Source organism: Candidatus Manganitrophaceae bacterium, assembly GCA_012960925.1.
Taxonomy (GTDB): Bacteria; Nitrospirota; Nitrospiria; order SBBL01; family JAADHI01; genus DUAG01.
Genome location: DUAG01000002.1, coordinates 1 through 115,343 on the forward strand (window position 1 = coordinate 1; position 115,343 = coordinate 115,343).

Sequence of the window (115,343 nt, forward strand, 5' to 3'; positions counted from 1 at the left end):
GTTGTTGATTACATCAAAATGTTCTATAACAGCAAACGATGGCACTCGACTCTCGGTTATTTGAGTCCAAGGGAATTTGAGGAGAGATGGCTTTTAAAAAAAAACGGCCTAAGAAAACTGTCCATTTTTATCAGACCAGGTCAATATGATCTTCCCCCAATAAGGTGGACAGTCGGTTAAGCCACATATTGCAGTTTTCCCCATTGAGATTCATATTCGGCTGGGGATAGATATCCATTTGTTGAATGACGTCTTCTGCGATTGTAATAAAGTTCAATGTAATTGAACAGTGCCTTCTACATCTCATTTTTTCTCTGAAATCGTCTGTGGTAAATGAGTTGAGTCTTTAATGTATGGAAGAAAGATTCTGCGACCGCATTGTCCCAACAGTTACCCTTGCGACTCATACTCTGAACCATTTTATTTTTCTTGAGCAATCCCCGGAAATCAGTGCTGGCGTACCGGATGCCCCGGTCGCTGTGAACAAGAAGCCCCTCATCTGGCTGCCTTTTTAAGAGTGCTTTCTGGAAGGCATGGATCATTGAATGGCGATCAAGAGAGTCGCTCAAATCCCAGCCCACAACAATACGAGAAAAAAGGTCAATAAATACGGTCAAGTACTGCCATCTGGAGCCTACCTTCAGATTAGGTTATATCGCTCACCCAGGAGGTATTCGGAGAAGACACAGAAAACTCCCTGTTTAATAGATTTTGAGCCACAGGCTCATCATGTTTGGAATCAGTTGTGACAACATATTTCTTCACTGTCCTGCAACGTAAACCCATATCTCTCATATGACGTGCCACCCTGTTTTTCCCCACTGCGGTAAATCCTGGCTCTGATCGAAGATCCGCAGTGATCATCGGGCTGCCGGCCATTCCATTATGTTCGGCATAAAGCTTCCGGATGCGTCGTCTTATTCGATGGTTCTCTACTTGACGAGATGAGAAAGGTCTCCTTCGCCAACGATAAAACCCGCTCGGAGAAATCTTGAATGTACGGCACATCTTCATCACCGGAAATGAGGAGCGATTCTTCTCCATAAACTGGTATCTCATTTCGATACCCTGCTGAAAATGGCCATGGCTTTTTTTAATATGTCTCGCTCCATCTCAGTATTTCTCAATCTCTTCTCGAGTTCTCGAATCCGCTTTTGATCTTGTGTGAGTGCCATTTTGCCATGTCCTGGAAAGGCTAATTCAGAATTCTCACCTTGTTGCCGACGCCAACGATATATCAAATCACTGCTTATCCCAAGATCCTCGGATACCTCCGAAACCGTCCGCCCGGGTTCTTCTGTAATCCTAACCGCTTCTCTTTTGAATTCAGGGTCATATTTCCTTCTGTTTCGAACACTCATGCTTCCCTCCTGTCGGTTTCTTAATTTCATAACACCGACTTAACAGAGGGTCCACTCTTTTAGGGAAGGTTCAATATTTTTATCAACCTTATTGATTATTTATTAATTGCCTCAGCTTAATCTTAGCTTAGCCTAAGGCTAAGCTAAGATTAAGCTGATATGTTCCTTAACTTATTAATTATTAAGCTCTATTAATGTTTGATTCTCATGGGGATGCGGCTCTCCCCCTACAGAGTAGAAGAGTAGAGAGGCCATTTATCTATTCTTTTATCAACACTTCAGCAAAAAATTTGGAAATAAAATGACCTCAGTCGATTTATTAAATGATAAATCTGTAAAGAAATACCACCTCTAAATTGGAGAAAAATATGAAACGTTTGCTACAGTGCTTCATGTTCATTGTGTTACTTCTTCCCGCCGGGCTCACACAAGTCCAGGCGCAGAACATCGGTCAGGTGGAAGGGCTTAAAAGCTTTGGGCCAACCGATCCGGCCCACGGATACCCCTTCTATTTTGAAGACAAAAAAGATCTCCGACTGATGCTTTGCGATACCTTCACCCATTGTTTCCTGGAACTGCCCTTCGCGGGCTTACCGCTCCAGTTTCCCTATGACCCGGCAGATCCAAACAACAATTTCCCTGACGAATCCTTTTTCTTCGCGGGTGGCGCCGGGTTCATGGGAGGTCCTGTTGACCCGACCACCGGTATTCGTGGTACCGCGACCCGGGCCCTTTATGGGATGGCAATCGAAGGCGCCTTTTTTAATGAAGAGATCGTTGATGGCGACCAGATCGTCTTCGCTCGTGTCCGTATCCGGATTGACGACCTCATTCTTGGAGAATCATACCGAATAACACATCCTTACGGTGTATATAACTTTGTCGCCGAGGAAGACGCCGGACCCGGAGTACACAAAGGTCCCGGACTCAGCCTGGTGAGAGATCTCGGCATCACCGGACCCGGGGAATTTGCAGGGGCTCTGGATGGCGATATCGGCCCCTTCCTGATTCCGACCCGTTTTGCCGATAACATCGGAAACTTTGTCGGACCCGGCTTTCTCGCCAACGGCAAAACCTATATTTCGGACACAACCACCGAGGAGACCGTCACCGGGAGCCCCCTCGGTACAAACTTCTTCCGGATTGAAGGGCCTGGTGTTGGAGATGACTATGATCCTTCAGAGCATTGTAGCGATCCTCACCTCGGGCCAGACCCGCTCGCAACAAACGATTGCATCCAGACCAATTTATTTACCCTGCAAGGGATGATCGCCGAAAATTTCGGAGCCAGTATCAATAGTGCCACCTACAGCAAAGATGGGGATGGGGTCTATGTCAATACCTGGGCCAGTTCAATTCCCGGACAGCGTCTGGCGGCAAGTGTGGATGGCGGCCCCTGGATCTTTATGACCGAAGGGAGCGATGGTGACGGGAGCTATTTTATCCGGACAAAACTGGCCGATGACCCAGGGGTATCTGCAGTCAACGCCGCGATCCCCGTGTCGGTGACCGTCCTCAACCTGAATGACCTCGTTCCAAATCCGTCGACACAGCTCATTGTCGATCATTTAACCATCACAGCAAACCACGTTGTCGGAAGCGTCATGAGCCCCGGCGGTTTAACCGTTACGGTCAAAAGCAGCAATATCTACGACCCCCTGGCTCCCGCAGCAACTATCTATACAGGTTTTAACGACCCCGACCTAGCGCCGATTGGGTTTAATCTCACAGACGACCCATTGGCCGACGGCTTTGCGACAGGGACCCTGGAGGTCTCTCCAACCGCCATGGCGGCGCCTTATCTGACGGTGAAGGTGGAATCCGCTTTGGGAGGAAGTGCCGAGACAAAAATTGCAATATCTGGCGGCACTGCTGGAACCTCACTCGGGCTCATCGCGAATGCAGGCCCCGACACAAGTGGCGATACTGGAGGAATCACTTTAAACCTGAGAGGGTCCAATTCCTTCGGTCCCACCGGTATGACCTATGACTGGACACATAACGACACGACGGGTTTATTTACGCTGAATAACTCGGGTCAAGCCGTAGCCAACGTCGTAACACCTCTGGGAACCGAGCCTGCATTTCCACTCAGCGGGATCTTGGAAGTCGAAGTCACCCTCACCGTAAGCGACCTTTTGGGTGGATTACCTTTGAGTACGGATGTCGCTATTGTGACGATAGAACACCCGGTGGCCTTGCCCGACGATATCTGTAATATCGTGGAGGGATCCTACAAGCCCAACAAGGGAAGGTGGGTTGTCGTCGGTGACTGTAATATTGCGACCTTACAGCTAATCGAGATCTTTCTCGGTGACGCCTCGGGTCCGGGTACGATCAAAATCGGTGAGACCCATGTCGCCCCGATTCTGCCTGTGGTATGGGAAGTCACTCCAGGAAATGATTCGGCACCTCTTGGGAGTGCGGCAGCCGGTACTGATGCAAATGAAGACAAGCTGTTTTCACATGTCTGGGCCGTCTCGTCACGGGGCAGTATCTCTTCTTTTGATTATGAAGTTAAATAATAATCGCGATCTATTATAAAAAATGGAGGAACAGGAATGAAACGACTTATATTCATCATCATGCTGGTAGTGTTATTGGCCCCGATCGGCCTGCCGCTTGGCCAGGCACAAACACAAGGATTACGGAGAGTCGGCCCGGTCAATCCGAAATCAGGATTTCCTTTATGGTATGAGGATAAAACCGGCCTCAGGCTCACACTCTGCGACAACCCCTTTAACTGTTTCGCGGAGTTTGAGCCGACTTTGCCGCTGCAGTTCCCTTTTGATCCCGCACGGAACCCGGCAAACGATAATTTTGCCGATGAAGTCTTCTTCTACGCGGCAGAGGCGCTTTTGCTCAATCCCCATTTGACGCCGACCTCGCCTGCAGGTTCACCGGACCCCGGGATCCGAACCATCATTGTCATGGCGGTTGAGGGGGCCTTTATCAATGATGAGGTCGTCAATGGTGACCAGGTGGTCTTTTCGCGTATCCGTATCCGAATTGACAACCTGATTGAAGGAGAACATTACAAGGTGACCTATCCCTATGGTGTTCATGAATTTATTTCAGGAGACGATGGCGGTCCGGGTGTCATAAAGGGTCCGGGAGAAAGCATGACTCGGGATATCGGGATCGTTCCTGGGGAGTTTCATCACATGCTCGAAGGCGATATCGGACCCTTCCTTCTACCCTCTTCTTATATGCCCGGAACCGACGCCTTCCTCATAGAGGGCCTCACGGACACAACCGTTACCGGAAGCCCCTACGGCACAAACTTCTACCGGATTGAAGGACGGGATGTCGGCCTCAACTGGCCTGGATACAAGTGTGCTGATATTACCTTGGGACCAGACCCATTATCGCTGGACGATTGCGTTGAAACCGATATGTTCACGGTTCAGGGAAAGATTGCCACAAACTTTGGGGCCAATATTGATCGCGCAACCTATACGAAAACCTCGACTGACACGCAAGTGAATATCTGGGCCAATGCACCCACAGGCTCAAACATTGTTGCGACGGTCGATGGTGGTCTCGCGAACACCATGGTAGAATCCTCACCCGGTTCAGGGAATTACTATGCCCGCATTGAACTGGGGGGCCTGGGGGCCGGGATTGTTCCCTCTGAAGCTGTCGTATCTAATCTTTCAGATAATCCTCCCGTCACAACTTCAAGGCCCATTGAGGATCATCTGGTCCTGAATGTTGTCGAAAATCATGTCATTGGTGCCCCAGGAACACCGCCTGGTCTAGAGATGAGCGTACAGAGCAGTAACTACGTCGATCCGGTCACCATCAAAGCCACCATGGGCACCAGTAATCAGGTCGCGCAGGGCCTTTTCTCGACATTGGTCGTAATGGCGGATCAAGGAGGAGGGCTTGCCGAATCTACGTATCTGAGTTCAGCAGGTGAAGATCCTGCCACACATGTTGTATTTGATTCCAGCAATGGAGGAAATGCAGTATCAAAGGTTGGGGTTGATACGGAAGAAACGAGCGGATTGCCCATAGATGGTGTACATGCGGTCATTACCAGAGGGTACAATATCTTGACAGGGGGCATTGTCGTCGACATCAATGGCGGAAATTCCATAGGTCCGGGTGCCTTAACCTATGTCTGGTCTCATGACAATCCAATCGGGTCTGGCGTTGTCATCGGTAGTGATCTGAGTCAGCCTAATCTAACGATGACCTCGCCGGAGACACTCCCGGTTTCATATGCCGGAGAGCTCGTGCTGAACTTTACACTCACGGTTACGGATGCCACCGACGTGATCTCCACATCGAATGCAGCCACCGTCCAGGTGGTCATTACGGAACCCGCTACGCTTCCTGTGGATAATTGTCCGATCGTTAGAGCCCTGTACGATTCTCATAAGGAAAAATGGGAGGTCGCCGGAAGCTGCAACCTGACAGACAACCAGGATATCAGGGTCTACCCGGGGACCGTTGCAGGTCCGGATTTGACAATCCTGATCGGTGAATTCTGGGTTGAGGCAGGCGGGCTATGGGATGTATCTCCAGGCAATGGAACAGCAGATATGGGAACAACGCTGGCTGGAGAGACACTCAGCGGTGCCTGTGCCTATGATAAAGTCTGGGCCATCTCAGAGCGTGGAAGCATCTATTCCAGCGACTATGCACTCAAAAGGCAGGATGATATCATTTGTTAGCCGATTGTGCGCCGTACCCTGGAGGGTAAGCCCTCAGGGTACGGCGCACAATAAAAAAGTCCGGATACCTCTTTAAAAAGAGGCTTGATCGGCCTTTTTTATTTTAGTTGACCCAGCCGCCAGAGTCTAATATTCTTCCCCAGGTCGGGATGATCCTGAAGACCTCTTAAAAAAAATCGTCCAAACAGACCGAACATCCAGCTTATGTGTGGCAGGATCTTCACCATATGAACTCAGATATGTCAGTTCGGAAAGCCCTCCACCCTTAGGCGTCATCACGACGGATGTCGTAAAAAGCCCCTGCTGAATCTGATCACTGGTGCCCATGGTGGCATTGACGGTGAGCGTATGGACGTAGTTGCTGCTCTGTACGCTCATCTCTAATCCGGGCGGGGTCACTGTCGTACCAATGACATGATTTTCGACTACATTCAGGACCAAATGATCCTCAATGGGTCTTGATGTTGTAACGGGAGGATTATCTGAAAGATTTGACACGACGGCCTCAGAGGGAACAATCCCGGCCCCCAGGCCCCCCAGTTCAATTCGGGCATAATAATTTCCTGCATTGGGAGAGAATTCCACCATGGTGTGCGCGAGACCACCATCGACCGTCGCAACAATGTTTGAGCCTGTGGGCGCATTGGCCCAGATATTCACTTGCGTTCCAGACGAGGTTTTCGTATAGGTTGCGCGATCAATATCGGCCCCAAAATTTATGGCAACCTTTCCCCGAACTGTGAACATATCGGTTTCAACGCAATCGTTCAGCGATAATGTGTCGGGTCCCAAGGTAATATCAGCACACTTGTATCCAGGCCAGTTGAGGCCGACATCCCGTCCCTCGATCCGGAAGTAGTTTGTGCCGTAGGGGCTTCCGTCACGGTTGTGTCCGTGAGGCCCTTTATGAGGTAGGCATCTGTGCCTGAGATATAGGAAGAGGGTAGAAGGAAGGGCCCGATATCACCTTCGAGCATGTGATGAAACTCCCCTAGAAGGATACCGACTGGGCAGTGGGGCCGTCATGCGGAAGAAGCCACCCGCCCGGAACAACATCGCCATCGACCCAGAACCACTGGAGTCATTCGACTGCGGTTATCTCGTGCAAAAAGTCAACGATTGTGCCCACCATTACCTGCGCAGATATGACTACGCCGGTTCAGAACTGATCTATTGCGACCCGCCCTACCTGATAAAGACACGGATCTCGAAACGCCGCTACGGCCATGAGTACAGCATACAGGACCACTTGGACTTTCTTGACCTACTCAAGTCCCTTCCATGCCGGATCATCTTCTCCGGCTAGACCTGTTCTGTTACAAGTTTTACTGCTCCTTCTTTGTTGCTTACTCATTGATACCTCCTCTATGATTGTGCCTGCACTGAGGCATTGCCTGATTTGATAATTAATACGTTATTGATCTGGGCGATCACCCTTACTATTAAGCTCTTCCAGAGATGCTGCTCATAGCCGTTGTTCTTAAGATACCAATATCAAATCAATAAATGAATTAAACTAAGACCGACTCCCTATTAATTTGGCTTTTAAGAGTTCTGATCAGCCAAAGAAAAAGGATCGGTGCAAGCTTCGCACCGATCCTTTTTCTTTTAGTACTGCTGATCGAGGTCAGTTATGGCCCGCACTCGAGAACGCCGTTGTGAATACCCACAAAAGTGGACGTTGTATTCACTGCGAGACATTGGATGTTGCCGTTGTAGACCCGATGACCTCTCCGTTAACACCGCTTAACTCGACATTGCCAATGACAAGGCCATCATCGATCAGAGCCGGCCCCGAAACTATTATTTCGAAGACCCCATCATCATCCTGGAAAACAGCCTTAACTCTGACTCGAAGGCCGTTCTCAGCCACGGTCAGCAGCAGGGTCTGGCTGGTCTCACCGATCTCAGGGCCATTGCCGAGGACTCCATTACGAATGATCGGCGTGAAGACCCCGTGGCCAGAATATTCTAACTCCCAGGTCCAGGCGACCGCAGAGGTGACCTGGCCATTAAGATTATCGGCATCCGTGACGCCGTCAATCGAAGCCGTCAATGTGCTGCCCACTATGAGAATGCCGGTAATGGTTGGTTGACCTTCCGCTGGGGTGTTGGCATCCCCTCCGTCGCGTTGTTCAGGGTTTACTAAAAGGCCGTCGGCGAACCGCAGCCTTTCGACGTTTCTTACCAGATCACGTCCGTCAACATTAAGCGGCGGGACGCGATTGTCCGTAACCTGAACCCAACCAGGAACCGCTAACAGATCAACGCTGTAATCCAGCTGGTTGCCCGTGTACACGGCTGTGTCGGTATCCGATAAACTTGCCGGATCGCTACTGATCACGCGCGAAATCGAGAGTTCACCCGGATTGATGAAACCACCGAACACCGCATCCATGACATCTTGCATGCCAGGGACGAGAACGAAGGTGTCAGCCGGAAGAAGGGTTCTCGCGGCGTCTAGTTCAAGCTGCGCAGCAGCAGCCGAAGCAGCCGACGCAAGCGCAGTCGAATCCAGGTTTACTTGCTCTGCAGCTAACTGTGCAACCAACGCAGATGCCTGTGCTGCAATAGCCTCCGCCGCCGTGTCTGCAGTGGTAAGCTGCAACTGCAAATCCAGATCAAGCATGATCGTACTACAGCGGTTCAAGAAATCCTGCCACGCCGCTTCTTGCAGCGCTGCCGCTTCTACGGTCGGACCCGTGCTGCCGCCACTAATCAAGTCTCCGAGTTCTCCCGTGATGGTAATGTCATTGGTCAGCGTAGCAGCAACAGAATCTGCGGCAGCTACCGCTGACAGAGCGGCAATAGTCGCCGCTTCAACGGCAGCATCAGCATCAACCTTTGCCTGTACGAATGCCGCAGCCGCAGCCGCGTTTTTGATAGACTGGGACTCAGTCGATGTGGCCGCAGACAGAGCGGCACGATACGCTACCCATTCTACTCCAGTTCTTATTGCCGGATCCGGCGTTCGGATCATTACGGTAAGCGAAGCGTCGCCGTCGATGATGTCGTCGCCACCTTCACCGGTAATGACGTCACTACCACCACCGCCGAGAATTATTTCGCCACCGGTCCAGCCGAACTGGGCCTCGCCTGTAACCAGATCGGGCGCCAGAGCTCTGCGCTCACTTAGCGGCACGAGGTCTTCAATACCGTCGATCAGGCCGAAGTTGACGAGCTGATTGCCGTCTTCTTCACCCGCTTCGTTGGCTGTACCTTTGAGGAAATCGCCAAAGGGCGAGCCACTCATACCCTCAACCCTGTCATAACGGTTTAGCACCGTGGCGTTCGACGGGGGTAACTGGGGAGGCAGGAAGATGCTCAGATCAAGGTCGACATCAACTCCGAACCTGTCATTCTGGAAGCTGATCCAGTCGAAACCGAGCTGACCTTCTACGCGGTCGATGCCGGGGCCGTCGACGACGATATCGTCACCATTTTCCATGTCCGCGTCGTTGTTGCCGCCATGGGCGATGAATACGTCGTGACCCTTGACCAGGGGTTCACCCAACTCGGCTGCCGCGCCGTTGTCGCCCTGGAACAGATCCTCGCCGCCGCCTACATTCTCCATCCAGTCGTCGCCGGCGCCACCCCTGATGTGACTATTGTGCTCGCCGTCAAAGATGTAGTCGTCGCCCAGACCGCCGAAGATTTCGCCAAGCTCGCTTGGGTTGACGATGAAGTCGTTGCCGTCGTCACCGAAGATTACGTCTTCTTCGTTACCGCTATTGATCGCGTCATTGCCGGCACCACCTTCTATCACGTCGGGACCGGAGAGGTCGGTGATGATGTCATCACCGCTGCCACCTTCGATCAGATCCGCACCGTCGCCGCCCTCGATGCGGTCATTTCCTACGCCGCCGGAGATGGCATCGTCGCCTATGCCGCCGATAATCGTATCGTGACTGTCGGTACCACCAATCGTAACATGGTCGCCGCCGGTGTACTGGATGACGTTGGTGGTATCGAATACGTCGATATTAGTGGTCAACTGATCCGAGTCACGAATAACCAGCGGGGTCAGCGCCGCGTCGCCTTCAGGATCGGCCGTCGTGCCATTGCCTGCGGCGTCAAACTGCTGACTCTGGTCGACTTCCAGAATATGGTTCGGGACCGAGAAGATGTTGAGTGACAGGGCACCAGCGCCCTGCTCACCCAGATCGGTGGTGCGCATGGCGAGGGCCGTGAACGAGTTGGACTCCAACTCGCCGAGGAAGTGAATGTTGGCTGTGCGTCCCACATAGTAAAAACGATCGCCATTCTGCAGATGTTCCAACTGGGTCTCGAACACGTAGTTATGGGTGGAACCGAGATAACCACCGAAGGGCATACGTTCCTCGGCCAGGCCACCGTTCCAGAAATCGACATCATCCATGCCTGTGATCGTGCGACCATCTGCATCGCTGGCCCAGGTATTCATGCTGAACAGAAAATCCATCGCATCAGTCGGTGTCGGCACGGCATCGGCTAGTGTATTAATGAAACCGCTGGCTACGCAATATTCAGCCGGATTTGGAGTAAGATCGCCGATGGTGGTAAGTTCACCGACGATTGCACAAGCCGCCGCACGCCTGTCGGCAAAGGTTGTGACCGGGTCGTCACCGTTACCGACGATGCCATCAATTCCAGCTAGCGACTCGTGCGTGCCGTAGGCCGCGATGAAGTTCACCAACGACGCTTCGTGTCTTAAATTGTCGGCATAGTCGGCCCAATGCGCATAAGGCGTGAGCCGAGTATCCTGGGTCGCCGCGTAGAAGCTACGTCGGGCGGCGTTCAGCGTCGGGTTGCCGACATCCCGACCACGGGCGATGTTGATCGCCCCCAGATCGAGTGGCAAACCAACCAGATTGTTCTGTAAAGCGCCGGTGATGAATTCGTCGATTTCGTTGGCGACGGTTCGCGTTAGGCCGCGAATTACCGTGCCTGTGGCTACTTCTGGGGTGAGCTGGGCCACACCAGAAGCATCAGAATTATACAGCGCAAGTGGGTTAAGGAAAGCCTCGAACAGTCCTAGCTGAGAAGCGTCCCCCGAAAAATCGTCAAGAATGGTTTTGAAATTTGCATCATAGCGATCCACAGTCGTGGTCAGCATGGAGTGTCCGAAACGATAAACGGATTGGGAGAATTCAGTCGTAATCGTCGGGTCGACGTTGGTGTGAAAGCCCGCGAAGGCGTCCTTTAGTCCGGCCAGCGTCGGTCCAAACTCGTCAAACACGATGCGATTATACTGCATCTCGGTGCCGAATCTGGCGGCCTGGAAGATGCGTTCTCCGTTCCAGTCGAGGCTCAATACATCTATAGCGGCCCGAGTCGCAGCCTGGTTAGCTAAGGAAGCATCAGAGACCAGGAATGTGAGGCCCAATGCGGGGGGGAATACCGTTACCGGGGTATTTAGCCATTCGTTCAGCCTTGTCAGGTCGCCTGCATCGAGTACGACACGCTTGGCTACGTCGGCGAGTCGGTTATGCTCGTGGTGAAAGATGGTATGGATCGTGGTAAGCGCGATGTTCTCATTACATCGGCCGTCACCACAAACAAAGTGTGCGCCGAGCAGTTCATCGTCATATTGGCCCGCAGGCGCCGACGCGCGGATGCCGCGAGTCACCTGACCACTGAGGTCATCGGTGCGCGCATTGATTACTAAGTCCACGTCGGGAGTACCGTTCGGAGCCGCCGTATGGGCGACATCGAGAAAAAAGCTGTGGTTGACGCGCAATGCCAGCGAAGCGTCCACCGGAGTTGTCAGGTTACCTTCAAGCAGCGTGGGTATGCCGGTTTCGGCGTTGATTGAGGTCACCAGTTGGGGTAAACCACTCGCTGGGCCGGGAATGAAATTTCCGTACGGGTCGGACAGGAACATCGGGATATTGTTGCCGTCCTGATCGTCGAGAATTATACCAAATTTTTGCAGAGCCTGTAACTGTGCTGCGTCCCAGGTCGCCATACCGCCGTCGTCCGCGGTGTCGAGGATGCGGTCGTTACCGAAGCCATCGATCAGATGTCCGCTGTTTTGTAACACGCCGCCCCTTACTTCGTAATGACGCAGCAATATCTGCGCCGACGCGTGCGAGCCGTAGGTTTGCTGCTGGTCGACGTGAGGCGTCGTGGCGTTGATGAAAGTATCGTCAGCGTTGCCAGGGATACCGTCTGGACCCGGATTTCGACTTGCGCGAGGCATAATCATCATGTTGGGACCATTGTCGCCCAGGGTAAGCGGATCGCCGTCAACACCGGCGTCAAAAAGCGGGTCATCTGGCTGCAGTGGCATTATGACTACGCCGTTGCCACCCTTGTTCACCAGGTCGAGCCCGTGATCGAAGAACTGGCCGAAGAAGGTCATGAAAGCGTTAGTCGGGGCCGAGAGGCCTTCGTCCGGGGCCGTGTTAGGGATAAAAAACTGGTCGGTGCCAGCGATGTCCGGGCCGATATTCACGCCGCCTTCCGCTGCCGCGGCGGCGATCGCTGCCGGATTTTCAGTTGACTGATTCACAATCAGGTGGCTGGTCAGGCGGGGCGTGGAGTCCTGTACCGTCGCCGCACTATCGTAGGTAGTGCCATTTTGGGCGGCCGGAAAATTTCTCCCAGGCACCGCAAATGGGAATTCCTGGTCGGCCGCGCCGAAGTTTTCCTGCCCGGGGATCAGGCTGTTGAATGTCCCGTCCACCGTGCGCAGGCCCCAGGGGACGCTCGCATTCGGTAGGATATCGATCAGATCTTCGCCGGCGGCATGCCGCTCGGCGTACTCGATTTGCTTCAGGATGAAGTCCAGGTCCTCCGTGTCAAATGCCAGATCGGAGTTTGGAGACTGGGCGGGCAATACCGTTGCTCTCAGTGCCGAAGCCGGCAACAAATCATCCTGGCGAGCTCCTTTATCTTGAAAATCTTCGATGCCCGGAGCCGAAGATCCTCCCTCACGGCAACCGGCGATGACACCTATTAAGATGAGAATCAACACTCCGATTGGTATTTTCTGTTTGAGTTTTGACTTCCCCAAAACTTTCATTTCTCCCCCGTAATAAAATCCGGTTAATTGAAACCCTTTTTTTGGATGTATCCTCGAAAAGAAGCAGTTATATCTATTAAAAAAGCAATTACCATGCCATAGAGATAGAAGTGGAGATGCCATCATAACTAATTAAAATAACAGGACCTATTGTAATAAATGGGGGGGCATGGAGGCAGGGCCGTCACCCTGCCCTTTAGAACCATGTCGGAGGCCATGCTCCATCCGATTGAGGGGTTGCAGAGAAAGAGGACCAAAAACAAGGGAACCCATGCATAGATCACTGGTTTCCTCATTACTCCCCCGATGACGCTATTTATATTACATTGTTCTTTCATAATATTTTCCGCTCCATCTTCTGTCTCATAATCGTTTTCCCCATGAACCTTTGATACACATACCGGAACACTTGCAAGTCTCGATCCACGGAAATACAGAAAATTATAATTCTTATTTTTTTATTCTTAACAAGGAGTTGTGATTTTTATTGAGTGAAACCAGGAGGGAGCGTGTACTGGACTACACACCCGAATTGGGTAATGCTTTCCATGTTCCCTTGAGCAAAACGATGGGCGGAAGGCCGGGGTAGATTGCAGAGTTGAAGGAATGGTTGTACCAAACCTCCAGGCGGGTCGCACCTGCCCCGGTAAACCCGTGTTCAGAGAAAGCAGCGCCATAAACCGAGAAAGATCCTTCTAGATTGATCTTCCCCTTCACATAAAGGAGGCCATCCAGGTTGATATCCGGCAGGGTGACCGCTTGACGAGCTGAGTCAGGATTGGGCCAGGGAGGTGAAACCGCCGCGGTCGATTGTCCGCTCTGCTCTCCCTGAATGGTCATATCACCCGAAAAATAAAAGTAACCCTTATAACTCCCTCCCCCGAGAGAAATAACCGGATCAGGGCTCGAACCACATTCACCGGGCAGAAGATCTATCCAGACCAGCTGGTATTCCGGTGAGGCGGGATGGTAATTCCCCCTAAAAATAAAGGTACTCAGAAGTAGAATTTTCCAATATATTTATAGTAGGAGGAGAATCTACGATGAAGCGATCAAGATTTACAGAGAGCCAGACCATAGGAATATTGAGATCAGTAGAGGCAGGAGAATCTATCGTGGGGCTCTGCCGTCAACATGGGGTGAGTGATGCGACATTTTATAAGTGGCGGTCAAAATACGGCGGGATGGATGTATCGATGATGAAGCGGATGAAAGACCTGGAAGAAGAAAACCGTTGTTTGAAAAAGATGTATGCAGAAGAGCGGCTGAAAGGGGAGATCACCCGGGAGGCGCTTGAGAAAAAGTTCTAAAGCCATCTCGACGTAAGGAGATGGCGGAAGTCGCCGTTAGAAAAGGAAGAGGATCGATTCTCTTGGTGTGCGAGGCATTGGTGATTAGTGAACCCTGTTACCGTTATCAGGCAAAAAATAATGGGGAGAATGGGTTTATCGCAGACTGGCTCTTGCGGTTGACCACAACCCACCGGACCTGGGGCTTTGGGCTGTGTTTTCTCTACCTGCGTAATGTGAAAGGGTATGGATACAACCACAAACGCGTATACCGTATTTACAGAGAGCTGGAATTGAACCTCAGGATAAAACCAAAACGACGACTCAAGCGGGACAAGCCGGAACCCCTGGCGGTTCCTTGTGAGATAAACGACACCTGGTCCATGGATTTCATGCATGATCGACTTGATGATGGGTGGAGTTTTCGGACATTCAACGTGATTGATGACTATAATCGAGTGGCGGGGAAAACCCAGGACGATCCGCTGCGACAACGGGCCAGAGTATGTCAGCCGGACCTTGAGGGACTGGGCAGACAAACAAAAAATAAGATTACAATATATTCAGCCAGGGAACCCTCAGCAGAATGCCTCTGTCGAGCGGTTTAACAGGACGGTCCGTCACGCATGGCTGAATCAGCATCTGTTTGAAACAATCTCACATGCACAAGAAACGGCGACACGATGGTTGTGGCTTTACAACAATGAACGGCCTAATATGGCTATTGGAGGAATTACCCCATATCAGAAATTAACGGTGGCAACACAGGCTCTACTTCTGTGAACCATTATTAATGGGGGGATTACCCGACCCACCCGTGCCATTCTCGCCATGACGGCATAGTATGCCTCTCGTCAACGAGAGGCAAGAATTAAGTATGGTGTCCCCGGAATTTGATGTTCCTATCATGAGGGTTATGAGGCCTCTGCGATGAGATAGCCCACACCCCGAATGGTGCGGATCAGGCCCGGATAGATTTTTCAGTAGATGATTAAGATATATATATATAGGGTATTTCTTTCATTGTCTGCGTTCCATCCGTAGAGCATCTCTTCGAGCCTTTCTCTGGTAAATACTCTCCCGTTATTTTCGAGAAGGCCTCTCAGAACGACATACTCTTTTCTATTTACATGATGGGTTTTACCTGGAAGGTGGCAGCTCTCGCGGTTGTGTCCACCTGGATATTGCCTCATACAAGGTTTGAATGGGCTCGGCCGGAGCTCTGTCGTAGGATGGCCTACAAGCGTGCATTCAGTTCTCCCTGATCAACGGGCTTGCACAGGTAATCATCTGCACTCGCTTCTAATCCGATGACACGGTTAGAAACGGAGCTCTTTTCAGACAGAATCAGGAGAGGGACTCGATTCCCCTGACTTCGGATCACTTTTATTTCCTGTATCGGGTCAAATTGCTGATAGTCTACATCGAGGATGACCGCATCAAACTCCCCGATATCGAGGATATCCCGAAGGGGTTCTTCCTCTTGAAGCCAGTCGACCGTATATCCATCCGCTTTAAAGCTGTTACGGAGCCTTGTCCCCAGGATCTGATCATGTTCGACCAACAGTAAGCGCATCAAAGCCTCATCGTTCGAAGATGTCCACGTCGATATTCATACGGTTTTAAATATTGCAACCGGCCGTCTTACATTGCCGACGATTAAGATGAATTATTGAATAAGCAAGAAACGGACTAAATGATTTATTAAAAAAGGTCCTTACTGTAAACGACTGATATGAGAGGATAATTGAGAAGATCTTAATTAAACGTTGATATAGGGTTGTTGGATATTTAGCAGAAAGTAAGAGATGGTGTAAAATTTCCGGCAGGCTGGGGGTCTTATGGAAATGGAGGAAAGGTTATTTTACGGCGCTGGAATCAAGGCCTTTGATCTCTTTTGGCTTGAAGATGCCCTTGTCTGTGATAATTGCAGTGATATAACGGGCGGGTGTGACATCGAAGGCGGGGTTGGCGATTGTCGCGCCGGGGGCGGTGATTTCTTTTCCCTGAATATGTGTGACCTCGGAAGGGTCGCGTTCTTCAATCGGAATCTCTTCGCCGGAAGGAGTCTTGAAATCGACGGTTGACATAGGCGCGGCGACATAAAAAGGGATTTGATGTTCCTTGGCAAGGATGGCGACACTGTAAGTGCCGATCTTGTTTGCGATGTCTCCATTGGCAGCGATGCGGTCCGCCCCGACGACGCAATACTGGATCTTTCCTTGTTTCATAAAGAAACCGGCCATATTATCGGTGATCAGCGTCACAGGGATCTTTTCCTGAACGAGTTCCCACACGGTCAATCTTGCCCCCTGTAGGACCGGTCGGGTTTCATCGGCATAGACCCTGATTTGTTTGTTTTCCTCCCAGGCCCGCCGGATGACCCCGAGGGCCGTGCCGTAGCCCCCCGTCGCGAGCGCGCCGGCATTGCAGTGGGTCAATATCCCGGAGTCATTTTGAATCAATGGTGCGCCGAACCTTCCGATGGCCCGGTTCATTTCGATATCCTCACTCAGGATACGGTCTGCTTCGGACAATAAGGTTTTTTTCAATGAGGGGATGGTCTGGTTGCGATGGGCGATCGCTGTTTGTTTCATGCGATCGATGGCCCAGAAGAGGTTAACGGCTGTCGGGCGGGAGGCGGCCAAGAGCTCACAGGCGGGTAGAAGTTCGTGATAAAAATCATCGAAGGTGGTTGCCTGAATTTTTTGTGCCGCAAGGGCAAGGCCATACGCCGCCGTAATCCCGATGGCGGGCGCGCCCCGTACCCACAATTCCTTGATTCCTTGTGCGACGGTCTCGACGTCCCGGCAATCGACGTAAAGTACTTCTTTCGGAAGTTTCGTCTGATCGAGGAGACGAACAGCGCCCTCTTTCCATTCGATGGTCTTAAACATGAGGGGGATTTTACGGTGAACGGCGTTGGCTGTCAATGCCGGAGATTGCTCAGGGCATCATAGGCCTAAAGAGGGTATCAGTCCACGAGCAAGAGATGCTCAAAAAATCGCTTGTTTCAGAGCCGCCCCGCCAGTGGCCACGACGTTCACCGCTTCTTTGAGAAGACCCTGAGGGATCTGAATCACCTCAAAATGATTCATGAGTGCGAGAACGATGACCAGTGAGAAGGCATAACCCAAGGTTCGAAGGATCAAGATATGGAACTCCACCTGATAAACACTGTAACAATATCACAAATGAAATCGATTTTAAACCAAATTTGTAACGATTCAGCATGCGACTATTTGGCTTCGCGAGACCCATTCCTTCAGGGTAAGGCCTGAGGATCGCAGAATCACAGTGTAGATGTTATACGCGAGGATTCGAGTACCACACCAACGCCGCCATGAAGGTTCACAACCCTTTAATATCCCATACGGGTCAGGAACGAATCGTCTCTCCGCCATCCTTTTTGCACCTTCACCCAGAGTTCAAGGTATATTTTTGCCCCCAGAAGATCCTCGAGTTCTTTGCGTGCGGCCTGCCCGATCGCTTTCAGCATCATTCCTTTTCGTCCAATAATAATACCCTTCTGCGATTCCCTTTCAACAAAAATGGTGGCGTAAATTAAGGAGAGATTCCGTTCTGTGTCTTCTTTAAAGTCCTCAATTTGAACGGCGATCGCATAGGGGATTTCTTCCCGCGTCATCTGGATGGCTTTTTCTCGGATAAATTCGGATGCCAGGAAACGGACTGGTTGGTCGGTCACGACATCTTCGGGGAAAAAAGGCTCACCGACCGGAAGCGCGGCCCGAGCCGTCTTCAGGAGTTGATCGACGTTTTCACCGGTGAGGGCGGAAAGAGGAATGATCCTGGAAAAGGTTTTCTCCGCACCGACTTGTTCAAGGAAGGGGATGAGGCTTGTTTTATTGATCAGATCAATCTTGTTGATAATCAGGATCTTGGGTGTCCTGACCTTTTTTAAATGCTCCAGTATGGGTATATCTTCTGCCTGGATCGCCCTCTTCTTCTGGAATTCTGGGGCTACTTCGACCAGCATCAGGATAAGGTCGACTTCAGAGAGAGAAGAATACGCTGTCTGGACCATCCGTTGATTCAGTTTTGTCCTGGGATGATGGATGCCGGGTGTGTCGAAAAAGACCATCTGGGCATCTGAAAGGTGCCGGATTCCAAGGATGCGATTTCGAGTGGTCTGGGGTTTATCCGTGACGATCGCAATCTTCTGCCCCAGGAGGCGGTTGAGGAGTGTCGATTTCCCGACATTCGGACGGCCAATAATCGCAATAAACCCGGATCGGAAGGACAAGATCAGTATTCCTTATCTCAGGATGTTAGGGATAACGATTCAGCATGCCACTATTTGGCTTCAGGGCAAGGTGCGAGGAGCGCAGAACCGCAACGTATGTGTCCATACTTGAGGATTCGAGCACCACAGCAACGCCGCCATGGAGACAAAGTGGGATGTGCTGGATCGTTATCATCAGGGTTTGCTTTCGGGGAAAAACTCATAGATCAGCTCCCCCTCTTTGACGAGACCGAGGCGGTCTCGTGCGAGACGTTCAATATAAAGAGGGTCGTTCTTCAATCCCTCGATACGCTGAGAGAGTTGAATATTTTCTCTTTTCAGAGAACGAATATCTTCCTGGACGGCGGCGTGGTTCTTTCGCATATTTATCGCCTTAAAGAAGCCCATTCCGCCAAAAAAGAAAGAGAGGAAGAGATAGCCATTCATAAATAAGAGAACACCGAAAATGAGCCGCCGCTTTTGTTTTAGGCCTGCCTTGACTTTTTTTCGACTTTTGTTCTGCATCTGTTATTCATCCAATCGTTGTTCTGAATCTCTATTCGGGATGATAACTTACGGAAATAGTCAGTGAGGCCTCGTTTATCATGCGTGCTTCACCTGATAAGTAAAGGCGGTCGATGATCTGAAAATCTCCTCCAACAAAGACACCGAAGTGATCTTGCGAGTAAACGGTGTTCCCTCTCCGAAATCTTCCAAATCCCGATGAGAAGAGTGCGCCGAAATAGGTGGTCACCTGTTCGAGACCGCTGAAGGTTCCTCCGACGAATGTTTCAATTTCGTGGAAGCGGATTCGTGGGTTGACAGATTGGTCATCATCAGATTGAAAGGAGAGAGTCTGAATTCCGACCCCCAGACTGAAAGCGCCCTTGTTGTGAAAAGTCCAGCGCAGCCCCGTCCCGATGGCGGGACCGAAGTCTCCATCAAACTGACGGGATGCCGTACCAAAGTCGGTGGCTCCTATAGCGAGATGCGCATCCAGCTTAGGGGCCAAGCCAAAGATTCCCTTCAAGAGGATGCGTTCACTGGTCGCATTCCCTTGAAACTTCCCGCCTCCTGAGCGGATTTCAAGTTGGACTTGGTCAAATTCAAGTCGGATCTCGGAAAGGCGCATTGATTTCCCTGAGGCGGTGGGTTTGCCGATTATGCCCGCTTCAGCTTCAAGAATGAAACCTTGAACGATAAGTAGTACGACCCATAAACTGATACAGAGTCCCTTCTTTAATAGTAGCCGTCCACTCATCCCTTTTTCCTCTTTGTTGATTTACTGACAGAAGAAGGTTCTGTCAGGGTCCGATAGGGTTCCTGTCGGGAAAAAACAGATGTATTGCCGAGGTTTTCCTCTATACGGAGGAGTTGGTTGTATTTGGCGACTCGATCTGTTCGTGAGAGGGATCCGGTTTTAATTTGTCCGGCGCCGGTTCCTACAGCAAGGTCGGCAATGGTGGTATCTTCGGTTTCTCCGGATCGATGAGAAATGATGGTTCCATAACCTGATTTTTTGGCCCTTTCGATGGTATTGAGCGTTTCTGTCAAGGTTCCGATCTGATTCAGCTTGATCAGGATTGCATTTGCCGCGCCTTTTTGAATCCCTTTTTCAAGGGTCTTTTCATCGGTGACAAAGAGATCGTCTCCGACCAATTGAACCCGTTTCCCCAGCCGTTCCGTCATTTTCACCCAGCCTTTCCAGTCGTTTTCTGCAAGACCGTCTTCAATAGAGACGATAGGGAATTTGTCAAGCAAGGCCTCGTAGTAATCGATCATTTCATTGGATGTAAGAGATTTTTCTTCTGACTGGAGGTGATATTTCCCTTTCCGGTGAAACTCACTGGCTGCGGAATCAAGGGCCAGAAGGACATCGCGGCCCGGCTGGTATCCGGCCTTTTGAATGCCTTTCATGATCAGTTCGAGTGCCTGATGATGGGATGCCACAGCCGGGGCAAACCCGCCTTCGTCTCCGACGGCCGTCGTGTAACCGGATTTTTTGAGGACTTTTTTGAGCGCGTGAAAGATCTCGACGCCCATGCGAAGTGATTCCGAGAAGGAGGATCCTCCAACCGGGATGATCATAAATTCCTGAAAATCGAGACCATTGTCCGCGTGTACGCCGCCGTTCAGAATGTTCATCAAGGGGATTGGAAGTTCTCTCGCCTGAAGCCCTCCAATGTAGCGATAGAGCGGCATGCCCAACTCGGCGGCTGCGGCGTGTGCGGCGGCAAGAGAGACCCCGAGAATGGCATTTGCACCGAGCTTCTTCTTATTGGCGGTCCCATCAAGGATGAGGAGTGTTTGATCCAGTGCGGCCTGCTCTTCGGCAAGAAGGCCGATGATTTCTGGAAGGATTTTCTCATGGACATGGGCAATGGCCTTTAAGACCCCTTTCCCAAGGTATCTAAGAGGGTTGTGATCGCGCAGTTCCAGGGCTTCCCGTGACCCGGTGGATGCACCAGAGGGAACGGAGGCGCGTCCGGAGGCACCGGATTCCAGAAAGATTTCAACCTCAATGGTCGGGTTTCCGCGAGAGTCTAGAATCTCACGGGCATGCACATCTACAATCTCACTCATTCCTGCTCCTCATCGTGATGCGCCAGTCTCTTTTTGAGCAAGGCATTGACCTTGCCTGGATTCGCCTTTCCGCCAAAACGCTTCATGACTTGACCGACAAAAAAACCGATCAGTTTTTCTTTGCCTGCGCGGTATCCTTTCGTCTCTTTCGGATGGGCCAAAATAATTTCCTGGATGGCCTGGTCGAGTTCGGACTCGTCATTGACCTGTGTGAGCCCCTTTTCCCGGACGAGTTCTTCCGGATTAGCTCCCGTGTGATAAATCTCCTCAAAGAGGGTTTTCGCAATTTTTCCGCTGATGGTTCCTGATTCTATCAGCTTCAGCAAGGAGGCCAATTGTTCGGGACGGATCACTGCCTCGTCGATCTCCTTGTTTTCATCATTCAGTTCTTTAAGCAGCTCTCCCATGACCCAGTTGCTGACAAGCTTCGGGTTTGGGTAGAGGGAAACCGTTTTTTCATAGAAGTCAGCCAGGGCTTGCGAAGCCGTCAGGATGGTAGCATCATAGACCGGAAGAGAATAATCATTCACAAAACGTTCCCGTTTCGCGTCGGGCAATTCCGGCAGTTCCAGGGTGACTTTGTCAATCCATTCCTGGCTGATGCTGAGAGGGACGAGATCCGGCTCCGGAAAATAACGATAATCATGTGCTTCTTCTTTGCTTCGCATCGGGAGGGTCATATTGTTTTTGGTGTCCCACAGGCGAGTTTCCTGGATGATGCGTCCTCCTTCTTCCAACACCTTTTCCTGACGCGCCATTTCATAGATGATGGCTTTCTGGATAAAACGGAATGAGTTCATGTTCTTGATCTCGGTCCGTGTTCCGAATTCAGACTGGCCCACGGGCCGGATGGAGACATTTGCGTCGCAGCGGAAGTTGCCTTTCTCCATGTCGGCATCGGAAACTCCGGTATAGATAAGGATGGCGCGGAGGTTTTTCAGGTAGGCGATTGCTTCTTTCGGGCTTCGCATATCTGGCTCGCTTACAATTTCAAGAAGAGGAATGCCCGCACGGTTCAGGTCGACGCGGCTCCCTGTGCCGGAGCCTTCATGGATGTTTTTTCCTGCATCCTCTTCCATGTGAATGCGGGTCAAACCGATTTTCTTTTTTTCGGAGGAGGGAGCCTGGCCATTTTTCGCCTGCGTCAGGATTTCAATATAGCCATGCTCGGCAAGCGGAAGTTCAAACATCGAGATCTGATATCCTTTGGGTAGGTCAGGATAAAAATAATTTTTTCTCGCAAAGCGGGAATATGGCGCGATTTTGCAATGGGTCGCCCTCCCGATCCGAATTCCCAATTCAACGACACTTTGATTTAATACGGGAAGAACACCCGGTAACCCAAGACAGACCGGACAGACCTGGCTGTTGGGCTTTTGGCCAAAGCGGGTACTGCATCCGCAAAATATTTTCGACTCCGTCAAGGTCTGCGCGTGGACTTCAAGACCGATGATGGTTTCGTACTTCATCCTATTCCCTTGTGACTATCCAGCACACCCCTCTTTTTCTCCATGGCTGCGTTGCTGTGGTGCTCGAATCCTCACGTAGAAAACTACGTTGCGGTTCTGTGCTCCTCGCGCCTTGCCCTGAAGAAAAATAGTGGCATGCTGAATAGTCACATTTCTGTTTATGGTTTTCAATCATGGGTCTTCAATGATTTCAAAAAGGAAATATATTCCTCAGGGAGTTGATGTTGTTCTGCTCCCAGGATCATTTTTCCGACATAGGCCTTTGAGGGGAGGAAGGGCCCCTGCCGAATGGCAACATAGGTCATTGCCGGCAGTTGCAACTCTCCGGTTTCTACCGTGATATCCTGCCGGACATAGGAATTTGGATAGTTGGCAAATCGATCCATTTTTTTCAGGTCATCCAAGGTCACCTCGAAAAGGACCCCATAGACCGACATTTTCTGATCCGGGAGTATATCAGCGGTGGCGCTGTTCCAGGCGCGCGACCAGCGGGTGAAGACCATGGAATAGTTGTGAAGCCGTCCCGTTCCGATCAGCTTGCTTCCCGGACATCGGGTGGTCATTTGATCCACATCCATGTTGGAACCGTAGGCAAAGTAGATCATGTTTTATTCCCCAATCGTGGGCCTCCGTTTATGAAAATCATGTTGCTGTTCATAGGCATAGGCAATCTGAAGGATTTCTGCTTCACCAAAGGGCTTTCCAATGACCTGAAGGCCGATCGGCAGGCCTCCGGTGGTGAAGCCGCAGGGGAGAGAGATCGCGGGGATTCCTGCGAGATTGACCGAGATCGTAAAGATATCAGAGAGATACATCTGGAGTGGGTCTTCTGTCTTTTCCCCGAAACGAAACGCCGGGGTCGGCATGGTGGGTGTCAGTATTGCGTCAACCGTTTTGAAGGCTTCATCAAAATCGTTCTTGATTAAGGTGCGGACCTGTTGTGCTTTTTTATAGTAGGCATCGTAGTAACCGGAGGAAAGAGCATGCGTTCCGATCATGATCCGACGCTTTACCTCCGGCCCGAATCCTTCCCGGCGGCTTTTGGTGTAAAGCTCCAGGAGGTTTACAGGGGCCTCGGAGCGATGTCCATATCGGACGCCGTCATATCGGGCCAGGTTGGAACTTGCCTCTGCCGTTGCAAGGATATAATAGGTGGCGATGGCGTAGCCGGTATGTGGCAGTGAGATCTCCTGGATTTTGGCGCCAAGACGCCGGTATTCATCGATGGCCTTCTCGATGGCAGATGCGACTTCGGAGTCGACGCCCTCAATAAAGTATTCTTTTGGGATGCCGAGACGTAATCCCTGGACCCCGCCATCCAGTCCTTCACGCATGTTCGGCATGGGGACGTCGGCCGAAGTGGAGTCCCGGGGGTCATATCCTCCAATCACCTGAAACAGGGTGGCCGCATCGGTGACATCATGTGTTAAAGGACCGATCTGATCCAAGGAAGAGGCAAAGGCAATGAGGCCATAGCGGGAAACGCGGCCATAGGTCGGTTTCAGCCCCACAACGCCGCAACAGGCGGCTGGTTGCCGGATGGACCCCCCCGTGTCTGATCCGAGGGCCAGGACCGTTTCATCCGCCGCAACAGCTGTTGCCGATCCGCCGCTGGAACCGCCGGGGATACATGAAAGATCCCATGGGTTCTTGGTCGCCTCGAAGGCGGAATTTTCTGTAGATGAACCCATGGCAAATTCGTCCAGATTTGTTTTTCCGAGGAAGACGGCACCCGCTTTCCTTAGTTTCGAAACGACGGTGGCGTCGTAAGGGGGGACAAAATTGGCCAATATTTTGGAAGAACAGGTTGTAAGAACGCCTTCCGTGCAGAGGTTGTCCTTGAGTGCGATGGGAATTCCGGTGAGCGGTCCAATGGGACCGCCATTTGCAAGTGCCTGATCCGCGAGGTCGGCTTGTGCCAGGGCTTGTTTTTTAGTAAGGGTGTTGTAAGCGTTCAGCCGACCTTCGAGTGAATCTATTCTATGGTAGAAGGACGTCACCAGTTCCCGGGATGAAACCGCTTTTTCTTGTAGAGCCTTATGGGTCTCGTGAGCTGTCTGTGAAATCGAGATCAAAAGCCGCTCCTCACCAGGGCGATGCGGTTTTCCGAATCCACTTTGACCACCAGGGGCAGGTGACCTTCGGCTTCCTCTTCCTCATAGTGGGCATAGGTGAAGATAATGACCTGATCTCCCACGACTCCTTTCCGGGCGGTCGGACCATTCAGGCAGATTGTGCCTGAGCCCTTTTCGCCGGGAAGGATATAGGTCACAAAGCGTTCTCCGTTATTCAGGTTGGAGACCATGACCTGCTCGTAAGGAAACATTCCTGCCGCGTCGATCAACTCCTGATCGATTGTGATACTTCCTTCGTAGTGCAGTTCAGATTCTGTGATCGTTGCACGATGGATTTTTGACTTTAACATTTGTCTTAACATATTGTTCCTCTAAATTGGTTCGTACTTGCTGTCTTATTCTCTTACTCCATGATATCCGGAACCTGGAAGAGCGACCCATCCCTTTGTGGCGCATTTTCCAGGACCTTTTCCGTCGGAAGAGAAGGTTGAACCTTGTCTTCACGAAAGATGTTGGAAAGAGAAAGAACATGCGATGTCGGTTCTATCCGACTGGTATCCAGTTCGTTCAGCTTTTCAATATAGGAAAAAATCCGGCTCAATTGCCCAGCGTACTGCTCCGTTTCCTCTGGTGTCAAGGCCAGTCTTGCCAGCTTGGCAACATAGGTGACTTCATCTTCTTTCATTTTCATCTGATCGACCCCTTTTTTATACCTAATCTAGACATATTTTTCCAGCTTGGCAAACTTTATTGCCAGTTTTTTCGTGCCGACTCCTAAAAAAGTGACCGTGACCTTGGCCTCTTCTCCTTCCCCCTCACAGCGCTGGACTTTCCCGGTACCAAAGATACGATGGCGGACCTTCGTCCCGACCGGATATTCTCCCGCCTCGCTCTCTTGCAGATCGGTATAGACCGGGCCAGATGTGTCGGAAAAGTGCCGTTGTTTTTTTTGCGTTGTTTGTTGTACGGAACGGACGATCGTGACGGTCTCCTTTGGCAAATCTTGGATAAAGCGAGAAGGACTGTTCCAGTGTGTCTGGCCATAGAGGCGTCGGCTGATGGCGCTGATGAGGTAGAGTCTTTCCTTGGCACGCGTCATCCCGACATAACAGAGCCGCCTTTCCTCTTCCATCTGGCTATGATCGGTCAGCGCGCGCGAATGCGGGAAAAGTCCTTCCTCCAGACCGGTCAGAAAGACCACTGGAAATTCGAGCCCTTTTGCCGAATGGAGGGTCATTAAAGTCACCCCGCCTTGCGTCGTATCTCGATCATCCCCGTTGGAAACCAGGGCGGCCTGATCTAGAAAGGCCTTTAATGCCGTCCGGCACCCTTGATCTTCACCGGTGTCCGTCGTGGCGGACTGCAAAGGGTTATCCTGATTAAAAGGATCTACATTAAGGGGGTCATCCGGATCTGTATTAAATTGATCGGCGGCGGCGATGAACTCAAGAATATTCTCAATCCGGCCCTCTGCCTCGTTTCCAAACTCTCTTCTGAGATATTCGAGATACGAAATTTCTTCAACGAGCATCCGAAGCAGCTGGGCGAGAGATTCCGTCTCTGAGACGGCACGCAGGGTTCTGAGGATTCTTGTGAAATTTATCAATCCGGTTTTTGCCGAACGGGATATTCTGGCCTCTTCCGGGGATTCCGCTGCCTCAAGAAGGGAAATCCGCCTGGACTCAGCAAAGCGGCTTAGTCTTTCCAGGGAGACTGCTCCGACCCCTCGTTGAGGGAGATTAATTACGCGTCGAACACTCAACGCATCATCCGGTGAGACGATCAAACGGAGATAAGCAATCAGATCTTTAATCTCTTTTCGTTCATAAAAACGGAGACCGCCATAGATAAAGTAGGGAATGCCTGCACGGCGAAAGGCCTCTTCAATGACCCGGGATTGCGCATTGGTACGGTAAAGGACACAGAAATGAGAGAGCGGCCGTTCTTCTCTTTCCTGTAATTCCTCGATGGTCTTTCGAATTGAGGCGGCTTCCTCTGCTTCGTCCTGCACTTGTTTCCAGAGAATCGGCTCGCCTTCACCATTTTCTGTCCAGAGTGACTTCTCCTTCCTCCGGCTGTTTTTTTTAATGACGGCCGATGCGGCCGACAGGATGGTGCCCGTTGATCTGTAATTCTGATTGAGGATCACGACTTTGGCATCCGGAAAATCCCGTTCAAAGCTGAGGATGTTTTCGATGTCGGCCCCCCGGAAGGCATAAATGGACTGATCGTCATCGCCCACGACACAAAGGTTTCTCCGGGGCGTACTCAGAAGTTGAATCAAGCGATATTGGGATTGGTTGATATCCTGATATTCATCGACCATGATGTAATGAATGCGATCGCGATAGAGGCGTAATACCTCAGGGACCTCTTCGAAAAGACGGATCGTCAGGCCGATCAGATCATCGAAGTCAAGCCCTTGCAATAGGCGGAGGCGTTCCTGATAGAGTGGATAGACCTTTCTGATGGCCACATCCAGGCCATATTGAGCGGCTTCGGCTTCAAACTGATCAGGGGCGATCAACTGATGCTTCAAAGAGCTGATTCTGGCGGTGACCGACCGGGGCGGATAGAGGTCTTCATTAATGGTCAGGGAGGTCATGCATGATTTAATCAGGGCCAATTGATCCGCGGAATCGTAAACAACGAAGTCATTTTTATAGCCCAGATGGTGAATATACCGGCGCAGAATTCTCAGTCCGGCGGAGTGAAAGGTTGACACCAGGAGCCTTCGGCTCTTTTCAGCAGAGATGAGGTGTCCGATGCGTTCTCTCATTTCCTCTGCCGCTTTGTTGGTAAAGGTGACGGCCATGATTCGATAAGGGGGGATATGCAGGGACTCGATTAAATGAGCAATCCGATGAACAATCACACGCGTTTTCCCACTTCCGGCACCCGCCAGGATGAGGAGGGGACCTTCGGTCTGTTCTGCCGCTTCACGTTGTTGAGGGTTCAGTCCGTTTAGAAGTTCACTCATGATATCAACCTTATGCTCACCCTTTACTCTACAGTGACGCTTTTCGCCAGGTTTCGGGGCTGATCCACATCGCTGCCCCGGTGTACGGCAATATGGTAGGCCAGAAGTTGGAGCGGTACGGTGGACAGGATGGGGGAGAGACAGGGCAGCGTCTTCGGGAGAGGGATGACCTCATCTGCAATCTCTGCCAGGTCATGGTCTTCTTCTTCGACCAGGGCGATGATGATCCCACCGCGCGCCTTCACCTCCATGATATTGGAGACGGTTTTTTCATAAACATGATCTTTCGGAGCCATGATGACGACCGGCATCTCCTCATCGATGAGGGCGATGGGACCATGTTTCATCTCTCCCGCCGGATATCCTTCGGCGTGAATATAGGAGACCTCCTTCAGTTTCAGTGCCCCCTCCAGCGCGACCGGATAAAGAATACTGCGACCGAGGAAGAGGAAGTCCCGATGGCGGAAATATCGGTTTGCGATCTCTTTGATTTTATTTTCCCGTTGCAGGATGGATTCGATCTGCTTTGGAAGGAGGACCAGGTGGTGAATCAATCGTTTTCCTTCTTCCTCTGAGAGAACCCCTCTTCTTCTCCCGAGATTGATGGCGAGGAGGGTCAGGGCCGTGAGTTGTGTGGTAAAGGCCTTGGTCGACGCGACCGAGATCTCCGGTCCGGCGTGGGTGTAAAAGACAGAATCGGTCTCCCGGCTGATGCTGCTTCCGACCACGTTACAGATCGAGAGGGTGGGCGCTTTTTTGTTCCGTGCCTCCTTCATTGCAGCCAAGGTGTCGGCCGTTTCGCCGGATTGCGAAATCCCGATCACCCAGTCGTCCGGAGAGAGATGCGGATCGCGATAGCGAAACTCTGAGGCAATATCAACTTCAACGGGGAGCTTGGCAATTCCCTCAAGGAGAAACTTGCCCACCAGAGCGGCGTGCCAGGAGGTTCCGCAGCCGACGAGAACCGCTCTGCGGCAATTCAGGCCTTTGCTGTGGTCCCAATCCGGATCGCCGAGAATGGTATTTCCGGATTCATGGTCTATCCGTCCCCGGATGGTATCCGTGATTGCGCGTGGTTGTTCATAGATCTCCTTCTGCATGAAGTGCCGGTAGCCCCCTTTTTCGGCCATGACCGGGTCCCAGGAAATCTGCTGAGAAGGTTTCACGATCTTTTTTCCCTTGAGATCATGAATCTCAATGCCCTCAGGACTCAGTATTGCGATCTCTCCATCCTCCATGAAAATGATCTCGCGGGTATGCGACAAAAAGGCCGGAATATCTGATGCGACAAAAGACTCTTTTTCTCCCGCGCCGAGAACGAGAGGGCAACCCGAACGGACCGCAATCAATCGGTCCGGTTCTTTTTCCGAGAGGAGACAGATGGCAAAACTGCCGCGAATTTTATCAATGGTATGTTGCAAGGCTTCTTCGATCGGGAGGCCCTCCTGGCAGAGCTGGTTGATGAGACGTGTAATGACCTCTGTGTCTGTATCTGAGATAAAGGTATGCCCTTTTGCCTGGAGGTCTTTTTTGAGTGAGATATGATTTTCGATGATTCCATTATGAACGATGGACATGGTCCCGGCTGAATGCGGATGGGCATTTTCCTCCGTCGGTCTCCCATGAGTGGCCCAGCGCGTATGACCGATTCCAGTGGATCCCTTAGGCTCTTGAAGGGGGAGGATGGCTTCCAGAGATGACAATTTTCCCGCCGAACGCCTTACCTCCAACTTTCCGTCTGAAAAGTAGGCGATCCCGGCGGAATCATATCCTCTGTATTCGAGCCTTTTGAGGCCGTCCATCAAAATGGAGAGAACATTTCTGTTGCCGATATATCCAATGATACCGCACATAGATTCCTTCTCTCCTTAGCGCTTCGCGCGTAACCTCTTCTTTTTAACCCATCCTTTTTTGTTTTCTTGCCGGGTTCGGGAGATGGCTAGGGTGTCGGGCGGGACGTCTTCTGTAATGGTCGCTCCGGCCGCGATTAAAGACCTTGCCCCGATGCGAACCGGTGCGACCAATTGACTATTGCTCCCGATAAAGACGCCATCTTCAATGATCGTTTTTTCCTTTTTCCGGCCGTCATAGTTGCATGTAATCGTTCCTGCGCCGATATTGACTCCTTTTCCGATCATTGCATCCCCGATGTAACTCAGATGATTCGCCTTTGACCCCACGCCCAGATCGCTTTTCTTGATTTCAACGAAATTTCCTACCTTGGCCCCTTTTCGGATCACGGTTCCGGGCCGAAGGTGGGCGAAGGGACCAATGATGCACCCCGACTCGATCCTGGATTCTTCAATGACGCAGAAGTCCTTAATGAGGACCCCTTTTCCAATCCGGCTGTCTTTGATTCGGGAGGAGTAGATCTCAGATCCTTCACCGAGTATCGTCGTTCCTTCGAGTGAAACATCTGGATGAAGGATGGAGTCCCGACCGATTTTAACGGCGGCATCGATCTGAATTCGGTTTGGATCAACCAGAGTGACGCCTTTGGCCATCCAATCCTCAATGATTCGTTTCCGAAGAATCTCTTCGGCCGAGGCCAGATCGGCCCGGCTGTTGATTCCAATGACCTCCCCGGGATCGGCCTCTAAGCCAATGAGTCGTTTTCCCTCCTGGGCCGCGATGTGGACGACATCGGTCAGATAGTATTCTTTCTGCCGGTTGTCGGGACGTACCTTTTCGAGGGCCGTAAAGAGAAAGGATTTTTCAATAATATAAACGCCGGTGTTAATCTCCCGCACCGCCCGTTCCTCCGGGGTCGCGTCCTTCTCTTCGACGATTTTCTTGATGCTGCCGTCTTGATTTCTGAGGATGCGCCCATAGCCGTGTGGATTTTCAAGCTTTGTGGTTAAAAAGGTAAGGGCGGCATTTTTTTTTTGGTGAAGCGCCCAAAGGCGGCGTAACGTTTTATCGCGAAGCAGGGGGGTATCCCCATTTAATATCAGGAGGCTGCCGCTGAAATTTTTCAAGGCTTTTTCCGTCTGAAGGACGGCATGGCCTGTGCCGAGCGGGGGATCTTGCAGGATGGTCGTCACCGGACTTCCGGAGAGGGCCTTTGTGACCGCGTCGGCCTGATGGCCGACGATCACGAAGACTGTTTTAAGCCTGGCTCGACGGACCAGTTCGAGGGGATAGGACACCAGTGGTAAGCCTGCCAATAGATGGAGAACTTTGGCCTGTTTCGATTTCATTCGTTTCCCCTGGCCGGCCGCTAGGATAATTGCCCCTTTTTCTTTCACCCTGATCCTTCTTCCATCATGACCGAGGTCTCTGACTCATCCACTGTGAGGGTTGGCATGTAGAGACCGACGGAGAAGATCATTTTCATCGCTTCTTCGACGGTGACGGCCAGGGGGATTAACTCTGCTTCCGGGAGTAGGAGGATGTAGCCCGAGATAGGATTCGGTACGGTCGGGACAAAAACACTCAAGACTTTACCTGAAGAGATACGATGGATCTCTCCCTTTATTTCCGCCGTGACGAAGGCAATGGTATAGCATTCCTTTCTTGGATATTCTATGAGAACAACACGATTGAAATTGTTCATTTCCCGGCTCTGGAAGGAAAGGGTGTTGACGATCGATTTCACAAGAGAATAGACATTGCTGACCAGGGGAAGTTGGTGGAGTAGTTTCTCCCAGAGCTGGAGCATCTTCTTTCCGAAAATATTGGTTGTAAAGACTCCGGCGGTAATGATGAGGAGCAATAAAATAATGATGCCAAATCCGGGGACATAGAAGAGCTCCTGTGTTTTCATGAAGTCACCCAAGACCCCGTCCATCGTAAGGAAGAGGGCTTTCAGGATGAGATAGGTGCCCCAGATCGGGACCACCACCAGGAGGCCGGTAATAAAGTATCGCCGGAGTAGGTTAAAAAGGGTATTTTTCTTTGCCGGTTTGGGCGCTTTGCCAGGGGGGGGAGGGGCCGTCCCCGTTATCTTTGCCATGTCATTTTTTCCTTAATCTAATCAAACAATTCATCATACTGTCTTTCCCCTCCTGGTTTCAAGATTTTTTTCATCTTCGCAAGGATTTATCGATATTTTATCTTTATATATATGGTATAAGCACTCCCCGCACATGTCTATTGCATTCAAGACAGTAAACAAGATATCTTTAGCGGAGTATTTACTGTTCTACCCTTAACAGTGATCTTTAAGGGACAGAGAAACGAGACGAGGAGGCTTTCATGAATGTTCCACCCCCATTTTACCGCTGGCGTCCTCATCCTTGGCACGGACTAGAGATAGGGCCTGATCCGCCCCAAGTTGTTCATGCCTACATTGAGATGACGCCATTTGACCTGGTAAAGTACGAAATCGATAAGAAAACAGGCTATCTTCGGGTCGATCGCCCGCAGCGCTCATCATCACATCCCCCCTCACTCTATGGTTTTGTCCCAGGGACTTTTTGCGGTAAAGCTGTTGGGGCCCTGATGGAAGGTTCAAAAAAGGGAGATGGCGACCCCCTGGATATCTGTGTCTTCAGCGAAAGGCCTATTACAAGATCGGAAGTGATCTTGAATGCACGCGTGATTGGCGGTCTTCCGATGCTTGATGAAGGCGAAGCAGACGACAAGATCATTGCGGTACTGGCAAATGACAACCTCTGGAGTGAGATCAAGACTATTGAAGAGTTCCCGGAGATCCTCGTTGAGCGCTTAAGGCATTATTTTACGACCTATAAGCTCATTCCGGGTGAAGAAACCAGGGTGTCCATCGGGCCCGCCTACGGCAGAGGACATGCCGAAATTGTCATCCGAGCCGCAATCCAGGACTACGAGGACGAATTCGGAGGCAACTCGTGAGCGTAAAATGAAGTGGTACAAGGTTTCACTCACAAAGGATCAACTTGCCAATAACCAGGCGAATAAACTCGTTGGTGAATTCCAGGAAATCTACAGTGAGGAAGAGGAGCCGGAAGAGATGGCGCTTTTCTCATGGAACGATGACACAGAGGGACGGACTTATTATTTTTCTCCGGGTGCGGTGAAATATGTCCTGATTATTTTGTCATTTTATTCCGGATCAAAATGTGATGCGCCCTCATTTGAAGAAGTGACGCTCACGCTGGGCGCCCGCGACGCAAAAGAACGTCTTCTTTCAAGAAAGACCTGAAGGGCTCAGTCGATTGGCTTCCCCCCTCCCTCCGCGGAAGGCATCGAATGTCCATCCAGCACCATCATCGTTGACAAGACCAAACCGTTCTCGTCTCCATTCATCCTAAACACTCAGGGGTTTGCGCTCATTTTTTGCGTGTTCAAAGCCGATACCCCATGTCGATGGTCCCTTGAATCCCCCCCCCTCAAAAGAGGGGGTTGACAGAAATGAGGGCATCCTACTAAACTTTCATGATTATAGATTATATACAGAGACAGTCCTACCATTCTCATATTATTATTGAAATATTGTAATGATAGTGATCTTGTAAATTCTTTAGATACTTTGAAAAACCGCTTATATATATTCATCACCATTGGCTTGGAACTCTAAGAATGGAATTGAAAATTTCGGCAGAGTTAGACCCGATTTTGAAAATAACGGAGGGACGTATGAAACGTAGAAAAGGATTTGGTTTTTTGGGGATACTCATCGGTATGATCCTTATTTTTGCTTCGAACGCATCGGTCGTGCTTGGTGTGGATTGGAGCGAATTGACTCCCTCCCCGACTGGAGAAGACCTAGAAGGAATGACTTTTGGGGATAATCTCATCGTCGCCCGTGGGAGATAATGGAACGATTTTGACGAGTTCGGATGGTGTGGTCTGGGATACGCCGGACTCCAGGACCCACAAAGAGCTGCGAGGAGTGGCCCGAGGAGATGAGATGTTTGTCGCCGTGGGAAATGATGGAACGATTGTGAGAAGACAGGATGATGAGGGATGGATATTGTCGCAAGACTCCGGAACCGACCAAAAGTTGAGAGGAGTAACCTGGAGCAGAAGTCAGTTCATCGCCGTGGGGAATGAAGGAACGATAGTGACGAGTTCGGACGGTATGGTTTGGAGTGTGCCGACATGTGTGCCTCTGACAGGTGATGACCTGAACGGAGTGACTGCGGGGAAGGGCCTTGTCGTCGCCGTGGGAGATAATGGAACAATTTTGACGAGCCCGGACGGTATGGTCTGGACATCGCAAGGCTCTATAACCGAGCAAAGGTTTAAAGCAGTGACCTGGGGCGGCACACAGTTTGTCGCCGTGGGGGATTCTGGAGCAATTTTTACGAGCCCGGATGGTGTGGTCTGGAATTCCCAGGACTCAAATACCGCTCTAGATTTAGAGGGAGTGACCTGGGATGGCACACAGTTTATCGCCATCGGCGAAGCGGGAACGATTTTGACACACCTAGTGAGAGCCCCTGATATTGCCGTTATCGACACTGTTGACCCGGTGAATGACCTGCAGATACATTTTGGAAATGTCGCCATAGATTTCACATCCGAAAAGACCATTACAATTGCCAATGCTGGAAATGCCAACCTGAAGATTGACACTATCGCTTCGGGTGACCCGCTTGAGGGTCCTTTCCGTATCATAGATGACGGCTGTTCCGGCACGACCCTTGCCCCGGCGGACACCTGCACCCTGACGGTGGAATTTGCACCGACTGTTGCGGGTAATCTCAGCGACAGCTTCGATGTCCCATCGAATGACGAGGATGAGAATACGGTCACCATCGACGTCAGTGGCGAGGGTGTGGATGGACCGGTGCCTGACATTACGGTCACCGACTCTGCCGGTTTGGTCAATGATCTCACGATTTCATTTGGGGATATCGCTATCGGTAATCCACAGGACCAGACGGTTACGATTACCAATGACGGCAGTGCGGAACTTGTCATTGGTGTGGTTACTTTGGCTGACCCGTCTGGCCCATTCAGTATCTCAGTTGACGGCTGTTCCGGGGAGACCCTTCAACCTGGAGGGACCTGTGAACTAACGATAAGGTTTGACCCAACGAATACGAATAATTTCAACGGTACCCTCCGGATCCTGTCGAATGACCTGGATGAAGATCTTGTCACCGTCAATGTAAGTGGGACCGGTCTTCCCGGGGGAATGGATGTGAACAATCCGCCGTCCGCGCCGCAACTCCTCTCCCCAGCCAACGGGCAGACCGGATTGGGGAGCGACATCTCTTTCCGCTGGATGGAGATGGTGTAACCTATACCCTCTCCATCTGTAAAAATGCTGACTTTACCGGCCCGGATTGTGGCCCGACCCCGGTGACCTTTCCTGGGAAACCTGCCCTCTTTCTTGCCGCTCTTGGAGGCGTTGTTGGCGCGGGTGCCCAGACCGTCGTGACGGAAGAAATAGTGGATCTGGACCCAGATATAACCTTCTTCTGGAAGGTCACCGCGGATGATAGAAATGGAGGAATAACGGACAGCGAAACCTGGAGCTTTACTACCACACCCTAGCATTACTTCCTGGGGTTTAAGGTAAATTGCGTAAAGGGGGTCCCCTTCTAGAGGTGGCCCCCTTCACTTTTTCTAGATGCCGAGCAGGCGTTTTGCATTGGTCAGGAGGATTTTTTTCCGGACGTGAGGTTTGAATCCAGCCTTTTCAAAGTCTGAGATCCAGCGCTCAGGAGTGAGGAAGGGGTAGTCTGAACCGAAAAGGACCCGGTCCTGTAACAGGGTGTTTGCATATTGAATGAGGGAGGGTGGAAAATATTTCGGGGACCATCCTGAGAGGTCGATATAGACATTCATCTTGTGAACGGCGATGGCGAGCATTTCTTCCTGCCAGGGCCATGAGGGATGTGCGCCGATAATGGTTAGATCGGGGAAGTCGGCGGCGATATCATCGATCCCTGGAATCGGCCTGGCGTATTTAAGTTTCAGGCCGTTTCCGCCCGGTACGCCCGCGCCGACGCCTGTTGTTCCGGTATGGAGCAGGAGAGGAATTTTCAGAGACGCACAGGTCTCCCACAGCGGATAAAACCGCCGGTCATTTGGATGGAAGGCCTGCGAGATCGGGTGGCATTTGAGTCCCCGGAGTCCGAGAACCTTGACCGCCCGTTCCAGTTCCTGGATCGCCATCTTTCCTTTCCAGGGATCGACGCTCGCAAAGCCGATAAAGACATCGGGATACTGTTTGACCATGCCGGCGACATAGTCATTTGTGACGGCCGGGAGACCGGTGTTTGTCTCCGCATCCCACGCAAGCAGGACTGCCAACATATCAAGTCGGCGGTAGGTTGCGACCATTTCGTCCATGCTGACGATCGCATCCTGCTTATGAAAATAATTCAGCGCGTCGGACAGATATTTCCCGCCGGAATCGACCAGGTATTCCTTCGTACCGGGGTGAACATGCATGTCTATGGCCTGCATCTTTTAGTCCCTCCAGAAAAGTGGAGTTGATTCTAACACATCGAAAGGCCATTCCCTTCACGTTCTCTCAGGTTGAAATCACCTTCCCCTGATCCAATAGATAGAAGAACATCCCCTTTGCAACCTCGGCCATTTTTTCATAATCTAGGGTCTGGGGGAGGTCGGTCGAAAGATGGTAGTGAGGGTTCCGATAGAAGGCGGTATCGGTCATCATGACGGCCGGGATTCCCTTCTTCCAGAAGTTCAACTGGTCGGAAAAGTCAATTCCCGGGACAAAACGGGGCAGGGCAAGCGCCTCAAGCGGGATATCGGTGTTGTTCCGAAAGAGAAAGGCCATCTTCTTTACGAAGGTGCGGGAAGAAAGATTTCCTGCGATGGTGATGAAGTTTCCCCGGTCGGGATAAAAAAATCTCAAGAAGGGCGGATAGGTTTGAGAAGCGGGATGATCTGTGTAAAAGCCCAGCATCTCCAGAGAGACCATGAAGATGATTTTTTTATTCTGTCGAAGGGCCGATGCGACATATTGCGCGCTTCCCATTGCGGAGGTCCGGAAAAAAGGGGACTCCTCATTGGTAAATGCGACAAACACCACAGTCTTGTCAAGTCGGAACCCTTGAAGGAGACGGGCCACCTCCAGAAGTACGGCAACCCCGCTGGCATTATCATCCGCACCCGGACTCCCGGCAACCGTGTCATAATGGGCCCCGATGACAATGATCTCTTCATTTCTTCCCCCAAGCCTCCCCTGAAGGGTTGCGACCACGTTTTTATAAAGTGCTCCTTTTAGAGCGTGCCTCTCTTCAGAACCGGTTCTGAGTTCTGTGAGCAGGGGGGGGTGATCGATCTGGAAGGTCTCGTACTCCGGTTTGTATCGGAGCGTTGTAAATACTGAATGAATATAGTCGGCCGTAAGGTCAAGAGCCTCCGGTTTGGCAAAATGCCGTTCTCCGATTCCCAAAGCGAGGTGCTCGACATGTTTTTTGAGGTGTCCGGAGAGACCCGTGAAAAGACCTTCCTGTACGGGATTCCGTGAGAGGGTCGATTGGGTCTTCTCATCAAGGGCGTTCAGAAGGGTTCGGATGTTCCGCGCGTTCTGCCCGAAATCCCATTTTCCGATCCGGGATTGTGAGACGGCATGGACCGCCGTTTCTCCCGAAGGGGTTCGGGTTATTTCAATCCGGACATCATCGACAAACTGAAAGAGACGCGACCGCCGCTCTGCCAGGATGAGGCCGGATGACGGTTCCTGCTGAACCCATTTCCATCGGGGGAGTTTATTGATCAGATCGATCGTAGCCTCAAAAACCGTGGTGGTAGAGGTCCTGTACATTCTGGGCCGGAGAGAGGGATCAGGGTGGGTTTGTTGGGTCTCGGCCCGATTTTGTGTGATCGTGTCCATATTACGGCATCCAGGCAGGAACGAGAGAAGGAACACAAGGCAGACAATCATAAAACGGCGTTGAAATTTCAAGGTACCTCCTCTATGATGGCACCTCATTCGCACAGCGCTCAGGGGTAAGGATTGAAGGGACATTTTATCACATTTGAAGGGGGGGAAGGGAGCGGAAAAACAACACAACTCGACCGCCTGGGCCGGGATTTGTTGAAGCGGGGTTATACTGTTGTTCAGACACGGGAACCGGGCGGAACGAAGATCGGTGACGCCATCCGACAGCTCATACTTCATCCTCCCGGTGCGGATGACAGTATTGATCCAAAGACGGAACTCTTTCTTTATCTGGCAAGCCGGGCCCAGCATATCCGTGAGATTATCTTACCCGCCCTTCAAGAGGGAAAGATCGTTCTCTGTGATCGCTTTACCGATGCGACCATTGTTTACCAGGGGAAGGGCCGAGGGCTCCCCGATAAAGAGGTGGCCCGCATGGCCCGCTATGCCGCGCAATCAGGAAGTGTCCGAGGAATGGTCTTGAAACCCGATCTGACGCTTCTTCTGGATCTTGAGGTCAAAGTCGGAATCGCACGCGTCAAAGGAAGGAAAGAGATCAATCGAATTGACAAGGAGACCTTTCAATTTCATGAATCGGTGCGCCGGGGATACTTGAATTTGGCAAAGAGGAACCCACGGCGTATTCATGTGATCAATACAGATACGAAGCTGGAAGCGGTGTCTGAAGAGATTCGGGAGGTCGTTGATGCCCTTCTTTCGTGATATCATCGGACAGGATCAGGGGCTGAGAATCCTCCGGGCATTTCTTGAACGGGATCAATACCCCTCCGCGCTCTTGTTTTCCGGGGGAGAAGGGATCGGTAAAAGGACGGCGGCCCATGCCTTTGCACAGGCCCTGTTTTGCCGCGCGTTCCAAAAGGCCCAAAAGACCGATGGAGTGGAAAAGAACCCCCAGGAGAATTCGCGGCAGACTGCTATTGAACCCTGCGGGGAATGTCTCTCCTGCAGGAAGATGATGGACAAGAACCATCCCGACTTCTCCGTCATCGAACCAGATGGCAATACGATCAAGGTGGATCAGATTAGAGCAATGGAAGAAAAGATTATTTTTAAACCCTTAGGGAGTCCTCGAAAGGTCATCCTGATTGATCCGGCGGATAAGATGAATGCATCCGCTGCCAACAGTCTCCTCAAAACTTTGGAAGAGCCACCGTCTCATGCCATGATTATTCTTATCGCCTCTCGGCCGGCCTCCCTCCCGGAGACGGTCCTTTCTCGTTGTCAAAAGGTCTTTTTTTATCCCTTGTCTCTGGCCCGGCTCCAGGCGATTCTCATGGAGAAAAAGGGATGGACCGCAGAAGAAGCTCTACTGGTTACCGCGCTTTCCGATGGCAGGCTTAGAGAAGCCCTTTCGATCGAGCTTGAAACTGCGAAGGCGTTGGAGGCGGAGCGCTATGCCCTGGTCTCGGAAGAGGTCTTGATCCATCATGAAACCCTTTTTGAAGTGGCGGTCGCGTTTTCCCACGACAAAGAGATTCTTGAAAAGGCCCTCTCTTATCTCATGGAATGGTTTCGGGATGTGCTTGTGGTCCATTCTCTTCAAAGTTCTGGAGAAGGTAGTGCTTCCCAGTTTGTGCACGCGTGGCGACAGGAGGCCTTGAGCCGATGGGCAGGGAGGATGAGTCCGGAAGCGGTCTGGACATTTTTAGACGATATTTACAAGATACAAATGGCACAAAATCGAAATCTCAACAGAACGCTTTCTCTGGAGACCCTCTTGTTGCGCTTGAGAGAGAAGGTCATCGCCACGCCGCTGATTCCGAGGTAGAAGATGAAGAAAAAGAACACGTTTTATATCACAACCCCAATTTATTATGTTAATGACGCTCCTCACATCGGACATGCGTATACGACGATTGCGGCCGATGTCCTCGCTCGTTATCACCGCATGAAGGGGGATGAGGTCTTTTTCCTGACGGGGACGGATGAGCACGGCCAGAAAGTGGCACAGGCAGCCTCTGCCAGAGGTGTTTCTCCACAAGCACACGCAGATGAATGGGTTGAGCAGTATCAAAGTTTATGGAAGCAACTGGGGATCTCCAACGACGATTTTATTCGGACGACGGAAGGACGTCATCGACAGGTGGTTCAGGCTGCGCTGAACCACCTATGGGAAAAGGGTGAGATCTATGAGGATACCTATAAGGGATGGTATTGCATGCCCGATGAACGTTTCTGGACAGAAAAGGATCTTGTCGGCGGGAATTGCCCCGATTGCGGGCGTGGTGTTGAGCCCCTTTCAGAACGGAATTACTTTTTCAGGATGGGAAAATACCAGACACAGCTTCAAGAGCACATTCGCGCAAACCCTGAATTTATCCGGCCGGAAACAAGGCGAAATGAGGTTCTTGGTTTTCTTGAAAAGCCTCTAGGGGATCTCTGCATTTCCCGTCCGGAACGGCGTCTTTCCTGGGGGATTCCGCTTCCCTTTGATTCGGAATATGTGACCTATGTCTGGTTTGATGCCCTGGTGAACTACATCTCGACCCCGGGGTTTTTGAGAGATCCGGTGGGCTTCCAACACTGGTGGCCGGCGAATCTCCATCTTGTCGGAAAAGACATCCTGACTACCCATTCAGTCTACTGGTCCACGATGCTGATGGCGCTGGGTCTTTCCTTGCCGAAAGGCGTTTTTGCCCATGGATGGTGGACCGTGAACTCTGAAAAGATGTCAAAGAGCCTCGGGAATGTGGTTAAGCCCGCGGAGATGATTGCCTCCTTCGGCGTGGATCCCTTTCGCTATTTTCTCCTGCGGGAAGTTCCCTTTGGTCAGGATGGAGATTTTTCGCGGGAGGGGCTCATCAATCGCATCAATAGCGATCTGGCCAATGATCTTGGAAACCTCCTTTCTCGCACGCTGACGATGGTGGAGCGGTATAGTGGAGGACGGATACCCTTAGCTTCTGCTGACGGTGAGAGAGAAGACGATCTGGAATTAAAGAAGAGGGTGCAGGCCTTGCCGGAGAAGGTGGCGGAGGCGATGAGAAACCTCGAATTTCAGAAGGGACTGACTGCAATATGGCAGGTTGTGCGGGAGGCCAACCGATATATCGAAAGGGCGGCCCCATGGAGTTTGGCGAAAGATCCAAAACAGGAAACGCGCCTACATGCGGTTCTTTACAATACTGCCGAGGCGGTTCGAATTATTTCAGTTTTTATCACTCCCTTTATGCCGAAGACGGCGACTGAGATGTTCCGCCAGTTGGGTTTACCGGACCTGGGACAAGGGCCTGATCTTGCTGAGGCGATCCGATGGGGCGGGCTTTCTGCCGGTCAGAAGATCGCCAAAGGAGAATCGCTCTTTCCCCGGATCAAGCTGAGTGAGCCAAAGAGGCCCGGTGTTGACACAAATGTGCCTTCTTCGAAAAAGGAGAAGAAGTTCTCACCACCTCCCTCCCAGGGTCTGATCTCTTACGATGAGTTCAGTAAACTCGATCTCCGTGTGGGGGTTATTCAGTCGGCTGAAAAGGTTCCCGACTCAAAGAAACTCTTGAAGCTTCAGGTCGATATCGGCACAGAGAGGCGACAGGTTGTGGCCGGGATTGCAACGAAATATACTCCGGATGAATTGCTTGGAAAGCGGGTTATTCTGGTCGCCAATCTGAAACCCGCGAAGATCCGGGGCGTGGAGTCGGAAGGAATGTTGCTGGCGGCAGGGGAGAAAGAGGTCCTCGAAGTGGCAACCTTTCTAGAGGAGATCCCACCGGGGACAAAGGTTCGGTAATAAGGGCCCTGCACACCCCTCTTTGGCATCCTGAGCCGTTATACGGTTAGGTAGAAATATTTTCGTTGGGGGAAACTATTTGATGAATAACTTGTTGATTGATACGCACACTCATATTGCCGATCCCGAATTTGATGAGGATCGGGAGGAGGTTATCCAGCGCGCCCTGGCGGCGGGTGTTTACAGAATGATTCTGATCGGGACCAACCTCCTCTCAAGCCAAAGAGCGGTTGCCCTGGCAGAAAAATATTCTTTTCTCTGGGCGGCCGTCGGGCTGCACCCGCATGATGCCAAAGATTTGGACGATGATCTTCTGAACGCGTTCGACCATCTAGCGGATCATCCCAAAGTGGTGGCCATCGGGGAGACCGGGTTGGACTATTTCTACAACCATTCCCCCTCAGAGATCCAAAAGGCTGCATTTGTTGAGCAGATCCGGCTGGCAAAGAAAAAGCAGCTTCCCCTGGTGGTCCATACCCGTGATGCCTGGAAAGATACGTTTGATCTTTTAAAAAAAGAAGACGTCCGGGAATATGCCGAAGCGGTCGGGGCCGTCTTTCATTGTTTTACGGGAGACAAGGCGGTTGCAGAGGAAGGAATCGGATTCGGGTTTCACCTCTCTTTCTCCGGGATCATGACCTTTCCGAAAGCGACGCCGATTCAGGAAGCCGCGGCAGGTATCCCGCTTGATAAAGTGCTGATCGAGACGGATGCCCCCTATCTGGCACCTCAGGGAAAGCGCGGAAAGCGAAATGAGCCGGCATTTGTTGGTCTCATTGCCGAGAAGCTGGCCCATCTCCGGGATTGTCCGATTTCCGCAATTTCACAGGCCACTTCTGACAACGCCAACAGAATTTTCAATCTGCCCTCTCCGGAATAACGGAAAATCAACTGAAGGAATCTCTGAATAAGTCTGGGTTGAGTTTTTCAGGAGATCTTATGTTTCGATTCAAGGAGAAAATTCAAGGCGAAAATCGCAGAGGATGGTTCTCGCGAAGCCATAGCCCGCTATTGTTAAGATTTGTAACGCAGAAGCGGGACATTTTTGCCCTGAAAAACAATTCATGACTTATTCAGAGGTTCCTTAACCGTGTCTGCCGGGGGTATCATCATCCATGGGTGATCTTAAAGACCTGATCATGTTCCCGTACATGATCCCGAACCTTCATCCCGAAGAGCTGTCCCATCACCGTGCGATCGACATGCTGGTGATCTAACTCCAGTGAAATGATTGTCTGGATGAGATCCGTTGTATGCCCTTTGATCTGAATGATGTCGCCGATCTGTAGTGAGCCCGCAACCAGTTGAACGACAGCCACGCGCAAGTGTGAGTAATAGTGCGTAATGACTCCAATCGGACCACGGATTCTCGTTGTCGGAAGGGTCTGCTTGTCGGTCTCGGGAGGTTGCAGGACGGAAAGAGCCACGACCTTCGGTTTGCGGGGAGCAGAACGTGCTATTGGAGGTTTATGCAACGTAGATTTTATCTTAAGTTTTTTGACTGTTGTTCTGACGGGTTTTTTCTTCTTGGGCTTGGCTTTTGCGGTCGCCGATTTCTTGGTGACAGCCGTCTTTATTTTTTTCGGGGACTTCTTTGGCGCTGTTTTTTTCACAGCAGCTTTGGTTTTACCTTTTGTCGTTGTGAGTTTTTTCTTTACCGTTGATTTTTTGGTTGCTGCTTCTTTCTTTGCTTTCCCACCGGCGACTTGAGGGTTTTTCTTGGTGACAGCGGTTTTATTTTTGACTTTTGATTTTTCGCTTGGTTTTGTCTTCGCTGTTTTTGTTTTTTTAGAAGTCGTTTTCGTCGTGGGTTTTCGCTTCGGGATTTTTGTCAGGGACTTTTTTTTCATCGCTTGTTTTCCCCTCCATAATATTTATGATGAGTGGGTTCAGCACTTCAAGCGTGTAATCTCTAATGACTACTCTCTTCGGAAAGCGGAGTCAAGCGCATTTGAGGCACAAGGATAGGTTTACTTTATCGGGGGAAACTTGTAACGATTCGGCATGCTGAATCGTTACAAGAAACCACGGAAGAAAAAGATAGGTCTTTATCGCTCAGAGATCGGCTTATAGGACAGGTCATGTTCTCCTTCATATATTTCTTTTGGTCGAAAGATATGATTGTCCTGGACCTGTTCGATCGCATGAGCAAGCCATCCGGAGACTCTGGACATTGCAAAAATGGGTGTGAAGGTGTCCGGCTCGATCCCCATCGCCTGATAGAGGATGCCGGAGTAAAAATCGATATTTGCATAAACCTTCTTGGTGGAGAGATGTTCTTCTACGATCTTTTCCATCTCGACGGCGATCTCGTATAAGGGAGAAACTCCGACGTGCTTGAACAGTTGCTTGGTCAGCCTTTGGAGAATAATGGCCCGTGGGTCTTTGACCTTGTAGACCCGATGCCCCATTCCCATGATTTTTTTTTTTGCCTTGAGTTTGGCTTCGATGTAAGGGCGTACTTTATCAACAGAACCGATCTCTTCCAGCATGGTCAGAACGCGCTCGTTTGCGCCGCCATGTAGCGGTCCCTCCAAGGTTCCAATCGCGGAGGAGATGACCGTATAGGGGTCCGCAAGGGTTGAGGCAGTGACAAGACCGCTAAAAGTGGAGGCATTCATTGTGTGTTCTGCATGCAGGATGAGGCAGGTGTCGAGAATTCCAGAAGTCACCTTGTCCGGGACCTTTCCTGAGAGCATGTACAGAAAATTTTCCGTTGTGCCAAGATCATCTCTGGGTTGAATATTGTCGTCCCCGCGCCGGAGTCGCGCGTAAGCCGCGACGATGGTTGGAAGCTTGGCAATGAGGCGAACGGCAGAGATGTATTGAATCCTGGGATCAAGGACATCCTTGTCTGGGTAGAACATCCCGAGTGCGGCTACCGCAGCCTGTAAGGCGTCCATGGGATGCCCGTTCTCCGGAAGACACTTGATCAGATCGACAATTCGGTATTTAATGCGCCGATGATTACGGAGGTCCTGGTCGAAGCGGATGAGTTCGTCTGTCGTGGGCAATTTCCCAAAAATAAGAAGGTAGGCCGTTTCAATAAAATGGCTCTTTTCTGCAAGGGTTTCTATCCGGATTCCCCGGTATTCCAGAATCCCCTTTATGCCGTCCAGAGAACTGATCTTTGATCGTGCTGCGGGAACGCCGGCCAATCCAGGTGAATATTCCGTCATGAGAGAACTCCTTAACAAAAAGTGTTCGGGGTAAATAACTCTTGCTTAGTATTTCATTCTAACGTATGGAACCAAATTGGTAAAGGCATCAAACTGGGAGGTGCCTTCAATCTTGACAATTAAAAACGATTCCCCTAGAATCCGAAAATTAACCTTCATGACCCTCTCTCGAATGGATGACTCCTTCCGACCAAGATAAACGGTTTATGCGGCAGGCCCTCGTAGAGGCAGAAAAAGCTTCGGAAAAAGGGGAAGTCCCGGTCGGGGCTGTTCTTGTCTGTCAGGATGAAACTGTATTTTCTGCGCACAACCTGAAGGAGTGTTTTAAAGATCCGACAGCGCATGCAGAAATGTTGGTCCTTCGTGAGGCGGCCGAAAAATTAGGGCGCTGGCGCCTGGGTGGGACGCTCTATGCTACACTGGAGCCCTGTGCCATGTGTGCGGGGGCATTGGTTCAGGCCCGCATCGACCGACTGGTTTTCGGTGCGCTTGATCCAAAGGGCGGGGGCTGTGGTTCTGTCCTGGATGTTGTCCGGGAGCCTCGGACCCATCACCAATTGGAGGTCCTGGGAGGTGTCCTCTCGGAGGAAGCGGAAAAGATCTTAAAAGACTTCTTCAAGCGCTTGCGTGGCCAAAAAGGTTCATGAAAATCGCTGGATGGGATGTGCCCTAAATCTACTATATCGTTGTTCTGGAGAGATGGCCGAGCTCGGTTGAAGGCGTCTGACTCGAAATCAGATGTGGGGGTAACTCCACCGGGGGTTCGAATCCCTCTCTCTCCGCCAAGTGAACAAGTGTCGTACAGGTGTTGTCCCGGTGAGCAAAATAAATTTTTGGAGAGATGTCCGAGCGGTTGAAGGAGCACGACTGGAAATCGTGTAGGCGGTCACAAGCTGTCTCGGGGGTTCAAATCCCCCTCTCTCCGCCACCCGGAAAATGGTGTAGTAAGATCTGTTTGGTGGAGAGACTGGGCCCTGTGCAACAGGAGCTTATTGAACCCCGCCAGGTCCGGAAGGAAGCAACGGTAAATAGGTCTTCCTGTGTGCCGCAGGATCTCCTGGTCTCTCCACCAATCAGATTTTAGACATAAATGAATAACGTATAAAGAATACTGGAAAAATACGATGGAATACCAGGTTTCTGCCCGGAAATGGAGACCTCAGACCTTTGAGGAGGTCATTGGCCAGAAACATATTGCGACCGTACTCCGCAATGCGATCCGCCTTGAAAAGATCGCGCATGCCTATCTCTTCTCCGGGATTCGCGGTGTCGGGAAGACCTCACTGGCCCGTATATTGGCCAAGGCGGTGAATTGTGATGCAACCCTTCATGATAAGGGAGAAGAGGCCCCCTGCAATCAATGTGATTCCTGCTGTGAGATTACAGAAGGTCGCTCAGTTGATGTGATCGAAATTGATGGCGCATCAAATACAGGGGTTGATGATGTCCGGGAATTGCGAGAGCGCGTGAAGTATCTCCCGCTTCGCGGGAAGTACAAGGTCTACATTATTGATGAAGTGCATATGCTTTCCAATCCGGCGTTTAATGCCCTTTTGAAGACCCTTGAAGAACCCCCCCCTCATTTGATTTTTATCCTGGCGACGACTGAAGCCCATAAAATTCCAGCAACGATCCTTTCCCGGTGTCAGCATTTGACCTTCCGTCAAATTGCACGGGCTGAGATTGTGTCCCAATTGGGGCGCATCTCCCAGGCGAGAAAAGTTCCATTTAGTGATCGAGGACTGCTCCTTATTGCCAGGGTAGCGGAGGGAAGTATGCGTGATGCCCTGACCCTGCTGGATCAAGCCATTTCGTATGGTGGAGAGGAGGTAACCGATGAAGATCTCTTCGCCCTGATGGGAAGGATGGGGGAAGGGACCTTTCACCTCCTCGTACAGGCGATTCATAAAAAGGACGCCGAAACGCTCCTGGGTTTGGCCGGAGAGATTGCTGAAAAGGGTTGTGATCTTCGTCACTTTCTGGCCGATTGGATGGAACATCTGCGCCACTTGATTGTCTCGGGGAATGTGCCGGAGGCCGCGGCCTGGATTGATCAGCCAGAGGAGGAGATTGACGAAATAAAATCGGAGGCGGCGTTGTTTTCTGCTGAAGAGCTTCAACGTCTTTTTTCCCTTTTTGTCCGTTTACAGGGGGAGATCCGCTTTTCCCCGAGTCCGCACCTTCTCTTCGAGGTGGCTCTGATGAAGTCCATCCTGATGACAGACCTCCAGCCGATTGAAAGGATGATTGAAAGACTGGACACTTTACAAGGAGGCGGGATTGCCCAAGTCGAGAGAAAGCCCTCCTTAAGCAAAGAGAAGGTCAAGGTCTTCCCGGATGTGCAAAATAAAAAAGCTGTGGATTCTCCTCCCTCCGGTCTCCCCCTCACTCAGGCCAGTTGGGAAGTGGTCCTGAGTGACATCAGCAAAGCGCGTCCGAATATCGGATCCTATCTTGAGCAGGGACGCTTTTTAGGCATGGATGATGGGATGCTTCGCCTGGGTTATTCTGAAGAGAGTTCTTTCCTGATTCCCCTGGTACAAAAAGAGGGGAGTATCAAGTGGCTGGCGTCTTTTTTAGAAAACCGCTTCCAGAGGAAGGTGAAGCTATGCTTGTCCACGCTTTCCAAATCTGAGACTTCTTCTCCGACGGTTTCCGGATTGGAGAAATCGGAAGGGTTGCGCCAGCAGGGAGCGGTTTCCAATCCTCATCCACTTGTTCAGGAAGCACTCAGGGTATTGGGAGGGAAGGTCATCGAGACAAAGAAGGGTTGAGGCAACTATTCAGCTCACCCATCTTTGGCTTCGCGAGCCCATTCCTCGATGACGGCGTTGCTGTGGTGCTCAAAGCCTCACGTATAGACATATAGGCTCCGGTTTTCCGCTCCTAGCGCCTTGTCCTAAAGGAAAACCCAGGCAATCTGAATAGTTACGAAAGGAGGAGATCATCATGGCAAATAGAAAAATGTTTGGCAACATCATGAAGCAGGCTCAGGAGTTGCAGGAGCGGATGGCGAAGTTGCAGGAAGAGGCGGGCCATAAAACGGTTGAGGCCACCGCCGGGGGGGGGATGGTTACCGTGAAGATGAACGGAAGGCAGGAACTCCTTTCCGTAACCATCGATCCAGAGGTGATCAACGCGGAAGAGGCCGATATGTTGCAGGATCTTCTTGTGGCAGCCGTCAACGAAGGCCTAAGAAAGAGCAAGGAACTTGTCTCTGAGGAGTTGAAAGGAATGACCGGAGGATTGAATATCCCCGGCCTTTTTTGATCGATGGCGCAAAAAGGCTTATTTTCCATCCTGATTGAGCAGTTGATGGCCCTTCCTGGAATCGGAAGGAAGTCGGCGCAGCGTCTGGCCTTCTTCATCCTGAAAATGCCGGGGGAAGAAGCGAAAAGGATTGGTCAGGCGATTATTGATGTGAAAGATCAGGTCTCCTTTTGCGGAATCTGTAACAACATCGCAGAAAAGGAGATCTGTTCGATTTGCTCAAGTCTAAAACGAGAGACGCAAAAGGTTCTGGTAGTCGAGGAGCCAAGTACCCTCTATGCCATTGAACGCACAGGAGAATATAAAGGGCTGTATCATGTCTTATTGGGAGGGCTCTCTCCCTTGCCGGGAAAGACGACGCCCGAACCGCCGTTTCAGAGTCTTGTCGATCGGGTGGAAAAAGGAGGCATTTCAGAGGTCATCCTCGCGACCAACCCCACCATCGAAGGCGAAGCCACCGCAATCTATATTACCCGACTCTTAAAACCACACGACGTTACCGTTACCCGTATTGCCTGCGGCATTCCGGTCGGGATTGATCTGGAATATGTCGATGAGGTCACCCTCATCAAATCCTTACAGGGCCGCAGGGTCATCGAACAGTCCTAAGATAACCCCGGAAAAGTAAAAGCGGCACTGGTGAGCATGATAAATTGCGACATTAGACATTTCCAGGCAATGTTAGACGCCAAAATGGTATTTTGCGAAATAAAGGAGAAAAAAATGACTGATCTTTCTAAGGCCAGTGTGGCCGATCTGAAAAAAATGGGACTTAAGCGGGTCCAAACTCTAATAACGACCGACCTGGCACAGAAGATTCGGGTTGCTGCGGCCATTTCAGGAAAGTCACAAAGAGATTTTATCAGCTCGGCGCTTGAGGCGGCCGTTGCGAACGAGAAATTTCTTTCGGTTCTTGGCGATAACGTAGACAAGGGAGGAGTTAAGCAGTCGTTCAGGTAAGGTTTCGGGGCAAGTCGCGAGGAGTACAAGCCCGGGACGTATGGTTAGGAGCCTGCCGGAGAAATAAGGAATCTACTGCGATGATGGCAAATAGGCCCATTCTCGCAGATCATTTTCGTTAAATAGCGGTGCTATTCGCCTCAAACAATCAGCAAAACTAGTCTCTATTTTTCATTCACCTCGCTACGATCCTATTTCTTCGGCAGACTCCTGATACGTGAGGATTTGAGCACCGGAGCAACGCGGCCATGGAGCCTTAGGTGGACGACCAGGGGTGGTGCGAGAGGGGGGACTTGAACCCCCACGAGTTACCCCACCAGATCCTAAGTCTAGCGCGTCTGCCATTCCGCCACCCTCGCATGAAGTTGTGGTTGTTTTTTGACCGACCTGGGGTGGGATTATAGCATGGCCGGTTTAGGAAGGAAAAGGGAGATCGGGAGGCGTGATTGAAAAGATGCTACCATATCTGACCAGAGATCATTTGACCTTTTTAATATGACTATGGTTACATTAATTGGTTCATCCACCGCCCTCAAGGCTTCCTTTGGTGTAGATCAGTGTCATCCCTTCCCCACGGAGACCGAGGAGATGTATTAAGGAATCCACACCTAAATCCGAGTAAAGTTCTTGAAATAGAGAGCATAACTGCGTTATAATCTAGGGATTTTTGAAGAAGGAGGTTCCCCTGTTTGTCTAAAATCGTAGATCCCTTATCCCCGCATCGCCAGAAGATTGATGAAATCGACGGAAAGCTCCTGGCACTTCTAAATGACCGAGCACGTGTTGTCCTGGAAGTCGGAAAGATTAAAAGAGACCGGAAGGCCGAGCTTTACGCTCCGGCTCGGGAACAGGCTATCTATGTGCGTCTTACCGGTTTGAACCAGGGACCCTTCCCGAATGAGGCCGTGCGGAGCGTCTTCCGGGAGATCATTTCGGCTTCTCTCTCTCTGGAAGGACCGCTCAAAGTGGCTTACCTGGGCCCGGAGGCGACCTTTACCCATATGGCCTGTACGCAACGCTTTGGGTTTTCCGTAAGTGCTTTGCCGGTCGAAAGCATCAAAAGTGTTTTTGACGAGGTCGAACGAGGGAGGGTTAACTTTGGCGTTGTCCCGATTGAGAATTCGAATGAGGGCGTGGTCAACCATACGCTAGATATGTTTATCGACTCGCCCTTGAAGATCTTCGGAGAGATCCTCCTTGAGATTTCCCATAATCTCCTTTCAAAGACGGGCAAGATCGAAGCGCTGAAGCGGGTCTATTCTCATCCGCATGCTTTTGCCCAATGCAAGGTTTTTATCGAGACGCGGTTGCCGGGCGTAGAAGTTGTCGAGGTCTCCAGCACGGCAAAGGCGGCCGAACTTGCCCAAGAAGACCCGACGGCAGGCGCCATTGCTTCTGAATTGGCCGCGAGACTTTATGATCTTGTGATTATACAGAAGAAGATTGAGGACAATGTCAACAATTTTACACGCTTTCTTGTCATCTCCCCGCAAACACATGCCCCGACGGGGAAAGATAAAACGTCTCTCTTGTTTTCCGTTCAGGACAAGCCTGGCATCCTCTACGAGGTCATTCGTCCCTTCTCACGGGCAAAGATTAATTTGACAAATATTGAGTCCCGGCCATCGAAGAGGAAGGCCTGGGAATACATCTTTTATGTGGATATGGAAGGCCACATTGAAGACAAAAAGATTCGAAAGGTGATCAAAGGTCTGAAAGCAGGAGGCATTACGCTAAAGGTGCTTGGGTCTTATCCTTCGGCGGAAGAAATCGAGGCTTAATAACAAAATGATGATCAAAGTCCACCCCGATATAGCCGGAATCAGTCCCTATATTCCCGGAAAACCGATTGAGGTGCTTGAGCGTGAATATGGAATCACTGGTTCCATTAAGCTGGCTTCCAACGAGAACCCTCTGGGGTCGTCACGCAAGGCACTGGCAGCGATTCGGCACGGGTTGAAAAAGGTTCGGTATTATCCGGACGGGGCCATTTCCGAACTGAAGGAGGCTCTGGCAGAAAAATGGAAGGTTTCCCCGGATGAAGTGATGATCGGAAATGGATCGAATGAGATCATCGAGTTGCTGGTCAGGACCTTCCTGTTTCCCGGGGACGAGACCGTCATGCCCACACCGACCTTCTCCCTTTATGCCCTCATGGTTGCGACCGCTCATGCCAAATCGATTCAGGTCCCGCTTAAAGCGGGAAGGGTTGATCTTCCGGCCATGGCAAAAGCCGTTACGAAAAAGACAAAACTTGTTTTTGTCTGCAATCCAAATAACCCGACCGGGACCATCGTACGCCGGAGTGAGGTAGCGCGGTTTTTATCCAGGATTCCCAAAAGGGTCCTGGTCGTCTTTGATGAAGCCTACGCAGAATATGCGTCCGATCCCGAATTTCCAGACTCTATCCAATTCTTGCGGGAAGGGGCTTCTTTGGTGATGCTTCGGACCTTCTCGAAACTCTACGGCCTGGCCGGTCTTCGAATCGGATATGGGATCAGCCGGCCTGAAGTTGTTGATTATCTGAACCGGGTGCGCCAGCCTTTCAATGTGAATCTTCCAGCACAGCAGGCGGCCCTGGCGGCGCTTTCAGATGAAGAACATGTCTCAGCATCGCTCAAAGTCAATTGTGACGGGAAAGCCTACCTTTGTCGTCATTTTGATTTGATGGGGATAAAATATTTCCCGAGTGAAAGCAATTTCATCTGTTTTTCTCTATCGGGGTCTGATTTAAAGATCGGAAGTGATGTTTATCTGGCTTTGCTCCGGAAAGGGGTCATTATACGCCATTTGGAAGGAATGCACCTTCGGGTGACGGTTGGCCTGCCGCGGGAGAACCGCAGGTTTGTACGAACATTAAAAGATGTTTTATTGTCAATGTCGCTTATTGCAGGTTCCACGGAAAAGGGACCTGCCGCGACAGGGTGAAGGAGAGGGAAATGATTATTGTATTGAAACCCGGAACCACGGACCGGGAAAAAGAACATATTTTGAATAAAATCAAAGAGGCAGGTTTAACCCCGAATGTCCTGGAGGGACAAGAGCGGACGGTCATCGCAGTGATCGGAGATGAGCGTATACTTCAGAAACAACCCATCACTGCGTTGCCCGGTGTGGAAAAAGCGCTCCCGATCCTCTCTCCCTATAAGCTGGTCAGCCGGGAGTTTAAAAAGGAAAACTCCATCATTGATGTCAATGGCGTCAAGATAGGTGGAAACAAGATGGTCCTGATGGCCGGACCCTGTTCGGTTGAGAAGAAGGATCTCCTGACTTCGATTGCGGAAGATATTAAGGTGGCCGGGGCTCAGATTCTCCGGGGCGGGGCTTTCAAGCCACGGACTTCTCCTTATTCTTTCCAGGGTCTTGGAGAGGAGGGGCTGGAGTACCTGAGTGAAGCCAAGAGAAAAACCGGTTTGCCAATAATTACTGAGATTATGGATCCCCGGGATATGCCGATGTTGATGAAGCATGCCGACATTATCCAGATCGGCGCCCGCAATATGCAAAACTTCAGGCTCTTGGCCGAGGTGGGTGCGCACAACAAACCGGTGATGCTGAAACGGGGACTCTCTGCAACCATCAAAGAGTTTCTTCTGTCTGCGGAATATATCATGGCTGCAGGGAACCCTCAGGTTATCCTCTGTGAACGCGGTATACGGACTTTTGAGACGCAGACGCGAAACACGCTTGACCTCTCAGCTGTTCCGGTAATTAAGAAATTGACGCATCTTCCCATCATTGTTGATCCAAGTCATGCTGTTGGCTTAACCTACCTGGTTGCCCCCATGGCCAGGGCGGCGGTTGCCGCCGGAGCGGATGGTTTGATGATAGAGGTTCACCCCAATCCTGAAGAGGCTTACTGCGATGGGGATCAGGCACTGCTTCCAAAGGATTTTAAGACCCTGGTCGCCGAGCTAAGGCTCATCGCCAAAGCCGTCGGCCGTGAACTGTAAGGGTGGTTCTGTCCTTGGACCCAGAAAGGAGAAATATTGTGAGGCGACATCCGGATGATATTTAAGCAAATGACCATTATTGGTGTTGGCCTGATTGGTGGATCCCTCGGTCTGATCGCAAAACAGAAGAAGCTGGTTGGAAAGGTCGTCGGCTATGGAAGGCGGCGGGGACCTCTCCAAAAAGCGTCTTCTCTTGGGGCAATCGATTGCTATTTTTTAACCCTCTCAAAAGCGGTCAGAGAGGCAGATCTTGTTGTGTTGGCGACCCCCGTCGGTTTATTTGAACAGATCTGTCAATTGATCAACCCCTTTCTTAAAGAGGGTGCGGTGGTGACAGACGTTGGGAGTGTGAAGGGCGGAATGGTGGGGCGACTGGAGTCTGCCCTCCCCTCACACGCTTTTTTTGTCGGCGGTCATCCAATCGCGGGTCGGGAGAAATCAGGCGTAATGGCTGCAACGGCGTCGCTTTTTCAAGGAAGCCGTTTTATTTTAACCCCGACGCGAGCGACCAACCAGCCGGCACTTAAAAAAGTTGCGACCCTCTGGAGGAAGACTGGAGCGCGGGTGAGTGAGATGAATCCATTCGATCATGATCAGGTTCTGGGTGTGGTCAGCCACCTCCCTCATCTTGTCGCATATGCACTCATGGAGACACTCGCACATCCGAAAGTCGCCAAGAGGGATCCGGTTCAGTATTCTGCGGGAGGTCTGCGGGATTATACGAGGATTGCAGGGAGTTCTCCGGATATGTGGAGAGATATCTTCATTCAAAACCGGGAAGCGATGATCGAGGTGATCGACCTTTACCAGGAGACGATTGAAAAGATCAAGAAGAAGATCATGAGTGGGGACGGCGCCGGACTCACCGAAATCTTTGAGCGCGCAAAAGAAATCCGCCGAAAGGCAAGCCGATAAACCTCTCGCCAATACTCAAGGAACCTCTGCATAAGTCATGAATTGTTTTTTCAGGGCAAAAATGTTCCGCTTCTGCGTTGCAAATCTTGAAAATAGCGGGCTATTCTCTACGATTTTCGCCTTGAATCGAAACATTTTATCTCCTGAAAAACTCAACCCAGACTTAATCAGAGGTTCCTCAAATCATTGGAAGATTCGTAACGATTATAATGATTCAACATGCTTGTATTTTGGCTTCGCGAGACCCGTCCCTTCGTGGCAAAGCGTGAGGAGCGCGGGGCCGCTTGGTTTGACCGAGAGCATTCGAACCTTGGAGCAAGGTCGACATGGAGCCTTAGATGGGTGAACGGAATCAAAGCGACGGTCCAGGGAAAGCCTCTTTACGTGGAACGATCAGGCTTCCGGGGGATAAATCGATTACTCATCGGGCTGTGATTCTCTCGGCCCTGGGGGAAGGCACCGCTGAGATCGTCGGTTATCTTCCTTCTGAGGATTGCGAGCGAACGGTCGCGGCATTCAGGGAGATGGGTATCTCCATTCTTGAGTCAGCTTCCGGGGGAGTCTCAAGACTTGTCATGGAGGGAAAAGGACTTAGAGGGCTCTCGGAGCCGAGAGAGGTCATTGATTGCGGCAATTCGGGAACAACAATGCGCCTGATGACCGGACTCCTTTCGGGTCAGTCATTTTTTTCGGTATTGACCGGAGATGCCTCTCTCAGGCAAAGGCCGATGCGCCGTGTTGTTGAACCTTTACGTCTTATGGGCGGTGAGATCAGAGGCCGTTCAGGTGGAGATCTCGCCCCCCTGGCCTTCTCCGGGAAAAAACTTTCCGCGATTGACTATCGTCTTCCCTTTTCGAGTGCTCAGGTCAAGTCAGCACTATTACTGGCAGGGCTTTTTGCCTCTGGTGAGACGACTATTTCTGAGCCCGGCTCTTCACGGGATCATACTGAAAGGATGTTCCGCTATCTGGACATCCCGTGTGAAGAGAAGGCGGGGGGCTTTTCGGTTATTGGGGGAAGCCCCTTTAAGAACAAGCGAATGGATATTCCGGGGGACATCTCCTCCGCGGCTTTTTTCCTGGTCGCTGCAAGTATTCTTGAAGGTTCTGAGATTACGCTCAGGGGGGTTGGTGTGAATCCAACAAGGACGGGTGTTCTCGACGTCCTTCAAAAGATGGGGGCGGATATTACAGTTCAGCCCTTGGCGCCGATGTGTAATGAGCCGGTTGCAGATTTGACGGTCCGCTCATGCCCGCTTCGAGGGACCGTGATTGACGGCGCCCTGGCGGCCTCGGTTCTTGATGAGTTTCCTGTGCTTTGTATTGCAGCGGCTGCGGCCGAAGGTGAGACGGTGATTCGTAACGCACAGGAGTTGCGTGTGAAGGAGAGTGATCGCATCGAAACCATGGCCAAGTCCTTGCGGGGAATGGGAGTTCAGGTCGAGACCTCCGCGGACGGCATGAGAATTCAGGGAAGCAGTCAATGGTGCGGAACGATCTGTGAGACGCAGGGGGATCACCGTATTGCAATGTCAATGACGGTCGCGGGTTTGAGGACAGAAGGTGAAAATAAAATCGATGACATGGATTGCATCAATACCTCCTTCCCGGGGTTTCTCGATTTGCTGTCTAAGCTGAAGGTCACATAATACACCGTGAAGCTTATGTCCCGAAGCAAGTTTATTATCGCTATTGATGGTCCGGCAGGTGCCGGGAAAAGCAGTGCTTCCAAAAGCCTGGCTGGAAAACTCGGTTATCTTACTCTTGATTCCGGGTCCCTTTATCGTGCCATGGCCTGGAAGATGATTCGGGACCAGGTGGATACGAACCGGTCCATGGATGTCGAGGCGGCCTGCGCAAAACTCCGGATCAAGCTCTGCCTGAAAGGAGATAGAACCGAGGTCTGGGTCGACGAGGTCAATGTCACGCCTCATCTGCGTCTGCCTGATGTCACAGAAATTTCCTCGACGATTTCCGCCTTTCCCGGGATTCGGCATCAGCTTTTATCTGTCCAACGGTCTATAGGAAATCAGGGCGGGGTGGTGATCGAAGGGAGAGACATCGGGACGGTTGTTTTTCCGGAGGCCGAGGTGAAGTTCTACCTGGATGCCTCGGTTCGGGTACGGGCATTGAGGCGATATCACGACCTTCGAATAAAAGGAGTAGAAACAGACGTTGAGACCACGATGCAGAATATTAAAGATCGAGATGAGAAGGATCGTCGAAGAGAAATCGCGCCTTTGAGGCGGGGACAGGATGCAATTGTCATCGATTCGACCCGACTCAAGCTGGACGAAGTGATCGATCGAATGTATCGCGTGGTGATGGATGTGATTGCGCAGGGAGAGAAGATGAAAACCCCTTCGACGGAGGATCCCCCCTCTTGCCAGGCAAAGTGATCCTGTCTCCCCGGTGTTCAAACTGAGTTCAAAGTTCAGGCGATATGCTTTACAAAGTTGCTCATGTTCTGGTTTACATTTTGGCGCGGTTGTTTTTCAGACTAACGGTCGTCGGGGTTGAGAATGTTCCTAAAGAGGGAGGGGTGATTGTTGCCGCCAATCATAACAGTTACTTCGACATTCCACTTTTGGGTTGCTCCCTCATAAGGCGGGCGGATAATATTGCGAAGAGTGAACTATTCAGAAACCGGTTCATTGCAGCACTTTTTACGGCCCTGGGAGGTTTTCCTGTTCGTCGTGGACAATTTGATCGGTCGGCCATCGCTGAGGCGGTTAAACGTCTGAGGGCCGGTCGCCTTCTTGCGATCTATCCGGAGGGGTCCCGAAGTCCGGATGGACGTCTTCAGCCGGCAATGCCCGGGATCGGTTTATTGGTGATGAAATCCGGAGCAAAAGTTGTTCCGGCATATATAGAAGGAGCCCATCCGGTTCTCCTTTTTCGCCGTGTGACGGTCATTTTTGGGAAACCCCTGGATTTTAGAGGGGAGATTGATCTCTCGGAAAAAGAAGGGGTGATTCCGAAGATCCTTTATGCTAGAATAGCCAGCAAAATCATGGGGGACTTGGAACAGCTCAGAAGGGTGTTGTCCTCCCCTTCGGACGAATAGGGGGGCGAAAGGTTCAAATGGAAGTGATTATTGCGGGAAATGCCGGTTTTTGTTTTGGGGTCAAGCGTGCGGTCAAAATGGCCTTTGACGCGGCGGAAGTGGAAACGGGCGAGGTCCGCAGCCTTGGTCCCTTGATCCATAACCCTCAGGAGGTCGCGCGGTTGGCTGAAAAGGGGGTGGTTCAGGTTGAGACGCTTGAGCAGATCAAGGGAGGAACGGTGATCCTTCGTTCACACGGGGTCTCCTCTCCACAAATTATCGAGGATGCAAACGCAAAAGGGCTTAAGGTCATTGACGCCACCTGCCCCTTTGTGACCAATGCGCAGAGATATGCCAAACAACTTGTTGATGAAGGTTACCAGGTGATCATGGTTGGGGACCGCAACCATCCGGAGGCTCAGAGTGTGGCGGGTCATGCCGGGGGGGAGATCCTCATTACCGAATCGTTTGAGGAGATAAAAAAATATCTCAACAAGTACAGTAAGAAAAGGATCGGGATTATTTCTCAAACGACCCAGACCTACGAAACATTCTCGCGGCTTGTTGTGCAATGTCTTCAAATTTGTGAGGAGGTGAAGGTCTTCAACACCATCTGCTATGCGACTGAAGATCGCCAGATGGAGGCGCAGGAAATGGCGGGGACGGTTGATGCCTTCGTCGTGGTCGGAGGCAAAAATTCGGCCAACACGACCCACTTGGCTGATATCTGCCGGGAGAAGGGCGTACGGGTATTCCATGTCGAGACCGCAGATGAGATTTCAGAAGAGTGGTTTTTGGATGTACGGAAGGTTGGGGTGACGGCGGGTGCATCTACGCCGGATTGGCTTATTCAGGATGTTATTGATTGTTTGGAAAAAATATGAGATGTAAACCAGGGGGTTTCGTCCGATAATTATCTTAAAAATCTAGGTGACAGGGAGAGAAATATTTTTATGGCGAGCGTGAAAAGAAGGCATTGGATAGAAGAAGATGAGGCAGATCAGGAAAAAAGCCAGGAACGTTTGGAAATGGAGACCATGTATGCCGAAACGTTTAAAAATCTGGAAGAGGGGAGCCTGGTGGACGGGGCCGTCCTCTCCGTGTTGGAAGACGGTGTCCTGGTTGATGTCGGATACAAATCCGAGGGAATGATTGCGCGGGAAGAATTTACCCAGGAGGAATTCGCCAAGCTTGAGCCTGGGTGTACGATCCTTGTCTATCTGGAGGAACGGGAAAATTCAGACGGGAATATTGTTCTTTCGAAGGAAAAAGCGGACCGAATGAAGATTTGGACCGATATCGAAGAGATATACAAGCAGGAGGCCGTGATTGATGCCAAGATTATCTCCCGGATAAAAGGGGGAATGATTGTCGATATCGGGGTAAAGGCGTTCCTTCCCGGCTCCCAGATTGATCTCCGTCCGGTCCGGGACCTGGACCATCTCATCGGGAAATCATTTGAGATGAAGATTATCAAGATGAATCATCGGCGTGGGAATATTGTCGTCTCCCGGCGGGTTTTGCTTGAAGAGTCGCGAAATATGAAACGGGAGAAGACCCTTGCTTCACTGGAGGTTGGGCAGCAGGTTGATGGCATTGTAAAGAATATTACGGCGTATGGCGCATTCATCGACCTTGGCGGTATTGATGGGCTTTTGCATATTACCGATATGTCCTGGGGGCGGGTGGGTCATCCGTCTGAGCTTTTCATGGTGGGAGATAAGGTATCTGTGATTATCCTGAAACACGAGAAAGAAACCGGTCGTGTTTCACTCGGATATAAACAGAAACTTCCTGATCCATGGAAAAACATCGATTCCAAATATCCTGCAGAAACCAAAGTGACTGGGAAGGTGGTTAACCTTACCGATTACGGGGCCTTTGTTGAACTTGAGTCCGGGATAGAAGGGCTGGTCCATATATCAGAAATGTCCTGGTTTCATGAGGTAAAACATCCCTCAAAGATTGTCGCGGTGGGAGAGATGGTCGCAACAGTGATCCTGCGTGTGGACTCAAAGGGGAGAAAGATTTCACTTGGGATGAAACAGATTGAGCCCAACCCTTGGGAACTTGTTGGAAAACGCTATGCTGAGGGGACGAAAATCACCGGAAAGGTCAGGAGTATTACCGATTTTGGTCTTTTTGTCGGGTTAGAAGAAGGAATCGACGGATTGATTCATATCTCAGATATTTCCTGGACCCGCCATGTAAAGCATCCCTCTGAGGTCTTTAAGAAAGGGGATGATATTGAGGCGGTCGTATTGAAGGTTGACCGGGAAAAAGAGAGGATTTCTCTCGGTTACAAGCAACTTACTTCGGATCCCTGGGAGAAGGATATCCCTTCAAAATATAAGGTGGGAACCGTTGTAAAAGGAAAGGTAACGAAGATCACCGATTTTGGCATCTTCCTGGAGATGGATGAACATGTTGAGGGCTTGGTCCACATCAGTGAGGTCGGGGTCGAGCCGCCTAACCGGGTTGAAGATGCTTTTCATACTGGAGATGAGGTGGATGCGAAGGTGGTTCGTATTGATGCGGGGGACCGAAAAATCGCACTTTCCATTCGGGCCTTCCACCGGGATTCGGATAAAAGGGCGCTGGAAACCTTCCACGACAGTCAGGGTGAACTGGATCAATCGCTGGGTGCTATTGCCACCAAGATAACAAAAAAGGCGGAGGAGGAAAAAGAGGAGGAGAAGACAGAGCCGGTTGAAGAGGGGTGAGTCCTCACTTGAGGGCAGGGTAAGGGAAGGAAGGGTAGCGGTTCGGAGGGTTTAAGTGATTCGAAAATCATTGGTCGTTGGAGCGGTCTATTTTCTCCTCTTTTTGTCTCTTTTTTTTGTCGTAACCGCATGGCTTGTTTTCCGTGGAGGGGAGGGGGGAGGCTGGGACGCTAAAGAAAAGATTGCCTTGATCCGGATTGAGGGGGTGATCGTTGATTCGAAGGTCGTCGTCGATGAACTTCACCGCTACGCCGAAGATGAGAGCATTATGGCCATTCTTCTTCGAATTGATAGCCCCGGCGGGGCTGTTGCACCTTCCCAGGAAATTTATGACGCAGTCCTCCAGGTTCGGGAGGAGGAGGGGAAAAAAGTGGTGACCTCGATGGGAAGCGTTGCTGCCTCGGGTGGATACTATATTGCCAGCGCAACGGATGTTATCTTTGCGAATCCCGGAACACTCACAGGAAGTATCGGAGTAATTATGGAGCTGACGAATTTTCAAGAGCTCTTTGAAAAGCTTGGCCTGAAGAGTGTGACGATTAAGAGTGGAAAAAATAAGGATGTTGGCTCACCCTTTCGGGAGATGAAGAAAGAAGAAAGGGCGCTCTTGCAGAATGTCCTGGATGATGTCCATTCCCAGTTTATTGAGGCGGTTTCCCAAGGGAGATCTCTTGATATTGAGACTGTTCGGTCTCTTGCCGACGGGCGAATTTTTACAGGACGACAAGCAAAAGCCGTCGGATTGATCGACGAGTTGGGGAGTTTAGACGCCGCTGTTAAAATGACGGCGGAGCTGGTCGGGATTGAGGGGAAGCCCCGTCTTGTTGAGACCAAGCAGAAATTGTCTTTCTTTGACCTCATGAGAAGTCAGGTTTTTGGTCAACTGGAAAGACCGGCGGCGTCTGTCCGCCTGGATTATCTTTTTTCATTTTAACCGCTTCACTCCCTGATGAGTATAGAGGTGGACAAGAGGGCAAACCATGACGAAGGCAGAACTCATCGAAAGCGTTTTACAACGGTATAATACATTGACGAAGAGTCAAACTGAAGTTTTGGTCAACACCGTTTTTGACAGTATCAAGGAGGCTTTGTCAAAGGGGGATAAGATTGAGATTCGTGGATTTGGAAGTTTCCGGCTCCGTCAACGGGAGATGCGCGAGGGGCGGAACCCCAAGACAGGGGCTCTGGTACAGGTTCAGTCCAAGAAAGTTCCGTTCTTCAAGGCAGGGAAAGAGTTGAAGGAACTGGTGGACAGCTAGTCCCTTGGTAACAACTCAGCTCACCCATCTTTGGCTTCGCGAGACCCATCCCTCCATGACTGCGTTGATGTGGTGCTCAAAGCCTCACGTATGTACATACGCTCCGGTAAGCCGCTCCTCCCGCCTTGTCCTGGAAAAAAAATCTAGGCAATCTGAATCGTCACGGCCCTTATGTTTGGACAATTTGTGAAAGAATCGTATTGGCTAGGTCTGTCAATTCAATATTGGTCTGTTTTTTTGTCGTCATATCACGTAAGACGGCCCTGCCTTGGGCGATCTCATCCTCTCCAACAATCAACACAAATCTGGCACCCAGCCGGTCGGCCCGTTTCATTTGATTCTTGAGGCTGGCATTTCCCTTTCCCATTTCACAGCAGATATCCTTTTGGCGTAGGCCGTAGAGTACCGGAAAGAGCTGTTCTCCCGCGGTTTTCCCCAGAGGGATCAGGTAAAGGTGGAGAGGCATATTTTGGAGCGGCGAGAGAGGGACCAATTTCATCAGCCGCTCCATCCCGATCGCAAATCCGATCGCCGGTGTAGCGGGACCCCCTAATGCAGCGATCAGGCCATCATACCTTCCACCCGCAGCGACCGCGTTCTGTGCCCCCAATGCGGTTGTCGTCATCTCAAAGGCTGTTTTGGTATAATAGTCGAGTCCACGGACGAGGTGGGGCTGAATTTTATAAGATATTTTAAGCCCCTGAAGTCCTTCCTCAACAGCCTTGAAGTGATCACTGCATTCCTGACAGAGGTGGTCCATAGGTGGAGGGGCTTGTTTTGTGATTACCCTACATTCTTTCTTCTTGCAGTCCAGGATTCTCAAGGGATTGGCCGTGAATCTTCTTTGGCAGTCTTCACAAAGTGCCGGGAGGTGTTTCTCAAGATAGGCTTGCAGTGATGCACGATACGCGGGCCGGCAGACCGGGCATCCGAGGCTGTTGATCTCCAAAGTCAGCCCTTCGACATCTAATCTAAGGAAGAATGTGTGTAAAAGAGAAAGAAGTTCAACATCCTGCCGCGGATCGATTTCTCCGATGATCTCAGCCCCCAACTGGTGAAATTGGCGAAGCCGACCTGCCTGGGGACGTTCATGGCGAAACATGGGTCCTGAGTAATAAAACTTGGTAGGAAATATTAGTGCCTGGGAGCGGTGTTCGAGGTAGGCTCGGACAACTGAAGCGGTCCCTTCCGGGCGAAGGGTGATGCGACCCCCATTCCAGTCCTGGAAAGTGTACATCTCTTTTTCGACAATATCGCTTGTTTCTCCGATACTTCGCGTGAAGAGTGCGGTCCGTTCGAGTATCGGTGTCCTGATTGGGGAAAAGCCAAAAGCGCGGAAGGTTTTTCTGGAGATGGATTCAACCCACTCCCAGCGCTCCGACTCCCCGGGAAGAAGGTCTTTGAATCCTTTCAATGCTGAGAATTCTTTCACAAGATCAACCTGTTAGAAAAATACGTACTATAGACTGCTATCCCGTTCAAGTCAAGATCCGCAGAGGGTGCTCACATTTTGACATTTATTTTTCTGTACGATATACTATTTCATCAAACTCTTGGAGTTGCTCTATGAGCGAGGCAAGTGAATCAGGTGAGGACGAAAAAACACCGAAGAAAGAAGGAAAAGGCGATGATGTAGAATTTAACGAAGAGGAAGCAAAGTCCGCTAAGGAAGTCCTTCAATCCCTTGCCAAGACAGCAAAAACCCTCAAGATATACCTCCCGAATAACCCGGTACATAAAAAATTTATTGAGCAGCTGGTTACGAGGCTCCAGGCGCATCTCCTGAGTTTTGGACCACTACGGCTTCGCGTAAAACAGTTTGAACTCTACTGTTCTGAACAGGTTGTTTATGAAAATATCAACCGGTTGGAGAGTATTGCCTTCAAGCTGTTCATTGATGGTATGCGTGAAATATCCTTCCTCCCCGGGATCGAGCAGGATGAAGTCCTCTATTTTTTGCAGGCGCTTGGAAGAGAAGGGGACGATATAGAAGCTGATGATGATATTGTGACCATTCTTTGGGAGAAGAATCTGTCTCATATTCAATATGTGGTTGTGGAAAGTCTCCAGAACGATGCTCAGGAAATGGACTCCTGTAAAGAGATGCAGGCAACACGTCCAAGCCAACAAAAACTTGAATCGGTATTCAAGCAAGAGGGGAGTCTTTCGTTGGGCAAGTTGAGTCCTAAGGTCCAGAGGAAGATCGAAATCCATTCCCTCCATCTCTTCAAACTGACTGAAGAAGAAATCGTGAAATTAAAGCTGGAAATGCAGAGGGAGGAAGACCTTAACGTTGTTGGAGAGCTCATCGGGATCTTATTTGATATCTTACGGATTGAGCGGCAGGTTCCCATTTTCTCTGAAATCCTGGACATCCTTGACAATATTTTCAACAGGCTGATGAGTCGAGGCGATCTTAGTCACGCGAAGAAGGTTCTGGAATTTTTCTGGGAGATGCTGGATCCCTCCAAGAAGTTACCGGAGCCGATCGAAACCTTGGTGAGAAATGCACTAAAGAATGCGGGTAATTCAAAGAAGATGGTTTTACTTGAGCCGTTTTTGAATACGGCTAGGCCAGATTTTAATAAGGAACTCTTCTCTTTTATGATCCTTTTTGAAAGAAATGTTATTCCTCCAACCATAGATCTTCTGGCCTCGGTAAAAAATATGAAGACCCGACGGATATTATGTGATGCCTTGGTCGAACTGGGAAGAATGGATGTTGGGAGTATCATCTCAAGACTCAAGGATGAGAGATGGTTTCTGGTTCGAAATCTGATCTATGTGTTGGGGAAAATTGGGGATAATCAGATTATTCAGGCCTTTTCTCGATTCAGGAAACATGTGGAACCCAAGGTGCGCAAGGAGGTTCTTCATGCATTGGATGCGATGGAAGACGAAAAAGCAAGGCAGTTGATGACCCAATTTATTGTGGACCCTGACCAGGCAAATCGCATTTTTGTGATCAAGAGCCTGGCGAGAAAAGGCGTTAAGGAAGGCTTGGCTCCCCTGAAAGAGGTGATCTCTTCCAAAGCTTTTGACTCCAAGGATTTTTATGAGAAGAAAGAATATTTTAATGCTGTCGCGATGATCGGAGGCGACGAATCGGTCCCTGAGATGCAGAAACATCTTTATTTTCGATGGACCTTATTCAGGGATGCTAGAAAAGAAGAGAAAGGACTTTGTGCGGCCCGTGCGCTGAAACGGATTGCTTCGCCACTGGCCATAGAGGTGCTTCAGAAAGGAGGCACTTCCAGGAACAAGGCCATCAGAGAGGCATGTGCCAAGGCGCTCAGTTCTTTGGAAGTCAAACAGATATGACACAAGATACCCGCCCAAAGAGTTATGATGAAGAAAGTGCCGACCTGGGTAAGAACCTGGTGAATCAGCTTGCAATTCTCATTAAGACAACACAACTTCATGACTCAAGTAATATTGCCCTCCAGCAGCCGACCCAAAATCTTTTTCAGACCTTGAATGACCTTTTTTTGTCCGATCCGGATGTTGTCCTGAATCTTGAGGGAGACTATCTCTTTTTGGGAGATACCAAGCTCAAGGTTGATATCGACGGTTTCAATAATCTCATGTTGGTGAATGAGGAGATGAAGAAAAGAAAAGTAGGGAGCATCATTTTCTCTCCGGGGATTACAGTAGAGGAAATTCTGAAATTCTGCACAATATTCTCCCGCGCGAATACCCTTCTCCCGAAGCCCTATGAACGATTAACAGAGTTGCTTGAGAGTGCAGATCTTAAAAATCCTGGAATTGAGATTTATGATGAAAGGAAGGAAAGAGAGGATGTTGAGGATGTCTTCAGAGATAAAAAGGAGTTGGCCAAGAAGACCTATCTGAGTACGGTGACTGCGGTGGGTGAGGTGATGGAGAGCATCAAGCTCAAAAAGGCAGTGAGTCTTAAGAAGGCAAAGAGAGTGGTCCAATCGATGGTCGACTTGATATTACAGGAAGACTCCACCCTTCTCGGTCTGACCAATCTGAGAGATCATGATGAGTATACTTATAACCATTCGGTCAACGTCTGCATTTTGGCACTTGCCATCGGACAGAGGATTGGTTACACAAAAAAGCGCCTGGCCGAGTTGGGAATGGCGGCCCTCTTCCATGACCTCGGAAAGTTCCTCATCCCGCTGGAGATACTAAATAAGCCGACTGATTTTACAGAAGAAGAGTGGGATATTATGCGGACCCATCCGATCTTGTCTGTGAAGGAATTGGTTCGCCTGAAGGGGATCAATGAGATGGCAGTTCGTGTGACCATCGGGGCCTTTGAACATCATCTGAACTATGATCTTTCCGGGTATCCAAAATTGGCCAATAAAAGAAAGTTGAGCCTTCTGGGACGGATCATCTGTATTGTCGATTGTTATGATGCCTTAACGGCTTCCCGCGTTTATTCCCGGACCCCCTTCCCTCCGGATAAGGCCCTCAAATTCATGATTGCGAAGAGCGGGACGGCCTTTGATCCCATTCTGCTCAAACTTTTCGTCAATGCCATCGGTGTTTATCCGATCGGGACACTGGTGATGTTAAATACGGGCGAAATGGGTATTGTTTATTCGTCCAATCCAAATCCGGAAAAGAGTGATCGTCCAAAAGTGAGGATTATTCTTGACGCATCAGGTGTGGAGGTCGATGAAAAGGTAGTTGATTTGACAGAGAAGGGTGAAGATGAGTCTTATCTATGCGAGATCACGAAGGTGATTGATGCGACAAAATACAATATTGATGTCGCAAAGTATTTTTTCTGAGTTCCCTCCTTCCGCGATGACGTCTTTTGTCCCCGCAGTTGCCTTGACAACCCTTCCTTGAATTATTACCATTAAACGAGTTGCCGGGTTCCGATGTAGCGCAGGAATATTATCGATGATGTGTGTCTTTTCCGCCCATCGCGATGCGTGCTCAACAGGCTTAAAGGTCCTTATCAGACCGGAAAGTTGATCTATGCACATTAAATCTCTCAAAATTGGTCGTCCAACGACATCTTTTGATCAGATCGCAGAGCGGATCCGTGAGTATTCACCCCAGGCTGATCTTTCCTTGTTGATCAAGGCCTATGCCTTTTCCAAAAAGGCCCATGAAGGACAGCGGAGGTGGTCTGGTGAACCCTATCTGTATCACCCCCTGGAGGTCGCCGGTATTTTGACAAAGCTCAAACTGGACATTCACTCGGTGGCCGCCGGTCTCTTACACGATGTTGTTGAGGACACCCCACATTCTGTTGACGAATTAAAACGAGAATTTGGACAGGATATTGCTGCTCTGGTCAATGGGGTGACCAAGATCGGAAAAATTGTTTTCAGGAGTTATCAGGAAAAACAGGCGGAAAACTTCAGGAAAATGATTGTTTCGATGGCCGAGGATATCCGTGTTTTATTGATTAAACTTGCCGATCGGCTTCACAATATGCGAACACTCGATTCCCTACCCGAAGTGAAACAAAAACGGATTGCACAAGAGACGCTGGATATCTATGCCCCGCTTGCGAGCCGGCTGGGAATTTCCTGGATCAAGTCCGAACTGGAAGACCACTGTCTCAGATTTTTGAAACCGGATGTCTACCAGACTCTGGTGAAGAAGGTAAAAACAGGGCGAGGAGAACGGGAAAAATATGTCCTTGCTGTAATTAAGCTGGTTGAAAAGGCGTTAAAGGAAAACAAATTTGATTGCCAGATAACAGGACGTACAAAACACTTCTTCGGAATATATCAAAAAATGGAACGTTACGGAATTCCATTTGAGGAGGTGCATGACCTGATGGGGATTCGGGTCATTGCCAGTTCCTCGATGAATTGTTATGCCTTGCTCGGCCTGATCCATTCCCTCTGGAGACCTGTCCCGGGGCGTTTTAAGGATTACATCGCGATACCAAAATCAAATTTATATCAATCTCTCCATACGACCGTGATCGGCCCTGAAGGGAGGCATGTCGAATTTCAGGTCAGGACGACAGAGATGCACCGGATCGCCGAAGAAGGGATTGCATCCCACTGGGTTTACAAAAAGGGCGGCCAGGTGAATGAAAAAGATGAGAAGATCTTTTCCTGGTTGCGTCAGTTGGTGGAATGGCAGCAGGACCTCGTCGATACGCGGCAGTTTATGGACTCCGTTAAAACGGAGCTCTTTACCGATGTGGTTTATGTTTTCAGTCCTAAAGGAGAGGTCAAGGAATTAATGAAGGGTTCCACTCCGATTGATTTTGCATACGGGATCCACACGGAAATCGGGAACCATTGTGTCGGTGCAAAGGTAAACGGTCGCATTGCACCCTTACGTTATCAATTAAAGAGTGGAGACACGGTTGAGATTATGACCTCTCCTTCACAGAAGCCAAGCAAGGATTGGCTGAAAATAGTGAAGACCTCTAAGGCGAAGACAAAGATTAAACATCTGATCCAGGAAGAAGAGCGCGCTCAAAGTCTGGAAATCGGGAAGAGAATTCTGGAGCGGGAATTGAGAAAGGCAAATTTAAGCCCATCAGAGGCTCTTAAATCAAAACAAATCCTGTCCGAGGTGAAAGAGAATGGGGTCCATTCAATTGAAGAACTTTTCGTGGCAATCGGGTATGGAAAAATTTCGACCCAACAAGTGATCCGCCCCCTGATTTTCGAACCGAAGATGAAAGAAAGCTTCAAGGACAAGATTATTAAACGTGTTGGTTTGGGCAGGAGCAAAGTTAAAGTAAAGGGATTGGATGATATCCTGATTCACCTTTCAAAATGTTGTTCTCCGGTTCCGGGCGATCAGATTATTGGCTTTATTACACGGGGTCGGGGCTTGTCAATCCATACCGTGGACTGCCCGAATATTGACGCACTTGATTACGACAAGGAACGTCTTGTCGAGGTGGATTGGGAGAAAGGCGGCGAATCGACGCATTCAATGGACATTACCGTCCTCACGGTTGACAAGCCGGGTCTCCTTGCCTCCGTATCCTCGTCGATTACGCGTTCAGGAGCCAATATCAGTCATGCTGAGATCATTACGACGGATGATAAGAGAGCGATGTTTCATTTTGTTATTGATATTGTCGACATCAGGCAACTGGATAAGGTTTTTAATAAGCTGGAATCCCTGGACGGGGTGTTACAGGTCCGTCGGGTCAGGAAGGGCTTAGACACCCATAACCTCCATTCAGATTCTGAGAATCTAAATCTTCTTGACAAAAATTAATCGATATGCAAACATCCCCAACGGGGTGCGGATTAAATTTTAGTTGGGGGACAAGGGCGTCTTTTCCAGTGATGGGGGCGCCTTTTTTGTGTTCCACCCTCCAAATGTATTGAAACGGAAACCATTCACTCAAGAAAAATGAGAATCCTGCGAATTGCTTTAGCTCAGATAAACTGTACCGTCGGAGACCTCTCTGGGAATGTCGAGAAAATCAGTGACGCGATCGACCGGGCAAGGAAGGATAAGGTCGATCTGATTGCTTTTCCGGAATTGGCGATCCCGGGTTATCCCCCTGAAGACCTTCTCCTTAAACCGCAGTTTATTGATGACAATTTGAATGCACTTGGCCAGGTGGTTCAGAAGAGCGACGGGATTACAGTTGTGGTCGGGTTCATTCACCGTGAGGAAGCGCTGTATAACGCCGCGGCCGTTATACATCACGGACGTATCGGCCTGGTCTATCAGAAATGCTACCTCCCTAATTACGGTGTTTTTGATGAAAACCGTTATTTTCATGCCGGGGAAACGGCACCTGTCTTTACCCTACAGGGCGTTTCTGTCGGCGTGAATATTTGTGAAGATATCTGGTATCCGGAAGGTCCTGTCCGTGCCCAATCCCTGGCAGGGGGGGCGGAGCTGATTGTCAATATTAACGCTTCTCCTTATCATGCTGAAAAGGGAAAGTTACGTGAAGAAATGCTGGCGGCGCGTGCCAGGGAAAATGCTGTCATGGTGGCTTACGTCAACATGGTGGGTGGACAGGATGAGCTCGTGTTTGATGGAGGAAGCCTCCTGTTTAATGAACAGGGAGTTCTTCAGGGGCGAGGGGAACAATTCGAAGAGTCATTGATGATCATGGATCTTTCCCTTGATGGTGTTTTACAGGCAAGATGGCGGAAATCCAGGCGGAGAAAAGTAAAATTGACAACCGATTTTCCTGAAGTAAAAAAATGGGTTTTCAGTGAAAAGAAAGAGAAGCTCAGGCGGAAGACGCGTGTTCCTGTTATTCTAAAAAAGTATGCTCTGCTGCGCGAGATTTATCATGCCCTGACCCTGGGGCTGACTGATTATGTCAGAAAAAACGGGTTCAAATGTGGAGTGATCGGTCTTTCAGGAGGAATTGATTCCGCCTTGACCGCTGCGATCGCCGTTGATGCCCTGGGAAAAGAAAATGTTGTCGGTGTGTTTATGCCGTCTCGTTATACCTCTCCGGAGAGTGTAGAAGATGTTCGGACCCTTGCTGAGAATCTGAAGATTCGCTTGATTACCCATTCTATTGAACCACTATTTCAATCCTATCTCTCCCTCCTTTCCAAGCCATTTAAAGGATGGGATGAGGACATCACAGAAGAAAACCTCCAGTCCCGTATTCGGGGAAATATTCTGATGGCCCTTTCGAACAAGTTTGGGTGGATTGTTCTGACGACAGGGAATAAGAGTGAGTTCAGTGTTGGATATACGACACTCTATGGTGATATGGCGGGCGGTTTTGCCGTCATCAAGGATATCTGGAAGCGATCTGTCTACAAGCTTGCAAGAGCGCGAAACAGATGGGGGAAACGGGTGATCCCTTCACGTATTTTAACCCGGCCTCCCACTGCAGAGTTGCGCCTGAACCAGACGGATCAGGACAGTCTTCCTCCTTATGATATCCTCGACCCGATATTGTGGGCTTATGTGGAGGAGGACAAGCGTTTTGATGAAATTGTGGCGATGGGTTTTGAGCAGGGGACCGTTTCAAGGGTGATTGCCCTGGTCGATGCGTCGGAGTTCAAACGAAGACAATCCCCGGTCGGGATCAAGATTACTCCGCGTGCCCTGGGGAAAGATCGCCGGATGCCGATTACCAACCGGTACCGTAGTTTTTATCAGGTGGAGAAAGAAACCAATGTGAAAGATGAAATGAACAGGAAGCGGAAGGAAAAAATCTCAGGAAAAAGGAGGAAAAAGATCGCATGACACCCAAAGAGGTAATGGAGTTTGCCCGAAAAAACAATGTAAAGCTGGTCGACTTTAAGTTTGTCGATTTTATAGGCAGCTGGCAGCACTTTGTAACGCCGATCAGTGAGTTCTCAGAGGAGATATTTGAAGAGGGATCCGGTTTTGACGGCTCAAGTATCCGCGGCTGGGCCGCGATCAACAACAGCGATATGCTGGCGGTTCCTGATCCTACCACAGCCATCATGGACCCTTTTGCGAAAATACCGACGCTTTCAGTGATTTGCACCATTAAGGATCCTATCCTGAATGTGGCTTACGAGAAAGATCCCCGTACGATTGCGAAAAAGGCAGAAGCATACCTGAAGTCAACAGGCATTGGTGATATTGCCTATTTCGGGCCCGAAGCCGAGTTTTTTATCTTCGACGGAATCCGTTTTGATCAGGGACCCGATTCCGGGTATTATTTTATCGAATCGGAAGAAGCGGCCTGGAATAGTGGCAAAGAGGGCGTGAACCTTGGCCACAAGCCCCGACATAAGCAGGGTTACTTTCCGGTCCCGCCAGTTGATAGCCAGGAAGATCTCCGGGGCGAAATGGTTCTCGAGATGGAAAAGGCCGGTATCCGGATCGAAAAAGAACATCACGAAGTGGCGACAGCCGGCCAGGCCGAAATAGACATGCGCTTTGACTCATTGGTGAAAATGGCTGATAAGCTCATGCTGTATAAATATATCGCCAAAAATGTCGCAAAACGGCATAACAAAACGGTGACCTTCATGCCGAAGCCCATTTTTGGGGACAACGGATCAGGAATGCACGTCCATCAGAGTATCTGGAAAAAGGGGGAGCCACTCTTCGCGGGGGATGACTATGCCGGAGTCAGCAAGATGTGTCTTTATTATATCGGCGGTATTTTAAAACATGCCACCGCTTTGGCAGCCTTGACAAATCCGACAACCAATTCCTACAAACGTCTCACGCCCGGCTTCGAGGCCCCGGTTAATCTGGCCTATTCGAGCCGGAATCGGAGTGCTTCTATCCGTATTCCGATGTATTCGAACAACCCGAAGACAAAGCGGATTGAAGTTCGGTTCCCGGATCCGACCTGCAACCCCTATCTGGCCTTCAGTGCCATGCTTCTGGCGGGACTGGACGGGATAGAGAACAAGATCGATCCCGGAGAAGCGGTTGATAAGAACCTTTATGAGCTGGACGCAAAAGAGGCGGCGGCACTTAAGACGATGCCGGCAAGTCTGGAAGAGGCATTGGATGCCTTGGAGGCCGATCATGCCTTCCTGCTGAAGGGGGATGTCTTTACAGAGGATATCATCCAGACCTGGATTTCCTATAAGAGAGAAAATGAGGTGGACGCAATTCGTGTCCGTCCGCATCCTTACGAATTTTCTCTTTATTACGACATTTAAAAAGGCGATTTGATCAACTAAGGAAGGGGGGTTTTGCCGATTGAGGTAGGCCCCTCTTTTCGTTGTTTTGATGACTGTATGTGCTTGTTTCTTTGTTTGTGCGTTGTTTGACAAAATCCGGCAGCTCTTATATAGTTAGAGCGGGACGGTCTGTCTTTTTTTTGAGAAATGGAGAAGTTTCAGTGAAATTTCAGGTCATTGAGGAGGCGCTCGCTGACCTCAAAAAGGGGAAGATGGTCATCCTCAGTGATGATGAGGATCGAGAAAATGAAGGCGATCTGGTCATTGCGGCGGAGAAGATCACCCATGAGGGGATCAACTTCATGGCGAAGCATGGCCGGGGTCTGATCTGTCTGACTCTCACCGAAGATCATGCAGAGCACTTGCAACTGAGTCCGATGACCCGTGAAAATACCTCTTCTTTCGGAACGAATTTTACAATTTCAATCGATTCCCGGAAAGGGGTGACTACTGGAATTTCTGCGATGGATCGTGCGATGACCATTCAGGCAGCGGTCAATCCCAAGGCGGAGCCGGATGATCTGGTTCGGCCCGGGCATATCTTCCCGATCAAGGCCCAAAATGGAGGAGTGTTAAAACGGGCGGGCCAGACGGAAGGCTCGGTCGATCTGGCCCGTTTGGCAGGTCTTATCCCGGCAGGGGTGATCTGCGAGATCATGAATGAAGATGGGTCAATGTCCCGTATGCCTGACCTGCTTGCGTTTGGCCGTCGCCATGGTCTGAGGTTGGTGACCATCAAGGACCTGATTGGATATCGAATGGTGCGGGAGTCCCTTGTTAAGCGCGTTGCCGAGGCAAATCTGCCAACGGAATATGGGGACTTCAAGGCGATCGCCTACCAGAATGAGATTGATCATGAGTGTCATATTGCGCTTGTGAAAGGAAAGGTCAAGGGAAAGCGGCCCGTTCTGGTTCGTGTCCATTCCGGATGCGTCACCGGGGACATCTTCGTTTCGAAACGTTGCGACTGTGGAGAGCAATTACATGCGGCCATGAAGCGGATTGAGCAGGAAAAGGCGGGTGTTCTGCTTTACCTGAATCAGGAGGGTCGGGGAATTGGTCTGGTCAACAAGCTCAAGGCCTATGCGCTCCAGGACAGTGGACGTGATACGGTCCAAGCGAACATTGATCTTGGTTTCAAGGATGATCTGAGGGATTATGGGATCGGAGCTCAAATATTGGTCGATCTTGGTCTCCGAAAAATCCGTTTAATGACTAATAATCCGAGAAAAATCGTTGGCTTGGATGGTTATGGTCTGGAAGTTAGCGAGCGTGTGCCGATCGAAGTTGCCCCTCACGAAAAAAATGTCCATTATCTTCGAACCAAGAAGGACAAGCTGGGACACATTTTAAGCCAGGTCTGACCGGAACAGAGAAGGCCTTTCGCGGGGGACTCCAATGAAGGTGCGTCGGTGGAAGGGGGGGAAGATTGGGGCCGGTTTGCGGTTTGGACTTATTGTCAGCAGGTTCAACCGACCGATTACCAATGGCCTTCTGAAGGGAGCGCTTGAGACTTTCGAAGAACGAGGGACGAGGCCTGAGGATATTGAAATTGCCTCTGTTCCAGGAGCCTTCGAGATCCCCGGTGTGGCGAAACAAATCGGGCTTCTGGGACGGTTTCATTCACTGGTCTGTTTGGGGGCGGTGATTCAAGGTGAAACCCCCCATTTTCACTATATATGTACCGAAGTCAGTCGAGGCATAGGCCAACTCTCGCTTGAACTCGGTTTGCCTGTTATCTTTGGTATCTTAACAACAACGACGGTAGAACAAGCCTCTGCCCGATCGGGTCGTCATAGAAACAGGGGATCAGAGGCGGCGTTGGCTGCGATCGAGATGGCACATTTGTATAAAAACTTTAAGTGAACAGGTCCTCTCTCTTTATCAGAAGGAGGGGGTGAAGCTGATAGTATCTAGATGGGATTCAGACGAAAATCAAGAGAATTGGCCCTTCAGGTTCTTTTTCAGGACGATTTTTGTCCGGGTCAAGATGGGCCAACAGCACGGGTTTCGATCCTGAAGAAGGCGGTCTCGCAAGTCCGGTCCTTTGCGGAACTTCTTGTGGAAGGGGTTTTTCTGCACCGGGATGAGATCGATCTGATTATTGGTCGTTACACGGAAAATTGGTCTCCTGAAAGGATGGCCCTGATAGATCGGTGTGTTCTTCGATTTTCCACCTTCGAACTTCTCTATCTAGAAGAGATCCCCCCGAAGGTGACGATTAATGAGGCGATCGAAATTGCAAAAAAATATGGGAATGAAGATTCTGGTGCGTTTGTAAACGGGATCCTGGATCACATTCATCAAGATTTAACGCCATTAAGGGCTGGTCACCAAAAGATTGAGACTTCTGGCGATGCAGATTAATCTTTTCTCTGGAAAATTGTCTAAATTGCGCTCTGAAGTCCTTGTTGTTTCTTGTTTTGAGGATGTTCGACCCTTGGGGGGTATGGCGGGTGAAATTGATTGGCTCTACGGTGGAATCATTTCAGGCTTGATGATGCAGAATAAAATGACCGGAAGATTAGGTGAAGTTCTTCTCGTTGCGCCACAAGATAAGCTCCAGGTGTCCAAGATCATTCTGGTTGGATTGGGAACGTGTGAGACATACAGCTATCCACAAATAAAATCCGTTGCCAGGCGCCTGTATCACTCGATAAATGGTCTGAATGTGCGTGAACGGGCGGTTGAACTCTTCGTCCCGGAAAATCAGGCGCTTGACCTGAGCCTTCTGATGGAATCTTTTTTGACCGGATGGCGCGCGGAGGCGAAAGCGATGGGGAAGAAGAAGGAATTTAACCTCACCTTCGTGATTAAGGAGGGAGAAGGGGCCAAGCGCCTTCAACAAAAGATTCTCAATGACCGAAATCTTTTGAAAGGCAATTATTCTCCCGAATCGAGGGCTATCACCGGTCCTACGTCGTACTCTTTTTCTTAATCAGGAGTCTGTCGGAGAAATAGAATCGTGACGAGGTGTATGAAAAATGGGCCTATTTTCCATTACCGCAGTAGATTCTTTATTTCTCTGACAAGCCTAAGATGGGATAGCGGAATATGATTGATCGGTACAGCCGACCCCGGATGTCTGCCATCTGGGCCTCAGCGAATAAGTACGAGATGTGGTTGAAGGTTGAGCTTCTTGCCTGTGAAGCCATGGTCCGTGAAGGAGAAGTTCCGGAGTCGGCCTTCAATGTAATTCGATCAAAAGCCAGGATTGATCCAGACCGGATCGACGCCCTGGAAAAGGTGGTTAAGCATGATGTGATCGCCTTCCTTTCCTCCATCACCGAGAAGGTGGGAGAAGAAGGACGCTTCCTCCACATGGGAATGACCTCCTCCGATGTACTCGATACCGCCCTTGCGCTCCAGATGCGTGAGGCGGCCGATCTTTTGATTGAAGATCTTGTTTCCCTCCTTGAACTTCTTAAAGAAAAAGCGGTGCAATATAAAGAGACCATTATGATCGGACGCTCCCACGGCATACATGGAGAACCGGTCACCTTTGGTCTGAAAATAGCGATATGGTATGCGGAGATGGAACGCAACCTTGTTCGCATGCGTGAAGCGAGGGAAATCATTTCATTCGGGAAAATTTCTGGCGCCATGGGGACCTATGCCCATCTCTCCCCCTCTGTTGAAGACTACGTGTGCGGTAAACTCGGACTGAAGCCTGAACCGGTTTCAAATCAGATTGTCCAAAGGGACCGTCATGCTCAGTATCTACAGGCCCTTGCTCTGATTGCGGCCAGCCTTGAGAAGTTTTCCGTAGAGATTCGACATCTTCAACGGACGGAGGTTCTTGAGGCGGAAGAGCCTTTTGAGACGGGGCAAAAGGGTTCATCGGCGATGCCGCATAAGCGCAACCCGGTCGGTTCAGAGAATATTTGCGGTTTGGCCCGGGTGATCCGGTCAAATGCCTCCGCTGCCCTTGAAGATATCCCCTTATGGCATGAGAGGGACATCAGCCATTCTTCGGTTGAACGGATTATTCTTCCGGACAGTACGGTGTTGCTTGATTATATGCTGGTCAGATTTACAAAGATCATGCGAGGTCTGGTTGTTTATCCGGATAGAATGCGCCAAAATCTTGAACGTACGGGTGGAACTCTCTTTTCGCAAAAGGTTCTGATTTGTCTCATTAAGAAAGGCATGGAGCGAGAGGAGGCTTATGAGATGGTCCAGAGAACCGCGATGTCGGTCTATGAAAAAGGGGGATCATTTAAAGAGTCTCTCAAAAAGGACCATAAGCTATCCTCTTATCTGAGCGCGAAGGAAGTGGATGCCTGTTTTGATCCGAAACAATATCTTCTGCATATCGATAGGGTCTATAAACGGGTTTTTCATGAATAGTTATTGTAACGACTCAGGTCACCTATCTAAGGTTCCATGGCGGCGTTGCTGTGGTGCTCGAATCCTCACGTATAAAACATACGCTGCGGTTCTGCGCTCCTCGTGCCTTGCCCTGAAACCTTATCTAGGCAACCTGAGTCGTTACAGGTAATTACATCTGTCCGGGATCGGTGTATGACGAGGGAGAAGGAATGAAGGCAAAAGTTTATGTGATACCGAAGGATGGGATCTTGGATCCTCAGGGGAAGGCTGTTGAACGCGCACTGACCGTGCTTGGATTTAAGCAGGTGAAGGAGGTTCGTGTCGGGAGATTTCTGGAATTGGTTCTGGATCCTGCAGAAGGGGATACTTCTGAAAAGACGGTTAAAGAGATGTGTGAAAAACTCTTGGCAAATACTATTGTCGAGAGTTATCGCTATGAATTGGATACGGAGGGTTGATCTCGGAGATATCCCAGCCGTCCAGCGGTTTGCAATCGGGTCATCTCCAGTTGGGTTAACGTGATGCATTATGAGTCTTGAAGGTCGCTTAGAGGATTTAGGTTTAGGGGACATCATTCAGATCATTGGTCTGAGTAAGCGATCCGGTGTCTTGACAATTATCTGAAAAGAGGGAACAGGCCGCCTTGTGTTTAACAAGGGTTTGCTCTTTTATGGAACTTCGGACAGTGTCAGTCAACTCGGTTATGTGTTGATCCGTAAGAATGTCATTACCATCGGGGAACTTGAGAGGGCGCTGAAGGTACAGCGGACAGAAAAAGTTCGGCACCCGGTTGGAACGATCCTGATCAATATCGGGGCAATCACAAAGAAGGCACTCCAAGCTGAGTTGAAAAGCCATTTGGCGGAGTCCTTCGCGATTTTCTCAGCTGGGAAACGGGATCTTTTCACTTTGAACTTGGAAAAGTGGTGGAGAATGATCCCATCCTGGATGAGGGTCTGAGTATGGATTTTCTCATGATGGAGGCAAGTCGCCTCCATCATGAGTATGATCGTGAGCAAGAGGAGGTGAAGGCCGCCGAATCTTTACCGTCGGGAAAGAAGCAGACAGTCGTGGGACCCTCGGCGCCGACACTTCAAGAGAAAAGTGTGTCAAGCGAAGATCTTGTACTCGTGGGCGATGGAGAAAGCGGATTAGCCCCTTCCTCCTCTGGCCTGGAGAGAGTATCTTCCCGGGATGAGTTGGCCCTCTTGACTGCAATGATCGAGGAAATTTCCGGACCGACAAGCCGTAGTGAAATCACATTACTCGTATTACGATATGCAAGCGAGGTCATGAACCGCGCAGTGGTCTTTCTGGTGAGGAAGGAGGATATGGTCGGGTTAGGACAATTCGGGCTTTCTTTTGAGGATGAGTCGGCAGATGAAAGAATAAGAAGTGTCCGTATCCCGCTGAATGAACGCTCTCTCTTCAGAGAAATTACGGAGAAAAAGAACAGCTACAAAGGGATCCTCCCAAAGGAAAAGTGGCATCAATATTTTATTGAACAAATCGGAGGGGGATGGCCCGAAGAAGTTTTTCTGGCGCCTCTGATGAATGAATCGAGGGTGATTGTCCTCCTTTATGGCGATAATCTCCCCGAGCAATCTACGATAAAAGATACGGATGGGTTGGAAGTTTTTGTGAAAGTCGCCGGATTTGCTTTTGGAAAGGCGATGCTGGAGAGAAAACTCCAGGAGGTCAGTGACAGGAAAAGTTCGTAAGGAAAATCGTTATCGGTGACCAGGAAAAACCCTGCCCTTCTTGAGTTTGCTCAGGTTTCCCGATTGAGCCACCTCCTTGAAGAATTGCTCGATGATGTCAGGCTTGGAAAACGCTCCTTTTCTGAAGAGATGCGCGATATTTTAGGAGATGAGATCCACCTCTTGCACACAATGATTGAATATGCACGCGCCGGGAAAGACGAACAGGAGAGTACTCTTTCGCGACTAAGGGTGGAGCAATTAAAGTCAGCTCTGCCGTTTCGGAACTGACGAAACAGACAAAAGTACTGGAAGGAAATAGTTCGAGATTTAAGATCTAATCACGGGGTGGCGTGTCGTAATGAATGAGTTTATGACAACAATAAATGGAGAGATATAATGAGTGCAGCCTGTCCGAAATGCCAATCAGAGTTACCGTTGGATCCCAGTTCGTTTAATAAGGATGGGACGACTTCATGTCCTGCCTGTCAAGCCACATTAAAAGTAGAAATAAGCATTGAGGTCATTGATGCACTTAAGAATGCGTCTGACCCGGGTGATGGGGCGGCCATGCCGATTGATGCGTTATCCGACGGTCAAAGAAAGGTTCTTCTTTGCATTGATGGAGAGGGGACCCGGGAGTTGATTAAGGAGATCCTGGTCGAACCCCAGTTTTCCGTACTCGATGTCCCTACCGGGAAAGAGGCCTTCTCATCAATTCGACAGCATCGACCGGCGATTACCTTGATCGATATGGGCCTTTCTGAGATCGTGGGGACAGAACTGTGTTCAGAAATCAAGAATGACCCTGAATTGCGGGAAACGGCAGTCATTCTCGTGGCTTCCATGTATGACAGGTCAACGAATCGTCCTGCCTCGGATTCTCTGTTGGGGGCGGATGCTTATATCGATCGCAGTCTGATCCAGAAAAGACTCCTTGATAAGGTTGAGAATCTGTTCGTGAGGGAAGAGGCGGTTGATGATGAAGAAAAGACCCCTGCAAACGCAATGGAAGAGGACGTCTCTTTTGTTGCAGTTGCAGAGGCGACTCCTGCCGAAGAATCAGATCAGGCTTCCGGGGTTGAAGCCCCGGAAGCGGCTGCGGCAGCTGAGGTAGAAGAATCAGCAGAGCAAAAGGATGCAAAGCGCCTTGCCCGAATCATCGTGTCCGATATTGCGCTTTACAATCCAAAGAAGGTTGATGAAGGTATTCAAGATGATACATTCTTTGAACTTCTCAAAGAGGAGATTGAGGAAGGGAAGGAACACTATCTTTCAAGGGTTTCAGAAACGCTTTCTCAGCCGAGCGCCTATCTGGATGAGGCATTCAAGGACTATATTAATAAAAGAAAATCGTCGTCCTGAACACGGATGTGTAGAGCTCTAATCCCACGATTGCGGAATCAGAAACCGCCGATTCTCTGACGCATAGCGAGTGCAGGCCTCGACCTCCCAGGGGTTTGGCGAGCGAATAAGAATAAATAACTTTTCCCTCCTAGTTGAAGAAACCTTATCTTTTGGGGCAAGGTTTCTTTCAAATGACTGCGTTATTGGCCAATGGGTTCCTCGCCGTACAGGGGGGGGGCGCTTGATCCGGATAAATTTTGCATGTTATACTTCGGACCCGTAATATCAAAGAGGCAAAGGACTGACTATGGAAAAAAGGGGAGGTGATTTTTCCAAAAAAGCCGAAAAGTTCCTTAGGGTATTCAAAAAGGGGGAAGAGTTTGCCCAGGACTTGCTCAAGGAAAATGAAAGGCTCCGTCTCAAGGTCATTGAGCTTGAGGAAGAGCGGGATGATATGGCGGCATTTGCAGAGGGTAAAGACCTTGAGCAACTCCAGAGGCGGCTTTCAGAGGTGGAGGACGAAAAGACACGCCTGGTGAATCGGTTTAAGGAGGTCGGAGAAGAGGATAAGAAGTTTGCGTTACGTTATATTGAGGTCGAGGAAGAAAATAACAGCTTGGCCAACCTTTATGTGGCGAGCCACCAGCTTCACGCTTCACTCGATTTCCATGAGGTGATACAGACGATCAATGATATTCTGATTAATTTGATTGGTGCAGAGAAGTTTGCGATTTTTTTGCTCGATGAGAATGCCCCGGTCCTTTCCAAGGTCTCTTCAGAGGGTCTGGAGGAGGAGATGTTGAAGGTTTCCCTGGGGGAGGGGATTATCGGAGAGACCGTGAAGAGTGGCGAGCACTATTTTAAAATGGATTTAAGCGATCTCAGCGTCAAGGACTCCCTACATCCAATTGCGGCTGTTTCTCTTAAAATTGAGGACCGTGCCATCGGTGTGGTCGTCATCTTTTCTTTATTAGACCAGAAAAAGGCCAAGTTCTCGCAAATGGACGAAGAACTTCTCATCATGCTTGCGGGGCATGCAACAACGGCCATTTTCAGCGCAAAACTTTATGCGGCATCTGAAAAAAAATTATCGACCATGCAGGGTTTTATAGATCTGCTCAAACACGATAAAGAGGGATAAAGGTCCACAGATCTTGAAAATAGCGGGTTACTTTCTGAGATTTTTATCTTGGGTCTACATATAAGATCTCCCGGAAAATGGAAAAATCTTCCAGCTAGCTGGAGGGATTTTTCGATACGAGTTGAACTTGATTATTTTTTTACTCCGCTGTGCGTATTTAACCCAGACTTAATCAGAGGTTCCTGAAGTGATTTCCCTCTCGGATTGGAGAATCTTCGCCGCTCTTCGGCAGGGTTCTATAAGCTCAACCGGTCTTAAGGCCTGTATCGAAGGATAACAACGCAATGCGTATTGGTATCATTGTTTTTCCAGGATCGAACTGCGACCATGACTGCCGCTTTGTCACGCGGGATCTTCTGGGGGAACCCACGCTTTCCATATGGCACAAAGAAACAAAGCTCCCTCCTCTCGATCTTGTGATCATTCCCGGGGGATTTTCATATGGAGATTATCTTCGTCCGGGTGCGATCGCCCGTTTTTCCCCGGTCATGGATGCCGTCATTGATTTTGCCAAGCAGGGGGGATACGTGCTTGGCATTTGTAATGGCTTTCAGATCTTGGTCGAAGTCGGATTATTGCCTGGGACTTTGCTTCGAAATCACTCGATGAAATTTATTTGTAAAACGATATCGATTCGCGTTGAAAATAATCAGACCCCCTTTACCTCCCAGTATCAGTCGGGCCAGGTTCTTTCTATTCCCATTGCTCATGCAGAAGGGAACTACTTTATTGATCCTTCTTCCCTCAAAGATCTTAATAAGAAAAAGCAGATCCTTTTTCGATATGTGACGAAAACGGGAGAGACCTCAGAGGGGGCCAATCCGAATGGATCAGTCGAACATGTTGCGGGTCTTTGTAATGAGGCGGGGAATATCCTCGGGATGATGCCTCATCCTGAGCGGGCATCCGACCCGCTTTTGGGAGGGGACGATGGCATCGGGGTCTTTCGCTCACTACAGGCCGCTCAGGCAAAGGACCTATGAAAACTCCTGATCAGAAAACCGCACCCTCCCATCCGTTGACCGACGAAGAACTACAGAAGGTCAAGACCCTCCTGGGCCGCGAGCCGAATCAAACGGAGTTGGCGATTTTTTCAGTAATGTGGAGCGAGCATTGCAGCTACAAGAGCTCCAAAGTTCACCTGAAGCGTTTTCCAACCGAAGGCGAAGCAGTCCTTCATGGACCGGGAGAAAACGCCGGCGTGGTGGATATTGGTGAGGGCTGGGTTGCCGTCTTCAAGATCGAAAGTCATAACCACCCCTCTTTTATCGAACCCTACCAGGGGGCGGCGACCGGTGTCGGTGGAATTCTCCGTGATATCTTTACGATGGGTGCCAGACCCATTGCCCTCCTCAACTCCCTTCGCTTTGGGCCGCTTGAAAATCCGAAGAATCGCTATCTCCTGGAACATGTGGTGGCAGGTATTGCCGGTTATGGCAATTGTATCGGCGTACCAACTGTGGGTGGGGAGATCTGCTTTAATGAGATCTACTCGAAAAACCCCCTTGTGAATGTCTTCTGTTTAGGGATTGCGAAACGGGAGGATATTGTCACAGCGGCAGCCGGCGGCGTCGGGAATCCGCTGATCTATGTCGGCTCCAGGACCGGTCGGGACGGCATACATGGCGCGACCATGGCGAGCGCGGAGTTGACCCAGTCCGCGGAGAAACGGCATACCGTTCAGGTCGGAGATCCTTTTACAGAAAAACTTCTTTTAGAAGCCTGTCTCGAACTGATGAAAAAAGAGTGGGTTGTTGGCATTCAGGATATGGGTGCAGCCGGATTGACCAGCTCAGCTGCCGAGATGGCTGATCGGGGTGAGGTCGGGCTGGACATTGATGTCTCGCATGTTCCCCGCCGAGAAGAGGGCATGACGCCGGAAGAGGTGATGATCTCGGAGTCTCAGGAAAGGATGCTCCTGGTGGTCCGGAAGGGAAAAGAGACGGAAGTGGCGGAGATATTTGAGAAATGGGATCTCGACATGTCGGTCATCGGACAGGTAACGGAGGACCGTTTTCTGACCATAAGAGAGGGCGATCGCGTTGTGGCCCGTATCCCGGTAGCGGCCCTGACCGCTGAGGCGCCGGTCTACAACCGGCCGATAATGCAGCCGCGTTTCCAGGAGTTCATTCAGTCACTCAATATGGATGCCATCCAGGAACCGAAGTCCTATTCGGATGCTCTCCTTGCACTTCTCGATTCCCCCGCCCTGGCGAGCAAAGAGTGGGTTTACCAACAGTATGATCACATGGTGCGGACAAATACCGTTATCGGGCCCGGCGCGGGTGCAGCTGTGATTCGCTTGAAAGGCAGCAATCGGGCATTGGCCATGACCGTGGATGGCAATAGCGGTTATTGTCTTTTGAATCCCTATTATGGCGGAGCAATCGCGGTCGCGGAAGCGGCGCGAAACCTGGTTTGTGTCGGGGCAAAGCCGATCGCGCTGAGCGACTGCCTCAACTTTGGAAATCCGGAACGCCCGGAGACTATGTGGCATTTTGCTGCCGTGATTGAGGGGATGAGCGATGCCTGTAAAAATTTCAATGTCCCCGTGATCAGCGGGAATGTCAGTTTTTACAATGAGTCCAAGGACCTCGGGATTTATCCGACGCCTGTTGTCGGGATGGTCGGACTGATCGAGGATGTCCGGACGGTGCTGACTGCCGGATTCAAGGTACCAGATGAGAAGATCGTTCTGATTGGCGAAACCCTGGATGAACTTGGTGGAAGTGAATATCTGAAGGTCCTTCACTCTCAGGAGCGAGGCTACCCCCCCATGCTACATTTTGATAAAGAAAAGGGACTCCACGATCTGATTCTAAAAGCGGCCGGAGAAAACCTCTTGAGTTCTGCCCACGATTGTTCCGAGGGCGGGCTCGCGGTGGCCCTGGCAGAATCATGCCTCTTGTCCCCCATATCCGTGGGTGCTATCATTAGACTTGAACCGGTTTCAATCCGGATGGATGCTTATTTGTTCAGCGAGTCACAGTCCCGTGTTATTGTTACGGTAAAGAAAGAGGATCTTCCCCGATTGCAGGAACTGATCGCTGAAATGTCGCTCTCCGCCTCCGTTTTAGGCCTTACAGGAGGGTCTGCCCTGGATATTCAGGGTGAAGGTTTCTCTGGATCGGTCATTCATCTCCCCCTGGAGAAGATGAGGGAGGTTCATTCAAAGGGTCTCAAAAAGTTTTTTCAGGATGTTGAAAATGGATGAATCACATCTCGATAAGCTCCACGAAGAGTGCGCCATCGTTGGCATTTACGGCCATCCGGAGGCCGGAAATCTGGCCTATCTCGGCCTTTATGCCTTGCAGCATCGTGGGCAGGAGGCGAGTGGGATCGTGTCTACCGATGGAAAGGTCTTTTATCAAGAAAAGGGGACCGGACTAGTTGCCGATATCTTCTCACAGGACCGTCTGAAACGACTCAAGGGCAGCGCGGCAATTGGGCACAATCGTTATTCGACAACCGGGGAATCCCTCCTGGAAAATGTTCAACCCATCCTGGTCAATTACGCCTTGGGGACCCTTTCGATGGTTCACAACGGTAATCTGATCAACGCTAATTTTTTACGGGATGAGTTGGAGGCCTATGGCGCAATTTTCCAATCGACGATGGACAGCGAGGTCATTATTCACCTCATTGCCCATTCGAGACAGAGACGGCTTGTCGATCGCATTACTGAGACCCTGAGGCGTGTCAGGGGAGCATATTCTCTCATCTTTCTTTCCGAAGAAGGCATGGTGGGTGTTCGTGATCCCTACGGTGTCCGTCCCCTTGCCCTTGGGAAGATGAAAGACGGATATGTCCTTGCCTCTGAAACCTGTGCCTTTGATCTGATTGAAGCCGAGTACATTCGTGATGTTGAACCGGGAGAGATTATCCGGATTAATAATCAGGAAATCACCTCGGTGAAGCCTTTTGACTCGGCGCCCAACGCGCAATGTGTTTTTGAATATGTCTATTTCTCAAGACCGGACAGTCGTATTTTCAACCGGGGTGTTTATGCAATTCGAAAACGTCTGGGAAAGGAGTTGGCTGCCGAGAGTCATGTGAATGCCGATCTCGTGGTTCCGGTGCCGGATTCGGGTGTTCCGGCGGCCCTGGGGTATGCCGAGGCCTCCCAGATTCATTATGACATCGGCCTGATTCGTAACCACTATGTGGGAAGGACCTTTATTGAGCCGCAACAATCGATTCGCCACTTCGGCGTTAAGATTAAATTGAATGCGGTGCAGGAGGTTCTGGAGGGGAAGCGTGTTGTCGTTGTGGATGATTCACTTGTTCGGGGGACCACCAGCCGGAAGATTGTCAAAATGATACGGGCGGCGGGAGCAAAGGAGATCCATATGCGGATCAGTTCACCTCCAATTGTTTCTCCCTGTTTTTATGGAATTGATACACCCACACGTCAGGAACTGGTTGCGTCCAGCCATGATCTGGAGGAGATCCGCAAGTATATCACGGCCGACAGTCTGTCCTATCTTTCAATGGAGGGGATGTTTCGGGCTGTTTACAATTCTGAATCGGGTGAAAACAAGCATTTTTGTACGGCCTGTTTTACAGAAAATTATCCGATTCCCTTTACCGGACAAGAGCTTATTCAGTTGGGGCTTTTCGAAAAGGAAGAAGGCGCGTAGCCTGTCCGTTCACCCGCCAGGGGCCAGCCGGTCTTACGGCGTATAATCATTTTCTGCGCTCCTCGCGCTCCGCTTCGCTATTTTTTATTATACAGGAGAGCCTGTTCTGTGATTGTTTTCAGTTGGGCTGGGGGAGAGAGCAGACGTAAATCCGCTCGTGTGGTTTTCGAGTTTTTCAACCAGGTGGTGGAGCGTCTTCAGGGTTTGATCTGACCCGCGTCCATCATTTTTTTCGAGTGTAAGGGAAATAGAGATGAGTTCATCTCGTATATACGCATGGAACTCTTCACCGGACCGCGTTATTTTTGTGAGTTTATTTCCCAATTCATTCAGGACAAGTTCTACTTCCCTTAAGTGATCTCTTTTCCGCAACTTGGTGGTGACGAAGTTGCCCTGTATAAATTCTCTTATATTCTTCCTGAGCTGGTAAGCAGGCCCGATGATACGGTGCGAGGAATAGATGGACTGGATACCCATTGCAATTGAGACAATGATGACGGCAGGCCAGAGCCTTTGATGAAGCTGGAGAACCAACGTAGAGATCCATTCCAGTTGTTCAAGATTCTCGGAGGCGTCCATTTCAAGGTAAAGGGGGAAGAAGACAATGAAACCCAGAAGAAGAGAATACGAAACCATTGAAATGATAACGGTTAATGCGGACTTTAATTGGCGGTTTGGTTCAATTAAGATTTTTTTACGCCGATTGTCTTTTTTTCTTTTCTTTTCTGTATTCTGCATGATGAGTAACCTTTTGTGTTTTAAATAAGGTGAGTAGAACGCTCTCCTGCCATATTATGTTGAGAAGATCACCATTTTTCCTCAGAGCTTAGGACTGGTTGCATTGGCTGTTTTCCCCTGTTCGAATCGGGCCACGCCGGTCTCGTCAATATAAAACCACCGACGGTCTGTACTTAGATCAACCGGTTCGGCTCTTGCAAACCATTCACCCTGTTGTTTCTGAAGTGTGATGAGGTAGTTTTCCAGTATTCGTTGTTGATCTCCCACTTCTGTGATGTTGTTGTTGTATTTTTTAGGCAGGCTTCCTGTTTTCTCTAGATCCTCAAATTCTCTGGTGTACCCATCGTCAAAAAAACGATACTCTGTTTGTGCCTTATTGATATACCTCAGATAGACAATAACACTGGTTTCGCGGGTCTTCTGGATAAAGTTACTGTATAAAACAGTTCCAATGGAAGAAATTATCCCGATAATGGTCACAACGATCATAAGTTCTACTAAGGTAAAGCCGGCGGAATCCGACAAAATCCCTCTTGCACGTTTCCATAAAGGGAGGTCCTTTTTTTGGGAAGAGTTTCTCTTTACACGTATCAATTGTACTCTGTCTTAAAGTCATGAACAGGCAATTGGAGAACCCCCTGATGATACGGAAGTTCTTCAATGAATGGGGGTCATTTTTATAAAGTGGGATGAAGAAGCCAGTAAACACACCGACCTTTCAGCCTTTTCAACCAACATTAGGTAATAATTATACCAGATACTTTGGAAATGGCGAGTTTGTCTGGGTGCGGAGGGGGATATCTGAGGACGGAGATCTTAGGGGTAGAGCCGGTCGATTGTCCACTTTCTATCCTCGCGGGTGTAAAGTACACGGTCATGCAGCCGGTCTTCTTTTGCCGTCCAGAATTCAATCTTTTCTGAAATGATGCGGAATCCGGACCAGAATGGCGGACGGGGGACATCTTCTCCTACAAATTTTTCTTCGTATATTTTTATGCGTTTTTCAAGTTCGGACCGGTCTGAGAAAGGCGCGCTCTGTCTGGAGGCCCATGCCCCGATCTGCGTGCCGCGGGGCCGGGTTGCAAAGTAGGCATCGGCTTCCGCATGGCTCACCTGTGCGACTAGCCCTTCAATCCGCACCTGCACATTGAGTTGAGGCCAATAGAAACAAAGAGCGGCATACGGGGTGGTGCTCATCTCCTTCCCCTTCCGGCTTTCCAGGTTTGTATAAATAACAAAGCCGCAGTCATCAAAGTCTTTGAGTAGGACCACGCGTGCCGATGGCTTCCCACCCGACCCCGTTGTGGCGAGGGTGCAGGCCGTTGCATCATACGGAAATGTATTCTTTGCCACCTCAAAAACAGCAGTGAATCGTGCTATCGGGTCTGAGGATTCTTTCATGTGATCAGCGATTCCGGTCAATTCCTTCATGGTTTATTTTACTCTTCTTTCACCTGTTTCGCCTGGATGGAAAGATCAGCGAGGATTTGAATCGCCTGTATCGGGGTCATGTTCATTGCGTCAATCTCCCGGAGCGCCTCGACGACGGGGTGCGTGAGCGGTCTTTTTTCGGATTGAGGTGCAGGGGAGAAGAGGTCGGGCTGTTGTGGTAGGTGGGCATGGATCGGGGCGTCCCAGGATTTTTCTTCCAGTTCCTTCAAGACCTCCTTGGCCCGGCGGATAATTTCGGGAGGGAGGCCAGCCAATCGTCCGACCTGAATTCCGTAGCTTTTGTCTGCGCCACCTGGAACCATCTTTCTGAGGAAAAGGATTTCATCGTTCCATTCCCGGACGAGGATGTGATAATTGCGTATCCCGTCATGCAGGTCGGCCAGTCCGGTCAACTCGTGGTAGTGTGTGGCAAAAAGGGTCCGCGCTCCGAGCTGGTCGGAATGGACATACTCCGCAATCGCCCATGCGATACTCATCCCGTCGTAAGTACTTGTTCCGCGTCCGATCTCGTCTAAGAGAATGAGGCTTTTATCGCTTGCGTAGAGAAGGATCTGTGCCATCTCTGTCATCTCCACCATGAAGGTACTCATGCCTTCTGTGATGGCATCTTGTGCCCCGACACGGGTAAAGATTTGATCAGCCACCCCAATGGCTGCTTCTTTTGCGGGGACAAAACTTCCCATTTGTGCCATGAGGACGATCAGGGCGATCTGCCGCATATAAGTTGATTTTCCGGCCATATTGGGGCCAGTCAGGATGAGCATTCGCTGCGATGGCGGTGCAATGAGGGTGTCGTTCGGGATAAAGGGCTGTTTGTCGCCCAGGGCATTGAGTCCCGCCCCCTGTTCCAGCACAGGATGTCTTCCTTCTAGGATCCGTATCGTCAGGTCATCGTTGACCTCGGGCCGGCAGTAATTATTCTGATGGGCGATTTCGGAGAGGTTACTCAGAAGATCAAGCAGCGCGAGTTTCTTCCCCATCTCCTGAATTCGGGCGACCTGCTTAGAGAGTTTCCAGCGAACCACTTCAAAGGCCTCACTTTCTAGGGACTTGATCTTTTCCGTCGCGCCGGTCAGTTTTTCCTCAATCTCTTTCAACTCCTCAGTAATAAAGCGTTCTGCGTGGGTCAGTGTCTGCTTACGTATGTAGTCCAGGGGGACCTTGGACAGTTGCGCTTTGCTGACCTCGATATAGTAGCCGAAGACCCGATTATAGCGAACCTTGAGTGTTTCGATTCCGGTCCGTCTTCGCTCTCTCTTTTCAATCTCCGTCAGCATCGATCGGCCTTCTTTTTGAAAAAGGCGAAGCGTGTCCAGTTCTTCAGAATAGCCCTCTTTAATAATGCCCCCTTCCTTGAGAGAGAGTGGCGGTTGGGGGACGATGGTCTGTTCAATCAAGAGGAAGACCTCATCCAGATTGTCCCAGGAGGCGATCATCTCAGCGATGAGCGCGGGTTGTTGTTTTGGAGAATGGAAATCCCGCGGTTGTGTGAGTTCTTTCTGAATTTCTGGAAGGCGTCGGGTCGATTCCTTCAGGGCGATGAGGTCGCGCGGATGGGCTGCCTTTAGACTGATTCGTCCGATGAGGCGCTCAATATCTGCAACCTTCTGGAGTCGCTTTCGAAGTTCTGTCCGAAGAGAAACATCCTCAAAAAAATAGCTGAGGGCGTCAAGGCGCTGATTGATCTGTTTCGGTTGGAGCAGGGGGTGAAGAATCCAGTCTTTCAAGAGACGTCCCCCCATGGCAGTCATCGTTTGATCCAGAAGATGCAGGAGTGTTCCTTCGGTCTTGTCGCGAGTCAGCGGAACCAGATCGAGATGCCGGATGGCCAGGGGATGAATCCGCATCAGTTTTTCCGAGGGGATTGGCCGAAGTGAGACAATATTCTCGAGGGCGATCTTTTGTGTTTCCTGTAGATGGGATAGAAGGGCTCCTGCGGCAGTCAGGCTGAAGCGATCTTCCCCAAGTGAATGGACTGAATGGATTTGAAAGTGTTTTCTTAAGGTTTCTTCCGCCTCTGCCGGGTTGAAGAATTCCGGAGAAGCCTGGCGAATGGTCCAGGTTTTTTGAAGGAGGCCCACCAGGGTCTCTTTTCCGAGGGCTTGTTTTTCCGGATCACTTGATGGAACGAGAATCTCTTTCGGTCCGATCTTCAGCAACTCTCCTTTAATTTCGCCCCAGCCTGCGCAGGAGGGGAGCATTCTAAAATCACCCGTGGACAGGTCGAGGCAGGCCAGGCCAATCCGGGTTTTATGGGAGAGCGGTGATCTGAAATTCCACTTGAGCGCGGCCACATAGTTGTTCTCTTTCGCGGAGAGAAGCTCAGGTTCTATGACCGTTCCGGGGGTAATGACGCGAACAACTTCGCGTTTTACCAGCCCTTTGGCGGTGGCTGGATCTTCAATTTGTTCACAGATGGCGACAGAGGACCCGGACCGGATCAACTTGGCGATATAGCCGGAGGCGGCATGGTAGGGAATACCGCAAAGGGGGATAGGATTGGCGTTGTTCTTATCGCGGGAGGTCAATGTGATCTGAAGAATTTTGGAGGCAGTGACGGCGTCGTCGAGAAACATCTCATAAAAATCTCCGACACGAAAGAAAAGAATGGCCTCTGGATGACCCTTTTTAATCTCCAGGTACTGATTCATTAAAGGGGTGGAAGTGCCCATTTTTTATGTTTATTCCTTATTAATTTATACCGTCGTAACGGTTCAGCTTGCCTGGATTAAGCTTTAGGGCAAGGCGCGAGGAGCGGAGAAGAACCGGAGCGTATACCTATACGTGACGATTCGAGCACCACAGCAAGGCCACCGTGGAGAAAAAGACGGGTGAGCTGGACCGTTACGCATCGTCATGGATCTCCTCTATTGAGGTCGGCGGCAGAGGTGGTGGGACGGATCTGAGGGCCTCAGAGCGAATACGATCCAGATCAATCTCAAGCTGTTCTATCCTCTTGCCCTGCCTTCGTTGTTCGATCATTGATCGGAGCCATCCGGGAAAGGACATCATCAGGGCGAAGATGGTGCCGAATAAGAATGAGGCGATGACGATCACATAGACGGGTAGGGGTCCGGTGTCCATTTGCCAGAAGATGGAGAGCGAGATGGTTTGGTCCTGGTTGGAATAGGCAAAGCCAAACAGGCCGCAAATGACAAGAATCATCAGAATGAGTCTGACCATCTTATTTGCCTTTAAAATGGGGTTTGAGGTGGCGGTAAGTTTCGGTCAAGGCTTCCGGGATGACACGGCTTTCAGAGAGGACGGTCATGAAGTTGGTGTCTCCTTCCCATCGGGGAACCACATGGAAATGGAGGTGGTCTTCAATCCCGGCGCCCGCGGCTTTTCCCAAGTTGAGGCCGACATTGACCCCTTCCGGCTGAAAGGCCTTGCGCAGGGCAGCAAGTGATTGCTTGACCATCTGCATGAGATCTTTTAAGACCTCATTGGAGAGGTCTTCCAGGGTGTCTGCGTGTTTGTAGGGGCAAACCATGAGATGGCCGTTACTGTAAGGATAAAGGTTCATCATGACAAAACCGGTTTTCCCTTTCAGGAGGATCAGGTTTGCCTTGTCTTTCTTTTGTTTTGGTTTGTCGCAAAGGATACAACCCAAGGTTTTTTCTCCTCTGATATACGTGATCCTCCAGGGGGCCCAAAGCTGGTTCATCTTCTTTTCCCCGCGGCCTCATCCGGCACCGGCTTCTTTTTGAGCTCTGCCATGATCAACTGCAGGTCCTCCCAGACATGTTTCTTCTGGCTTGGATTCCGAAGCAGGTAGGCCGGGTGAAAGGTTGGCAGCACCTTTATTCCGAAAAAATCGTGAAATTTCCCCCTCAAATCAGAGATCCTCTCCTCGGTGGAGAGAAGGGTTTGGGCGGAAAAGGTTCCGAGTGCGCAGATCACCCTCGGGCGGATCGCCGAGATTTGTTGATGGAGAAAAGGACGGCATGTGGCGATCTCGTCCGGCTTCGGGTTCCGGTTTTCAGGAGGCCGGCACTTCACGATGTTGGCGATATAAACTTCATCTCTGGAGAAGCCCATTGCCGCAATCATTCGGGTTAGAAGCTGTCCCGCCCGGCCGACAAAGGGCAGGCCCTGAAGGTCTTCGTCTCTGCCGGGTCCTTCACCGACAAAGAGGAGTGAGGCATGCGGGTTTCCTGTGCCAAAGACTATATTTGTTCGTGTTGAACAGAGCGTACAGCGTTGACAGTCTCCCATCTCCTCCCGAATGGCTTCCAGGGTCATGAGCCCGGTTTGAGACGTGGGGTCCGTGGCAATTGGCTCTTTTTTCCCGTCCGCCGATTGTTCTACGGAGCTCTCCTGGGCTGCTGTGCGTTTCCAGGACAGGACCCCGTTGTCTTGATACCACTTCAGGCGTGCAACCATCTCTTGTGTGAGTGCCTTGATCTTACCGGACGCCTGGTAATTATTCAGTTCACCCATCTTTTTTTCCATGACCGCGTTGCTGCGGTACTCAAAGCCTCACGTATAGACACGTACGTTCCGATATTTGGAAGGACACGCTGTTATCCATCTATTTTCTTAATTGTATTCCAGTCTTTTGATAGTCTTATCTGTTCAAGCCATCTCTTATGGTGCGCGTTGTTTGCCGTCAGGAGAATTTCTCTCTGGTTCCCTTCGAGGAAGCGGATCGTGATCGTCAGGTGAGCCTCTTGGTTTTCTTGAAATCCCTTGTCGGCCCATTCGACGGCCACAACTCCTTTACCGCCCAGATATTCATCTAGTCCAATCGTCTCGATTTGGTGCGCACCGTTCAGGCGGTAAAGATCGACGTGGGTAAGTGGAAGGCGGCCTTCATGTTGGTGGAGCAGGGTGTAGGTCGGGCTGCTGACATGTGAATCACGGACCTCAAGCCCTTCGGCCAGGCCGCGAACAAATAATGTCTTTCCTGCACCGAGCGGACCGATCAGGGCGATGATCTCGCCGCCGACGGCTGTCTTTCCAAAGACTTTCCCCAGGCGAAAGGTCGCCTCCTCGCCAGGGCTGAAAAGGGTGAGAGAAGTCTCTTCTTTCTTCAGGCCGTGCTTGGACATCTTTCCATTGCCTCGGCGAGCTTTTCCAGGATATGAAGATTCCGCAGGATGTTTGTCGGCTCCGTATCGGGGGTGCCGTCATAAGGCTTGCCAACGACCAGGGCATCCGGACCGAGTTGTAGACTTGAGAATTCGTCGAGGGATGTGAGGTAGCCATTCACATTTGCTTCTTTAAAAATTGTTTGGGCCGATGCAACATGTTGTGAACGGACCTGGTACCTTGAATCGATATTGGAGAGAAGTATTCCGGCCTCTTCGGTAAACTGGTCCTCATCTGTAATTGGTTTGAAATAGTCTTTCTTAAGGAGAAGGATATCCTCGGTGACACCGGTCTTGAGGCTGTAGATGTAGTAGAGGATTTCTTTTCGTCCGGCCTTCACCACTTTAAAAAAAAGATCGAAATGCCGACCGGAAACTTCCGCGGAAAAACGCGGATAAATAAAGCCGTTTTCCTGAAGGACCTGTCCGGAGAGTTCTGAGGCGAGCCGATCAAAATTCTTTCTGATCCGGCCTTTATCAATCCAGGAGTGGATAATCATGGCGATAGCGATTACGAATATGATGCCGAAGAAAAAGATTGATAATTCAGTCTGTGTCATGTTTACCCTTTCCAAGATGTGTTGCAATAGCCTCTGGGATTTTCCCGATGAGATCAGAGGTGATCAGGCTTCCCTCGCCCAGGACTTCAGCGGCCAGATCCCCTGCAAGACCATGCAGGTAGACCCCCAGTGTTGCGGCATCCTGCGGCATAATCCCTTGCGCGACCAATCCGGCGATCATTCCGGTCAGGGCATCTCCAACCCCGGCGGTCGCCATGGTCGGGTTCCCGTTGTTGTTGACCCGAAGCAAGCCATCGGGTGTGGCGACGATGGTATGTGCCCCTTTTAGTACGAGGACGACGTCCCACTTTTTTGCGAATTCTTCTGCAATCTTGAAGCGATCCGACTGGACATCGTCGGAATTCGTTCCCATGAGCCGTCCCATCTCACCTGGATGCGGTGTCAGGATGAGCCGACTCCGTTTTTCGTCCAGGATGGAAAGATCCGTAGCGATGGCATTGATTCCGTCCGCATCAATAATCATTGGAATGGAGACTTGACGAATCAGGTTTCTGACAAGATGCTGGGTTTCCGGATGGCGTGATAAACCGGGTCCGACGGCAATGGCGGTCTTTCCCTCAATCCCCTGGAGGAGTTTTTTCTCAGAGGCCAGGGAAAGCGTGCCTTCGTTCGTCTCCGGAAGTGGAAGCGTCATGACCTCCATGGGGAAGGGGACATTTGATGCGGCGACCGTGGCCGGGAGGGCCACCGTGACCAGTCCGGTGCCGCAACGCATCGCCGCCAGACTGGCCATTTGCGCTGCCCCCAGTGTTCCGACAGAGCCGGCAATCAGGAGGAGATGCCCCATGTTTCCTTTATGCATCCCTTTGGTGCGGCGCGGGGGAAGATGCTGCATCATTTCTTGGGTAATGAGGTCGACATTGATCTCAGCTCGGTCAATCAAGGCTGGAGGAATCCCGATATCGACAACCTCCCACTTTCCACAATGTTCAAGCCCGGCACGGACAAAATGACCGCGTTTTGGCAAGGCGATGATAAAGGTCCAGTCGGCTTTCACTGCGACGCCAAAGATCTCTCCGGTATCAGAAGAAATTCCGGAGGGAATATCGACCGAGATGACAGGTTGGTCGGACGCGTTGATCGCTGCAATGGCCTCGGCATAGTCTCCCTCGACCGTATGAGAGAGGCCTGTTCCCAGAAGGGCATCAATGACCAGGTCACTTTTCTGGAGGTCCTCCTTGAGACATTCCCACGAAAAGGTACCGACAACTTCCAGAAGACCGCCGGTTGCAATCCATATATCGAGTGATGTTCTGGCATCCCCTTCAAATTTTTCAATCTCGGAGAGGAGGTAGATGATCGCTTCCGCCCCACGCATCCGGAGATGCCGCGCCGCTGCAATCCCATCTCCCCCGTTATTCCCCCCGCCTGCCAGGATTACGATCCGCTTTTGTTTTACAGGGCCGAAGGCCGCTTCAATATGATCCACCAGGCCCCTCGCCGCATTTTCCATGAGGAGGAGGGAGGGGATCTTGTACTCGGAAGTGGCTTCCCGGTCGAGCAATTTTATCTCATCTGCTGTGACAATTTTCATTGTTTCCATCCTGGTAACGATTCAGTATGCCACTATTTTGCTTCAGGGCAAGGTGCGAGGAGCACAGAACCGCAACGTATGTGTCTATACGTGAGGATTCGAGTACCGCAGCAACGCCGCCATGGAGAAAAAGGGGGGTGTGCTGAATCGTTACCCATTCTGTTCGAGAATAACCTGTGCAATGGCATAGTCATGATCGTGCGTCATGCTGGTAAAGACCTTCGATACCTTTTGCGCCTCAGCAAGCCGCCGTGTTTTCCCATACATCCTGAGCTCAGGTTTTCCATTCGGGTCGTTGACGGTTTCGACATCTTTCCAGCGGATTCCCTCCCGGAGGCCGGTTCCTAGGGCCTTCAACGCGGCCTCTTTCACCGCAAACCGTGCGGAGAAGTGAATGTGAGGGCGCTTGTGTTGAAGACAATAGTCACGCTCGGAAGGAGTGAAGACCCGATTCAGAAAGCGATCTCCCCAGCGCTGCGTTATCTCTTCAAGGCGTGAGATTTTAACCAGATCGATGCCGATGCCAACAATACTCATGTTCAACCTTTCCCGTTTCCATGTTTCATGATTGAATCATAAGAAAACCGTTATGTCGCCTGAAAGACAAGACCATACCCCGTACGGGGAGGAGGCCTTTGGCCGATAACGCAGTCATTCAGGCAAATCGGCGGTTTTTAACTCCGCTGCATTAGGGATTTTATTTTACTGACAGCCGCTTCCATCCCCACAAGAACGGCACGGGAAATAATGCTATGGCCGATATTCAGCTCTTCAATCTCCGGAATCCGTGCGACCGCCGCCACATTCACATAATCGAGACCATGCCCCGCGCTGACCCCCATCCCCAGTTTTGAGGCGAGCTTCGCTGCTTCCATGATCTGATGAAGTTCAGTCTTCTGGGCATTGCCTCTGCTGTTTGCATAAGGACCGGTATGGATTTCCACCCGGTCGGCCGAGACCTTGTGTGCCCCTTTGATCTGGATGGGGTCCGGATCAATGAAAAGGGAGACGGTAATCCCCGCTTCGTGAAGATGATGGATCACTTTTTCCAGTTTCTCGCGGGAGGCAATCAGGTTCAGCCCGCCTTCGGTGGTTAGTTCCTGTCTGCTTTCCGGGACCAATGTGACCAGAGGCGGCTTGATGTCCAGGGCGATCCGGACCATCTCCTCCGTCGCGGCCATTTCCAAGTCAAGCGCTGTCCGGATGGTTTCACGGAGAATCCGGACATCCCGATCCTGAATGTGCCTTCGGTCTTCCCGGAGATGGACGACAATGCCGTCGGCCCCGGCCAACTCGGCCAGAATCGCCGCCGCGACCGGATCAGGCTCCGCCCCTCTCCGCGCTTCACGAAGGGTTGCAACATGGTCCACATTGACCCCAAGTCTTGTCATAAACCTATTAAATCCATCATCAACAAAGAGGGCTTCCATCACGCAAAATCTACGGATATCCCGTGCAAATCCAGTCATTATCACAGAAACTATCTATAGGGTCAAGGGAAGTTTGGCGGGCCCACTTGGGAATCCGGGTCAAGGCTTTTTCTCCGAAGACGAGGAGTGTCATGCTTTGTATTTTTTGCTCAATCCTCCGGGCCGGGCGGCTTGCGCAATCTTTTTTTCTTCTGGAGGAGATCCTTTTCTTTCAGGATTCTTTCGCGGACGTTGTGGGACTTTCTTGTTGGAACCCGGGGTTTTTCCCGATGGTTCATTTTCTTTAATCGCTGGATCAATCGTTCATAGGCCTTGTCCTTGTTGCGATGTTGTGAACGGGACTCGGTTGCCGTCACCGTGATGCCGGAAAGCCGGTGTACGATGCGCACGCCGGAGTCGGTCACATTGCGGTGTTGCCCTCCGGGTCCGGTCGCCCTATAGGTATGAATGACCACCTGTTTCTCCAGGTCTTTCCGATCTGTGGAATATTGTTCTCGCACGATAAGTTCTCTTATGGCCTGGGTGTCATGGGTGCCAAGACTTCCGTCTTGCGTCCGCTCTTGGGTTGCTTGGCTGATATTTCCTCTTCAAACGCAGCCCATAATCCCGGCCCATCCTGCCAGGGAGCTGAGGTTCGACTATAAAGTACCCCATTGAGGCGGCTGATTTCTTCTGATAGAGCCTGGCCCACTTGCTTCCCCAGTTCGCCCAGGCTTGTGATCCGTATCGGGGGGCGGAGGATCTGTGCCCAGGTCAACAGGGTTTCTTTGGCCTCATGGGCCTGATTCTGTACGCAGGCTTTTTTGAGTTTCCGTTTGATTTGGTTGATCCCAGGTAGGGTCGGATTTTCAGAGTCCGGCATGGGATCGGCCGAGGGTCTTTGTCTGGTGCCCCACCATAGAATCAGGGTGACCGTCCATCCCAGGGCAAGAACCAGGCTGATCCAGGACCAAAAATCGGAACGCCCTGATGACTCTTTTGAGGCGGTTCTTTCTGCCAATTGGACGTCAGCTTCGGCCTCGTCCTCAAAAAGACCGGATGGGCCGGGTTGCTCCCCCGGATCAGCCGGGGCAACCTTAATGAGGCGTTCCGGCAAACGGGTCTTCTCCATCCGTTCTGTCGTTGTATTCCACCAGGGGACTTCTATGGCCGGGAGGAGAAAGGACCCTGCCTTCGTCGGGATGAGTGCAATTCTTTCCTGGCGGAATCCGATCAGCCCCTCATGTGTTGTCTCATCGGTCAAGACGGGCTGATCCGGGTAGGATTTAAAACCCTCAGGAAAACCGGGAGAAATCTCCGGCAATTGCGCTGCTGTTAATCCTTCTGCGATCAAGGTTAATGTCCAGGTGACCGGTTCTCCGACTTTTGACAGCGCCGCGCCATCTTTTCCTTCCGGCCAGGCCTCCACAATCCGAAGGTTTTTGGCGGGAAGCCATCTGCCTCGGACTTTATTCTGAGGAACCGGATGAACCTCGAGTTCGAGGGCTTTGGAGCGCAAACGCTTGATCGGGCCGCCCCCTGGAAATGGATTGAAATTCGATCTTGAACGGGAGGCCATTTGCCCCGCAAAGGTGATCGGATCAATCTTTATGCGACCGCTCTGCTGCGGAAAAATCGCATAACGTCTTTCAACCACCCTGTAGTTTCTTCCACGCCGGGTTGTTTCAAATTCCCGGTCTTTTCCCAATTTTTCAATGACCACATCGGTATCACTCACTTTTGGCTCTGAAAGCTTTCCACTCAGAAGGGTTACTGAATGGTAGAGACGGACGGTATAGATCGTTTGTGATTGGACATAGGCGACTACCGGGTCGATCGAGACCTCCAGGAAGAGCGGTTCCAGTTTTATATCCCGGGATGTCTTCATTTTTTCTATATCAATCCGGAGACCGAGACTTTTATCCTTTCCGAATGAGATCGGCGGTATTGTAAAAAACCCGATTTCTCTCCCCATGAGCGTCAGGGTCCATCGCTTTCTTTGAGCGAACTGCCCGTTGATAATCTCCATGGTACTTCCCTGACTTTTCTGCAGGATCTCAAAGTGTTTTTTGATGGGTTCAAAATCCGGATCGCCGTCCACGGAGCCGTCTGTCTCAAAAACCAGGGTGAAAGACTCATTGATGGAGACGCGGTTCCGGTCGAGTTCCGCATGGATCGTCGCGGCCCATCCGGAGGAAAGACCGGAGAGCAAGTGAAGGATCAGGATGAAAGCAACAAGCGCGGCATATTTTGTCTCGCTGTCATACTTTGCCTCTCCGATGAGATTATGCCGATGCATTACCATTTTTTTTCCTCAGGTCTTGTTCTCGTCTGTTGTTGGGATTGAAAGAGGAATTTTCGGCGCAGGAGCCCGCCGGGATCATCCGGGATTCTCCGGAGCCATTGTTCAATGGCCTGCTCGGATTCATCGTGTTCACCTGGCTCAAGCTGAGCGAGGGAAGGACCGCTCTGTTCTTCCAATTGATCTTTATCCCGTTCTTGTGCCTGTTGTGTATCAGGGCGCTCTTCGGAATTATCCCTGTTCCCGGGATCTTCGGTATTTTGCTCTTTCCTTGAAGCCTCCTCATCCCCTTGATTTTCGGATGAAGCATTTTGACTCTCCTGCGGGTCTTGCGACTCTTCTCCTTCTTGACTGTCACCGGACTGGTTCTCCCCCGATTGATTTTGAGCCTCTCCGTTTTTATCTCCAGAAGGTTCTCCCTGTGATTGATTTTCCTGGTCCTGATTCTGCTGGGCCATCTGTTGCAGCAACTGTTCTTTGTTGTAACCGGCGTCTTCGTGTTTGGGATCAAGGTTCAAGGCTTCATCATAGGCCTGGATCGCTTCGGGCAACTGGCCCATGCGTGCCAATGCATTCCCTTTGTTATAGAGGGCATCCGGCGTTTGAAGTCCCTCAAGGGTCTCGATACTTTTCTGATATTGCCCCGCGCGGTAATGCGCGGTTGCTTTCCATGCCGGGTCGATGAAAAGTTTCGCTGCAAGGTCTTCTTCTCCCTGGGCATAAATACGTGCCGCTTGTTGATCCTGTCGTGACCAGAGCCCTTCCCAGTCGAGGGCCTCGGCCGTAGGTGGAAGGCCGACCAGGGTTAATCCTGAGATGAATACAATGCTTGCAAGATGTCCGCGGCGAAAAACAAGGGCGGCAAAGGGCAGAAGCAGCAGGAGAAGCCAGGGTCCTTCTTCCAGCCAGCGGTCTGCCTTTAAGTTGGCCTCCTCTTCCTGTTTTTCAAATCGACCCGCGGTCGTGGTCTCAAAAAAACGACTGATGTCCCGATCGTCCAGAGACAGGCGATGGTAGCGTCCACCCCCCTGTCTTGCGAGTGTCATCAGGGCATTTTCCTCCAGCTTTGAAATGACGATCGCCTCTTTTTTATCCCGTAAGAAGCCGCCCTGGGCCAACTTGATCGGCGCGCCCGTCAGACTGCCGACCCCGAGTATGGAAACAAGGGCGTTCTGGCTTTTTAGTATTGCCATCGCCGCTTCGACCCCCTCCTTCGGGGCATTCTCCAGGCCATCCATAATCATTAGAATATGTCCCCTGGGGATACCGGACTGTTTTAAAAGCTGTCCTGCTTTTTTAAGCGCAAGGTCGGGTCGGCTTCCTTGTCGTGGAAGCAATGTTGTCTCGAGTGCTGAGACCTGCGAGATGATTGTTGCCGCATCCTGCGTCAAGGGGCTGACCACGAAGGCATCTGCTGCGTAAATAACCAGGGCCGTCTGGCCTTCACGGCGTTTTTTCAGGATATCAACCACCTTGTGCCGGGCGCGCGTCAGACGGCTGGGCGTGATGTCGGTGGCATCCATCGACCTGGAGAGGTCCAGGACCAGAACCAGGGCGGATTGATCACGAAAGACCGGTTGTTCCAGCTGTTTCCAGGCAGGTCCTGACAGGGCAAAAAGGGCGAGCCCGCCGCTGATTGCCATGAGAGACAGGCTTGAACCACTTTTCGATCTCTCTGATCCCCCCACGAGCAAATGGCTTAGCAATACCGGGTCGCAGACCGCTCGCCAACTCCTGCTGACCGCCTGACGACGAGAGTATAACCACAACAGAGTGGCGAGGACCGGGAGTCCCATCAACCATAACGGACGCAGGAAATGAAAGTCATTGATCATCGAGATATCAACCTGTCTTATTTTCCAATGAACCCAATCGCATATTCGGGAGGCTTCTCTTCAGGAGTACCAGGGCCGCGATGAGCAGCGCCCCGCCTAGAGGCCAGGGATAAAGCGCCATTCTTGGGCGAAATACCTGCTTTTCCTGCTCAATGGGTTCCAGGGTATCCAGTAATTTATAGATCTCCTCAAACTCCTTTGTATTTCGGGCGCGAAAGTAGCGCCCGCCGGTCTCCGCGGCAATGGCCTTCAAGGTTTTCTCGTCGAGATCGGCCGAGGGATTTACTTTGCGTGTCCCAAAAAAAGAACGGACCATCATCTCATCGGCTCCGATCCCGACCGTGTAAATCTTCAAACCTTCCGCTTTTGCCAAGGCCGCTGCCTTGATGGGTGTTACTTCACCCGCGGTATTCGCCCCGTCCGTCAGAAGTATGAGGACCTGGTCTGCAGTCTTGTTCTTTTTTAATCGTTTTACCGCCAGTCCTATGGCATCTCCGATGGCGGTTTCCTGTCCTGCGAGCCCAACGACGGCTTCCTGCAGCAGAGTTCGTACTGTTTTTCGGTCAAAGGTCAGGGGGGTCTGTAGATAGGCCTGTTTTCCGAAGAGGATCAGGCCGAGACGATCTCCCACGCGGCGTTCGATAAAGGCACCTGCCACGGCTTGCGTTGCAATAAGACGGTTGACCATCCGGCCATTCATCTCGAAATCTTCCGCCATCATACTTCCTGAGAGGTCCACCGCTAATATTAAGTTCCGCCCGCTGATTGGCAGGACAAGAGGCTCTCCTCGCCACTGAGGACGGGCGGCGGCTGTGACGAGCAGCAACCAGGCCAGGAAGGCGAACCATAAGATGCGGCGACCCATTTTGAACTCTGCTGAGCCGGACCGAGCCTCCACGAAGGCCTCCATGAAAGGAACGTGAAGCGCGGCCTCTTGTGAAGGGGCAGCCGCAGGCAGAAAACGTCGAAAAAGCCAGGGCAGGGGGATGAAGAGAAAAAGCCAGGGCCATCCAAAATGGATCATCTTGACCCCCCGCGCGGCAGACTTCCAAGCGGCGGCAAGGCCGTGATCCAGTCTTTGCAGAGATTCAGTAAGCCTAAGCCATCAATCTCGGCTTTTGCCTGATAGGGGGCGGTGATCAGGCTGCGCCCGAGGCTCTTACTAAAACGGCCATGCCCTTTTTCTTCCTCGAAATGCTGATCAAGGAAGTGGAGCCAGGCTTCTCCGGTGAGTCCGGCCACATCGAAGCGGGGATAATAGCTCAGGCAGATGCGTCGCAATAAAACGGATAGCGCCTTGACCAGGTGATGCGCATCCTGAGCCTGGGTAAAAGTGGTAGATAACAACTCCAATTCTTTTAAGGCGGCCACCCTGACCCGGCGGGCCTTTTTCATTTTCAGGAAGGCACGGAGGGCCAGAAAAAATAACAGGGCCAGGGTGATCAGTCCCCACCAGCCCGGGGCAGGCGGCCACCAGGAAACCGGATCGGGGAGGTGGATGTCACGCAACTGCAAAGCAGAGCCTTCTCCCATTATGCGGCCCCTTTTTGGGGTTGAAGCCCGAGCCCATTTAGTAAGGTAAGTAGTAAATTTCCTGAGGTGGTGCAGGGCAGAAAATGAATCCCATTATGAATGCAAAAATGCTTTAATTCCATTTGACGTTCATGAAACCTGGAGTGATAGGCCTGACGGCGCGCGGGATCTGCTGTATCCAGGGTCACCTCATTTGACCCGTCGGAGATACGGTATATTCCCGCCGGCGGCAGGGTCTTTTCCAGGGGATCATGGATAAATAACATCACCACATCGTTATGACGGGCCAGTTGCGCCAGGTGGGATTCACACGCTGTCCCGATCGCCCTGAAATCACTGATTAAGAAAACCAGGCTGCCGGGGCGTGCCACACGGCGGAGTCGGATGAGGGCCGCAAGCGCCGCCGCTTCTCTGCTGTTTCCGGAGGGTGTTTCCTTCCAGGCCGGGTGTTCCACCATACGTCGAATGAAATGAAGCACGCCCTTTTTCCCGCGTTGAGGCCGGACTTCTTCATGTCGGTTTTCAGAGAAGGCCAGGCCGCCGAGGCGGTCCCCATGGTGGAAGGCGCTCCATGCAAGCAGGGCCGCCGTACGTGCTGCCATGACCGATTTAAAGAGGCCCCGCGTCGCAAAAAACATTGGGGCACGAAAATCCACCCAGAGCAAAACGGAGCGTTCCCGCTCTTCACGGAATAACTTGGTATGCGTCTTGCCGGTGCGGGCGGTGACACGCCAATCAATCGTCCGGATATCATCTCCAGGCTGGTAGGGGCGCACTTCATCGAAGGCCATCCCCAGCCCTTTAAAAGGAGAGAGATAATGTCCTCCTTGCACGGAACGAATTTTGACCGCCCTTAAAGAGAGACTCTCCGCTTGACGATGAAGAGAAATCAAGCCTGCCTTGGTAATACGAACCGGACTTTCGTCTTGTTTGGAGACATTGAGGATCGGAGAGGGAGGGAGACCTTTTTTCTGTAAGCTGAATTGTTTTAATCTGAATGGCATGGTTACACTGGCGCTTAGGGCCTGTCCCAAAATAGCATGCGCGATTGGGAGTCCCAGCTTTGAGTCCGAGGCAAGGCGTGACGAGGGAGCTTAGCCCCAGCTATGTGACTAAGGAACAACGCAGCCTCGGGCCAAAGCTGGGACTCCCCGAAGGGCCGGGACCCTTTTTGGCTGCGTCTGCGTCGCTTATCTTTTACATACTTCAGTATGCGCACTCTTCGCTCCTTGTCTCGCTCAAAAATTGTCTCCGGCCAATCACGCATGTTATTTTGGGACAGACCCTTATGGGACCGCGATCCGTGAAAGAAGTTCCTCCACAAAACGATCGGGTGTGACTCCGTCTGCCTCAGCCTCATAACTCAACAAAACGCGGTGCCGCAGCACATCAAAGGCCATGGCCTGAACGTCTTCCGGCGTGACATAATCACGTTTTTCCAGCCAGGCGTGGGCACGGGCACAACGATCAAGCGCAATGGTGGCGCGAGGACTGGCCCCGTATTGGACCCACTTTGCCAATGATTCATCATAAATGGCGGGTTTGCGGGTTGCAATGACAATTTGGAGCAGATAGGCCTCGATATTCTTTGCCATATGGAGGTCCAGGATCTCATCACGCGCACCGAAGATTGCATCCTGAGATAAAGGAGAAAAAGCCCCCTCCGCTTCTGTTGATCGCCGTGCTTCGCTCCGGGCTAGATGAAGAATTGCCTGCTCCGCCTCTTCATCGGGGTAGTCGATCCGAACATGCATCAGGAAGCGGTCGAGTTGGGCCTCCGGCAGGGGATAGGTTCCTTCTTGCTCAATCGGATTCTGAGTCGCCATCACGAGGAAGAGGTCCGGCAAGGCATAGGTGACGGATCCCACCGTGATCTGACGTTCTGCCATTGCCTCCAGCAAGGCGGATTGTACCTTCGCCGGGGCGCGGTTGATCTCATCCGCAAGAATCAGATTGTGAAAGAGCGGCCCCCGCTGAAACTTAAAGGAGCCATCCTGAGGCCGAAAGATCTCTGTCCCGGTTAAATCTGCAGGCAAGAGATCCGGGGTGAACTGAATTCGGTGAAAATCGCCCTCGACTCCCTCACCTAGAACCTTAATTGCACGGGTCTTGGCCAGGCCGGGTGCCCCCTCTACGAGGAGGTGTCCATCGGCCAGGAGAGCAATGAGAAGCCGATTGACCAGGATGGGTTGTCCGATAATCTGCTTGCTGAGATGTTGATGCAGTTGATGAAGTGCTTCCTGATGAGACATGGTACCTCTATTATGACTCTCCTTTTAATTTCTACGTTAGACTTGTAATTTAATAGAATCAAGCATCATTTGGCAAGGCGAATATTTTTGGGGGCCATTAATGAACAGGATCGAATACCTCCGTTCGCCCTCATGTTTTCTTGCCTTGTCTTTCAGGCGAACTTATGCGGTTTATCCCAAGATCCAAATTTTAGATCTCGAAAAGAGGCTTTTCCTTGACAACAATCGCTTAGCTGGTAAGCCCTACTAGGGCCATATTTTATTTTCCCACTCATGTTAAGGATACTGCGATGCCCTGGTTCAAATCTCTAAGACTGTACAATGCCAATCGTCAAAAGCAGGAAAATAAACTGACGGGCCAGGATTTAAGCAAAATTGAGACCCACGAATGGCATCTCTGGATTTTGGCCTTTGCCCTCATCCTGGAAATTGGAAGTGTTTCTGCGGGAACCTATGTTCTCATTCTGAATGAAAGCGGCCCTGGATCCAAGCGGAACACGCACGGCGACCAGGGCCTTAATCGGAATGGTCATCCTCATCGTTCTCTTCTGCGCTTACGTCGTCCATACACGGATCACCTTTGGAAACATCAGGGCTGTCCTCCAGGAACAGGCCTTCCGTGATCCCCTCACGGACCTCTATAATCGCCAATATTTCAATCGTCGAATCGGAGAAGAAATTGCCCGCGCGAATCGAAACAAGTCGAACCTTGGTCTTCTCCTTTGCGATCTCGACCATTTTAAAAAGGTCAATGATTCCAAGGGCCATCAAGCCGGAGATGATATCCTGAGGGAGGTGGCCAGGGTGTTCAAGAATTCCACCCGGGGAACGGATTTGGTTTTTCGCTGGGGAGGGGATGAAATTGTGGTCATCCTGGCAAATGCAACTCGGGAGGGAATCCTGATCACCTCTGAGCGCATCCGGAAGGGAATACAAAACATAGGAAAAAAGATAGACTTGAATCTGGATATTAGCATCGGGGTGGCTATTCACCCTGAACATGTAACGAATGAAGATGAACTCATCTGCCTTGCGGATCGGGCCCTCTATATTGCCAAAAAGGGAGGGGATAAGATCCACATCGGGGAGGAAGAGTATGAACTTAATGAGGATGCAATTGATGTTGTTTTCCAACCCATTGTGAATACGAAAACAAACGAGATTCTGGGTCATGAAGCCCTGGGCCGTGACCCCAGGGGCAAGCAGAGCATACAAGAGATATTCAAAAAATATCATGCCATCGGAAAACTGAGAGAGTTGAAGTGTCTCTGCTTCTTGAAACAGCTCAAGCAGGCTGAAGAGGTTGGATTGAAAAAAGTGTTTGTCAATGTTGAGTTTGATATGCTCAGCCACCTTGAACCGACCCCAAAACCTCCGGGGATGGAAGTCATCCTGGAGATCTCGGAGAGCGAGGCCATTTATGATGTCGAATTCAGCCTCGAAATTGCACGAAAATGGCGTGCCTTGGGTTATAAGTTTGCCATTGATGACTTTGGGGCTGGTTTTATCTCCTTGCCTTTCATTGCTCAGTTTACGCCGGACTATATAAAAATAGATCGATCGACCATGCTGCAAAGCGTACACTCCGAAAAGTTTAGATCTTTTTTAAAAGATTTATTGGTCGCGATCCGAAACTACACACGGGAGGAGATTATTGCCGAAGGGGTTGAAACGGAGAAGGAGTTGAAAGCCGTGAAAGAGATGGACATCTCCATGGTTCAGGGCTTTCTTCTGGGTAAGCCCGTGAGTCTGGGAAAGATGGGCAACAAGGACAAGGTTTTGCAGATCTCAGGGAAGTAAGGGAAGCTCTGAATAAGTCATGAATTGTTTCTTCAGGGCAAAAATGTCCCGCTTCTGCGTTGCAGATCTTGAACACGCACAGCGAGCGCACTATGTTAGCGAGTGAATAAGGATAAAGAGTATTTCTTCATTTCGGGTCGAAGAATCCACCCTTCTGGGGTGTGGTTCTTCTAAATAGCGGGCTATGGCTTCGCGAGAACCATCCTCTGCGATTTGCGCCTTGAATAGAAACATTTTATCTCCTGAAAAACTCAACACAGACTTAATCAGAGCTTCCTAAGCAAGGATCATTAATGATTTTACAAAAAGTGAAAGTATGAAAAAAGAAGGGTCCGTAGAGGAATGCTACGCCTATGCTCGCCTTGCACTGCCTCTGATGTCTGAGAATGGTGTTCCCGTCACGCCTCGGAATTATGCGGTATGGTATGAATATGTTTCCGGCAATGGCGAGGTACGCGAAACCATTGACGCGATTCTCAAGAAGGGAGAAAAGTTTCCACAGGAAAGAAACGCAGTGCTTTATCAGCGTTTTTGCTCCGAAAAGGGCGAGACTGAACTCAGGAATTTTCAGGAAGATATACAGCAAGTCTTAGTCTCCGTTCTCTCAGAGGTCGCAACACTGTCCGGACAATCGGAAAAGTACGAGTCCTCCATTTCAAAGTCTGTCCAACAATTGTCGGATGGCGCATCCGTCGAAGAGATAAAGACTGTTGTCAGCAAAATCATCGTCGAATCAAAATCCATCGGGACCTATGGAAAAAAATTACAGACCAAGTTAAAGGAATCAAAGGAAGCACTAAAGACCCTTCAGGATGAATTAGACCATTCAAAGGCCGAGGCGGCTGTGGATTTTCTAACGGGATTGGCCAACCGAAAAGCCTTCGACGAAACACTGATGATTTGCACAAACGAGGCTGCAAAAATGAACATGATTTATGCTTATTACTCTTCGATATAGACCACTTTAAGAGATTTAACGATACCTATGGACACATTACCGGAGATGAAGTCCTGAGATTTGTTGGGAGAAAGATTAAAGAGAAAGTGAGGGGTACGGATTTCTTAGCACGCTATGGCGGAGAGGAGTTCACCGTGATACTTCCAAAAACCCCGCTCGCCGGAGCCAGGATTGTTGCGGAAAGTATCAGAGCTTTTTTTTCTGAAACAAAACTTAAATCAGTTGCAACATCAAAACCTCTTGGAACGTTAACGGTCTCAATCGGCGCAGCATGTTACCGGTCGGGCGAATCTATGGAGGACTTTATCCAACGGTCTGATAAAGCGCTCTACTTTGCAAAAAACGCGGGAAAAAATCGAGTGGCAACAGAGAACGACTTGGCTCGTCCGGAGCTTGCTGCCCAAAACATGCAGAATTGAGCGCACCCAAGAGCCTGTTTGAGAAATAAAGAATCTCCTTCCGTGATGGAAAGTAGGCTTATTTTCTCAGGAAATAAGCGCTGAATTGTGGAGCTATTTGCCTTAAGTCATCTCTTAACTTGTCTCTATTCTCGATTCAGCTCGCGATAATGCCATTTATTTGACCGGCATCTCTTATTCCCTCCGCGGAAAAATAAACCCAGACTTCATCAGATCTTTCCCTTCAAAAAAACTTAAAATAATGTTTGACGAGGGTATTTACAAGGAGCCTGAGAGAACTTGACAAATATACAATAAATGATGTAAGTTGACTTCCTATTTAATGAGACTGAATATCATACTCAATCATATGTGTAGCGTTTCCAGTTGGTCCAGGAAAGAGAAAATACCATGTCTTTTTATGTGAGAGATCGATTCCTGCGGTGCTTGGGTTTCCGCGTTTTTCTTGCCAGAGGGTTCATCTCCTTGAGCCTTTTTATGATTTTTATCTCGCCTGTCCATGCGAATCCTCTTGAGCGTTCAACCGAAATCCAGTCAGAGGTCAACAAGGCGGCCGCACAATCACAGGTGAAGGTTGACCGGCTTTCAGAGGAGACGGCGCGGCTCTTGAGTGAATATCGGGAAGTGCTGCGCCAGGGAGACAGTCTTCAGACCTATAATGACCAGCTTGAGCGCTTGCTCCAGTCTCAGGGAGCAGAAAAGGTTTCTTTGGAGGCGCAGCTTCGGGAGATTGAGGTGACACACCGCGAGATAGTCCCTCTGATCTTGAGGATGGTCGAAAGCCTGGATCAATTTGTCACCTTGGATCGTCCTTTTTTACAAGAGGAACGTCGCGCGCGCGTAGTGGAACTTCGCGAATTAATGGATCGGGCGGATGTGACAAATGCTGAGAAATACCGTCGCGTAATGGAAGCCTACCAGATCGAGACTGAATATGGGCGAACCATCGAAAGCTATGAGGGGACGCTCGGTGAAAATGGGAAAGGCCGAACGGTTCATTTTCTCCGCATGGGCCGGGTTTCACTGGTTTATCTGACGCTTGACGGTGAGGAAACCGGCTACTGGGACCAGGGACAGAGACGCTGGGTTGCACTTCCGGAGGGGGACCGTTCATCCGTGATGCGCGGCATCCGGATCGCGCGAAAAGAGATCCCTGCAGACCTCATCAGGCTTCCGATCGCCGCGCCGGGGGGTGCCGAATGAAAAGAAGTCTCGTGTTGCTGATATTAACCCTGCTCTTCTCTTCTGCCATCGGGCATGCCGCAGACCCGCCCGCATCCCTCGATGAATTGCTCGAGCGGGTTCGTAACGAGCGCGAGAACGCGATAAAAGCGAATGCCGGTCGGGAGGCACAATTCCTGACCGAAAGGAATGCGCAAGGCCGTCTCCTGGAGGAGGTCAAGGCAGGACTTGTCTTGGAAGAGGAGAGAAGTCAGAGGCTCAAAAAGCAGTTTGAGAAAAATGAAAAGATACTTGCATCGTTTGAAACCCGACTCGATAAAGAGACGGGTTTCCTGGGAGAGTTATTTGGCGTCGTTCGGCAACATGCGAGAGAGGCGGAGGGGCTTTTTGGTTCGTCCCTGGTCTCCACGCAACGGCCCGGCCGACGTGAATTTGTCGGGCTTCTGGCCAAGCGCAAAGCCCTTCCGACGATCAAGGAGATGGAACGGCTTTGGTTTCTCTTGCAGGATGAGATGACGGAGTCGGGCAAGGTGGTCCGGTTTTCGGCCTCAGTGGTTTCGCCTGAAGGCAAAGAAAGGGAGCGATGGGTGACACGGGTGGGTGTTTTTAACGTCGTCTCCGAAGGGAAGTTCCTGCATTACCTTCCTGAAACCAGAAAGCTGGTAGAACTGAACCGTCAACCGAGCAAGCGGTTCCAGGAGATGGCATGGGCGCTTGAGGAGGCCAGGGATGGGGTTGTCCCGATGGCGATCGACCCCTCCCGGGGAGCACTCCTTTCTCTCCTTGTTCAGTCGCCCGATACCCTGGAGCGTGTTCAACAGGGTGGGGTCATTGGTTATTTTATCATTGCCATCGGCGGGATTGCGTTCTTGTTGGTCTGTGAGCGCTTTGCCTACCTGACCGTCGTCGGAAAGAGGATTGTGAAGCAATTAACAGAGGATCTTCCGGGGCTGAACAATGCCTTGGGGAGGATCATGCGTGTTTATACGGAGGACCCGGACCAGGATGTCGAGACACTGGAGCATCGATTGGATGAGGCGACACTGAAGGAGATTCCAAATCTTGAACGGGGACTGACCACAATCGCTATCCTTGCGGCGGTCGCGCCTCTCCTGGGCTTGCTTGGCACCGTGACCGGCATGATTGAAACCTTCCAATCGATTACGCTGTTTGGTGCCGGGGATCCAAAGCTGATGTCGGGCGGAATTTCTCAGGCTCTTGTGACGACGGAATTGGGTTTGGTTGTCGCGATACCGATCGTTTTGCTGCACAGCCTTCTTCATGGAAAAAGCAACCGCCTGGTCCAGATCCTTGATGAGCAAAGCGCGGGGATGGTAGCAAGGCTTTCAGAGAGGCATCATAGTGACAGCCTTGCGTGAATCCCTGGGAAAGATCTGGTTCTTCCTTGAAATGGGCGGCCCTGTTCTTGTGGGTATGTTTGTATTGTCGATCCTGCTCTGGATATTAATTTTAGAACGGTATTGGTTCATCTGTGTCACACATCGCAAAGGTCTCGACGGGATCGTCTTCGGATGGCGCAAGCGAAAAGAAACGACATCCTGGACTGCAAATCGGATTCGGGAAGCCTTGATTTCCGAATCCGCCTCGACGCTTCAGCAATCGCTCTTCCTGATTAAGACCCTGTGCGCAGTGCTCCCTCTTCTTGGCTTGTTGGGGACGGTGACCGGAATGATCCAGACCTTTGATGTGATGACCCGCTTTGGGACAGGCAATCTTCGCGGGATGGCGGGGGGGATCTCTGAGGCCCTGGTTACAACAATGGCAGGGCTTGTGACTGCTCTTTCCGGACTTTTTTTCAGTGCGGATCTCAGGCGTCGGGCGGCATCTGAAACAGAGAGGGTAGCAGAACTGTTAACCCAACATTAAGAGAAAAGTAAAAGCGTAGCAGAATGCGAAGACGGCATACAAGAACTCAGGGCGCGGCGGCAGACATCAACCTGACCCCTTTGATCGACATGGTCTTCATCCTGTTGATCTTTTTCATTGTGACCACCTCGTTTGTGAAGGAGGCGGGGATAGAGGTCAGCCGGCCCTCGGCGCATTCCGCTGAGCGCAAGTCGGAGGGAAACATCATGATCGCGATCTCCGAGAACGGGGAGGTCTGGATGGACAAGCGGCGGATCGGGATCGAAACCGTCCGTGCGAATGTTGAACGCATGCGTGTGGAGCATCCCGAGGGGGCGGTGATTGTCCTCGCCGATGAGGGCTCTAAAACAGGGCTGCTGGTCCGCGTGATCGATCAGGCCCGACTGGCGGGTGTGTCCAATGTTTCCATTGCAACACAGGAGCGTCGGAGATGAGATTTATTCCTCTTGTTGTTGTCGCCCTTGTCACCAACTTTCTCCTGTTTCTTCTGATGCATAATATGGTTGCGGCGGATGGACAGCGGATTGTCCGGGATGAAAACTTTCGAGGGATAGATTTTATCCGTATGAAGCGCCAGGTGGAAAGTCCGAAGTCCAAGTCGCGGACCGTGCCCGAACGACCTTCTCTCGCCAAGGCGACTCCACCCCCTGAGCGGATGAAGAGAATGGTGCTCACGAAGCCGGAAGTGGAACAGATCCAGCCCCCATTGCGTCCGATCCGGTCGGCAATGCGTTTGAGGGGTGGACCTTATCTGGGTCAGTTTGTTCCAGATCCTCTCCCGGTCGTGGAAGGTCCTGGTGATGTCGGGCTATCCGTGGCCCCAAATATCGGTCTGGGTATCATAGAAACGGATGTCATCCCCATGGTGAGGGTTCCGCCACGCTACCCCCGGCGCGCGATCCGTTCAAAGATCGAAGGGGTGGTGACGGTGGAATTTACCATCACGAGCGAGGGTTCCGTCATTGATCCCACCGTCGTCCAGGCTGTCCCGCCCTCCGTATTTAACCGCGCCGCACTCCAAGCCATACGAAGGTGGAAATTCAGGCCAAAGTTTATTGAAGGAAAGCCGGTACAGCGTCGTGCCATGCAGAATATTCGATTCAGTCTACAGAAATAATCAAGACCCAAGGGGACAGGTTGCATGAAAAAAGTTATATTTCTCCTCATGGTCCTGGTACTTTTCGGATGTGGGATTGCAGCGCCCCTGGACGCCAATGCAGAGAAAAAGGCGGTTCTCAGTCAACGAACCTACGAGCGTCTTATTGAGGTTCACCGCCTCATTGAAGACAGGCAGGTTGCAGAAGCCCTTCAGGCGCTTGATACTCTATTGTCGAAGCTTGAAGGGAAACCCTATGAGGCCTCTGTCGTTCATCAGACCTATGGATATGCCTATATTGGTATGGATGATTTTTCCAAGGCCATCCCCTCTTTTGAGGCGGCTCTCGCCCTGGATGCCCTTCCTGAAGGTCCCGCGCTCCGTATCCTCTACGATCTTGCCCAGCTCTATATCTCAGTAGAACGCTATGAACCGGGAGCGGAGGCCATAGAACGCTGGTTGCTTGAGACGCCGAACCCGACGCCGGAGGCGCATGCCCTTGCGGCGGGCGCGTATATTCCCCTCAATCGTTTTACCCGTGCCATCCCTCACCTGAGGGAGGCGATCATCCTTTCTCCGACGCCAAAAGAGGCATGGTACCAGTCGCTCCTGAGCCTGCATTATGAGTTGATGGAGTATCGGGAGTCGGCCCGGCTTCTGGAGACGATCATCCTCAAGTTCCCGGACAAATCGGTCTACTGGAGCCAATTGTCCAACCTTTATCTGACGCTTAAGGAAGATGCAAAGGGCTTGGCCATCCTTGAATTGGCCTACATGAAAGGTTTTCTTGAAGAGAAAGACCTTGTCCTGCTTGCCAGTCTCTACCAGTATCAAGAGGTCCCCCATAAGGCCGGGATTTTGCTGGAAAAGGGGATCAAGGAAGGATCTATTCAGTCTACAAAGAAGAACTGGGAAAAACTGTCGAATGCCTGGTTCCAGGCCAAAGAACTGGATCGTGCCGTCAGGGCCTTACAGTGGGCTGCGAAGTTGTCCGGTGACGGGAAACTGGATGTTCGAAGGGGAACGCTCCTGGTCGAATTGGAGCGCTGGGAAGAAGCGGTTCAGGCGCTGGAGGCAGGACTTGAAAAAGGCAAGATGGATGATCCCGGCCGTGCCCATCTTCTCCTGGGTATCGCCAGCAACGCACTTGGAGATCCAAAAAGGGCCATCACCTCTTTTAAGAAGGCCAAGGCCTCACCCGATACCCATCGCTCCGCGACCCAATGGCTGGCCTTTCTGCAGACCGAGATCCCATCCAAGTGAACAACCCTCGACGATAAGGTGAAGGGTTCAAGGCCTCCATTAAAATCAATTGATGTCATGCCGGACTTAGAGCCGGAATGACAAGTCGCAAAACGACAACATAAAACTTCTCTTGTCCTGAAGGCGAGTCCTGCCCATTATTCCCAAAAGATGGTTTCCATTCCGATAGAATTCCTAAAAAGAACTAAAGAATATGTTGACAATATTGCATGGAGTTTAGTAATATACATGATATTGAAAATGAGTCTCATGGTTATTGCTTGTTTTGGTTAAGGTCAGTAACTTCCGGTTAGGGACTTGCAATGGTTCATGTATAAAAAGGAGCGGAGTGCCATTTTGAAGGCCTTCATGGAGGTTGAACGGCACATTACCGCCGAAGAGCTCTATCGATACATGAAAGACCAAGGTTCATCGATCGGCTGGAACTTTATGGAAGCTGTGGTTCTTGTTCCGGGAAAAATATCCGGCCGATGAAATAAAGATAGTTTACCAAAGCGGCCAGAGATTCCTTGCGAACCAGCGCCCAAAACAACAGTTTTCACACTGGAAACCACAACAATCAATCATATGGGAGGTTCTGGAAGATGCAAAAAAGATGGATACTGGCTGTGTTAATTATTTTGATGACATCCTTCGTACAACGGGGGGGGGTGAGGATGGCTTTTCCCGCCGAGGGGACGGACGATTTAGAGACAAAGATACTTGATAAGATATTGGTGATCGGCAATCCAAGCGAAGCCGAGGGAATGCCCGGTTCTGCCCATGTCGTTGTGAAAGAAGAAATCCGAAAACAAGCTTATGACGATATCAACCGCGTACTTCGCAAGGTCCCCGGGGTTTATGTGCGGGAAGAGGATGGTTTCGGGCTTTTTCCCAATATCAGTTTAAGAGGGGTCGATACGAGCCGCAGCGCCAAGGTCACGATTATGGAAGACGGTATTTTGATGGCCCCCGCGCCTTATTCTGCGCCATCGGCCTATTATTCGCCGACGGTGGGACGAATGAGCGGTTTAGAAGTTCTAAAGGGTTCGAGCCAAATCAAGTACGGCCCGCATATTACAGGTGGGGTGATCAACTACCTTTCCACGCCGATTCCCAACAAGAAAACGGTTTATCTCAAGTCAATGTACGGCAGTTTTAACGAGTTGCGCACCCACGCCTATGTCGGAAACACCATTGACACGAAGGTCGGGCGGTTCGGATTTCTGCTGGAAGGCTATACGCGAAAGAACGATGGGTTCAAGCGGATCGACAGGACTCCCGATTTTCGTGACAGCGACGATACCGGCTTTACAAAGACCGAACCCATGATCAAGGTATCCTGGGAACCGAAGACCGCGATCTATCAGCATTTGGAGTTGAAATATGGTCAGACCAAACTGGATGCGAATGAAACCTATCTTGGTTTGAGCGAAGCCGACTTCAACGCAAACCCCACTCGGCGTTACGCCGCTTCGCGCTTCGATAATATGGATGCCATGCAGAAGCGCACTTCCCTGCGTTATGCGGTTAGTCCGACGGATGATCTGGATATCATCACGACACTTTATTACAATACATTCGACCGCAATTGGTACAAACTGAATGATTTGAGGGCATTGCCCGTTTTGCCCGTTTCCGTGAATATGTCGCTTTCAGAGGCCCTGGCGGGCGGTGGCGGCGGTGAGGGGCTTGCCTGTCTCAAGGGTGCGGGGGTATGTACCTTGCGTGTCCGCGCGAACAATCGTTCGTATAAAGCAAAAGGCGCTGAGACCGTCACTTACTATCGTTTTGGATCAGAGGTGTGGCACGAAGTTTCCTTTGGCATCCGTTATCATATGGATGAAGTGCGGCGTTTTCAGTGGAACGACCTGTATGCGCAATCCGCTAACGGCACGATTTCCGGTCTCACGCCAGGCACGCCAGGTGACGCCGGAGACCGCCTTCAAGAAACGGACGCACTGGCCTTTTATCTTCAGGATACGATTGAGGCCGGCCCGTGGACCTTTATCCCGGGCATCCGCTACGAGCGTTTGGACCAAACTTCGGAAGATCCGAAAGGCACATTGCAAGGTGCGGGCGGGACGAAGGGAAGAGATGGCGAAAACAGCCTTGATATGGTGGGCGGAGGTCTGGGCGTCTCCTATCGTGTGAATGAGGCATGGACCACGTTCGGCGGCGTGCATCGCGGTTTTTCACCACCCAGTCCTAGAGGGACGCGAAGCGGTCTCGATGAAGAAACCAGCCTTGCTTTTGAAACAGGTGCGCGATACAGGAACCGCAGACAAGCGCTCGCCGTCGAAGCGGTGCTTTTTTATACCCAGTTTAAAGATCTGGTTGTCACGGATAATGTCGGCGGGACGGGCAGCGGCGACGATGAAAATTTTGGCGAAGTCGATAGCTACGGGCTTGAATTTTCGTCGCAGATTGACCCAGGGATCGCGAATCGGTGGAAAGTCCGCAATCCCTGGTACTTGACCTTGACCTATACAAATGCGGAACAGCAGAATGACGCGAGATCGACTGACGCCGAGTCGATCTTCAGCTTTGGGAAAAAAGGCAACAAGGTGACCTATGTACCGGAATGGGTGATCAGCGTCGGAACGGGTGTGGAAACAGAGCGATGGGGGGGCTTTATTTCGGGAACCTACGTGGATGAGACCTTCTCCAGCGCCGATAACAGCAGTCTCCAAGTCAACGGTGACGGCGATCCAGATGCCCGTTTTGGAAAAACGGACAGCTACTTTGTGGCTGATTTGACGGGCTTTTACCGCATCAGCGAAGAAGTGAAGCTCTTCGGCGGTGTACAAAACCTCTTCGACGAGGAATACATTGTGTCGCGTCAACCGCACGGACCGCGTCCCGGAATGCCGCTATTCGGCTATGTGGGGATTGAACTGTCGATGTAGCGTTTTCTTAAAGAAGATGCAAGAATATTTAGAACGTGTGTAAGGACCCAAATGTTTCTGTACCAGCTGTTGGAGCAGGGCGGCCCGGTGATGTATGTATTGCTGGCCGGGTCCACCCTGAAGGCCTATACCGTCGTGGATTGGGCGGACGCTGGGATTTCGAGGCCGATCATGCCTTGTACCTGAAGATCGACAACGCCCTGGATAAAAGCGATCTCCTGTCGCGGCGCCCCTTTGGCGACCGCCCGGGAAAGCCCAGAACCTTCGGCCTGGGCTATAAATATTCTTTCTAGTTGCCTGACAGAGAAATAGGGTCGTTTTTCGCTTTTTTCACCGCCTGGCCGGACCCGTACCGAAAGCTCTACAAAGAGATTCTTTGTTCGTTCAATGGCATATCTTGGGTCTCCTTGCCTCTCTTAATCAATAGGGTGTATAACCAGTCTTAATCCTTCCAGTCTATTTTACCGATTCAGAAGGTCTTATTTTGAAAAAAGGACAGAAACTTCTCAAGTCAAAAATGTTCTGGATCGGGATTCTTTATTTCGCAGAGGGATTTCCTCTCGGTGTTTTCTATGACCTGTTTCCGGTCCATTTCAGGCAGCAGGGGGTTGAACTCTGGAAGATCGGTTTCATGAGTCTACTGGGTCTGGCTTGGACCCTGAAGTTTCTCTGGGCACCTGCGATCGACCACTACCGTCATCACAGGCGGTGGATGTTTATCTCCGACATCCTGATGGGTGTTGTGATTCTCTTTTTTTCCTTGAAACTCGGTTTTGGTCCCTGGGCCTGGATTGCTGTGGGTTGTTTTACCCTACTGTCTGCAACCAATGATATTGCCATTGATGGATATACCATC

Annotated in this window: 102 protein-coding genes, 3 tRNA genes, 1 other RNA gene and 3 pseudogenes (1 of these 109 running past the window's edge); 62 read left to right on the forward strand and 47 right to left on the reverse strand. The window is 50.7% G+C overall.

The window, feature by feature from the left end:
• A pseudogene (locus EYQ01_00010) lies at window positions 1-87 on the forward strand (hypothetical protein).
• 89 nt (window positions 88-176) lie between these two features.
• Here EYQ01_00010 and EYQ01_00015 read toward each other — a convergent pair.
• Window positions 177-290: a hypothetical protein gene (locus EYQ01_00015; protein ID HIE64205.1), complete on the reverse strand. Its 114-nt coding sequence runs from the start codon at window positions 288-290 to the stop codon at window positions 177-179.
• A gap of 6 nt (window positions 291-296) precedes the next feature.
• Window positions 297-1,361, reverse strand: a pseudogene (locus tag EYQ01_00020) (IS3 family transposase).
• A 368-nt stretch (window positions 1,362-1,729) separates the two neighbouring features.
• On the opposite strand from EYQ01_00020, the gene EYQ01_00025 reads away from it, so the two are divergent.
• Window positions 1,730-3,886 carry a hypothetical protein gene (locus EYQ01_00025; protein HIE64206.1) on the forward strand — a complete coding sequence of 719 codons (2,157 nt, stop codon included), beginning with the start codon at window positions 1,730-1,732 and terminating at the stop codon, window positions 3,884-3,886.
• 36 nt (window positions 3,887-3,922) lie between these two features.
• Window positions 3,923-6,043, forward strand: coding sequence for a hypothetical protein (locus tag EYQ01_00030; GenBank protein HIE64207.1), 2,121 nt, complete (start codon window positions 3,923-3,925; stop codon window positions 6,041-6,043).
• 126 nt (window positions 6,044-6,169) lie between these two features.
• On the opposite strand, the gene EYQ01_00035 is transcribed toward EYQ01_00030, so the two are convergent.
• Together EYQ01_00035 and EYQ01_00040 are read right to left on the reverse strand one after the other, a co-directional pair.
• Entirely contained in the window at window positions 6,170-6,790 is a 621-nt protein-coding gene (locus EYQ01_00035; protein HIE64208.1) for a hypothetical protein, read from the reverse strand.
• Between the two features lie 20 nt (window positions 6,791-6,810).
• A complete protein-coding gene (locus EYQ01_00040) occupies window positions 6,811-7,020 on the reverse strand; it encodes a hypothetical protein (GenBank protein ID HIE64209.1) in 210 nt (69 codons plus the stop codon).
• Between the two features lie 47 nt (window positions 7,021-7,067).
• Here EYQ01_00040 and EYQ01_00045 point away from each other — a divergent pair, with 47 nt between their 5' ends.
• Window positions 7,068-7,349, forward strand: coding sequence for a hypothetical protein (locus EYQ01_00045; protein HIE64210.1), 282 nt, complete (start codon window positions 7,068-7,070; stop codon window positions 7,347-7,349).
• A 381-nt stretch (window positions 7,350-7,730) separates the two neighbouring features.
• Here the strand turns inward: EYQ01_00045 and EYQ01_00050 are convergent, their stop codons facing one another.
• A complete protein-coding gene (locus EYQ01_00050; GenBank protein ID HIE64211.1) occupies window positions 7,731-13,175 on the reverse strand; it encodes a hypothetical protein in 5,445 nt (1,814 codons plus the stop codon).
• Window positions 13,176-13,568: 393 nt separating this feature from the next.
• Window positions 13,569-13,889 carry a hypothetical protein gene (locus tag EYQ01_00055; protein HIE64212.1) on the reverse strand — a complete coding sequence of 107 codons (321 nt, stop codon included), beginning with the start codon at window positions 13,887-13,889 and terminating at the stop codon, window positions 13,569-13,571.
• Window positions 13,890-14,092: 203 nt separating this feature from the next.
• On the opposite strand from EYQ01_00055, the pseudogene EYQ01_00060 reads away from it, so the two are divergent.
• Window positions 14,093-15,121 (forward strand): annotated as a pseudogene (locus EYQ01_00060) (IS3 family transposase).
• 197 nt (window positions 15,122-15,318) lie between these two features.
• Here EYQ01_00060 and EYQ01_00065 read toward each other — a convergent pair.
• From EYQ01_00065 to EYQ01_00140, 16 genes are all read right to left on the reverse strand, one after another.
• The gene (locus tag EYQ01_00065) at window positions 15,319-15,531 is read right to left on the reverse strand and encodes a helix-turn-helix domain-containing protein (GenBank protein HIE64213.1); all 213 of its coding nucleotides are present in this window, start codon (window positions 15,529-15,531) and stop codon (window positions 15,319-15,321) included.
• A 44-nt stretch (window positions 15,532-15,575) separates the two neighbouring features.
• Window positions 15,576-15,914: a response regulator gene (locus EYQ01_00070; GenBank protein HIE64214.1), complete on the reverse strand. Its 339-nt coding sequence runs from the start codon at window positions 15,912-15,914 to the stop codon at window positions 15,576-15,578.
• Between the two features lie 283 nt (window positions 15,915-16,197).
• The gene (mtnA, locus tag EYQ01_00075) at window positions 16,198-17,235 is read right to left on the reverse strand and encodes an S-methyl-5-thioribose-1-phosphate isomerase (GenBank protein HIE64215.1); all 1,038 of its coding nucleotides are present in this window, start codon (window positions 17,233-17,235) and stop codon (window positions 16,198-16,200) included.
• Window positions 17,236-17,699: 464 nt separating this feature from the next.
• On the reverse strand, window positions 17,700-18,611 hold the full coding sequence (locus tag EYQ01_00080; GenBank protein HIE64216.1) for a GTPase Era: 912 nt from the start codon (window positions 18,609-18,611) through the stop codon (window positions 17,700-17,702).
• A gap of 165 nt (window positions 18,612-18,776) precedes the next feature.
• Window positions 18,777-19,106 carry a septum formation initiator family protein gene (locus EYQ01_00085; protein HIE64217.1) on the reverse strand — a complete coding sequence of 110 codons (330 nt, stop codon included), beginning with the start codon at window positions 19,104-19,106 and terminating at the stop codon, window positions 18,777-18,779.
• A 31-nt stretch (window positions 19,107-19,137) separates the two neighbouring features.
• The gene (locus tag EYQ01_00090; protein ID HIE64218.1) at window positions 19,138-19,842 is read right to left on the reverse strand and encodes a hypothetical protein; all 705 of its coding nucleotides are present in this window, start codon (window positions 19,840-19,842) and stop codon (window positions 19,138-19,140) included.
• Window positions 19,839-21,164, reverse strand: coding sequence for a phosphopyruvate hydratase (locus EYQ01_00095; GenBank protein ID HIE64219.1), 1,326 nt, complete (start codon window positions 21,162-21,164; stop codon window positions 19,839-19,841). The genes EYQ01_00090 and EYQ01_00095 overlap by 4 nt, the downstream gene beginning before the upstream one ends.
• Window positions 21,161-22,633: an Asp-tRNA(Asn)/Glu-tRNA(Gln) amidotransferase subunit GatB gene (gene gatB, locus EYQ01_00100; GenBank protein HIE64220.1), complete on the reverse strand. Its 1,473-nt coding sequence runs from the start codon at window positions 22,631-22,633 to the stop codon at window positions 21,161-21,163. The genes EYQ01_00095 and gatB overlap by 4 nt, the downstream gene beginning before the upstream one ends.
• Window positions 22,634-22,800: 167 nt before the next feature.
• Complete coding sequence (locus tag EYQ01_00105; protein ID HIE64221.1) at window positions 22,801-23,238, reverse strand: gamma-glutamylcyclotransferase; 438 nt, start codon at window positions 23,236-23,238, stop codon at window positions 22,801-22,803.
• 3 nt (window positions 23,239-23,241) lie between these two features.
• Window positions 23,242-24,708 (reverse strand): Asp-tRNA(Asn)/Glu-tRNA(Gln) amidotransferase subunit GatA, encoded by a 1,467-nt coding sequence (gene gatA / locus EYQ01_00110; protein HIE64222.1) that lies wholly within the window; start codon window positions 24,706-24,708, stop codon window positions 23,242-23,244.
• Complete coding sequence (locus tag EYQ01_00115; protein HIE64223.1) at window positions 24,705-25,070, reverse strand: aspartate 1-decarboxylase; 366 nt, start codon at window positions 25,068-25,070, stop codon at window positions 24,705-24,707. Before EYQ01_00115 ends, gatA begins: the two co-directional genes overlap by 4 nt.
• A 41-nt stretch (window positions 25,071-25,111) precedes the next feature.
• Window positions 25,112-25,399 (reverse strand): Asp-tRNA(Asn)/Glu-tRNA(Gln) amidotransferase subunit GatC, encoded by a 288-nt coding sequence (gene gatC, locus EYQ01_00120; GenBank protein HIE64224.1) that lies wholly within the window; start codon window positions 25,397-25,399, stop codon window positions 25,112-25,114.
• Window positions 25,400-25,426: 27 nt separating this feature from the next.
• Window positions 25,427-27,688: an ATP-dependent DNA helicase PcrA gene (locus EYQ01_00125; GenBank protein ID HIE64225.1), complete on the reverse strand. Its 2,262-nt coding sequence runs from the start codon at window positions 27,686-27,688 to the stop codon at window positions 25,427-25,429.
• Between the two features lie 23 nt (window positions 27,689-27,711).
• Window positions 27,712-29,541 carry a glutamine--fructose-6-phosphate transaminase (isomerizing) gene (glmS, locus tag EYQ01_00130; GenBank protein HIE64226.1) on the reverse strand — a complete coding sequence of 610 codons (1,830 nt, stop codon included), beginning with the start codon at window positions 29,539-29,541 and terminating at the stop codon, window positions 27,712-27,714.
• Window positions 29,542-29,556: 15 nt separating this feature from the next.
• A complete protein-coding gene (gene glmU / locus EYQ01_00135; protein ID HIE64227.1) occupies window positions 29,557-30,936 on the reverse strand; it encodes a bifunctional UDP-N-acetylglucosamine diphosphorylase/glucosamine-1-phosphate N-acetyltransferase GlmU in 1,380 nt (459 codons plus the stop codon).
• Window positions 30,933-31,643, reverse strand: coding sequence for a DUF502 domain-containing protein (locus tag EYQ01_00140; protein ID HIE64228.1), 711 nt, complete (start codon window positions 31,641-31,643; stop codon window positions 30,933-30,935). Before EYQ01_00140 ends, glmU begins: the two co-directional genes overlap by 4 nt.
• Window positions 31,644-31,885: 242 nt before the next feature.
• On the opposite strand from EYQ01_00140, the gene EYQ01_00145 reads away from it, so the two are divergent.
• The 5 genes from EYQ01_00145 to EYQ01_00165 all read left to right on the forward strand — a co-directional run bounded on the left by EYQ01_00145 (window position 31,886) and on the right by EYQ01_00165 (window position 35,116).
• Complete coding sequence (locus EYQ01_00145; GenBank protein HIE64229.1) at window positions 31,886-32,503, forward strand: inorganic pyrophosphatase; 618 nt, start codon at window positions 31,886-31,888, stop codon at window positions 32,501-32,503.
• Between the two features lie 7 nt (window positions 32,504-32,510).
• Complete coding sequence (locus EYQ01_00150) at window positions 32,511-32,813, forward strand: hypothetical protein (GenBank protein ID HIE64230.1); 303 nt, start codon at window positions 32,511-32,513, stop codon at window positions 32,811-32,813.
• Between the two features lie 434 nt (window positions 32,814-33,247).
• A complete protein-coding gene (locus EYQ01_00155; protein ID HIE64231.1) occupies window positions 33,248-33,427 on the forward strand; it encodes a hypothetical protein in 180 nt (59 codons plus the stop codon).
• Window positions 33,417-34,859, forward strand: a complete 1,443-nt coding sequence (locus EYQ01_00160) for a choice-of-anchor D domain-containing protein (GenBank protein ID HIE64232.1) — start codon at window positions 33,417-33,419, stop codon at window positions 34,857-34,859. Before EYQ01_00155 ends, EYQ01_00160 begins: the two co-directional genes overlap by 11 nt.
• A 62-nt stretch (window positions 34,860-34,921) precedes the next feature.
• Complete coding sequence (locus tag EYQ01_00165; GenBank protein HIE64233.1) at window positions 34,922-35,116, forward strand: hypothetical protein; 195 nt, start codon at window positions 34,922-34,924, stop codon at window positions 35,114-35,116.
• A gap of 72 nt (window positions 35,117-35,188) precedes the next feature.
• Here EYQ01_00165 and EYQ01_00170 read toward each other — a convergent pair whose 3' ends face one another.
• Window positions 35,189-36,019, reverse strand: a complete 831-nt coding sequence (locus EYQ01_00170; protein HIE64234.1) for an amidohydrolase — start codon at window positions 36,017-36,019, stop codon at window positions 35,189-35,191.
• Window positions 36,020-36,101: 82 nt separating this feature from the next.
• A complete protein-coding gene (locus EYQ01_00175; protein HIE64235.1) occupies window positions 36,102-37,568 on the reverse strand; it encodes a M20/M25/M40 family metallo-hydrolase in 1,467 nt (488 codons plus the stop codon).
• On the opposite strand from EYQ01_00175, the gene EYQ01_00180 reads away from it, so the two are divergent.
• The 4 genes from EYQ01_00180 (at window position 37,557) to EYQ01_00195 (ending at window position 42,106) form a co-directional block, all read left to right on the forward strand.
• Window positions 37,557-38,204, forward strand: coding sequence for a dTMP kinase (locus EYQ01_00180; protein HIE64236.1), 648 nt, complete (start codon window positions 37,557-37,559; stop codon window positions 38,202-38,204). The two genes, EYQ01_00175 and EYQ01_00180, sit on opposite strands and share 12 nt — an antisense overlap.
• The gene (gene holB, locus EYQ01_00185; protein ID HIE64237.1) at window positions 38,188-39,270 is read left to right on the forward strand and encodes a DNA polymerase III subunit delta'; all 1,083 of its coding nucleotides are present in this window, start codon (window positions 38,188-38,190) and stop codon (window positions 39,268-39,270) included. Before EYQ01_00180 ends, holB begins: the two co-directional genes overlap by 17 nt.
• Window positions 39,271-39,273: 3 nt before the next feature.
• Window positions 39,274-41,226 (forward strand): methionine--tRNA ligase, encoded by a 1,953-nt coding sequence (metG, locus tag EYQ01_00190; protein HIE64238.1) that lies wholly within the window; start codon window positions 39,274-39,276, stop codon window positions 41,224-41,226.
• 91 nt (window positions 41,227-41,317) lie between these two features.
• Entirely contained in the window at window positions 41,318-42,106 is a 789-nt protein-coding gene (locus tag EYQ01_00195; protein HIE64239.1) for a TatD family deoxyribonuclease, read from the forward strand.
• Between the two features lie 229 nt (window positions 42,107-42,335).
• On the opposite strand, the gene EYQ01_00200 is transcribed toward EYQ01_00195, so the two are convergent.
• The gene (locus EYQ01_00200) at window positions 42,336-43,076 is read right to left on the reverse strand and encodes a hypothetical protein (protein ID HIE64240.1); all 741 of its coding nucleotides are present in this window, start codon (window positions 43,074-43,076) and stop codon (window positions 42,336-42,338) included.
• Window positions 43,077-43,274: 198 nt separating this feature from the next.
• Complete coding sequence (locus EYQ01_00205) at window positions 43,275-44,405, reverse strand: citrate synthase (GenBank protein ID HIE64241.1); 1,131 nt, start codon at window positions 44,403-44,405, stop codon at window positions 43,275-43,277.
• A 206-nt stretch (window positions 44,406-44,611) separates the two neighbouring features.
• Between EYQ01_00205 and EYQ01_00210 the strand changes: the two genes are divergently transcribed.
• From EYQ01_00210 to EYQ01_00245, 8 genes are all read left to right on the forward strand, one after another.
• Complete coding sequence (locus EYQ01_00210; GenBank protein ID HIE64242.1) at window positions 44,612-45,052, forward strand: nucleoside deaminase; 441 nt, start codon at window positions 44,612-44,614, stop codon at window positions 45,050-45,052.
• Window positions 45,053-45,098: 46 nt separating this feature from the next.
• A tRNA-Ser gene (locus EYQ01_00215) sits at window positions 45,099-45,190 on the forward strand.
• A 50-nt stretch (window positions 45,191-45,240) separates the two neighbouring features.
• Window positions 45,241-45,333, forward strand: a tRNA-Ser gene (locus tag EYQ01_00220).
• Window positions 45,334-45,370: 37 nt separating this feature from the next.
• Window positions 45,371-45,471, forward strand: an RNA gene (gene ffs / locus EYQ01_00225) — signal recognition particle sRNA small type.
• Between the two features lie 58 nt (window positions 45,472-45,529).
• Window positions 45,530-47,179 carry a DNA polymerase III subunit gamma/tau gene (gene dnaX / locus EYQ01_00230; protein ID HIE64243.1) on the forward strand — a complete coding sequence of 550 codons (1,650 nt, stop codon included), beginning with the start codon at window positions 45,530-45,532 and terminating at the stop codon, window positions 47,177-47,179.
• Window positions 47,180-47,354: 175 nt separating this feature from the next.
• Complete coding sequence (locus EYQ01_00235) at window positions 47,355-47,675, forward strand: YbaB/EbfC family nucleoid-associated protein (protein ID HIE64244.1); 321 nt, start codon at window positions 47,355-47,357, stop codon at window positions 47,673-47,675.
• A gap of 3 nt (window positions 47,676-47,678) precedes the next feature.
• On the forward strand, window positions 47,679-48,284 hold the full coding sequence (recR, locus tag EYQ01_00240; protein HIE64245.1) for a recombination protein RecR: 606 nt from the start codon (window positions 47,679-47,681) through the stop codon (window positions 48,282-48,284).
• A 114-nt stretch (window positions 48,285-48,398) separates the two neighbouring features.
• Complete coding sequence (locus tag EYQ01_00245) at window positions 48,399-48,635, forward strand: hypothetical protein (protein ID HIE64246.1); 237 nt, start codon at window positions 48,399-48,401, stop codon at window positions 48,633-48,635.
• 275 nt (window positions 48,636-48,910) lie between these two features.
• On the opposite strand, the gene EYQ01_00250 is transcribed toward EYQ01_00245, so the two are convergent.
• Window positions 48,911-48,994 (reverse strand) — tRNA-Leu (locus EYQ01_00250).
• Between the two features lie 339 nt (window positions 48,995-49,333).
• Here EYQ01_00250 and pheA point away from each other — a divergent pair.
• The 11 genes from pheA (at window position 49,334) to EYQ01_00305 (ending at window position 60,531) form a co-directional block, all read left to right on the forward strand.
• The gene (gene pheA / locus EYQ01_00255; protein HIE64247.1) at window positions 49,334-50,416 is read left to right on the forward strand and encodes a prephenate dehydratase; all 1,083 of its coding nucleotides are present in this window, start codon (window positions 49,334-49,336) and stop codon (window positions 50,414-50,416) included.
• A 7-nt stretch (window positions 50,417-50,423) separates the two neighbouring features.
• Window positions 50,424-51,563 carry a histidinol-phosphate transaminase gene (locus EYQ01_00260; GenBank protein ID HIE64248.1) on the forward strand — a complete coding sequence of 380 codons (1,140 nt, stop codon included), beginning with the start codon at window positions 50,424-50,426 and terminating at the stop codon, window positions 51,561-51,563.
• Between the two features lie 11 nt (window positions 51,564-51,574).
• Window positions 51,575-52,588: a 3-deoxy-7-phosphoheptulonate synthase gene (gene aroF, locus EYQ01_00265; protein ID HIE64249.1), complete on the forward strand. Its 1,014-nt coding sequence runs from the start codon at window positions 51,575-51,577 to the stop codon at window positions 52,586-52,588.
• Between the two features lie 54 nt (window positions 52,589-52,642).
• The gene (locus EYQ01_00270; protein HIE64250.1) at window positions 52,643-53,503 is read left to right on the forward strand and encodes a prephenate dehydrogenase/arogenate dehydrogenase family protein; all 861 of its coding nucleotides are present in this window, start codon (window positions 52,643-52,645) and stop codon (window positions 53,501-53,503) included.
• A 338-nt stretch (window positions 53,504-53,841) separates the two neighbouring features.
• Entirely contained in the window at window positions 53,842-55,152 is a 1,311-nt protein-coding gene (gene aroA / locus EYQ01_00275) for a 3-phosphoshikimate 1-carboxyvinyltransferase (protein HIE64251.1), read from the forward strand.
• Between the two features lie 15 nt (window positions 55,153-55,167).
• Window positions 55,168-55,902: a (d)CMP kinase gene (locus EYQ01_00280; GenBank protein ID HIE64252.1), complete on the forward strand. Its 735-nt coding sequence runs from the start codon at window positions 55,168-55,170 to the stop codon at window positions 55,900-55,902.
• 44 nt (window positions 55,903-55,946) lie between these two features.
• Window positions 55,947-56,570, forward strand: a complete 624-nt coding sequence (locus tag EYQ01_00285) for a 1-acyl-sn-glycerol-3-phosphate acyltransferase (protein HIE64253.1) — start codon at window positions 55,947-55,949, stop codon at window positions 56,568-56,570.
• A gap of 17 nt (window positions 56,571-56,587) precedes the next feature.
• Window positions 56,588-57,433 (forward strand): 4-hydroxy-3-methylbut-2-enyl diphosphate reductase, encoded by an 846-nt coding sequence (ispH, locus tag EYQ01_00290; protein ID HIE64254.1) that lies wholly within the window; start codon window positions 56,588-56,590, stop codon window positions 57,431-57,433.
• A 69-nt stretch (window positions 57,434-57,502) separates the two neighbouring features.
• The gene (locus EYQ01_00295; protein HIE64255.1) at window positions 57,503-59,272 is read left to right on the forward strand and encodes a 30S ribosomal protein S1; all 1,770 of its coding nucleotides are present in this window, start codon (window positions 57,503-57,505) and stop codon (window positions 59,270-59,272) included.
• Window positions 59,273-59,327: 55 nt separating this feature from the next.
• Window positions 59,328-60,206 carry a signal peptide peptidase SppA gene (gene sppA / locus EYQ01_00300; protein ID HIE64256.1) on the forward strand — a complete coding sequence of 293 codons (879 nt, stop codon included), beginning with the start codon at window positions 59,328-59,330 and terminating at the stop codon, window positions 60,204-60,206.
• A 46-nt stretch (window positions 60,207-60,252) separates the two neighbouring features.
• Window positions 60,253-60,531: an integration host factor subunit beta gene (locus tag EYQ01_00305; protein HIE64257.1), complete on the forward strand. Its 279-nt coding sequence runs from the start codon at window positions 60,253-60,255 to the stop codon at window positions 60,529-60,531.
• A gap of 169 nt (window positions 60,532-60,700) precedes the next feature.
• Here EYQ01_00305 and EYQ01_00310 read toward each other — a convergent pair whose 3' ends face one another.
• Window positions 60,701-61,963, reverse strand: a complete 1,263-nt coding sequence (locus tag EYQ01_00310) for a histidine--tRNA ligase (GenBank protein ID HIE64258.1) — start codon at window positions 61,961-61,963, stop codon at window positions 60,701-60,703.
• On the opposite strand from EYQ01_00310, the gene EYQ01_00315 reads away from it, so the two are divergent.
• From EYQ01_00315 to EYQ01_00405, 19 genes are all read left to right on the forward strand, one after another.
• A complete protein-coding gene (locus EYQ01_00315) occupies window positions 61,945-63,852 on the forward strand; it encodes a HEAT repeat domain-containing protein (GenBank protein ID HIE64259.1) in 1,908 nt (635 codons plus the stop codon). The two genes, EYQ01_00310 and EYQ01_00315, sit on opposite strands and share 19 nt — an antisense overlap.
• A complete protein-coding gene (locus tag EYQ01_00320) occupies window positions 63,810-65,297 on the forward strand; it encodes an HD-GYP domain-containing protein (protein ID HIE64260.1) in 1,488 nt (495 codons plus the stop codon). The genes EYQ01_00315 and EYQ01_00320 overlap by 43 nt, the downstream gene beginning before the upstream one ends.
• Before the next feature lie 193 nt (window positions 65,298-65,490).
• Window positions 65,491-67,719, forward strand: a complete 2,229-nt coding sequence (locus tag EYQ01_00325) for a bifunctional (p)ppGpp synthetase/guanosine-3',5'-bis(diphosphate) 3'-pyrophosphohydrolase (GenBank protein ID HIE64261.1) — start codon at window positions 65,491-65,493, stop codon at window positions 67,717-67,719.
• A gap of 138 nt (window positions 67,720-67,857) precedes the next feature.
• Window positions 67,858-69,678, forward strand: coding sequence for an NAD+ synthase (locus tag EYQ01_00330; GenBank protein ID HIE64262.1), 1,821 nt, complete (start codon window positions 67,858-67,860; stop codon window positions 69,676-69,678).
• Window positions 69,675-71,084, forward strand: coding sequence for a type I glutamate--ammonia ligase (gene glnA, locus EYQ01_00335; GenBank protein HIE64263.1), 1,410 nt, complete (start codon window positions 69,675-69,677; stop codon window positions 71,082-71,084). Before EYQ01_00330 ends, glnA begins: the two co-directional genes overlap by 4 nt.
• 182 nt (window positions 71,085-71,266) lie before the next feature.
• Window positions 71,267-72,469, forward strand: coding sequence for a bifunctional 3,4-dihydroxy-2-butanone-4-phosphate synthase/GTP cyclohydrolase II (locus tag EYQ01_00340; protein ID HIE64264.1), 1,203 nt, complete (start codon window positions 71,267-71,269; stop codon window positions 72,467-72,469).
• Window positions 72,470-72,503: 34 nt separating this feature from the next.
• Window positions 72,504-72,971 (forward strand): 6,7-dimethyl-8-ribityllumazine synthase, encoded by a 468-nt coding sequence (locus EYQ01_00345; protein ID HIE64265.1) that lies wholly within the window; start codon window positions 72,504-72,506, stop codon window positions 72,969-72,971.
• A gap of 51 nt (window positions 72,972-73,022) precedes the next feature.
• Window positions 73,023-73,472: a transcription antitermination factor NusB gene (nusB, locus tag EYQ01_00350; GenBank protein ID HIE64266.1), complete on the forward strand. Its 450-nt coding sequence runs from the start codon at window positions 73,023-73,025 to the stop codon at window positions 73,470-73,472.
• A complete protein-coding gene (locus EYQ01_00355; GenBank protein HIE64267.1) occupies window positions 73,462-74,043 on the forward strand; it encodes a hypothetical protein in 582 nt (193 codons plus the stop codon). Before nusB ends, EYQ01_00355 begins: the two co-directional genes overlap by 11 nt.
• Before the next feature lie 116 nt (window positions 74,044-74,159).
• Window positions 74,160-75,455: an adenylosuccinate lyase gene (locus EYQ01_00360; GenBank protein ID HIE64268.1), complete on the forward strand. Its 1,296-nt coding sequence runs from the start codon at window positions 74,160-74,162 to the stop codon at window positions 75,453-75,455.
• A 191-nt stretch (window positions 75,456-75,646) separates the two neighbouring features.
• Entirely contained in the window at window positions 75,647-75,895 is a 249-nt protein-coding gene (purS, locus tag EYQ01_00365; GenBank protein ID HIE64269.1) for a phosphoribosylformylglycinamidine synthase subunit PurS, read from the forward strand.
• A gap of 187 nt (window positions 75,896-76,082) precedes the next feature.
• Window positions 76,083-76,397: a hypothetical protein gene (locus EYQ01_00370; protein HIE64270.1), complete on the forward strand. Its 315-nt coding sequence runs from the start codon at window positions 76,083-76,085 to the stop codon at window positions 76,395-76,397.
• Between the two features lie 2 nt (window positions 76,398-76,399).
• A complete protein-coding gene (locus EYQ01_00375) occupies window positions 76,400-77,158 on the forward strand; it encodes a hypothetical protein (protein HIE64271.1) in 759 nt (252 codons plus the stop codon).
• Between the two features lie 15 nt (window positions 77,159-77,173).
• Window positions 77,174-77,428 (forward strand): hypothetical protein, encoded by a 255-nt coding sequence (locus EYQ01_00380; GenBank protein ID HIE64272.1) that lies wholly within the window; start codon window positions 77,174-77,176, stop codon window positions 77,426-77,428.
• A 108-nt stretch (window positions 77,429-77,536) separates the two neighbouring features.
• Window positions 77,537-78,502: a response regulator gene (locus tag EYQ01_00385; protein ID HIE64273.1), complete on the forward strand. Its 966-nt coding sequence runs from the start codon at window positions 77,537-77,539 to the stop codon at window positions 78,500-78,502.
• A gap of 289 nt (window positions 78,503-78,791) precedes the next feature.
• Window positions 78,792-79,625, forward strand: coding sequence for a GAF domain-containing protein (locus EYQ01_00390; protein HIE64274.1), 834 nt, complete (start codon window positions 78,792-78,794; stop codon window positions 79,623-79,625).
• 284 nt (window positions 79,626-79,909) lie between these two features.
• Window positions 79,910-80,608 (forward strand): phosphoribosylformylglycinamidine synthase subunit PurQ, encoded by a 699-nt coding sequence (gene purQ / locus EYQ01_00395; GenBank protein HIE64275.1) that lies wholly within the window; start codon window positions 79,910-79,912, stop codon window positions 80,606-80,608.
• Window positions 80,605-82,839: a phosphoribosylformylglycinamidine synthase subunit PurL gene (gene purL, locus EYQ01_00400; protein HIE64276.1), complete on the forward strand. Its 2,235-nt coding sequence runs from the start codon at window positions 80,605-80,607 to the stop codon at window positions 82,837-82,839. The genes purQ and purL overlap by 4 nt, the downstream gene beginning before the upstream one ends.
• A complete protein-coding gene (locus EYQ01_00405) occupies window positions 82,832-84,265 on the forward strand; it encodes an amidophosphoribosyltransferase (GenBank protein HIE64277.1) in 1,434 nt (477 codons plus the stop codon). The genes purL and EYQ01_00405 overlap by 8 nt, the downstream gene beginning before the upstream one ends.
• 87 nt (window positions 84,266-84,352) lie before the next feature.
• Here the strand turns inward: EYQ01_00405 and EYQ01_00410 are convergent, their stop codons facing one another.
• From EYQ01_00410 to EYQ01_00500, 19 genes are all read right to left on the reverse strand, one after another.
• Entirely contained in the window at window positions 84,353-85,003 is a 651-nt protein-coding gene (locus EYQ01_00410) for a hypothetical protein (protein HIE64278.1), read from the reverse strand.
• An 81-nt stretch (window positions 85,004-85,084) separates the two neighbouring features.
• The gene (locus EYQ01_00415; GenBank protein HIE64279.1) at window positions 85,085-85,597 is read right to left on the reverse strand and encodes a prepilin-type N-terminal cleavage/methylation domain-containing protein; all 513 of its coding nucleotides are present in this window, start codon (window positions 85,595-85,597) and stop codon (window positions 85,085-85,087) included.
• A 222-nt stretch (window positions 85,598-85,819) separates the two neighbouring features.
• A complete protein-coding gene (gene pdxH / locus EYQ01_00420; protein ID HIE64280.1) occupies window positions 85,820-86,404 on the reverse strand; it encodes a pyridoxamine 5'-phosphate oxidase in 585 nt (194 codons plus the stop codon).
• Window positions 86,405-86,442: 38 nt separating this feature from the next.
• Window positions 86,443-89,127, reverse strand: coding sequence for a DNA mismatch repair protein MutS (mutS, locus tag EYQ01_00425; GenBank protein ID HIE64281.1), 2,685 nt, complete (start codon window positions 89,125-89,127; stop codon window positions 86,443-86,445).
• Window positions 89,128-89,299: 172 nt separating this feature from the next.
• Window positions 89,300-89,638 carry a LapA family protein gene (locus EYQ01_00430; GenBank protein HIE64282.1) on the reverse strand — a complete coding sequence of 113 codons (339 nt, stop codon included), beginning with the start codon at window positions 89,636-89,638 and terminating at the stop codon, window positions 89,300-89,302.
• Window position 89,639: 1 nt separating this feature from the next.
• The gene (locus tag EYQ01_00435) at window positions 89,640-90,122 is read right to left on the reverse strand and encodes an HIT domain-containing protein (protein ID HIE64283.1); all 483 of its coding nucleotides are present in this window, start codon (window positions 90,120-90,122) and stop codon (window positions 89,640-89,642) included.
• Window positions 90,119-90,898: a uracil-DNA glycosylase gene (locus EYQ01_00440; GenBank protein HIE64284.1), complete on the reverse strand. Its 780-nt coding sequence runs from the start codon at window positions 90,896-90,898 to the stop codon at window positions 90,119-90,121. The genes EYQ01_00435 and EYQ01_00440 overlap by 4 nt, the downstream gene beginning before the upstream one ends.
• 83 nt (window positions 90,899-90,981) lie before the next feature.
• Window positions 90,982-91,509, reverse strand: a complete 528-nt coding sequence (gene tsaE, locus EYQ01_00445; protein ID HIE64285.1) for a tRNA (adenosine(37)-N6)-threonylcarbamoyltransferase complex ATPase subunit type 1 TsaE — start codon at window positions 91,507-91,509, stop codon at window positions 90,982-90,984.
• Window positions 91,491-92,108, reverse strand: a complete 618-nt coding sequence (locus tag EYQ01_00450) for a hypothetical protein (GenBank protein ID HIE64286.1) — start codon at window positions 92,106-92,108, stop codon at window positions 91,491-91,493. Before EYQ01_00450 ends, tsaE begins: the two co-directional genes overlap by 19 nt.
• Entirely contained in the window at window positions 92,095-93,672 is a 1,578-nt protein-coding gene (locus tag EYQ01_00455; GenBank protein HIE64287.1) for an NAD(P)H-hydrate dehydratase, read from the reverse strand. The genes EYQ01_00450 and EYQ01_00455 overlap by 14 nt, the downstream gene beginning before the upstream one ends.
• A gap of 141 nt (window positions 93,673-93,813) precedes the next feature.
• Window positions 93,814-94,200 carry a holo-ACP synthase gene (locus EYQ01_00460; protein HIE64288.1) on the reverse strand — a complete coding sequence of 129 codons (387 nt, stop codon included), beginning with the start codon at window positions 94,198-94,200 and terminating at the stop codon, window positions 93,814-93,816.
• Window positions 94,201-94,337: 137 nt separating this feature from the next.
• Window positions 94,338-95,054, reverse strand: coding sequence for a pyridoxine 5'-phosphate synthase (locus tag EYQ01_00465; protein ID HIE64289.1), 717 nt, complete (start codon window positions 95,052-95,054; stop codon window positions 94,338-94,340).
• 188 nt (window positions 95,055-95,242) lie between these two features.
• Window positions 95,243-95,560, reverse strand: coding sequence for a peptide chain release factor-like protein (locus EYQ01_00470; GenBank protein ID HIE64290.1), 318 nt, complete (start codon window positions 95,558-95,560; stop codon window positions 95,243-95,245).
• A 44-nt stretch (window positions 95,561-95,604) separates the two neighbouring features.
• Complete coding sequence (locus EYQ01_00475) at window positions 95,605-97,377, reverse strand: protein BatD (protein HIE64291.1); 1,773 nt, start codon at window positions 97,375-97,377, stop codon at window positions 95,605-95,607.
• Window positions 97,371-99,209: a VWA domain-containing protein gene (locus EYQ01_00480; protein ID HIE64292.1), complete on the reverse strand. Its 1,839-nt coding sequence runs from the start codon at window positions 99,207-99,209 to the stop codon at window positions 97,371-97,373. Before EYQ01_00480 ends, EYQ01_00475 begins: the two co-directional genes overlap by 7 nt.
• A gap of 7 nt (window positions 99,210-99,216) precedes the next feature.
• Window positions 99,217-100,233 (reverse strand): VWA domain-containing protein, encoded by a 1,017-nt coding sequence (locus EYQ01_00485; GenBank protein ID HIE64293.1) that lies wholly within the window; start codon window positions 100,231-100,233, stop codon window positions 99,217-99,219.
• Window positions 100,230-100,742, reverse strand: coding sequence for a DUF4381 domain-containing protein (locus EYQ01_00490; protein HIE64294.1), 513 nt, complete (start codon window positions 100,740-100,742; stop codon window positions 100,230-100,232). The genes EYQ01_00485 and EYQ01_00490 overlap by 4 nt, the downstream gene beginning before the upstream one ends.
• Window positions 100,742-101,746, reverse strand: a complete 1,005-nt coding sequence (locus tag EYQ01_00495) for a DUF58 domain-containing protein (GenBank protein ID HIE64295.1) — start codon at window positions 101,744-101,746, stop codon at window positions 100,742-100,744. The genes EYQ01_00490 and EYQ01_00495 overlap by 1 nt, the downstream gene beginning before the upstream one ends.
• 282 nt (window positions 101,747-102,028) lie before the next feature.
• Window positions 102,029-102,994 (reverse strand): MoxR family ATPase, encoded by a 966-nt coding sequence (locus tag EYQ01_00500; protein HIE64296.1) that lies wholly within the window; start codon window positions 102,992-102,994, stop codon window positions 102,029-102,031.
• A gap of 468 nt (window positions 102,995-103,462) precedes the next feature.
• Here EYQ01_00500 and EYQ01_00505 point away from each other — a divergent pair, with 468 nt between their 5' ends.
• The 10 genes from EYQ01_00505 to EYQ01_00550 all read left to right on the forward strand — a co-directional run.
• Window positions 103,463-104,794, forward strand: coding sequence for a sensor domain-containing diguanylate cyclase (locus EYQ01_00505; protein HIE64297.1), 1,332 nt, complete (start codon window positions 103,463-103,465; stop codon window positions 104,792-104,794).
• Between the two features lie 816 nt (window positions 104,795-105,610).
• Complete coding sequence (locus tag EYQ01_00510) at window positions 105,611-106,171, forward strand: GGDEF domain-containing protein (GenBank protein ID HIE64298.1); 561 nt, start codon at window positions 105,611-105,613, stop codon at window positions 106,169-106,171.
• 477 nt (window positions 106,172-106,648) lie between these two features.
• Complete coding sequence (locus EYQ01_00515; protein ID HIE64299.1) at window positions 106,649-107,374, forward strand: DUF3450 domain-containing protein; 726 nt, start codon at window positions 106,649-106,651, stop codon at window positions 107,372-107,374.
• Window positions 107,371-108,732, forward strand: a complete 1,362-nt coding sequence (locus EYQ01_00520) for a MotA/TolQ/ExbB proton channel family protein (protein ID HIE64300.1) — start codon at window positions 107,371-107,373, stop codon at window positions 108,730-108,732. Before EYQ01_00515 ends, EYQ01_00520 begins: the two co-directional genes overlap by 4 nt.
• A complete protein-coding gene (locus EYQ01_00525) occupies window positions 108,716-109,240 on the forward strand; it encodes a MotA/TolQ/ExbB proton channel family protein (protein HIE64301.1) in 525 nt (174 codons plus the stop codon). The genes EYQ01_00520 and EYQ01_00525 overlap by 17 nt, the downstream gene beginning before the upstream one ends.
• Window positions 109,241-109,263: 23 nt before the next feature.
• Window positions 109,264-109,674, forward strand: coding sequence for a biopolymer transporter ExbD (locus EYQ01_00530; GenBank protein HIE64302.1), 411 nt, complete (start codon window positions 109,264-109,266; stop codon window positions 109,672-109,674).
• Window positions 109,671-110,357, forward strand: coding sequence for an energy transducer TonB (locus EYQ01_00535; GenBank protein HIE64303.1), 687 nt, complete (start codon window positions 109,671-109,673; stop codon window positions 110,355-110,357). Before EYQ01_00530 ends, EYQ01_00535 begins: the two co-directional genes overlap by 4 nt.
• 24 nt (window positions 110,358-110,381) lie before the next feature.
• Window positions 110,382-111,599 carry a tetratricopeptide repeat protein gene (locus EYQ01_00540; protein HIE64304.1) on the forward strand — a complete coding sequence of 406 codons (1,218 nt, stop codon included), beginning with the start codon at window positions 110,382-110,384 and terminating at the stop codon, window positions 111,597-111,599.
• A 584-nt stretch (window positions 111,600-112,183) separates the two neighbouring features.
• Window positions 112,184-114,487 (forward strand): TonB-dependent receptor, encoded by a 2,304-nt coding sequence (locus EYQ01_00545; protein ID HIE64305.1) that lies wholly within the window; start codon window positions 112,184-112,186, stop codon window positions 114,485-114,487.
• 484 nt (window positions 114,488-114,971) lie between these two features.
• A protein-coding gene (locus EYQ01_00550; GenBank protein HIE64306.1) for an MFS transporter crosses the window boundary here: on the forward strand, window positions 114,972-115,343 show its beginning. The gene runs 1,113 nt beyond the window's last position; only the first 372 of its 1,485 coding nucleotides appear in the window; its start codon is at window positions 114,972-114,974; its stop codon lies beyond the right edge, outside the window.

Coding starts and splice junctions, on each gene's coding strand:
- EYQ01_00025 (HIE64206.1), top strand. CDS start 1,730: ATGAAACGTTTGCTACAGTGCTTCATGTTCATTGTGTTACTTCTTCCC.
- EYQ01_00030 (HIE64207.1), top strand. CDS start 3,923: ATGAAACGACTTATATTCATCATCATGCTGGTAGTGTTATTGGCCCCG.
- EYQ01_00035 (HIE64208.1), bottom strand. CDS start 6,790: ATGTTCACAGTTCGGGGAAAGGTTGCCATAAATTTTGGGGCCGATATT.
- EYQ01_00040 (HIE64209.1), bottom strand. CDS start 7,020: ATGCTCGAAGGTGATATCGGGCCCTTCCTTCTACCCTCTTCCTATATC.
- EYQ01_00045 (HIE64210.1), top strand. CDS start 7,068: ATGCGGAAGAAGCCACCCGCCCGGAACAACATCGCCATCGACCCAGAA.
- EYQ01_00050 (HIE64211.1), bottom strand. CDS start 13,175: ATGATGGCATCTCCACTTCTATCTCTATGGCATGGTAATTGCTTTTTT.
- EYQ01_00055 (HIE64212.1), bottom strand. CDS start 13,889: ATGACCATTCAGGGAGAGCAGAGCGGACAATCGACCGCGGCGGTTTCA.
- EYQ01_00065 (HIE64213.1), bottom strand. CDS start 15,531: ATGAGGCAATATCCAGGTGGACACAACCGCGAGAGCTGCCACCTTCCA.
- EYQ01_00070 (HIE64214.1), bottom strand. CDS start 15,914: ATGCGCTTACTGTTGGTCGAACATGATCAGATCCTGGGGACAAGGCTC.
- mtnA (HIE64215.1), bottom strand. CDS start 17,235: ATGTTTAAGACCATCGAATGGAAAGAGGGCGCTGTTCGTCTCCTCGAT.
- EYQ01_00085 (HIE64217.1), bottom strand. CDS start 19,106: ATGCAGAACAAAAGTCGAAAAAAAGTCAAGGCAGGCCTAAAACAAAAG.
- EYQ01_00090 (HIE64218.1), bottom strand. CDS start 19,842: ATGAGTGGACGGCTACTATTAAAGAAGGGACTCTGTATCAGTTTATGG.
- EYQ01_00095 (HIE64219.1), bottom strand. CDS start 21,164: ATGAGTGAGATTGTAGATGTGCATGCCCGTGAGATTCTAGACTCTCGC.
- gatB (HIE64220.1), bottom strand. CDS start 22,633: ATGAAGTACGAAACCATCATCGGTCTTGAAGTCCACGCGCAGACCTTG.
- EYQ01_00105 (HIE64221.1), bottom strand. CDS start 23,238: ATGATCTACTTTGCCTACGGTTCCAACATGGATGTGGATCAAATGACC.
- EYQ01_00115 (HIE64223.1), bottom strand. CDS start 25,070: ATGTTAAGACAAATGTTAAAGTCAAAAATCCATCGTGCAACGATCACA.
- gatC (HIE64224.1), bottom strand. CDS start 25,399: ATGAAAATGAAAGAAGATGAAGTCACCTATGTTGCCAAGCTGGCAAGA.
- EYQ01_00125 (HIE64225.1), bottom strand. CDS start 27,688: ATGAGTGAACTTCTAAACGGACTGAACCCTCAACAACGTGAAGCGGCA.
- glmS (HIE64226.1), bottom strand. CDS start 29,541: ATGTGCGGTATCATTGGATATATCGGCAACAGAAATGTTCTCTCCATT.
- EYQ01_00140 (HIE64228.1), bottom strand. CDS start 31,643: ATGGCAAAGATAACGGGGACGGCCCCTCCCCCCCCTGGCAAAGCGCCC.
- EYQ01_00145 (HIE64229.1), top strand. CDS start 31,886: ATGAATGTTCCACCCCCATTTTACCGCTGGCGTCCTCATCCTTGGCAC.
- EYQ01_00150 (HIE64230.1), top strand. CDS start 32,511: ATGAAGTGGTACAAGGTTTCACTCACAAAGGATCAACTTGCCAATAAC.
- EYQ01_00155 (HIE64231.1), top strand. CDS start 33,248: ATGAAACGTAGAAAAGGATTTGGTTTTTTGGGGATACTCATCGGTATG.
- EYQ01_00170 (HIE64234.1), bottom strand. CDS start 36,019: ATGCATGTTCACCCCGGTACGAAGGAATACCTGGTCGATTCCGGCGGG.
- EYQ01_00175 (HIE64235.1), bottom strand. CDS start 37,568: ATGTCCCTTCAATCCTTACCCCTGAGCGCTGTGCGAATGAGGTGCCAT.
- holB (HIE64237.1), top strand. CDS start 38,188: ATGCCCTTCTTTCGTGATATCATCGGACAGGATCAGGGGCTGAGAATC.
- metG (HIE64238.1), top strand. CDS start 39,274: ATGAAGAAAAAGAACACGTTTTATATCACAACCCCAATTTATTATGTT.
- EYQ01_00200 (HIE64240.1), bottom strand. CDS start 43,076: ATGAAAAAAAAGTCCCTGACAAAAATCCCGAAGCGAAAACCCACGACG.
- EYQ01_00205 (HIE64241.1), bottom strand. CDS start 44,405: ATGACGGAATATTCACCTGGATTGGCCGGCGTTCCCGCAGCACGATCA.
- EYQ01_00210 (HIE64242.1), top strand. CDS start 44,612: ATGCGGCAGGCCCTCGTAGAGGCAGAAAAAGCTTCGGAAAAAGGGGAA.
- dnaX (HIE64243.1), top strand. CDS start 45,530: ATGGAATACCAGGTTTCTGCCCGGAAATGGAGACCTCAGACCTTTGAG.
- EYQ01_00235 (HIE64244.1), top strand. CDS start 47,355: ATGGCAAATAGAAAAATGTTTGGCAACATCATGAAGCAGGCTCAGGAG.
- recR (HIE64245.1), top strand. CDS start 47,679: ATGGCGCAAAAAGGCTTATTTTCCATCCTGATTGAGCAGTTGATGGCC.
- EYQ01_00245 (HIE64246.1), top strand. CDS start 48,399: ATGACTGATCTTTCTAAGGCCAGTGTGGCCGATCTGAAAAAAATGGGA.
- EYQ01_00260 (HIE64248.1), top strand. CDS start 50,424: ATGATGATCAAAGTCCACCCCGATATAGCCGGAATCAGTCCCTATATT.
- aroF (HIE64249.1), top strand. CDS start 51,575: ATGATTATTGTATTGAAACCCGGAACCACGGACCGGGAAAAAGAACAT.
- EYQ01_00270 (HIE64250.1), top strand. CDS start 52,643: ATGATATTTAAGCAAATGACCATTATTGGTGTTGGCCTGATTGGTGGA.
- aroA (HIE64251.1), top strand. CDS start 53,842: ATGGGTGAACGGAATCAAAGCGACGGTCCAGGGAAAGCCTCTTTACGT.
- EYQ01_00280 (HIE64252.1), top strand. CDS start 55,168: ATGTCCCGAAGCAAGTTTATTATCGCTATTGATGGTCCGGCAGGTGCC.
- EYQ01_00285 (HIE64253.1), top strand. CDS start 55,947: ATGCTTTACAAAGTTGCTCATGTTCTGGTTTACATTTTGGCGCGGTTG.
- ispH (HIE64254.1), top strand. CDS start 56,588: ATGGAAGTGATTATTGCGGGAAATGCCGGTTTTTGTTTTGGGGTCAAG.
- EYQ01_00295 (HIE64255.1), top strand. CDS start 57,503: ATGGCGAGCGTGAAAAGAAGGCATTGGATAGAAGAAGATGAGGCAGAT.
- EYQ01_00305 (HIE64257.1), top strand. CDS start 60,253: ATGACGAAGGCAGAACTCATCGAAAGCGTTTTACAACGGTATAATACA.
- EYQ01_00315 (HIE64259.1), top strand. CDS start 61,945: ATGCTGAGAATTCTTTCACAAGATCAACCTGTTAGAAAAATACGTACT.
- EYQ01_00320 (HIE64260.1), top strand. CDS start 63,810: ATGTGCCAAGGCGCTCAGTTCTTTGGAAGTCAAACAGATATGACACAA.
- EYQ01_00325 (HIE64261.1), top strand. CDS start 65,491: ATGCACATTAAATCTCTCAAAATTGGTCGTCCAACGACATCTTTTGAT.
- EYQ01_00330 (HIE64262.1), top strand. CDS start 67,858: ATGAGAATCCTGCGAATTGCTTTAGCTCAGATAAACTGTACCGTCGGA.
- glnA (HIE64263.1), top strand. CDS start 69,675: ATGACACCCAAAGAGGTAATGGAGTTTGCCCGAAAAAACAATGTAAAG.
- EYQ01_00345 (HIE64265.1), top strand. CDS start 72,504: ATGAAGGTGCGTCGGTGGAAGGGGGGGAAGATTGGGGCCGGTTTGCGG.
- nusB (HIE64266.1), top strand. CDS start 73,023: ATGGGATTCAGACGAAAATCAAGAGAATTGGCCCTTCAGGTTCTTTTT.
- EYQ01_00355 (HIE64267.1), top strand. CDS start 73,462: ATGCAGATTAATCTTTTCTCTGGAAAATTGTCTAAATTGCGCTCTGAA.
- EYQ01_00360 (HIE64268.1), top strand. CDS start 74,160: ATGATTGATCGGTACAGCCGACCCCGGATGTCTGCCATCTGGGCCTCA.
- purS (HIE64269.1), top strand. CDS start 75,647: ATGAAGGCAAAAGTTTATGTGATACCGAAGGATGGGATCTTGGATCCT.
- EYQ01_00375 (HIE64271.1), top strand. CDS start 76,400: ATGGATTTTCTCATGATGGAGGCAAGTCGCCTCCATCATGAGTATGAT.
- EYQ01_00385 (HIE64273.1), top strand. CDS start 77,537: ATGAGTGCAGCCTGTCCGAAATGCCAATCAGAGTTACCGTTGGATCCC.
- EYQ01_00390 (HIE64274.1), top strand. CDS start 78,792: ATGGAAAAAAGGGGAGGTGATTTTTCCAAAAAAGCCGAAAAGTTCCTT.
- purQ (HIE64275.1), top strand. CDS start 79,910: ATGCGTATTGGTATCATTGTTTTTCCAGGATCGAACTGCGACCATGAC.
- purL (HIE64276.1), top strand. CDS start 80,605: ATGAAAACTCCTGATCAGAAAACCGCACCCTCCCATCCGTTGACCGAC.
- EYQ01_00405 (HIE64277.1), top strand. CDS start 82,832: ATGGATGAATCACATCTCGATAAGCTCCACGAAGAGTGCGCCATCGTT.
- EYQ01_00410 (HIE64278.1), bottom strand. CDS start 85,003: ATGCAGAATACAGAAAAGAAAAGAAAAAAAGACAATCGGCGTAAAAAA.
- pdxH (HIE64280.1), bottom strand. CDS start 86,404: ATGAAAGAATCCTCAGACCCGATAGCACGATTCACTGCTGTTTTTGAG.
- mutS (HIE64281.1), bottom strand. CDS start 89,127: ATGGGCACTTCCACCCCTTTAATGAATCAGTACCTGGAGATTAAAAAG.
- EYQ01_00430 (HIE64282.1), bottom strand. CDS start 89,638: ATGGTCAGACTCATTCTGATGATTCTTGTCATTTGCGGCCTGTTTGGC.
- EYQ01_00435 (HIE64283.1), bottom strand. CDS start 90,122: ATGAACCAGCTTTGGGCCCCCTGGAGGATCACGTATATCAGAGGAGAA.
- EYQ01_00440 (HIE64284.1), bottom strand. CDS start 90,898: ATGGGTGAACTGAATAATTACCAGGCGTCCGGTAAGATCAAGGCACTC.
- tsaE (HIE64285.1), bottom strand. CDS start 91,509: ATGTCCAAGCACGGCCTGAAGAAAGAAGAGACTTCTCTCACCCTTTTC.
- EYQ01_00450 (HIE64286.1), bottom strand. CDS start 92,108: ATGACACAGACTGAATTATCAATCTTTTTCTTCGGCATCATATTCGTA.
- EYQ01_00455 (HIE64287.1), bottom strand. CDS start 93,672: ATGGAAACAATGAAAATTGTCACAGCAGATGAGATAAAATTGCTCGAC.
- EYQ01_00460 (HIE64288.1), bottom strand. CDS start 94,200: ATGAGTATTGTTGGCATCGGCATCGATCTGGTTAAAATCTCACGCCTT.
- EYQ01_00465 (HIE64289.1), bottom strand. CDS start 95,054: ATGACAAGACTTGGGGTCAATGTGGACCATGTTGCAACCCTTCGTGAA.
- EYQ01_00475 (HIE64291.1), bottom strand. CDS start 97,377: ATGGTAATGCATCGGCATAATCTCATCGGAGAGGCAAAGTATGACAGC.
- EYQ01_00480 (HIE64292.1), bottom strand. CDS start 99,209: ATGATCAATGACTTTCATTTCCTGCGTCCGTTATGGTTGATGGGACTC.
- EYQ01_00485 (HIE64293.1), bottom strand. CDS start 100,233: ATGATCCATTTTGGATGGCCCTGGCTTTTTCTCTTCATCCCCCTGCCC.
- EYQ01_00490 (HIE64294.1), bottom strand. CDS start 100,742: ATGGGAGAAGGCTCTGCTTTGCAGTTGCGTGACATCCACCTCCCCGAT.
- EYQ01_00495 (HIE64295.1), bottom strand. CDS start 101,746: ATGCCATTCAGATTAAAACAATTCAGCTTACAGAAAAAAGGTCTCCCT.
- EYQ01_00500 (HIE64296.1), bottom strand. CDS start 102,994: ATGTCTCATCAGGAAGCACTTCATCAACTGCATCAACATCTCAGCAAG.
- EYQ01_00505 (HIE64297.1), top strand. CDS start 103,463: ATGAAAGCGGCCCTGGATCCAAGCGGAACACGCACGGCGACCAGGGCC.
- EYQ01_00515 (HIE64299.1), top strand. CDS start 106,649: ATGATTTTTATCTCGCCTGTCCATGCGAATCCTCTTGAGCGTTCAACC.
- EYQ01_00520 (HIE64300.1), top strand. CDS start 107,371: ATGAAAAGAAGTCTCGTGTTGCTGATATTAACCCTGCTCTTCTCTTCT.
- EYQ01_00530 (HIE64302.1), top strand. CDS start 109,264: ATGCGAAGACGGCATACAAGAACTCAGGGCGCGGCGGCAGACATCAAC.
- EYQ01_00535 (HIE64303.1), top strand. CDS start 109,671: ATGAGATTTATTCCTCTTGTTGTTGTCGCCCTTGTCACCAACTTTCTC.
- EYQ01_00540 (HIE64304.1), top strand. CDS start 110,382: ATGAAAAAAGTTATATTTCTCCTCATGGTCCTGGTACTTTTCGGATGT.
- EYQ01_00545 (HIE64305.1), top strand. CDS start 112,184: ATGCAAAAAAGATGGATACTGGCTGTGTTAATTATTTTGATGACATCC.